Annotated in this window: 102 protein-coding genes and 2 pseudogenes (1 of these 104 running past the window's edge); 70 read left to right on the top strand and 34 right to left on the bottom strand. The window is 63.7% G+C overall.

Annotation, left to right across the window (positions count from 1 at the left end; genetic code table 11):
* Window positions 1-49 precede the first annotated feature (49 nt).
* The 5 genes and pseudogenes from DH08_RS12975 to DH08_RS12995 all read left to right on the top strand — a co-directional run.
* Window positions 50-235, top strand: a pseudogene (locus DH08_RS12975) (ATP-binding cassette domain-containing protein); the annotation flags it as partial.
* A 429-nt stretch (window positions 236-664) separates the two neighbouring features.
* The gene (locus DH08_RS12980) at window positions 665-1654 is read left to right on the top strand and encodes a sugar ABC transporter substrate-binding protein (RefSeq protein WP_192179682.1); all 990 of its coding nucleotides are present in this window, start codon (window positions 665-667) and stop codon (window positions 1652-1654) included.
* The gene (locus tag DH08_RS12985) at window positions 1651-2655 is read left to right on the top strand and encodes an ABC transporter permease subunit (protein ID WP_192179683.1); all 1005 of its coding nucleotides are present in this window, start codon (window positions 1651-1653) and stop codon (window positions 2653-2655) included. Before DH08_RS12980 ends, DH08_RS12985 begins: the two co-directional genes overlap by 4 nt.
* Window positions 2652-3416 carry an ATP-binding cassette domain-containing protein gene (locus tag DH08_RS12990; RefSeq protein ID WP_192179684.1) on the top strand — a complete coding sequence of 255 codons (765 nt, stop codon included), beginning with the start codon at window positions 2652-2654 and terminating at the stop codon, window positions 3414-3416. The genes DH08_RS12985 and DH08_RS12990 overlap by 4 nt, the downstream gene beginning before the upstream one ends.
* Window positions 3417-3574: 158 nt before the next feature.
* Entirely contained in the window at window positions 3575-4663 is a 1089-nt protein-coding gene (locus DH08_RS12995; protein WP_192179685.1) for a Gfo/Idh/MocA family oxidoreductase, read from the top strand.
* A gap of 7 nt (window positions 4664-4670) precedes the next feature.
* On the opposite strand, the gene DH08_RS13000 is transcribed toward DH08_RS12995, so the two are convergent.
* Window positions 4671-5813, bottom strand: a complete 1143-nt coding sequence (locus DH08_RS13000; protein WP_192179686.1) for a DJ-1/PfpI family protein — start codon at window positions 5811-5813, stop codon at window positions 4671-4673.
* A gap of 88 nt (window positions 5814-5901) precedes the next feature.
* Here DH08_RS13000 and DH08_RS13005 point away from each other — a divergent pair, with 88 nt between their 5' ends.
* On the top strand, window positions 5902-6843 hold the full coding sequence (locus DH08_RS13005) for a GlxA family transcriptional regulator (RefSeq protein WP_192179687.1): 942 nt from the start codon (window positions 5902-5904) through the stop codon (window positions 6841-6843).
* A gap of 48 nt (window positions 6844-6891) precedes the next feature.
* Here the strand turns inward: DH08_RS13005 and DH08_RS13010 are convergent, their stop codons facing one another.
* The 3 genes from DH08_RS13010 to DH08_RS13020 all read right to left on the bottom strand — a co-directional run bounded on the left by DH08_RS13010 (window position 6892) and on the right by DH08_RS13020 (window position 8828).
* Window positions 6892-7440 (bottom strand): hypothetical protein, encoded by a 549-nt coding sequence (locus DH08_RS13010; protein WP_192179688.1) that lies wholly within the window; start codon window positions 7438-7440, stop codon window positions 6892-6894.
* Window positions 7441-7562: 122 nt separating this feature from the next.
* Window positions 7563-7838, bottom strand: a complete 276-nt coding sequence (locus DH08_RS13015; protein ID WP_192179689.1) for a hypothetical protein — start codon at window positions 7836-7838, stop codon at window positions 7563-7565.
* A gap of 69 nt (window positions 7839-7907) precedes the next feature.
* Window positions 7908-8828 (bottom strand): LysR family transcriptional regulator, encoded by a 921-nt coding sequence (locus DH08_RS13020; RefSeq protein ID WP_192179690.1) that lies wholly within the window; start codon window positions 8826-8828, stop codon window positions 7908-7910.
* A gap of 110 nt (window positions 8829-8938) precedes the next feature.
* Between DH08_RS13020 and DH08_RS13025 the strand changes: the two genes are divergently transcribed.
* Together DH08_RS13025 and DH08_RS13030 are read left to right on the top strand one after the other, a co-directional pair.
* A complete protein-coding gene (locus tag DH08_RS13025) occupies window positions 8939-9577 on the top strand; it encodes a DsbA family protein (protein WP_192179691.1) in 639 nt (212 codons plus the stop codon).
* Window positions 9578-9627: 50 nt separating this feature from the next.
* The gene (locus tag DH08_RS13030; protein ID WP_192179692.1) at window positions 9628-10236 is read left to right on the top strand and encodes an NAD(P)-dependent oxidoreductase; all 609 of its coding nucleotides are present in this window, start codon (window positions 9628-9630) and stop codon (window positions 10234-10236) included.
* A 195-nt stretch (window positions 10237-10431) separates the two neighbouring features.
* Here DH08_RS13030 and DH08_RS36235 read toward each other — a convergent pair whose 3' ends face one another.
* Entirely contained in the window at window positions 10432-10791 is a 360-nt protein-coding gene (locus DH08_RS36235) for a hypothetical protein (protein ID WP_246800811.1), read from the bottom strand.
* On the opposite strand from DH08_RS36235, the gene DH08_RS13035 reads away from it, so the two are divergent.
* From DH08_RS13035 to DH08_RS13070, 8 genes are all read left to right on the top strand, one after another.
* Entirely contained in the window at window positions 10771-11121 is a 351-nt protein-coding gene (locus DH08_RS13035; protein WP_246800812.1) for a response regulator transcription factor, read from the top strand. The two genes, DH08_RS36235 and DH08_RS13035, sit on opposite strands and share 21 nt — an antisense overlap.
* 368 nt (window positions 11122-11489) lie before the next feature.
* Window positions 11490-13997, top strand: a complete 2508-nt coding sequence (locus DH08_RS13040) for a DUF5801 repeats-in-toxin domain-containing protein (protein WP_246800813.1) — start codon at window positions 11490-11492, stop codon at window positions 13995-13997.
* Window positions 13963-15741: a DUF5801 repeats-in-toxin domain-containing protein gene (locus tag DH08_RS13045; RefSeq protein ID WP_345892382.1), complete on the top strand. Its 1779-nt coding sequence runs from the start codon at window positions 13963-13965 to the stop codon at window positions 15739-15741. The genes DH08_RS13040 and DH08_RS13045 overlap by 35 nt, the downstream gene beginning before the upstream one ends.
* A 356-nt stretch (window positions 15742-16097) precedes the next feature.
* A complete protein-coding gene (locus tag DH08_RS13050) occupies window positions 16098-18473 on the top strand; it encodes a hypothetical protein (RefSeq protein WP_192179694.1) in 2376 nt (791 codons plus the stop codon).
* 125 nt (window positions 18474-18598) lie between these two features.
* On the top strand, window positions 18599-20290 hold the full coding sequence (locus DH08_RS13055) for a type I secretion system permease/ATPase (RefSeq protein WP_192179859.1): 1692 nt from the start codon (window positions 18599-18601) through the stop codon (window positions 20288-20290).
* A complete protein-coding gene (locus DH08_RS13060) occupies window positions 20287-21636 on the top strand; it encodes an HlyD family type I secretion periplasmic adaptor subunit (protein ID WP_192179695.1) in 1350 nt (449 codons plus the stop codon). The genes DH08_RS13055 and DH08_RS13060 overlap by 4 nt, the downstream gene beginning before the upstream one ends.
* Before the next feature lie 273 nt (window positions 21637-21909).
* Window positions 21910-23304: a PAS domain S-box protein gene (locus tag DH08_RS13065; RefSeq protein WP_345892383.1), complete on the top strand. Its 1395-nt coding sequence runs from the start codon at window positions 21910-21912 to the stop codon at window positions 23302-23304.
* A 49-nt stretch (window positions 23305-23353) separates the two neighbouring features.
* Window positions 23354-23539 carry a hypothetical protein gene (locus DH08_RS13070; protein ID WP_192179696.1) on the top strand — a complete coding sequence of 62 codons (186 nt, stop codon included), beginning with the start codon at window positions 23354-23356 and terminating at the stop codon, window positions 23537-23539.
* Window positions 23540-23550: 11 nt separating this feature from the next.
* Here DH08_RS13070 and DH08_RS13075 read toward each other — a convergent pair whose 3' ends face one another.
* Complete coding sequence (locus tag DH08_RS13075; protein WP_345892384.1) at window positions 23551-23877, bottom strand: hypothetical protein; 327 nt, start codon at window positions 23875-23877, stop codon at window positions 23551-23553.
* Window positions 23878-24133: 256 nt separating this feature from the next.
* On the opposite strand from DH08_RS13075, the gene DH08_RS13080 reads away from it, so the two are divergent.
* Window positions 24134-24346: a hypothetical protein gene (locus tag DH08_RS13080; protein ID WP_192179697.1), complete on the top strand. Its 213-nt coding sequence runs from the start codon at window positions 24134-24136 to the stop codon at window positions 24344-24346.
* 81 nt (window positions 24347-24427) lie between these two features.
* On the opposite strand, the gene DH08_RS13085 is transcribed toward DH08_RS13080, so the two are convergent.
* Window positions 24428-25921, bottom strand: a complete 1494-nt coding sequence (locus DH08_RS13085; protein WP_192179861.1) for an aldehyde dehydrogenase family protein — start codon at window positions 25919-25921, stop codon at window positions 24428-24430.
* A 161-nt stretch (window positions 25922-26082) separates the two neighbouring features.
* On the bottom strand, window positions 26083-27750 hold the full coding sequence (locus tag DH08_RS13090) for a GMC family oxidoreductase (protein ID WP_192179698.1): 1668 nt from the start codon (window positions 27748-27750) through the stop codon (window positions 26083-26085).
* A 198-nt stretch (window positions 27751-27948) separates the two neighbouring features.
* Here DH08_RS13090 and DH08_RS13095 point away from each other — a divergent pair, with 198 nt between their 5' ends.
* The 4 genes from DH08_RS13095 (at window position 27949) to DH08_RS13110 (ending at window position 32662) form a co-directional block, all read left to right on the top strand.
* On the top strand, window positions 27949-29031 hold the full coding sequence (locus DH08_RS13095) for a sugar ABC transporter substrate-binding protein (RefSeq protein ID WP_192179699.1): 1083 nt from the start codon (window positions 27949-27951) through the stop codon (window positions 29029-29031).
* A 161-nt stretch (window positions 29032-29192) separates the two neighbouring features.
* The gene (locus DH08_RS13100; protein ID WP_192179700.1) at window positions 29193-30176 is read left to right on the top strand and encodes an ABC transporter permease; all 984 of its coding nucleotides are present in this window, start codon (window positions 29193-29195) and stop codon (window positions 30174-30176) included.
* 5 nt (window positions 30177-30181) lie between these two features.
* The gene (locus DH08_RS13105) at window positions 30182-31684 is read left to right on the top strand and encodes a sugar ABC transporter ATP-binding protein (protein ID WP_192179862.1); all 1503 of its coding nucleotides are present in this window, start codon (window positions 30182-30184) and stop codon (window positions 31682-31684) included.
* Window positions 31685-31693: 9 nt separating this feature from the next.
* On the top strand, window positions 31694-32662 hold the full coding sequence (locus tag DH08_RS13110; RefSeq protein ID WP_192179701.1) for an ABC transporter permease: 969 nt from the start codon (window positions 31694-31696) through the stop codon (window positions 32660-32662).
* Between the two features lie 191 nt (window positions 32663-32853).
* Here DH08_RS13110 and gloA read toward each other — a convergent pair whose 3' ends face one another.
* Window positions 32854-33267 carry a lactoylglutathione lyase gene (gloA, locus tag DH08_RS13115; RefSeq protein ID WP_006204247.1) on the bottom strand — a complete coding sequence of 138 codons (414 nt, stop codon included), beginning with the start codon at window positions 33265-33267 and terminating at the stop codon, window positions 32854-32856.
* Between the two features lie 161 nt (window positions 33268-33428).
* On the opposite strand from gloA, the gene DH08_RS13120 reads away from it, so the two are divergent.
* The 3 genes from DH08_RS13120 (at window position 33429) to DH08_RS13130 (ending at window position 36438) form a co-directional block, all read left to right on the top strand.
* Entirely contained in the window at window positions 33429-34865 is a 1437-nt protein-coding gene (locus tag DH08_RS13120; RefSeq protein WP_192179702.1) for an FAD-binding oxidoreductase, read from the top strand.
* A gap of 3 nt (window positions 34866-34868) precedes the next feature.
* Complete coding sequence (locus DH08_RS13125) at window positions 34869-35675, top strand: FadR/GntR family transcriptional regulator (protein ID WP_192179703.1); 807 nt, start codon at window positions 34869-34871, stop codon at window positions 35673-35675.
* Between the two features lie 76 nt (window positions 35676-35751).
* Window positions 35752-36438 carry a hypothetical protein gene (locus DH08_RS13130; RefSeq protein WP_210328718.1) on the top strand — a complete coding sequence of 229 codons (687 nt, stop codon included), beginning with the start codon at window positions 35752-35754 and terminating at the stop codon, window positions 36436-36438.
* Window positions 36439-36570: 132 nt separating this feature from the next.
* Here the strand turns inward: DH08_RS13130 and DH08_RS13135 are convergent, their stop codons facing one another.
* Together DH08_RS13135 and DH08_RS13140 are read right to left on the bottom strand one after the other, a co-directional pair.
* Window positions 36571-37455: an AraC family transcriptional regulator gene (locus DH08_RS13135; protein ID WP_192179705.1), complete on the bottom strand. Its 885-nt coding sequence runs from the start codon at window positions 37453-37455 to the stop codon at window positions 36571-36573.
* A gap of 187 nt (window positions 37456-37642) precedes the next feature.
* Window positions 37643-38566: an NAD(P)-dependent oxidoreductase gene (locus tag DH08_RS13140; protein WP_192179706.1), complete on the bottom strand. Its 924-nt coding sequence runs from the start codon at window positions 38564-38566 to the stop codon at window positions 37643-37645.
* 113 nt (window positions 38567-38679) lie between these two features.
* Between DH08_RS13140 and DH08_RS13145 the strand changes: the two genes are divergently transcribed.
* The gene (locus DH08_RS13145; protein ID WP_192179863.1) at window positions 38680-39426 is read left to right on the top strand and encodes a FadR/GntR family transcriptional regulator; all 747 of its coding nucleotides are present in this window, start codon (window positions 38680-38682) and stop codon (window positions 39424-39426) included.
* An 8-nt stretch (window positions 39427-39434) separates the two neighbouring features.
* Here the strand turns inward: DH08_RS13145 and DH08_RS13150 are convergent, their stop codons facing one another.
* Window positions 39435-39584 (bottom strand): hypothetical protein, encoded by a 150-nt coding sequence (locus DH08_RS13150; protein ID WP_192179707.1) that lies wholly within the window; start codon window positions 39582-39584, stop codon window positions 39435-39437.
* Window positions 39585-39634: 50 nt separating this feature from the next.
* On the opposite strand from DH08_RS13150, the gene DH08_RS13155 reads away from it, so the two are divergent.
* The 3 genes from DH08_RS13155 (at window position 39635) to DH08_RS13165 (ending at window position 42805) form a co-directional block, all read left to right on the top strand.
* Window positions 39635-40621 carry an aldo/keto reductase gene (locus DH08_RS13155; protein ID WP_192179708.1) on the top strand — a complete coding sequence of 329 codons (987 nt, stop codon included), beginning with the start codon at window positions 39635-39637 and terminating at the stop codon, window positions 40619-40621.
* A 185-nt stretch (window positions 40622-40806) separates the two neighbouring features.
* Window positions 40807-41874: a pyridoxal phosphate-dependent aminotransferase gene (locus DH08_RS13160; protein ID WP_246800814.1), complete on the top strand. Its 1068-nt coding sequence runs from the start codon at window positions 40807-40809 to the stop codon at window positions 41872-41874.
* A gap of 25 nt (window positions 41875-41899) precedes the next feature.
* Window positions 41900-42805, top strand: a complete 906-nt coding sequence (locus DH08_RS13165; protein ID WP_192179709.1) for an allantoinase PuuE — start codon at window positions 41900-41902, stop codon at window positions 42803-42805.
* Between the two features lie 48 nt (window positions 42806-42853).
* Here the strand turns inward: DH08_RS13165 and DH08_RS13170 are convergent, their stop codons facing one another.
* The 3 genes from DH08_RS13170 to DH08_RS13180 all read right to left on the bottom strand — a co-directional run bounded on the left by DH08_RS13170 (window position 42854) and on the right by DH08_RS13180 (window position 48156).
* Window positions 42854-45274 (bottom strand): GcvT family protein, encoded by a 2421-nt coding sequence (locus tag DH08_RS13170; RefSeq protein WP_192179710.1) that lies wholly within the window; start codon window positions 45272-45274, stop codon window positions 42854-42856.
* Between the two features lie 145 nt (window positions 45275-45419).
* Window positions 45420-47075 (bottom strand): ABC transporter substrate-binding protein, encoded by a 1656-nt coding sequence (locus DH08_RS13175; RefSeq protein ID WP_192179711.1) that lies wholly within the window; start codon window positions 47073-47075, stop codon window positions 45420-45422.
* 193 nt (window positions 47076-47268) lie between these two features.
* Window positions 47269-48156, bottom strand: coding sequence for a LysR substrate-binding domain-containing protein (locus DH08_RS13180; protein ID WP_192179712.1), 888 nt, complete (start codon window positions 48154-48156; stop codon window positions 47269-47271).
* Window positions 48157-48325: 169 nt separating this feature from the next.
* Here DH08_RS13180 and DH08_RS13185 point away from each other — a divergent pair, with 169 nt between their 5' ends.
* Genes DH08_RS13185 through DH08_RS13205 form a run of 5 tightly spaced genes read left to right on the top strand, consistent with a single transcriptional unit; the run spans window position 48326 to window position 54783 of the window.
* On the top strand, window positions 48326-49744 hold the full coding sequence (locus tag DH08_RS13185; RefSeq protein WP_345892385.1) for an MmgE/PrpD family protein: 1419 nt from the start codon (window positions 48326-48328) through the stop codon (window positions 49742-49744).
* Between the two features lie 59 nt (window positions 49745-49803).
* Entirely contained in the window at window positions 49804-50712 is a 909-nt protein-coding gene (locus DH08_RS13190) for a dihydrodipicolinate synthase family protein (protein ID WP_192179713.1), read from the top strand.
* A gap of 10 nt (window positions 50713-50722) precedes the next feature.
* The gene (locus tag DH08_RS13195; RefSeq protein ID WP_192179714.1) at window positions 50723-51694 is read left to right on the top strand and encodes a D-2-hydroxyacid dehydrogenase; all 972 of its coding nucleotides are present in this window, start codon (window positions 50723-50725) and stop codon (window positions 51692-51694) included.
* A gap of 20 nt (window positions 51695-51714) precedes the next feature.
* On the top strand, window positions 51715-53256 hold the full coding sequence (locus DH08_RS13200; RefSeq protein ID WP_192179715.1) for a trimethylamine methyltransferase family protein: 1542 nt from the start codon (window positions 51715-51717) through the stop codon (window positions 53254-53256).
* 33 nt (window positions 53257-53289) lie between these two features.
* Window positions 53290-54783: an N-acyl-D-amino-acid deacylase family protein gene (locus DH08_RS13205; protein ID WP_192179716.1), complete on the top strand. Its 1494-nt coding sequence runs from the start codon at window positions 53290-53292 to the stop codon at window positions 54781-54783.
* Here the strand turns inward: DH08_RS13205 and DH08_RS13210 are convergent.
* The 7 genes from DH08_RS13210 to DH08_RS13240 all read right to left on the bottom strand — a co-directional run bounded on the left by DH08_RS13210 (window position 54768) and on the right by DH08_RS13240 (window position 61916).
* Window positions 54768-55433 (bottom strand): cysteine hydrolase family protein, encoded by a 666-nt coding sequence (locus DH08_RS13210; protein ID WP_192179717.1) that lies wholly within the window; start codon window positions 55431-55433, stop codon window positions 54768-54770. The two genes, DH08_RS13205 and DH08_RS13210, sit on opposite strands and share 16 nt — an antisense overlap.
* Window positions 55430-56710, bottom strand: coding sequence for a hydantoinase/carbamoylase family amidase (locus DH08_RS13215; RefSeq protein WP_192179718.1), 1281 nt, complete (start codon window positions 56708-56710; stop codon window positions 55430-55432). The genes DH08_RS13210 and DH08_RS13215 overlap by 4 nt, the downstream gene beginning before the upstream one ends.
* A complete protein-coding gene (locus DH08_RS13220) occupies window positions 56710-57870 on the bottom strand; it encodes an NAD(P)/FAD-dependent oxidoreductase (RefSeq protein WP_192179719.1) in 1161 nt (386 codons plus the stop codon). The genes DH08_RS13215 and DH08_RS13220 overlap by 1 nt, the downstream gene beginning before the upstream one ends.
* On the bottom strand, window positions 57867-59135 hold the full coding sequence (locus DH08_RS13225) for a Coenzyme F420 hydrogenase/dehydrogenase, beta subunit C-terminal domain (protein WP_246800815.1): 1269 nt from the start codon (window positions 59133-59135) through the stop codon (window positions 57867-57869). Before DH08_RS13225 ends, DH08_RS13220 begins: the two co-directional genes overlap by 4 nt.
* Window positions 59136-59203: 68 nt before the next feature.
* Window positions 59204-60118: a nitrilase-related carbon-nitrogen hydrolase gene (locus DH08_RS13230; protein ID WP_192179720.1), complete on the bottom strand. Its 915-nt coding sequence runs from the start codon at window positions 60116-60118 to the stop codon at window positions 59204-59206.
* Window positions 60103-61533 carry a dihydropyrimidinase gene (gene hydA / locus DH08_RS13235; protein WP_192179721.1) on the bottom strand — a complete coding sequence of 477 codons (1431 nt, stop codon included), beginning with the start codon at window positions 61531-61533 and terminating at the stop codon, window positions 60103-60105. The genes DH08_RS13230 and hydA overlap by 16 nt, the downstream gene beginning before the upstream one ends.
* 32 nt (window positions 61534-61565) lie before the next feature.
* Entirely contained in the window at window positions 61566-61916 is a 351-nt protein-coding gene (locus tag DH08_RS13240; RefSeq protein WP_192179722.1) for a RidA family protein, read from the bottom strand.
* A 383-nt stretch (window positions 61917-62299) separates the two neighbouring features.
* Here DH08_RS13240 and DH08_RS13245 point away from each other — a divergent pair, with 383 nt between their 5' ends.
* The 7 genes from DH08_RS13245 (at window position 62300) to DH08_RS13275 (ending at window position 69507) form a co-directional block, all read left to right on the top strand.
* On the top strand, window positions 62300-63523 hold the full coding sequence (locus DH08_RS13245) for an MFS transporter (protein WP_246800816.1): 1224 nt from the start codon (window positions 62300-62302) through the stop codon (window positions 63521-63523).
* Entirely contained in the window at window positions 63523-64290 is a 768-nt protein-coding gene (locus DH08_RS13250; protein WP_192179724.1) for an SDR family NAD(P)-dependent oxidoreductase, read from the top strand. The genes DH08_RS13245 and DH08_RS13250 overlap by 1 nt, the downstream gene beginning before the upstream one ends.
* A 36-nt stretch (window positions 64291-64326) precedes the next feature.
* On the top strand, window positions 64327-65343 hold the full coding sequence (locus DH08_RS13255; protein WP_192179725.1) for an NAD-dependent epimerase/dehydratase family protein: 1017 nt from the start codon (window positions 64327-64329) through the stop codon (window positions 65341-65343).
* Window positions 65344-65355: 12 nt separating this feature from the next.
* Complete coding sequence (locus DH08_RS13260) at window positions 65356-66279, top strand: allantoinase PuuE (RefSeq protein WP_192179726.1); 924 nt, start codon at window positions 65356-65358, stop codon at window positions 66277-66279.
* Window positions 66254-67618 (top strand): dihydroorotase, encoded by a 1365-nt coding sequence (locus tag DH08_RS13265; protein WP_246800817.1) that lies wholly within the window; start codon window positions 66254-66256, stop codon window positions 67616-67618. Before DH08_RS13260 ends, DH08_RS13265 begins: the two co-directional genes overlap by 26 nt.
* Window positions 67619-67627: 9 nt before the next feature.
* On the top strand, window positions 67628-68401 hold the full coding sequence (locus tag DH08_RS13270) for an SDR family NAD(P)-dependent oxidoreductase (RefSeq protein ID WP_192179727.1): 774 nt from the start codon (window positions 67628-67630) through the stop codon (window positions 68399-68401).
* Between the two features lie 98 nt (window positions 68402-68499).
* Entirely contained in the window at window positions 68500-69507 is a 1008-nt protein-coding gene (locus tag DH08_RS13275) for a phosphoglycerate dehydrogenase (RefSeq protein WP_192179728.1), read from the top strand.
* 19 nt (window positions 69508-69526) lie between these two features.
* On the opposite strand, the gene DH08_RS13280 is transcribed toward DH08_RS13275, so the two are convergent.
* Window positions 69527-70993, bottom strand: a complete 1467-nt coding sequence (locus DH08_RS13280) for an MFS transporter (protein WP_246800818.1) — start codon at window positions 70991-70993, stop codon at window positions 69527-69529.
* 93 nt (window positions 70994-71086) lie between these two features.
* Here DH08_RS13280 and DH08_RS13285 point away from each other — a divergent pair, with 93 nt between their 5' ends.
* Complete coding sequence (locus DH08_RS13285) at window positions 71087-71593, top strand: MarR family winged helix-turn-helix transcriptional regulator (protein WP_192179729.1); 507 nt, start codon at window positions 71087-71089, stop codon at window positions 71591-71593.
* Between the two features lie 156 nt (window positions 71594-71749).
* Here the strand turns inward: DH08_RS13285 and DH08_RS13290 are convergent, their stop codons facing one another.
* The 7 genes from DH08_RS13290 to DH08_RS13320 all read right to left on the bottom strand — a co-directional run bounded on the left by DH08_RS13290 (window position 71750) and on the right by DH08_RS13320 (window position 78787).
* The gene (locus tag DH08_RS13290) at window positions 71750-72811 is read right to left on the bottom strand and encodes an ABC transporter ATP-binding protein (protein ID WP_006204276.1); all 1062 of its coding nucleotides are present in this window, start codon (window positions 72809-72811) and stop codon (window positions 71750-71752) included.
* Between the two features lie 12 nt (window positions 72812-72823).
* A complete protein-coding gene (locus tag DH08_RS13295) occupies window positions 72824-73867 on the bottom strand; it encodes an NAD(P)-dependent alcohol dehydrogenase (RefSeq protein WP_192179730.1) in 1044 nt (347 codons plus the stop codon).
* A gap of 28 nt (window positions 73868-73895) precedes the next feature.
* Complete coding sequence (locus tag DH08_RS13300; protein WP_192179731.1) at window positions 73896-74135, bottom strand: DUF2160 family membrane protein; 240 nt, start codon at window positions 74133-74135, stop codon at window positions 73896-73898.
* A gap of 4 nt (window positions 74136-74139) precedes the next feature.
* Complete coding sequence (locus tag DH08_RS13305) at window positions 74140-74976, bottom strand: carbohydrate ABC transporter permease (RefSeq protein WP_192179732.1); 837 nt, start codon at window positions 74974-74976, stop codon at window positions 74140-74142.
* A complete protein-coding gene (locus DH08_RS13310; protein ID WP_192179733.1) occupies window positions 74976-75857 on the bottom strand; it encodes a carbohydrate ABC transporter permease in 882 nt (293 codons plus the stop codon). The genes DH08_RS13305 and DH08_RS13310 overlap by 1 nt, the downstream gene beginning before the upstream one ends.
* 103 nt (window positions 75858-75960) lie before the next feature.
* Complete coding sequence (locus DH08_RS13315; protein ID WP_246800827.1) at window positions 75961-77376, bottom strand: extracellular solute-binding protein; 1416 nt, start codon at window positions 77374-77376, stop codon at window positions 75961-75963.
* A gap of 529 nt (window positions 77377-77905) precedes the next feature.
* Complete coding sequence (locus DH08_RS13320; RefSeq protein WP_246800819.1) at window positions 77906-78787, bottom strand: helix-turn-helix domain-containing protein; 882 nt, start codon at window positions 78785-78787, stop codon at window positions 77906-77908.
* A gap of 653 nt (window positions 78788-79440) precedes the next feature.
* Between DH08_RS13320 and DH08_RS13325 the strand changes: the two genes are divergently transcribed.
* From DH08_RS13325 to DH08_RS13365, 9 genes are all read left to right on the top strand, one after another.
* The gene (locus DH08_RS13325) at window positions 79441-80325 is read left to right on the top strand and encodes a sugar phosphate isomerase/epimerase family protein (RefSeq protein WP_192179736.1); all 885 of its coding nucleotides are present in this window, start codon (window positions 79441-79443) and stop codon (window positions 80323-80325) included.
* Between the two features lie 151 nt (window positions 80326-80476).
* Window positions 80477-81712 carry an ROK family protein gene (locus DH08_RS13330; protein ID WP_192179737.1) on the top strand — a complete coding sequence of 412 codons (1236 nt, stop codon included), beginning with the start codon at window positions 80477-80479 and terminating at the stop codon, window positions 81710-81712.
* Between the two features lie 219 nt (window positions 81713-81931).
* Window positions 81932-82978 (top strand): tagatose kinase, encoded by a 1047-nt coding sequence (locus tag DH08_RS13335; RefSeq protein ID WP_192179738.1) that lies wholly within the window; start codon window positions 81932-81934, stop codon window positions 82976-82978.
* Window position 82979: 1 nt separating this feature from the next.
* Entirely contained in the window at window positions 82980-83708 is a 729-nt protein-coding gene (locus DH08_RS13340; protein ID WP_192179739.1) for an SDR family oxidoreductase, read from the top strand.
* 39 nt (window positions 83709-83747) lie between these two features.
* Window positions 83748-84521 carry an SDR family NAD(P)-dependent oxidoreductase gene (locus tag DH08_RS13345; RefSeq protein ID WP_192179740.1) on the top strand — a complete coding sequence of 258 codons (774 nt, stop codon included), beginning with the start codon at window positions 83748-83750 and terminating at the stop codon, window positions 84519-84521.
* A gap of 150 nt (window positions 84522-84671) precedes the next feature.
* Window positions 84672-86558 carry an ABC transporter ATP-binding protein gene (locus DH08_RS13350; protein ID WP_428338302.1) on the top strand — a complete coding sequence of 629 codons (1887 nt, stop codon included), beginning with the start codon at window positions 84672-84674 and terminating at the stop codon, window positions 86556-86558.
* Window positions 86558-88450: an ABC transporter ATP-binding protein gene (locus tag DH08_RS13355; protein ID WP_192179742.1), complete on the top strand. Its 1893-nt coding sequence runs from the start codon at window positions 86558-86560 to the stop codon at window positions 88448-88450. Before DH08_RS13350 ends, DH08_RS13355 begins: the two co-directional genes overlap by 1 nt.
* Window positions 88447-88938: an SDR family oxidoreductase gene (locus DH08_RS13360; RefSeq protein ID WP_345892386.1), complete on the top strand. Its 492-nt coding sequence runs from the start codon at window positions 88447-88449 to the stop codon at window positions 88936-88938. The genes DH08_RS13355 and DH08_RS13360 overlap by 4 nt, the downstream gene beginning before the upstream one ends.
* A 174-nt stretch (window positions 88939-89112) precedes the next feature.
* Window positions 89113-90609 carry an HAL/PAL/TAL family ammonia-lyase gene (locus DH08_RS13365; RefSeq protein WP_192179743.1) on the top strand — a complete coding sequence of 499 codons (1497 nt, stop codon included), beginning with the start codon at window positions 89113-89115 and terminating at the stop codon, window positions 90607-90609.
* 434 nt (window positions 90610-91043) lie between these two features.
* Here the strand turns inward: DH08_RS13365 and DH08_RS13370 are convergent, their stop codons facing one another.
* Window positions 91044-91304: a DUF1127 domain-containing protein gene (locus DH08_RS13370; RefSeq protein ID WP_192179744.1), complete on the bottom strand. Its 261-nt coding sequence runs from the start codon at window positions 91302-91304 to the stop codon at window positions 91044-91046.
* Between the two features lie 229 nt (window positions 91305-91533).
* On the opposite strand from DH08_RS13370, the gene DH08_RS13375 reads away from it, so the two are divergent.
* Window positions 91534-93051: a winged helix-turn-helix domain-containing tetratricopeptide repeat protein gene (locus DH08_RS13375; protein WP_192179745.1), complete on the top strand. Its 1518-nt coding sequence runs from the start codon at window positions 91534-91536 to the stop codon at window positions 93049-93051.
* Window positions 93052-93108: 57 nt separating this feature from the next.
* Here DH08_RS13375 and DH08_RS13380 read toward each other — a convergent pair whose 3' ends face one another.
* Window positions 93109-93501, bottom strand: coding sequence for a GFA family protein (locus DH08_RS13380; RefSeq protein WP_192179746.1), 393 nt, complete (start codon window positions 93499-93501; stop codon window positions 93109-93111).
* Window positions 93502-93696: 195 nt separating this feature from the next.
* Here DH08_RS13380 and DH08_RS13385 point away from each other — a divergent pair, with 195 nt between their 5' ends.
* From DH08_RS13385 to DH08_RS37120, 11 genes are all read left to right on the top strand, one after another.
* Complete coding sequence (locus tag DH08_RS13385) at window positions 93697-95343, top strand: ABC transporter ATP-binding protein (RefSeq protein ID WP_192179747.1); 1647 nt, start codon at window positions 93697-93699, stop codon at window positions 95341-95343.
* Window positions 95344-95615: 272 nt separating this feature from the next.
* The gene (locus DH08_RS13390) at window positions 95616-96104 is read left to right on the top strand and encodes a MarR family winged helix-turn-helix transcriptional regulator (protein ID WP_192179748.1); all 489 of its coding nucleotides are present in this window, start codon (window positions 95616-95618) and stop codon (window positions 96102-96104) included.
* Window positions 96101-96820, top strand: a complete 720-nt coding sequence (locus tag DH08_RS13395; protein WP_192179749.1) for an SDR family NAD(P)-dependent oxidoreductase — start codon at window positions 96101-96103, stop codon at window positions 96818-96820. The genes DH08_RS13390 and DH08_RS13395 overlap by 4 nt, the downstream gene beginning before the upstream one ends.
* 2 nt (window positions 96821-96822) lie before the next feature.
* Window positions 96823-98154: an NAD(P)/FAD-dependent oxidoreductase gene (locus DH08_RS13400; protein WP_192179750.1), complete on the top strand. Its 1332-nt coding sequence runs from the start codon at window positions 96823-96825 to the stop codon at window positions 98152-98154.
* 58 nt (window positions 98155-98212) lie between these two features.
* Window positions 98213-99883 (top strand): peptide ABC transporter substrate-binding protein, encoded by a 1671-nt coding sequence (locus tag DH08_RS13405; protein ID WP_192179751.1) that lies wholly within the window; start codon window positions 98213-98215, stop codon window positions 99881-99883.
* 102 nt (window positions 99884-99985) lie between these two features.
* Window positions 99986-100936, top strand: a complete 951-nt coding sequence (locus tag DH08_RS13410; RefSeq protein ID WP_192179752.1) for an ABC transporter permease — start codon at window positions 99986-99988, stop codon at window positions 100934-100936.
* A gap of 11 nt (window positions 100937-100947) precedes the next feature.
* Complete coding sequence (locus DH08_RS13415) at window positions 100948-101835, top strand: ABC transporter permease (RefSeq protein ID WP_192179753.1); 888 nt, start codon at window positions 100948-100950, stop codon at window positions 101833-101835.
* An 11-nt stretch (window positions 101836-101846) separates the two neighbouring features.
* Window positions 101847-103169, top strand: coding sequence for an NAD(P)/FAD-dependent oxidoreductase (locus DH08_RS13420; RefSeq protein ID WP_192179754.1), 1323 nt, complete (start codon window positions 101847-101849; stop codon window positions 103167-103169).
* Between the two features lie 274 nt (window positions 103170-103443).
* Window positions 103444-105099 (top strand): glycosyltransferase, encoded by a 1656-nt coding sequence (locus DH08_RS13425; protein ID WP_210328719.1) that lies wholly within the window; start codon window positions 103444-103446, stop codon window positions 105097-105099.
* 260 nt (window positions 105100-105359) lie between these two features.
* Complete coding sequence (locus tag DH08_RS13430) at window positions 105360-106217, top strand: glycosyltransferase family 2 protein (protein ID WP_246800820.1); 858 nt, start codon at window positions 105360-105362, stop codon at window positions 106215-106217.
* Window positions 106214-107287 (top strand): glycosyltransferase, encoded by a 1074-nt coding sequence (locus DH08_RS37120; protein WP_192179756.1) that lies wholly within the window; start codon window positions 106214-106216, stop codon window positions 107285-107287. The genes DH08_RS13430 and DH08_RS37120 overlap by 4 nt, the downstream gene beginning before the upstream one ends.
* Window positions 107288-107447: 160 nt before the next feature.
* On the opposite strand, the gene DH08_RS13440 is transcribed toward DH08_RS37120, so the two are convergent.
* Window positions 107448-108443 (bottom strand): LysR family transcriptional regulator, encoded by a 996-nt coding sequence (locus tag DH08_RS13440; protein WP_246800821.1) that lies wholly within the window; start codon window positions 108441-108443, stop codon window positions 107448-107450.
* Window positions 108444-108654: 211 nt separating this feature from the next.
* On the opposite strand from DH08_RS13440, the gene DH08_RS13445 reads away from it, so the two are divergent.
* From DH08_RS13445 to DH08_RS13475, 8 genes and pseudogenes are all read left to right on the top strand, one after another.
* Complete coding sequence (locus DH08_RS13445) at window positions 108655-109497, top strand: transporter substrate-binding domain-containing protein (RefSeq protein ID WP_210328720.1); 843 nt, start codon at window positions 108655-108657, stop codon at window positions 109495-109497.
* Window positions 109498-109622: 125 nt separating this feature from the next.
* Window positions 109623-110372 carry an amino acid ABC transporter permease gene (locus tag DH08_RS13450; RefSeq protein WP_192179758.1) on the top strand — a complete coding sequence of 250 codons (750 nt, stop codon included), beginning with the start codon at window positions 109623-109625 and terminating at the stop codon, window positions 110370-110372.
* 13 nt (window positions 110373-110385) lie between these two features.
* Window positions 110386-111072: an amino acid ABC transporter permease gene (locus DH08_RS13455; RefSeq protein WP_192179759.1), complete on the top strand. Its 687-nt coding sequence runs from the start codon at window positions 110386-110388 to the stop codon at window positions 111070-111072.
* 7 nt (window positions 111073-111079) lie between these two features.
* Window positions 111080-111829, top strand: a complete 750-nt coding sequence (locus DH08_RS13460) for an amino acid ABC transporter ATP-binding protein (protein WP_192179760.1) — start codon at window positions 111080-111082, stop codon at window positions 111827-111829.
* Window positions 111830-111875: 46 nt separating this feature from the next.
* Window positions 111876-113354, top strand: a complete 1479-nt coding sequence (locus tag DH08_RS13465) for an aspartate ammonia-lyase (RefSeq protein ID WP_192179761.1) — start codon at window positions 111876-111878, stop codon at window positions 113352-113354.
* A gap of 44 nt (window positions 113355-113398) precedes the next feature.
* A complete protein-coding gene (locus DH08_RS13470; RefSeq protein WP_345892387.1) occupies window positions 113399-114382 on the top strand; it encodes an asparaginase in 984 nt (327 codons plus the stop codon).
* Window positions 114383-114578: 196 nt separating this feature from the next.
* Window positions 114579-114665, top strand: a pseudogene (locus DH08_RS37370) (transcriptional regulator); the annotation flags it as partial.
* Window positions 114666-114778: 113 nt separating this feature from the next.
* A complete protein-coding gene (locus DH08_RS13475; RefSeq protein WP_192179871.1) occupies window positions 114779-115069 on the top strand; it encodes a hypothetical protein in 291 nt (96 codons plus the stop codon).
* A 202-nt stretch (window positions 115070-115271) separates the two neighbouring features.
* On the opposite strand, the gene DH08_RS13480 is transcribed toward DH08_RS13475, so the two are convergent.
* Window positions 115272-115343 carry the 3' portion of a mechanosensitive ion channel domain-containing protein gene (locus DH08_RS13480; RefSeq protein ID WP_345892388.1) on the bottom strand. The gene runs 1773 nt beyond the window's last position, so the window shows 72 of its 1845 coding nt (coding positions 1774-1845); its start codon lies beyond the right edge, outside the window — the gene reads right to left on this strand; its stop codon occupies window positions 115272-115274.

Raw genomic sequence — 115343 nt, forward strand, 5'->3', positions numbered from 1 at the left:
CGAATCTGGAAGCCTATGAATCATGCCTCAACGCAAATTTGAATCCTGAATGTCGATTGGACCTAGGAGGCAAGCCAAGGCTGAGCTCAGGCTGCGCGGCGCGCGCAAATCCTATGGAGCCGCCGAGATCATCAAGGGCATCGACCTCGACGTCGAGGATCGCGAATTCGTGGTCTTCGTCGGCCCGTCCGGCTGCGGCAAGTCCACGCTGCTGCGCATGATCGCAGGCCTGGAAGGATCAGCGACCTTTGAGCGTCACGGCGCTGCAGAGTCACACTGTTCTGCACCGCTGTAAAGCGTGGAAGGATCGGCATGGGTCGTCGGGTCTGCGCGTTCGCTTCGCTGCCGCTCCGCCCGAGGATGACGAAAAATCCTGCTGCAGCGCAGCACATCAAAACGCACTGCACACCACTTTAATTCTTGACGCGTGTCAAATTTTTCTAAAACATGCGGAAATGCTGGCAAGGCATCTGCCAGCGCTCTGGGAGGAGCAATGCCTGACACTGACGAGACCCGAACCGGGGTCGCTACCCGCGCAACTCGCGGTGGGCATCCGGCCGGTCATCATTTTTCCAACGCAAGCGCCGGGGTCGCTTGTGTCCCGTCAGGCATGCCGTTCGCAGAAAAACGAGCCGACAAACTGAAATCCGGAGGAGGAAGACACATGCGCATGTTCAATTGCCTGACGCTCGGCGCGGGCCTGCTTGCAACGACGCTTGCCGTACCGGCCCATGCCGAGGATGCGGCGAAGGTCGCGGCCATCGTCAAAGGTCTCGACAACCCGTTCTTCCAGACCATGCAAAAGGGCATCGAGGACCAGGCCAAGGCCGACGGCGTCGATGTCACCGTGCAAGCCGCCGCCAACATGGGCGATGCGACCGGGCAGGCCGACCGGCTGACCGCGATGGCGATGCAGGATTTCGACTGCTACCTGGTCAACCCGATCAGCGTTTCCAATTTGGTGCAGGCGCTGGTGCCGGTCGCCCAGAAGAAAAAGCCGATCGTCAACATCGACAGCACCATCGACGCCGAACAGGCCAAGGCCGCCGGCTTCGCCATCTCGACTTATATCGGCACCGACAATGTCGCAGCCGGCGCGCTGGCCGGCGAGGAAATGCTGAAGCTGGTGCCTGCCGGCTCCAAGGTGGCGCTGGTGGCGGGCATCGTCGGCGATGTCGGCTCCAACGCCCGCATCAAGGGCTTCAAGCAGGCCGTCGAAGGCAAGCTCGAAGTGGTGGTGATGGTGAGCGCCGACTGGGACCGCGAGAAGGCGCTGACCGCCGCCACCGACATCCTCGCCGCGCACCCTGATCTTGCCGGTTTCTTCGCCGCCAACGACATCATGGCGCTCGGCGTCGAGCGCGCCGTGCAGACCTCGGGCAAGGACGTCAAGGTGATCGGGCTCGACGGCATCGTCGACGCTCTGAAATCGATCGCCGCCGGCGAGCTCACCGCCACCGTCGCGCAATACCCCTATGTCGTCGGAGCCATGGGCGTCGAAGCCTGCGCCGTGGCCGCCAAGGGCAAGGAGCTGCCTGCCAACGTGCCGGCGCCGGTGCTCCTGATCAACAAGGACAATGCCGAAGCCTCGCTGAAGAACTTCCCGGCCCCGGGCGGCGACTATCCCGATCCGTTCCGCGAGATGTTGAAGTGAGCACACCTGAACAAAACGCGCCCGCTCGAGTGACGGCGGGCGCGGCGGAGGAGAGCCGCCCCTCCCTGTCGGCTCTCCTCCTGGATCCTTCCTTCTGGGCCGACTGGGCGTCGGTCGTCGGCCTGGTCGGCCTCGTCATCGTCTTCGGCATCGCCCAGCCGGTCTTCCTCAGCGTCGCCAATCTGCAGGCGCTGCTGCTTGCGGCGGCGATCCTGGTCGTGCTGTCGATCGGCCAGACCTTCGTCGTGGCGACCTCGGGCATCGATCTGTCGCTGGCGGCGGCGGTCATGCTCGGCGCCATCATTCTCGGCCTGGTCAACGCCGCCGGCTATGGCATTTTCCTCGCCTGCCTGCTCGCCGTCCTTGCCACAAGCGCGGTGGGTTTTCTCAACGGGCTGCTGATCACCGCCGGGCGCATCCCCGACTTCGTGGTGACGCTCGGCACGCTGTCGGGCATCACCGGCCTCGGCCTGATCCTGTCGGGTGGCGAGCCGACCATGGTTGGTTCGACCTTCCTGCTGCGCCTGGCATCGGGTCATTTCGGACCGTTCGGCTATCCGGTCTGGGTGGCGATCGCGGCCGTCATCGTGGCGCACATCGCGCTCTACCACACCCGCTTCGGCGTGCATCTGCTCGCCACCGGCGGCCAGACCGAGAGCGCCAACGCGCTGGGCATCCGCACCAACCGGGTCAAGATCGCCGCCTATACGATTTCGGGTTTCTGCGCCGGCATCGCCGCAATTCTGCTGGTGGCGCGCATCGGCTCGGCCGAGCCGCTTATCAACACCAGTCTTCTCCTCAATTCGGTGGCAGCCGTGGTGCTGGGCGGCGTCAGCCTGTTCGGCGGCCGCGCCAGCATCCTCGGGCCGGCGATCGGCGCGCTGATGCTCACCGCTCTCGTCAATGGGCTGACGCTGCTCAGCGTCTCGGCCTTTTACCAACCGCTCGCCGTGGGCGCCATCGTGGTGCTGGCGGCGCTGATCATGCGATACCAGAAATGAGCGCCGTCCATCACATCCCCTCCTCGGAAGCGATCCTCGCCTGCGAAGGGCTGAGCAAGCATTTCGGCGGCATCCGCGCGTTCACCGACGTCGCCTTCCAGGCGCGGCGCGGCGAGGTCACGGCGGTGATCGGCGACAATGGCGCCGGCAAGTCGACGCTGATCCGCTGCCTGGTCGGCGTGCATGTGCCAGACGATGGAGAGATCTTCTTCGACGGCCAGCCAAAACCCTTCGGCAATCCCGACGAGGCGCGCAAGGCCGGCATCGAGACGGTGCACCAGAACCTGGCGCTGATCGACGAGCTGACCGTGGCGCAGAACCTGTTCCTCAACCGCGAGATCGTGCGCCGGTTCGGCCCGATCGCCCTGCTCGACCGCAAGGCGATGAGGACGCAGGCGCGCGCCATGCTGTCACGCCTGTCGATCAACATGCCTTCGGTCAACCAGCGCGTAAGGCGCCTGTCGGGCGGGCAGCGGCAGGCGATCTCGATCTGCCGCGCCGCCGGCTCCGGCGCCAAGCTGGTGGTGATGGACGAGCCGACGGCAGCACTTGGCGTGCAGGAGACGGCCAATGTCGAGGCGCTGATCCGGCGGCTGCGGGATCAAGGCGTGAGCGTCATCCTGGTCAGCCACAATTTCGATCAGGTGCGGCGCCTGTCCGACCAGATCTGGGTGATGCGCGCCGGCAAGATGGTGGCGACGGTGCGCGCCTCGGAGACATCAGGCAATGAGCTCGTTGCGCTGGTCACCGGCGCGGCGTGAAATCAACGGCTGGCTGCTCGACCGGTTCAGCTTTGATAGAATCGCTGCCCCGCTCTAAGTATTTGTTTTTTACGCAATTCCGAACGGAAAACCGCTACGCACTTTTCCTGGAATTGCTCTAGGCCGGCACCGGACTTGAAATCAAAGGGAGTTTGCGAGTGGCACCAATCCGTGTCGGACTTGTGGGTCTAGGCGAGGTCGCGCAGTCGATCCATCTGCCGGTATTGGTGGACCAGCGCGACCGCTGGGTGATCGCGGGCGTCCACGACGTCTCGCCAAGCCTGGTGGCGCTGTGCACGTCCGAATATCCTACGGCAAAGGCTTTCGAGACGGCCGAGGCGATGATCAATTCGCCTGACATCGACGCGGTCTTCGTGCTGTCGTCAGACGACACCCATAGCCGCTTCGTGCGCGCCGCCATCGCGGCCGACAAGCACATCCTGCTGGAGAAACCTGCCTGCCTGACGGTGCGCGAGATCGACGAGCTGCTGGCGCTGACGACGAATTACGCGAAGACCATTTTCGTCGGCTATATGCGCCGCTACGCGCCGGCCTATCTGGCCGCCAAGGATGAACTGCCTGTCCACGCCGACATCACCCATGTGCGCATCTTCGACCTGATCTCCGAGGGCCGGCACTTCCTGAAGAAGAGCCAGGACATCCTCTATCCCAACGACATCGACCCGGCGCTTCTGGCGCGCGGTGCGAAGGAGCGCGACGCGCTGATCCGCGAGGTGGTGGGCGCCGATGCACCCGCCGACCTGGTGCGCGCCTATCGCGGGCTGACGGCGCTGTCCTCGCACCACATTTCGGCCATGCGCGGGCTGCTCGGCGAGCCGGCCGGCGTGATCGCCGCGCACCGCACCAATGGCGGCGCCAACACCAGCGTGACCTTCGACTATGGCCATTTCGCCTGTTGCTACGACGCGGTGGTCGACGATCTCGGCCTGTTCGACGCCATGATCGAAGTGCGCTCGAACACCAGGCGGGTGCGCATCATCTACGACACGCCGTACATCCGCAGCCTGCCGACGCGGCTGGAAGTGACGGACGCCGGCCCGCTCGGCCCGGTGACGAAGACCTTTGGACCGCTCTATGGCGACGCCTTTTCCAACGAACTCGAAACCTTCCACCGCCACATCACGGACGGCACCAAGCCGCTGACCGACCTCGCCGACTCGCGCCGTGACCTGGCGCTGATGGCTGACATCATCGAGCGGATGAAGGCGACCGGCGGGCGCGCCTGAAGCCGCTCTACGGCTGTCCGGGATATTCGAGCTGCATGGCAACGAAGTCCGTCGTGCGTGCGCCGTAGCGGGCGGAAATATCGCCAAGCGCCTGATCGAGGGCCTTCGCCGGCCGCGGATCGACCATCGCTGGAACCAGGCGTTCGCCGGGCCAGTTCGCTGCGACCTGGTCGGGCAGGATGCGCATGCCGTTGCGGCTGACGATCGCACCGTCCTTTGCGGCAAACGTCACCGCGCGCGAACGATAGGTTCGCGACCAAGCGTCCGCGACCAGCGCCAGCGACACCTCGTCCATATCCAGGGTCAGTTCGATGCCGAGCTGCTCGTGATCGAGGACTGCGAGCGTGTTGCCGATCGCTGTCAGCGCGAAGGGGCGGGTGAATGTGAAGGCAGCGCTGCCATGCCGCGCATCCCAATGCGCCAGACCAAGGTCGCGGCTGACGGCCTCGGCCTTGTCGCGCCCGGCTATGGCCTCGATCAGGGTCAGCATCATCGGCATCGACGCGGTGATCCCGGTCGTCGTCGCGACACCCTGGTCGACGACGAAGCGCCGGTCGGCGACATAGCGGATCGTCGGATGGTTTTCGCGCAGTTCGTTCAGCGAATACCAATGCGTCGTCGCCCGCTTGCCGTCGAGCAGCCCGCTGGCCCCGACCACCTTGGCCCCGGCGCAGATGCCGATGACGGTGGCGCCCTTGGCCGCCTGGCTCTTGATCCATTTTAGCACGTCGGCATCGTCGTCCCGCATCATGGCGGGAACGATGGCGTAGTCGGCGCCTTCGGGATGCTGCGCGTCGAACTCGGCCACGGTCGCATCCGGCTCGACCTGCAGCGCCGGGAACAGTTTTACGGGTCCAGGCCCGGTCGCCAGCGCCACGACATCGGCGACATCGGCGCGCCGCAGGATGCCGTAGGGCATCAGGTAGTCGGTGGTTTCGGTGGCGTCGTTGATGCCGACGATGGCGATCAGCGGCCGTTCTCGTTTCGGCGGCTTCAGGGCAGCGAGGGCGGCTTCGGCCTCCTTGCCGTCGATTGCCGGCGGAACGGCGGCCAAGGATGCCGAAGGCAGCGACAGCAGCCACGCGGCGCCGACCGCCAGCAAAAGCAGGACGATGCCCATGCCGCTCCACACCACGATGCGCAAACTCATGATCATGCTCTCCTGATCGAGCGACTTGACGTTCAGCCTAGTGCCGTTACGCTTTGTCCGAAATGACATATATCGGGCGAAAACTGCCATGCTGCGGAAGATCGGCATCATCATCCACCCCGGGTTCCAGCTGCTGGATGCGGCCGGTCCGGCGGCGGCATTCGAGATGGCCGAGCACTTCTGTCCCGGAAGCTACGCTCTCGCGATACTGGCGCCCGGCGGCGGCGAGATAGAGAGCTCGTCCGGCATGCGGCTTTCGGCCCGGCCATTGTCGGCCGAAGAGCCGCTCGATACCGCCATCATCTCCGGCGGCGAGATCATACGCTCCATGGCGGCGGCCGAGCAGATCGTCGCCTGGCTGCGGAGCACGAATCCGCGACGGATGGCAAGCGTGTGCACCGGCGCCTACCTGCTCGCCGAGGCGGGACTTCTCGACGGCCGCAGCGCCACCACCCATTGGTGGAGCACGGACGATTTCGCCCGCCGCTATCCGAAGGTGAGGCTCGACGCGGAGCGGATCTTCATTGAGGATGGCGGCGTCTGGACCTCGGCGGGCATTTCAGCCGGCGTCGACCTGGCGCTGGCGCTGATCGAGGACGATCTCGGCCCGGCGATTGCGCGCCGCGCGGCGCAGCAATTGGTTGTTCACCAACGCCGGCCTGGCGGCCAGTCGCAATTCTCGGCGCTGGTCGACCTCGGCGGGCGGACAGGCCGCTTTGTCGAACTGATCGAATGGATGCGGACAAAGCTCGCCGAGCCGCTGACGGTGGAGCACCTTGCCGATCGGGCGGCCATGAGCCCCAGGCATTTTGCCCGCGCCTTCGCGGCCGAAACCGGGACCACGCCCGCCAAGGCCGTTGAACGTCTGCGCCTGGAAAGTGCTCGACTGGCGCTCGAGACCAGTCACACGCCTCTCGATCGCATCGCCGAGGCTAGCGGCTTCGGCGATCCCGGACGCATGCGCCGCGCCTTCCTGAGGGCCTTCGGCCAACCGCCGCAAGCGCTCAGGCGCGCCGCGATCAGAAGGTGATGTCCGCCTGGATTGCCGCAGATAACGCATTTGCGACCGGGTAACCCGTCAAGGGTTCGCACGGCATTTTCCTTGATTATCGCAGGTCATCTGTGTGGAGAATATCTCGACGCAATCGCCCGGACAGTAACCTCCGATGCCGCGGCCCATACTTTGAGCCTCGTTGAAACACTCGACGCATCGTAGGGTGAATTGTCTGGGCGTGAGGCGACCCCACGGGGTGTCTAACTTGGCTCCGGTCTGTTTTTTTGGCGGCACTTCCGAAGACGCGCCGCGGCAACGCCGGAATTCGGTTGCCTGACCTTTGATGGTTTGGCGGAGACGTCCGTTCCTCAGCAAGAGGAAGGTGGCGTTGGTTGTGTATTCTACGCCCTCGCCGGCGCACGATAGGGTGAGGTTCCAGCCGCTCTTGCTCTTCTTGGATTTCGTTGTTTTGCAGGCGTACTCCTGCCCCGAAATACCTTTCTGTGTGATAGTCAGATCATCTAGATCGCAAACTGTTTTCGCGGACCACTGCCCGAGATAAGATTCATCAATTGCGCTGGCGGGGGAAATCATTGCGAATGAGACGAGCAGAAACAAGAAGAACTTCCACATAACAACCCCTCCTTGTGTGTACTGTTCGTTACATCCGTTTCTTGGAGCGGTTCATATTGTCAAGAACTCTTTGTCACTAAGAAGCTGAACCGCCTCAACCGCGTGCGGCGGCGGCCTGCCTGCTACTTCCCGCAATGGTGGTCGTTGATCTTGTTCAGCGCATTCGCGTCGGGGCCCACCCTTTGGTAGGAGCAGGGTTCGCCGCCTGTCGTGAACAGCTGCTTGTCATAGTAGCGCGGGCCGCCGAACAGGATGTCGATGATATCGCCTTCGGCGGGAACGTAGCGTTCGGGTTCGGCCGGGTGGTGGCGGTGTCTTTCCCCCGCGAAAGCCGAGCCGGACATGCCGCAGGCTACCCCGAGAACGAGAGCGCAGATCGCAAACCATTTCGTCGTCATCGGCGAGACCCTCCTAGCCGTTTGGGTTTCCATCATATCTCCAAAATCGCCAGTTGAACAAAGGTTCCCTCAGCGACCCGGAACGGAGCCGCGCGCTCGCTTTCGTTCTGCCGCCACCAGCATCTCGACGAAGGCGCGCACCTTGGCCGGCCTGAAGCGCGCCGGCGGGAAGACGGCATGGATGCCGCCGGTCGGCAAGCTCCAGTCGGCGAACAGCCGAACCAGCCTTCCCCCGGCAATGTCGTCGCTGACGCTGTAGTCCGGAAAGATGCCGAGGCCTATGCCGGCCAGCACGCAGGCCTTCACGCCGGGGGTCTTGTCGCAGCTGACGACCGGGTTGAGCTCGGCCAGCACCGTCTCGCCGCCTTTCGAAAACAGCCACTGGCCGATGCCGCGCAATTGGGCGTTGCCGACCCAGGGCAGCGACTTCGCCAGCCTGGGGCCGGCATCCGCCGGCAGCCGGGCGGCGAGGTCCGGGCTTGCCACGACGAATTGCTGCAAGGTTCCCAGCCGCCGCGCCAGGTTGGAGGAATCGGCGAGCCAGCCGACGCGGATGCCGAGATCGATCTCTTCGTCGACGAGATTGCTCACCGCGTCGTCGAAGATCGTCTCGACACGCATGTTTGGGTACTTCCTGAGGTAGGCGGCGATGGTCGGCGCCACCACCATCTCGCCATAGTCGAGCGGCGCGGTCAGCCTCAGCATCCCGGTCGGCTTGGCCGCGCTTTGCGAGATGTCGCCATAGGCGGCTTCGGCCTCGCGCAGGATGATCGCCGCCCGGTCATAGAACAGGCGCCCCTCCTCCGTCGGCGTGACGCGCCGCGTCGTGCGACGCAGCAGCGTCGCGCCCAGTTCCTGCTCGAGCTTGCCGACTTGATGGCTGACCACCGCCTTGGCGACACCGAGCCGATCGGCCGCGGCGGTGAACGAGCCGGTTTCCACCACGGTGGTGAAATAGACGAGGCGGTTGAGGTTCAGAAGGTCGGTCATCGGCGCATTGTCTGATTTGATCAGACAGTTTGTATGATTGATCGCGGTTTTTCGCAACCGGGCGAACTGCCATCTAGGTCCGAGACAACGACATCCCGGACCAGACAGCCATGACCGATGCCACTGTGACCTACCTTTTCGATCCGCTCTGCGGCTGGTGCTATGGCGCCACGCCGATGCTGGACCGGCTGGCGGCGAGCGGCATTACGCTCGACCTTCTACCGACCGGTCTGTTCTCCGGCGCCGGCGCGCGACCGCTGGATGCGGGATTCGCCGCCCATGCCTGGGACAACGACCAGCGCATCGAGCGACTGAGCGGCCAGCGTTTTACGCAAGCCTATCTCGACAATGTGCTGAATGTTCGCGGCACGCTGCTCGACTCGAGCGCCGCCACCCTCGCCATCACCGCAGCGGGCCTGGAAGACCCGGGCCGGCGCCTCTTGGCGCTGAAGGCGATCCAGAATGCCCGCTATGTCGGCGGCCGCGACATCGTGACGGTGGGTGGCGTCGCGGACGTGCTGACCGACGCCGGCATGGCGGATTCGGCCGAGATGCTGAAGACACCGACCGATGCGCTGATGACGGCGCATCGCGAGTTGGTCGGCCGTGGCCGTGCGCTTTTTCAGCGATTGCACGCCAATGGCGTTCCCTCGCTCGCCGTGATCCGCAACGAGGCGCCGCGCCTGATCGGCGCCAATGCGTTGTTCGGCAGCTACGACAATCTCATCGCCCATATCCAAGCGGCGTGAGCCTGGATTCTTCCCAAGCCACCTCCCCCAAGCAGAAAGGAAAATTCCCCATGAAAGTCGCCCTCATCGGCGCATCCGGCCAAGCCGGCTCGCGCATCCTGAAGGAACTCTCCGATCGCGGCCACACCGTCACCGCCATCGGCCGCAACCCGGAAAAGATCGCAGCGCTTCCCGGCGTGACCGCCACGAAGGGCGATGTCTTCGACACGGACGGCCTCGCCGCCCTGATCAAGGGCCATGACGCCGTGATCAGCTCGGTGCATTTCCTCGCCAGCGACGCCGACGGGCTGATCGCGGCGGTGCGGGCTTCCGGCGTCAAGCGCTACCTCGTCGTCGGCGGCGCCGGTAGCCTCGAGGTCGCCCCCGGCAAGCGCCTGGTCGACACGCCGGAATTTCCGGCCATCTACAAGGCCGAGGCGCAGAAGGGCGCCGACTTCCTCGACACGCTCAAGGCGATCGACGATCTCGACTGGACCTTCCTTTCGCCGTCGGCACTTTTCGTCGCGGGCGAACGCACCGGCCAGTTCCGTCTCGGCAAGGACAGCCTGCTGGCGTCCGAGAAAGGCAGCAGCATCTCCTTCGAGGATTATGCCATCGTCATGACCAACGAGATCGAGACGCCCAGGCATATAAGGCAGCGCTTCACGGTCGGCTACTGACGGGACCGGGCCTCGCGTCCGGCCCGGAAACAAGCAGGCGGGCGCTCCACGACTGCGTTGGCGGCGCCTGCCTGATACATTAGTGTGCGAGACGATTGCCCGACCTGGCACGCCCTAGGTTTAGGTATAGCCTCAACTATATTAGCGATTTCTTGACAATCTTGCAAAGCTCTGGTTTCCTGATTTCGGGCATATTTAGATAAGTTCGTTGCGTTTTTTACGGACGGTGTTCGCATGTCGACTTTGGTTGTTGCGGACCCGCGGGGGGTCTATCTCGCCGGTCTTGAGTGGGTTCTGCGGAAGGCCGGACACAGTGTCGTCGCGGAGTGCCACCGCGCCGCAGACGCTCTCCCGCAAGTGGAGCGCCATCGGCCTGATATGGTCGTCATCGGCCTGGATATCGCGGATCCGCAGACGGCCACTCTTTCGTCGCGGCTGAGAGCCAGCCACGATGCTCTCGGCATCATTTTCATCCTGCAGCCAAACAGCCGATTCGACATAAAGGACATACAGGCGCTCGACGTCGACGGCCTGTTGCTGGACGGCATCAGCCATCGCTATCTCGTCGAATGCGTGAATGCGGTGGCGGCAGGCAAGAAGTGGATCGACAACAAGATCGTCCAGCAGCTGCTGATGTCGAGATCGCAGCAGCAGGCCGCGTCCAGGCTGACCGGGCGTGAGTCGGAAATCGCCGACCTCGTCTCGCGCGGACTGCGCAACAAGACCATCGCGCAACAGCTGAATGTGTCCGAAGGCACCGTGAAGATGCATCTGCACCACGTCTACGCCAAACTTAACCTCGGCAGCCGGGCGGAACTGGCCTGGATGGCGCATGGCAAAGGCGCCGACCATTCAGGAACCGGTCAAAACCGCCTGCTCTCGTAACCTCGGCGGGCGGCGAGGCCGCCGGCGTAGCAAGCGCCGGCAGCGGGCCGGAAAACCAGAGCGGCGGCCGCCCAAGCTGAACCGCGCCATCGCCTAATTTTCCCTAAACTCGATCTTCGCTTCCAGCGCGTCGACCGATAAGCGCCTGTCCCGGCTTGATCTATCGAAAGATGTACATCGTTCGATCAGGTGCGGGCATTGACCATAACACCATCGAAACGCGAATGGACGCGCCCTCTTGGTCGGCGACACAATGAGGTTGGAGGGCCGCATTTCAGGAAGCGACCGGATGCACTCGGGTAGGTGCATTCCGGCATCCCGGGGCTGGGCCCAATTTCTTGATGCGTTTTAAACAGGGGAGACTCTCCATGGCACTCGACATCGTGACCCAAGACATCATCATCGACGAGACCCCCGGGCTTACGGACGACGATGTCAACAAATCCGTTGCGCCGCACAGCACGAACACCACGCTGCAATATCTCCTAAGTCGCGACGGTGCGGGCGGGCTAACCTCACCAGAGGTCGCCTTCCAGACCAACTTCGTGGTGGCCTCGGCGAGCGCGGGGGAAACCATCAACTCGGTCGTTCTCACGCAGAGCGCCTCCGGGACCCCGTTTTCCACCACCGTCGGCGTCAACAGCAACATTCGGACGGCCGATGGCAATTATGTCTGGCTGTTCCAGGACCCAACGCATGCAAACGTCGTGATCGGCGTCATCGGCACCTCCAACCCGGCCGTCGCGCCCGCTGCGAACGGGCCGCTGGCCTTCTCGCTTGGGCTGGTCAGCACCAGCGCCACCAATGCGGACCTGTACACGGTCCAGTATGTGCCGTTGTTCCAACCGGACGCGACCAACGCGGACGACCGCATCGATCTGACCGACAAGGTATTCGCCTCGGTCACGGGGACGTCCGTGGTCAATTTCAGCCAGCTTGGTGACGCCCCTCCTGGACACAACAATTGGTATATCCTCGACGCCGACGTCGCGAGCACGCAGAAGATCCTTGTCACGGCTCACGACAATGGCGCGCAAGCTGAAGTCAACGTCAGCACGCAAGGCCTGGGTGTCTCATCCCAGGACGTGCGCTTTGGCCGTGAGCTTCAAATCGACCTGATCACCGGCGGCACCCAGAGCGCGGGCAAGAACTTCACCAACGCGCCAACCGCGCCCGACTACACCGCGCACATCGAGAACGTCTCCGGCGCGGGTTTCTCGGTCTCGCAGTCCACGCCGACCAACACCAAGGCCGACATAGAGATCCACGCCTATAACAATAACGACAACGCGGAAGGCGCTGCGTTCCCCGGTGACGACAACGATACCGAAATCAATATCACGGGAGTGACGTTCAAGCTTAACGGCGTCGCAACAACAGCCGCGGCCCTGGGCATCACGGTTGATCTCAACGGCACCGGACTGATCCTTCACAATGTCGGCGAGGGCGTGACGGTCGATTTCACGACCGCGGGCGGGGTTGGCGAGACCTTTGACCGCTTCATCATCAAGAATATCGACACCGAGAAGGACTATTTCGATATCAAGGAGGTGCACTTCTCTGGTGACATACCCAACGCCTACAACGAAGAGGTCGGCTCCTTCATCAACTTCGACGACGACGGCCCGAGCATTTCAACGACCGGCACGGAGCCGACGCTGACCGTCGACGAGACCTTGCTGGGGACCAACGACACGGAGAGCTTTGCGGCCAACTTCAGCTCGGCCTTCGGCGCCGACGGGGCCGGCACGCTGACCTACGCGCTTAGCATAACGGCAGGCGTAACCGGCATCGTCGACACGGCGACCGGTGAGGCGGTCGTCCTCTCGGTCAATGGCAGCGGCGTCGTCGAAGGCCGCACCGCCACCACCAATGCCCTCGTGTTCACGGTCTCCGTCAACGCCGCGGGCAGCGTCACCCTCGACCAGATCCGGGCGGTGGTCCATGCCGACGCCAACGACCCCGACGACAGCACGACCCTGGCGGCCGACAATCAGGTCAAGCTCACCGCGACCATCACCGACAAGGACGGCGACCACCAATCGGCCACCCTCAACATCGGCCAGAACCTTAACTTCGAAGACGATGGGCCGAGCATCGTGCGGTCCATCGTACCGATACCGGAGCTGACGGTCGACGAGTCGGATACCACCAGCGACTCGGGGGATTTCTCGGTTCTGTTCACGGCGGCCTTCGGAAACGATGGACCGGCGGACACCGGCGGCGGCCTGACCTACGCGCTCGGCGTTCTCGGCGGAGGCACAAATGTCGCCAGCGGTCTGTTCGACACGCAAAGCGGGCTGGAGGTGCTTCTCAACGTGGAAGGCGACGACATAGTTGGCCGTGCCGGCACGGATGAGGTGTTCCGCATCTCGGTCGATGCCGATGGCAACGTGACGCTCGATCAATCGCGAGGGGTCGTCCATGGCGATCCGTCCGATCCCGACGAGGCCGACACGCCTGCGACAATGGCGGCCAATCTGGTGACGCTGACGGCCACCGCCACCGATGGCGACGGCGACAGCGACTTCACTACGGCCGACATCGGCGATGCCTTCAACTTCGAGGACGACGGGCCGGCGATCACGGTGCCGTTCGACGGTAACCCCGCTACCCCAGGTATCGAGCACGACACCCTGGCCAACACGGCCGGCGCGTCGGCCAGCGGAGCCTTCGGCTACGACATCGGCGCGGATGCTCACACCGACGCGTTCTACACGGGCGGCGGTTCCGACTTTGTCGACCAGGATGGTGCGCTCCCAGGCGTCCAGATCGGACTGAGCGGCACGCACAGCCAATATCGGCACGGCCTTCACCTTCGAGGACGACGGGCCGAGCATCGTGGCAGACGGCACGGAGCCGACGCTCACGGTTGACGAGTCCGACTTTGGCACCGACGCTTCGGAGAGCTTCGCGGGTAACTTCACGTCGGATCCCGGTGCTGACGGCGGGGCAAGTTCCGGTACGATCACCTACGCACTCAGCGCGGTCGCCGGTCCTTCTGGTCTGATCGACTCCGTCACCGGCGAAGTGGTCAACCTGGTCGTCAACGGCAGCGTCATCGAGGGCCGCAACGCCAGCAACGTACTGATGTTCACGATCAGCGTGGCTGCTGACGGTACCGTGACGCTCGATCAGGCGCGTTCTGTCACACACGCGCCCGACAGCGGGCCGGATGAGGAAATAACGTTGGCGTCCGATGATCTCGTCACCTTGACGGCGACCATCACCGACGGCGACGGCGATCAGGCCTCGGACAGCGTCGACATCGGCAAGAACCTCGTCTTCAAGGACGATGCTCCGGCGATCCCAGTGCCGTTCGACGGTGACCCCGTTGCCCCAGGTATCCAAAACGAGACCCTGGGCAACACGGCCGGCGCGTCGGCCAGCGGAGCCTTCGGCTACGACATCGGTTCGGATGCTCACACCGACGCGTTCTACACTGGCGGCGGTTCCGACTTTGTCGACCAGGATGGTGCGCTCCCAGGCGTCCAGATCGGACTGAGCGGCACGATCATCGGCGGCGGTGGTGGCAATGTCCTCACCCCGGAGGTGACGCTTCAATCGGAGAGTGCCACCTCCGCGACGTTCAACTTCAGCTTCACCTACGACCAGGACCCGGCGGCTGGCGTCCAGGCGGGCACGGCGGGCGGCACCCTCGTCTTCGACAAGGTTGCCGACACTTATACCATCGCCCTGACCGACCCGCTGGAAGGCTTCAGCTTCGACATTCTTCACACCAGTGAACTCTTGTCCAAGGAGCCAACGAGCAACACCGGTCACCCGAACATCGTGGTGGAGAAGCTCTTCGAGGCGGACAGCACACCCGATCAGACCGACAAGGACTTCTTCGTGCAGTTCACGGCGAACTCGACCACCAACAACATCAAGTTCGGTCTGAACACGACCGGCGACAGTGACGGCGCGACACCCGCTGACACCGCGTGGAACGCCGGCGATCTTGTCACCAACAACCACGAGGACTGGGTGTCTGCCACCCGAACCACAAACGGGGTTGCCGGTGACACCATCCAGAAAGGCGAGTTGCTGACGCTGCGGTTCTTCGACCACAGCCCTGGTATCGTCACCGAGGACATCACCCCGAACCAGACGGCCGGCGCCATGGCCATCAAGTTCGACGGCATCGGCAACAGCGAGGACCTGATGGTCATCCTCGACCTCGTCAGCGCCGACGGTGTCACACACACCTCGAAGGCGGTCTACATCTCGAACGCCGACATCTTCAAGACCGGGCAGGTGCCTGCCGCCTACGCCGCCGACTTCCCACTCGACAACAATGACGGCCTCGTGATCATCGAGCAGAACGACTACAACGGTGTCGGCGAGAGCTGGGTGATTGAGGGTGCCCAGATCATGCAGTCCGCCAACGGGATCAGCGGCACGGCGATCGACCTGAACAGGGATACCGGCGCTGGCGGCGGCAGCACCGGCACGGCGAACTTCGACGTCACCGACAACGACGTGCTGAAGATCGTGGACATCGGCTTCACCACGACCGTGACCCAGACGCCGGATGCCAACCTCGACTTCGCCTTCCAGGTGGAGGACGCGGACGCGGACCAGGCAGCGGTACAGCACATACTTGTTGACGTCGCCTGACACTTGACCAGCGGGGGCAGCCAATGCTGCCCCCGTCCGGAAAACCAGGGTGGCCGCTCAAGCTGAACCGTGCTGCCGCCCAAGCCTTTGTTCAAGCTTCTGATTTTCTCAAAGCTCTTGCTCCGACGCTTTCCAGCGCGTCGCCTGACCAAGGCCCGTCCGGGCTTGATCTATCGAAGGATGTATATCGTTCGATCAGGTGCGGACATTCACCCTAACACTATCGAAACGCGAATGGACGCGTCCTTTCCGTCGGCGGCACAATGAGTGTTTGAGGGCCGCAGTACGCGACCGGATGCGCTCGGGTAGGTGCATTCCGGCCTTTCTTGTTGGGTTTTAAACCGGGGAGACTCTCCATGGCACTCGACATCTTGACCCAAGACATCATCATCGACGAGACCACCGGGCTTCAGGACGACGATGTTAATCCGTCCGTTCCGCCGCACAGCACCAACACCACGCTGCAATATCTCCTAACTCTCGACGATGCCGGCGGGCTGACCTCACCGGAGGTCGCCTACCAGGCCAACTTCGTGCAGGCGACGGCGAGCGCAGGGGAGACCATCTCCTCGGTCGTTCTCACCCAGAGCGCCTCCGGGACTCCGTTTTCCACCACCGTCGGCGTCAACAGCGGCATCCGGACGGCCGATGGCGATTATGTCTGGCTGTTCCAGGACCCAACGAATGCGAACGTCGTGATTGGCGTCATTGGCACCTCTGACCCGGCTGCCGAGCCCATTGAGACCGGGCCGCTCGCCTTCTCGCTTGGGTTGGTCAGCACCAGCGCCACCAATGCGGACCTGTACACGGTCCAGTATGTGCCGTTGCTCCATCCGGACGCGACCAACCCGGACGACCGCATCGATCTGACCAACAAGGTGTTCGCCTCGGTCACCGGCACCAGCGTGGCCAATTTCGCAGGCTCGGCCGCCGAGTCCGGCAATCATGAGTTCTACCTGATCAATTCGTCCAGCGACGCTTCCAAGCAGCTTCTGGTGATTGGTCTGAACGGTGGCACCGCCAACGTGAGCACACAGGGCTTCGGCATCAACAACCAGAGCATCAATCCGAACGAAACGCTCCAGGTCGACTTTGTGACCGGCGGTACCCTGGCCGCAGGCGATGCCGCGGAAATCCAGTACGGCAGCCATCTCGAGACTATCACGCAGGCCGGGTTCACGGTCAACCAGGTCACGCCTTCCAATCCGGATGCGCGGGTGGACGTCAGCATCAGCGCCTTCAACAATACGGGTAACGAGCAAGGCTCGGACTTCTTTGATGGCACGCCGACCAGTTCCGTGAACATCACCAGCGTCAAGTTGACGGGTACATCGGGATTTGCGTCCACCATCACAGTCGATGGCACCTATGCCACGGGGAGCGGCAACGTCACCGTCAGCGGGCTCGGCACCGGCATCGTCACCATCACCGGGCTCGATAACGTCACCACCGTCGATGTCACCACCAGCAGCCCCATGGATCGGCTGCAGGTTAAGGGGGTCGATGCAAACGAAGGGCTCGACATCACCGAGTTCCATTTCACGGCGACGACCCCCAATGCCCACACCGAAGAGGTCGGCTCCTTCATCAACTTTGACGATGACGGCCCGACAGTGACGGCGGAAGGCACCGTGCCGACGCTGACCACCGACGACACCGACATTCCCGACACCACGAAGGATCCAGCGGCTGGCCTCCAGGCGGGCACGGCGGGCGGCACCCTCGTCTTCGACAAGGTTGCCGACACTTATACCATCACCCTGACCGACCCGCTCGAAGGCTTCACCTTCGACATAATCCACACCAGTGAGCTCTTGTCCAAGGAGCCTACGAGCAATACGGGCCACCCGCAGATCGTGCTGGAGAAGTTGCAGGCGGATGACCCGAACACGCCGAATGATGAAGACTTCTACGTGCAGTTCACCGCCAACTCGCTCAACAACAAGAACAAGACGTTCTCGTTGACGAACAACGGTGAAGGGTCTTCCAGCGACACCACTTTCAACTCGCTGCCGACAGCCGGCACCCACGACATGGTCAGCAACAACCTCGAAGACTGGGTGTCCGCGACGCAGACCACCAACGGTGTCGCCGGCGACACGATCCAGAAAGGCGAACTGCTCACGTTGCGGTTCTTCAACAGCAACGTCGGTATCCAGAACGAGGCTACCGCCCCGACGGCGACCGCCGGCGCCATGGCCATCAAGTTCGACGGCATCGGCAACAGCGAGGACCTGATGCTGATCCTCAACCTGGTCGACAACGGTGCCGACAACATCTTCGGCACCGGGGACGACACCTCGATCACGCGGGCTGTCTACGTGTCGAACGCCGACATCTTCAAGAAGGGCCAGGTCCCGACCCCGTACTCGAGCGAGTTCACGCTCGACAACAATGACGGGCTCGTGATCATCGAGCAGAACGACTACAACGCAGCCGGCGAAGAGTACCTGCTGCAGGGCGTCCAGATCATGCAGTCGGGCAACGGGATCACCGGCAACGGCACGGCGATCGACCTCAACAGGACGACAGGCGCCGGCGGCGGCAGCAATGCGACCACCAGCCTTGTGAACTTCGACGGTGCCGATAACGACGTGCTGAAGATCACGGATATCGGCTTTACCACGACCGTGACCGAGACGCCGGAGGCCCACCTCGACTTCGCCTTCCAGGTGGAGGACGCGGACGCGGACCAGACAGCGGTGCAGCACATACTGGTTGACGTCGCCTGACACTTGACCAACGGGGGCGGCCAATGCTGCCCCCCGCCCTGCCGCCCGCGATCTGTTGTGAGTATAACGGGATGAATTCTGCCGCGACACGAACCAACCAACAGCCCCCTGCCCTGCAGGTGGTGATGAAAGAGGCCAGACGCGCCATCTTGCCGCTTATCTGGTTCAGCGGCGGCATTAACGTGCTGATGCTGACCGGGGCGCTTTATATGCTCCAGGTCTACCACCGCGTGTTGTCCAGCCACAGCCTGGAGACGTTGGTGATGCTGTCGCTGATGGCGGCAGTGGCACTCGCGGCAATGGCGGGGCTGGAGGTGGTGCGCGGGCGTCTCCTGGCCAAAGTCGGATCGTGGATGAACGCACGGCTGGCACCAGTTCTCCTGACCGCATCGGTAGAATATGCCGCCTCGGCGCCCGGTCAGGCCAACGCCCGTCCGCTGCGCGACCTGGATCAAGTACGCAATTTCTTCACCAGCCCGAGCATCTTCCCGATCCTTGACGCGCCCTGGGCACCGCTATTTTTCGCCGCCATATTCCTCATGCACCCCTGGCTGGGTTGGTTGGCGCTGGTCGGTGGGATCGCCCTGTTTGCGTTGGCGTTGCTCAACGAATACCTCACACGCAAGCCGTTGACCGAGGCCGCAAGCGCACAGTCGCGGGCATACGTGCAGGCTGAGGCAGCGATCCGCAACGCCGAGGTCGTCCAGGCGATGGGCATGCTGAAGCCACTGCAGGAGGGCTGGAAGGCGCTGCAGGACGAGGCAAACAAAGGGCAAGTTCTTGCCGCCAACCGTGGCGGCACCATCGCAGCCATCGCGCGTTGTCACCGGCTGGGCCTGCAAATGGCCATACTGGGCCTTGGTGCCTATCTGGCACTTCGCAACGAGGCTTCACCCGGTGTCATGATCGCCGCCTCGATCCTCATGGGTCGCGCGTTGTCCCCGGTCGAGCAAGCGATCGGCACATGGAAGGCGACGGTCGGAGCGCGTGCCGCTTACCGGCGTCTCACCGCAGTCGCCGGACAGCACCCGGAGGCCACCGCGGTTCTGCCACTGCCACGACCGAAAGGCAGGTTCGAGGCCGACAACCTTGTGCTGGCCCGACAGGGTGGCGAGCATATCCTGAAGGGGATCAGCTTCCACCTCGAGCCGGGTGAAGCGATGGCGCTGATCGGCCCGAGCGCGGCCGGCAAGACGAGCCTGGCGCGAATACTGGCCGGTGCCTGGCGTCCATCCGGGGGGCGTGCGTTGCTGGACGGCATGGACGTTGCCCAATGGGCGGCGGAGGACCGTGGTCACCATGTCGGCTACCTGCCGCAAGACATCGAACTCTTCGCCGGCACCGTCGCCGAAAACATCTGCCGCTTCGCCAAGCTCAACCCGGCGATCTTCAACAACGCGGTCAAGGCCGCGCAGTTGGCGGGCGTTCACGAACTGATCAAAGGACTGCCGAAGGGGTACGCCACCGAGATCGGCGACTCCGGAGCAGCGCTGTCAGGCGGGCAGCGGCAACGCATCGGTTTGGCGCGGGCACTCTACGGCGACCCGGCACTCCTTATCCTGGACGAGCCCAATTCCAACCTCGACCGCGACGGTGAGGACGCTTTGGTCGCCGCCCTCAGAACGGTCAAGGCGGCGGGCACGACCATTGTCCTGATCGCGCATCGACCGAACATCATAGAGATGGTTGACAAGATACTGGTCCTCCACCGGGGCCAACAAGACCTCTACGGTCCACGTGACTATGTCTTCAACGAACTCACCGCGCGCATCCGCAAGGTGAGCCAGATGCCAGCCAGAGTGGCGAACCAGGCATGACAATGAGAACTGATACGAACATCGTGCCGCTGCCCGTCCCGCCGCCCTCCTTGCCGGAACCGGTACCCTTGCGTCTCACGGGCGTGACGTGCACCGGGTTCGCGATCATGTTCCTGTTCTTCGGCGTGGCCGGGGGGTGGGCGGCGCTGGCACCGTTGGACAGCGCCGCGGTGGCACAAGGCGTCATCAAGGTCGCCGGCGACCGCAAGCTCATCCAGCACCTCGAGGGCGGCATCATCGCGGAGCTGAACGCCGCCAACGGTGATATCGTCAAGGCGGGCAAGATCCTCATCCGGCTCGACAGCACACAGGCAATGGCGCAGCTTGACCTGATCCAGAACCGGATAGCAACGCGTGAGGCGCTGGCCGCGCGTCTGAGGGCCGAGCGTGACGGCAAGGCCGAGATCGTGTTTGATCCGGCGCTGCTCGCAAACCCCGCCGCCGCGGTAAAGGACGCGCTGGCCGCACAGCGTGACGTGTTCGCGGCGAAGCACCACAATCTGAAGGACGAGCGGGAAATTCTCAGCCAGCGCCATCACCAGATCGAGGAAGCGATAACGGGACTGGAGGAGCTAATCGTAACCGAGGACAAGCAGATCGAGGCGATCGAGGCTGAAACCAAAGACCTTGAGACCCTGCTCAAGAAGGGGCTGACCACCCGCGAGCGGAAGCTGTTGCTCAGACGACAACAGCGGGAGATCGAGGGGGAGCGCGCTACCAACGTCGCGGCAATCGCTCGTTCCAGAAGCGCCATGGCCGAGATCGACATGCAGATCCTGAATCTCAACACAGTGCGGCTGAACCAGGCCGTCGAGGAATTCAGCAAGGTCGAGGCGGAGCTGTTTGACCTCAGACAGCAGGAGCGTTCCGCCAAGGACGTGCTAGCCCGTACCGATGTCGTCGCACCGGTCGACGGCATCGTCATGGATCTGAAGGTCCACACGGCTGGCGGTGTCGTGAAACCCGGTGAGACATTGATGACGGTCGTGCCGCTCGGACAACAACTCGTGGTCGAGGCCATGGTCAAACCAGAGGATGTCGAGACGATCGCCCCCGGCCAGCCCGCGCGCATCAGCTTCCCGGCCTTTGCCCGCTACAACCTGCCGCCACTCGATGGCGTGGTGGAGATCGTGTCGGCTGACCGCATGGTGGAGGAGCGCAGCGGGGCACCGTATTTCGCCGCGACCGTGTTGATCGACAAGAGCGAACTCGCCAAGCTGGAGGGCCGCAAGCTGCTGCCCGGCATGTCGAGCGAGGCGATGATCCGCACGGGTGCCCGCACCGTGCTTTCCTACCTCGCCGAGCCGATCACGCAGAACTTCCGCCGCGCGCTGCGGGAAAAATAGCCGTAGGCCGCGCAACGACTTCTTTGTCTGACTGGTTAAAGGACCGGTAGTTCCTGACCGCCGAAATCGCCAGGATCATGACAACTGTTTGCGCATGGGCTGAGCATGGCACCAACGGGCCGCGATGACACGAAGGGCCGGTCGCATTCCACCGCTCCCAAGCAGCGCCAAAGTAAAACACCTGACCGGAACCGAAAGGCGCGATGCGCATTTTAGCTTTAGCTGGTGGTCCGTCAGGGCTGGCAGGCTATTGCTCGAACAGTGAGATTGCACTTGAATTTCATTCAGCAGGCGGGTGGGCTTCCGGGGAATTCTGCCGAGCTGATGCAGGGGTTGCCTGTCGCCGTCTATACGACCGACAAGCAGGGCCACATCACGTTCTTCAATGAAGCGGCGGCCGAGCTCTGGGGGCATCGCCCGGTCCTCGGCAAGGACCAATGGTGCGGGTCCTGGAAGCTGCGTCACCTCGACGGCCGCATCATGGAGCATAGCGAATGCCCGATGGCGATCGCCTTGCTGGAAGAGCGGGATGTCCGCTGGGGCCAAGCGATCGCCGAACGGCCGGACGGCGAGCTTATACCGTTCAGGGCGCACCCGGTTCTGCTGCGCGATGAAAGAGGCAATGTCGTGGGCGCCATGAACACGCTCATCGACCTGCGCATTCAGACGCAGGCCGACGAGGCCCGGACGCGCCTTGCCGCGATCGTCGAATCGTCGATGGATGCAATCGTCTCGAAGGACATCAACGGCATCATCACCAGCTGGAACGATGCGGCGGAACGCCTGTTCGGCTACACGCCAGCAGAGGCGATCGGCCGGTCGGTGATAATGCTCATCCCGCCAGACCACCATGATGAGGAAGTCTCGATCATCAGCCGCATACGCGCCGGCGAGCGTGTGCCGTCCTACGAAACGGTCCGCGTGCGCAAGGACGGGTCGCGCGTTCCGGTGTCGCTTACCGTTTCACCGATCCGCGACGGCATCGGCCGCATCATCGGCGCCTCGAAGATCGCGCGCGACATCAGCGCTACCAAGGAAAGCGAGCGGCGCATCCGCCTGCTCATGCGCGAAGTCAACCATCGGGTGAAGAACCAGTATTCGGTCATCATCTCGATGATCCGCGAAACGACCAAGAAGGCCAGCACGCCGCAGGCTTTCCTCGACCGGGTGCGCGAGCGGATCATGGCGCTTTCGGATTCCCACGACCTGCTCGTCAACGCCGAGTGGCGGGGCGCCACGGTCGCGGAACTGGTCGGGGCTCAGATCAGACCGTTCGCGGCGCAGGACCGGGTTTCGGTGAGCGGACCGCTGATCGTGCTCGAGCCGAACGCGGTGCAGTATCTCGGCATTGCCTTTCACGAGCTTGCCACCAATTCGGCAAAGCATGGCGCCCTGTCGCGCCATGCGGGACGGGTCGAAATCGAATGGCAGGTGACCGCTGGAACTGGTGGCGCCGGCATGTTCCGCCTGGAGTGGCGTGAACTGGACGGGCCCGTCGTGGACGACATGGCGCGCCAGGGTTTCGGCACGGTCGTGCTCAAGCGCGTCGCGCCCCAGGCGCTGAGGGGCACAAGCAGCCTGGAATTCGGCAAACAGGGGGTCGTCTGGTCGCTCGAGGCGCCGATGTCGTCCGTGGAAACGTCCTTTGACGCCCTAATCGCCAATTGAAGGAACCATCGTCCCCGCCTGAGGTTCTCCGTATGAAGGGAGACTGGCCATGGACGAGGACGCACAGGACCATACGCCGAAGGTGCGCGAAGCGATGGCACGCTCATTGGCCGCGGAGACCGGCATCAGCTTTGACCAGGCGCGCGATCTGATCGCTTTGATCGGCACCAACCGCAGTTCCCTGCTGCGCGAGGCGCGAATATTGAAGAAGCGGTCCGGTCAGTCGCTTCCTTAAACGAAACAACGTTAGCGAAGACCGGATTCAGCGGCCGCATCCTGGAAGCCGAGACTGCCGTTTTCAGCCAGTTCGCCGTCGGCCGGCGGCCCGCATTCCTCGACAATGGCGGTCAGGCCATCGAATTCCATGGCCGCCCCATAGAGTTGGGACACCTGCACGACAAGACACTCGACGTCTTCAAGCGCAATGTTTTCGGCGAGATTGCGCCGCCGCACCTCCTCGGCCACGGCGGCGACATTGACTATGCCGCGCGCGTGCAGCGCCGCAAGGACCTGAACATTGAGATCCTCCCGCAATTGAGCCGAATATCCGTAGCGCATGGGAACCTCTTTCACGACCTATTTTCCTTGAGCATCAAGCATGCACCACAAACGGTCTGCCCACAAGAGAAGCATCAATAATTCACTATTAAAATCAATTAGTTAGTAGAATATGTCGATCACTCAGTGGACGCCTGTTGCTCGTCGTTGGGCTTGTACGTCGGTGGCTGTTCCGGCACTCTTGACGTCAAAGGGGGCAAGCGCTAATTCTACTCTCATTGAGCCAAATACTAACTTGTCTCGTTTCCGTTTCTGGCGATTGGAGGCGTCGATGGCCGATTTGGAACGACCCGAACGACTGCAGATCATGCTGACGGCCGAGGAATTGGCTGCCTTGGAGAACTGGCGCTTCGAAAAACGCATGCCGAGCCGCTCGGCCGCAGTGCGAGAGCTGCTGCGCCGTGGCCTTGACGCAGATGGGTTCCTGACGGCGGCGCAGGGGTCCAGGTCCCAGGATTTTGGGATTCTGCCCGATTCCGAGTAACCGACGGACTAGGCGCACGATCTACAAGGTCGCTTGCAAGAGTCCGGCGCGAGCTGGCGGTACGGGACTGAACGACGCAGATCAGTCGGTCCGGATCCAGACGCCCTTGGTGTTCAGATATTCGTCGAGGTGCTCGGCCCCGCCCTCGCGGCCGTAGCCGCTCATCTTGTAGCCGCCGAACGGCACCGCCGGGTCGAGCGCGTGATAGGTGTTGACCCAGACCGAGCCGGCGCGCAGGCGATTGGCCAGCTGATGCGCCTTGCCGACATCGCGCGTGAACACGCCGGCGGCAAGCCCATAGGGCGTGTCGTTGGCGCGCCGCACCGCCTCGTCCAGCGTGTCGAACGGCAGCGCCGAGATAACCGGGCCAAAAATCTCTTCCCTGGCGATGCGCATGTCGTCGGTGACGCCGGAGAAGACGCCCGGCGTGATGAAGTTTCCCGAGCCAAGTATCCCTTCGGTGATGCGCGTGCCGCCGGTCAGCAGCCTGGCGCCCTGTCGCGTGCCGCCCTCGATGAAGCCGGTGACGCGTTCGAGCTGGCGGGCCGAAATCAGCGGTCCGATCTCGGTCGCCGGATCGGCGCCGTCGCCGATCCTGAGCTTTGCCGCGAAGGCGGCGACCCGTTCGACGAAGTCCTCATAGATCGGCCGTTCGACGAACAGCCTAGAGCCGGCGATGCAGATCTGGCCGGAATTGGCGAAGACCGACATCGCCGCCACCGGCACGGCACGTTCGAGATCGGCGTCGGCGCAGACGATCACCGGCGACTTGCCGCCAAGCTCGAGCGACACGCGCTTCATGTTGGCGGCCGAGGCGCGCAGGATCGTCTGGCCGGTGGTGGTGGAGCCGGTGAAGACCAGCTTGTCGACATCCATATGAGCGGCCAGAGGCGCGCCGGCTTCCGCACCCGTGCCGGTGACGATGTTGACGACGCCGTCCGGCACGCCCGCTTCCAGCATCAGGTCGGCAATCAAGAGCGGCGTCAGCGGCGCCTCCTCCGAGGGCTTGAGCACGATGGTGCAGCCGGTGGCCAAAGCCGGGCCGATCTTCCAGATCGAGGCGGCGGTCGGTGCGTTCCAGGGAATGATCGCGCCGACGACGCCGACCGGCTCCTTGCGCGTGTAGGAGACGATGTCGCCCGGCAGCGAATTGCCAATCGTCTGCCCATGGATGGATGTGGCCATGCCGGCATAGAAGCGCAGCATGCCGAGCACGCGGTTCCTGTTGGCGAGCGTGCGCACGATGGGCATGCCCATGTCCGTGGTGTCGGAAAGCGCGATCTCCTCCCAATGGCGCTCCATCAGATCGGCGATCTTCAAGAGCAGAAGCTGGCGCTCATAGGGCTTGAACCGGCTCCACGGCCCCTCGAAGGCGCGGCGGGCAGCGGCGACCGCCAGGTCGATATCCTTGGAATCGGCTTGCGGCACGGTGCCGATCACCGCGCCGGTGGCGGGATTGCGTGTCTCGAAGGTGCGCCCGCTTGCGGCATCGCACCATTTGCCGTTGATCAGCATCCTGCGATGCCGGCCGTCGATGGGGACGCGCAAGGATAAATCTCTGGCCGACACCGTCATCTTGCACATTCCGATTTTCGCGTGGGCTCAGCCTAAGTGAAGACCTTCATTCGAACAAAGGCAATCGCTGGGAGCGTCGACCTGACGGCGCCCCGGATTCGATCGCCGGCTTGAGCGTTTTCCGCGGCGCGCAGGCGCTCTGCCTGCACCGCCGGAGCGTTTCAGTGAGCGGCCGGCACAGGCTTTCCATCCCGCTCCCTGGTTCGGGGCGAGTGAGACTCCCGTGATGGCGAAGCCATGGCGGCTGTCGTGCGCCCGGCGATCAGATCCGCCGCCTTTTCGGCGATCATGATGACGGCGGCGTTGGTGTTCGAGGAAACGATGCGCGGCATCACCGAACTGTCGCAGACGCGCAGGCCCTGCAGGCCACGCACGCGAAGCTCGGGATCGACGACGCTTTTCGCATCGCCGCCCATCCGGCAGGTGCCGACCGGATGGTAGGCGCTACGCCCGTGCTCCCGGGCGAAGGTTTCCAACGCGGCGCGCCCATTGGTCCCCGCCCCCGGCAGGTGTTCGCGCCGGATGAAGGGCGCAAAAGCCGGCTGCGACAGGATCTCGCGGCTGATCTCGATGCCCTCGACGGCGCGCTCGAGATCGTAGCGCTCGGCGAACGGGTTGGGATCGATGACCGGCGGCTCACGCAGGTCCGCCGATCTCAGCGTGACGCTGCCGCGCGAGCGCGGCCGCACATGGTAAGAATTCAGCGTGCAGCCATTGCCGCCGGGGACCGAGCCGATGCCCTCCTCGACGCCGGCGCCGGGCAGGAAATGGAACTGGATGTCGGGGGTCTTTTCGGTGCGGTCGCCCCACCAGAAGGCGCCGGCCTCGACAATGTTGGACGCCACCGGCCCCTTGCCAAACAGCGCGTATTCGAGGCCGGCGACCGCCTGCCAGCGCTTCTTCTTGTAGCGGTCGATGCCGTGCGGACCGTTGAGCTCGGCGACGACGTCGACATCCATATGGTCATGCAGGTTTTGCCCGACGCCGGGCAGGTCGTGGCCGACCTTGATGCCATGCCGGCCGAGATGGGCGGCCGGGCCGATGCCGGAGAGCATCAAGAGCTTGGGCGAGCCGATGGCGCCGGCGGTGACGATCACCTCGCGCCCGGCGCGCAGCAGTTCGGTGCGGCCGTTGACGATGATCTCGACGCCGATTGCGCGCTCGTTCTCGACGACGATGCGGCTGACCGTGGCGTCGGTGCGCAGCGTCAGGTTCTTGCGGCCAAGCGCGGGCTTGAGATAGGCGACGGCCGTGCTTGAGCGCTTACCGTTGCGCGTCGTCGTCTGATAGAAGCCGGCGCCTTCCTGTTCGCCGGCGTTGAAGTCGGCCCTGAACGGCAGGCCGGCTTCTTGCGCCGCCCTGACGAAGACACGCGTCAGCGGATGCGGCGCGCCGCTGGAGACGCCGAGCGGTCCCTCGATGCCGTGCTGCGGGCCGGCGAAGGTGTCGTTGCCCTCGGAGCGCCGGAAATACGGCAGCACCTCGGCGTAGCTCCACCCGGCACAGCCGTCGTCGGCCGCCCATCCGTCATAGTCCTGCGGACAGCCGCGGGTGAACACCTGGGCGTTGATCGAGGAACCGCCACCCAGAACACGCGCCTGCGGATAGACCATGGTGCGCCCATCGATCATCCTGCCGGGTGCCGTCTCGTAGCCCCAGATCAGTGGGCCGGACGTCATCTTGAAGAAGCCTACGGGCAAATGGATGTAGCGGTCGGTGTCGGGCGGGCCGGCCTCCAGCAGGACGACCGACAGGTCCGGATCCTCGCTCAGCCTTGCGGCAAGAACGCAGCCGGCCGAGCCGCCGCCGACGATGATATAGTCCGGCATTTTTCCTCCCGTTGCTTCCGGCCCTGGCGCGCCCGACGATCTCAAGTCCCTTGTGCCGCGTCAAGAGAAAGGGTATGGTTGCCGTGTTGAAGGGTTGTCGTACAAGTGGAGGAACTTGGCAACCCCTGCCGAAGAGCCCAGCGCTCCCCGCGCATGTCGCCGATCGGAAAAACACCGATTTCAACTGGGAGGTTCGAAATGAAGGACAGGACAATTTCCGCACGTTCCGGCATGGTCAGCCGCCGGACGCTGATGATGGGCGCCACCGCCGGCCTGGCGGCCGTCGCGATGCCGAGGGTCTTGCGCGCGCAGGACAAGCCGACGCTGGTGACGTCGATCCGCTCGCTATCCAACCCCTACCATGCCGTCTGGAAGACCGGCGCCGAGGCCTACGCCAAGGCTGTCGGGCTCGAGCACGTGACGCTGGTCTCGGAAGGCAACAGCGAGAAGGGCATCGCCGACATCAAGGCCATGCTGGCCAAGACCGGCGGCAACATGGTGCTCAATTCCGACCCCAACGACACGCCGGATGCGCGGCCGATCGTCGAGGCCTGCGCCAAGGCGGGCGCCTATGTCGTGACGCAGTGGAACAAGCCGCCGGACCTGCACCCGAAGGACTTCAATCCGACCTATGTCTCCCACATCGAGTTCGACGGCATCTCGAGCGGCAAGACCATCGCCGAGATCCTGTTCAAGACGATCGGCGGCAAGGGCGGCATCGTCGCGCTCGGTGGCCTGATCTCGACCACCGCGGCGATCGAACGCAAGAAGGGCCTCGACGCCGCACTTGCCGCCAATCCCGACATCAAGCTGCTCGACTTCCAGGTCGCCAACTGGAAATCGACCGAAGCCTTCGACCTGATGGGCAATCTGCTCACCCGCTTCGGTGACGACATCAAGGGCATCTGGGCCGCCAATGACGACATGGGCTCCGGCGCACTCGAAGCGCTGCGCGCCGAAAATCTCGCCGGCAAGGTGCCGATCGTCGGCGTCGACGGCATCAAGACGGCGGTCGACGCGGTGCGCACGGGCGAGTTCGCCTGCACCGTGACCTCGGATCCGTTCTGGCAGGGCGGCATGGGCCTGGCGATCGGCTACAACGCCAAGATCGGCAAGTTCGACCCCACCAAGGAACCGCCGGAGCATCGCGAATTCTACGGCAAGGCGGTGCTGATTTCGCACGACAATGTCGAGGAATACTACAAGACCAATGTCGAGGCGCAGCCGACAGTGGACTGGAACGATCTGTGGGGTCGGGTGACCGGAGCGATCCGCACCTGACCCACTGGAGCGGGCCCGCTTACTCCCTGGCGGCCGCCCGCTCCCTTTTCGCAGACGTCGTGCGTTGCCCGGCGACTGCCGTTCTGCAGATGGGAAGCGGTTTCTTGACAATCGATACAGAACCCCTGAAGTCCGTTTCGGACATCGAGCGGACAACGCTTATGACACTCCTCCCCGGCCGTATCGCCGCCCTGTTCGGCGGCAGGCGCTGGCGCAGCCTGGCACCGCTGGCGGTGCTGATTGCATTGTGCGTGCTGATCTCTATCGCCAACCCCAATTTCATCGAACTGCGCAATCTCGTGCGCGTCGCCAATTCCGCGGCCGTGCCGCTGACGCTGGCGATGGGGCTGACCTTCATCATCCTGATGGGCAGCATCGACCTTTCGGTCGAAGGCACGCTGTCGGTGGCGGCGATGGTGGTGGTGCTGCTCGCCGCCAATGACAGCAACGGCAACGACAATGGCTGGCTGGCGGTGCTGGCGGCAATCGCGGCCGGCACCGCCATGGGGCTTGTCAGCGGCCTGGTGCAGACCGTGCTGCGGATTCCTTCCTTCATGGCCACGCTCGGCATGTGGTTCATCGGCCTTGGGCTCTCGGTCTACATGCTCGGCGGCTCGGCGATCCGGCTGAACGACGCCTCGATCCGCGAGCTGGCGCTCGCCCGTCTGCTCGGCCTGCCGCTGGCGGTCTGGGTCGCCGCCGGGGCATTCCTGCTCGCCGCCATCATCCAGTACTACACCAAGCTTGGCCGCCACATCCTGGCAATCGGCGGCGACGAGGACGTGGCCAAGCTCTCCGGCGTCAATGTCACGCGCGTGCGCATCTCTGCCTTCGCTCTGGCCGGCTTCTTCTTCGGCATTGCCGGCGTGCTTGCCGCCGCCCAGCTCGGCCAGTCGCACGCCGTCATCGGCGACGGCAGGCTGTTCGCCGCGGTCACCGCCGTCGTGGTCGGCGGCACGGCTCTGACCGGCGGTGAAGGCGGCGTCGTCAACACGCTGATCGGCGTGCTGATCGTCACCGTGCTTGCCAACGGCATGATCCTGCTCGGCATCTCGCCCTACATACAGCAGACGGTGCAGGGGCTGATGATCATCGCCGCGGTGGCGCTGTCGCTCGACCGCGTCCGCCTCAAGATCGTCAAGTGAACGCCATGTTAAAGGCATCCGGCATCATCAAGAATTTTCCCGGCGTGCACGCCTTGCGCGATGTCTCGATCGAGGTTCGGCCGAACGAAGTGGTCGGGCTGATCGGCGAGAACGGCGCCGGCAAGTCGACGCTGATGCGGGTGCTGGCCGGCACCTACCGGCCGGACGGCGGCAGCCTGACCCTCGATGGCGAGCAGCTCAAGCTGCGCAATGCGCGTGACGCCGCACGACACGGCATCGGCATGGTGTTCCAGGAGCAATCGCTGGTGCTCAACCTCACGGTGGCCGAAAACATCTATCTCGGCGAGGAAGACCGCTTCACGCGTCTCGGCATCGTCAACTGGCGCGCCATGAACAATGCGGCGCGCCGCCAGCTTGCCAAGATCGGCGTCGACATCGACGTCACCCGGCGCACCTCGGAGCTCACCTTCGCGGCGCGCCAGATGGTCGAGCTGGCCAAGGCGCTAACGCTGGAGGAAATGGTCGAGCGGCCGTTGCTGATCCTGCTCGACGAACCGACCTCCGTGCTCAACGGCGCCGACATCGAGGTGCTGTTCGCGCGCGTTCGCGCGCTCAAATCCCGCGCCAGCTTCGTCTTCGTCTCGCATCGGCTGGACGAGGTGCTGGCGATCTCCGACCGCGTCTACACGATGAAGGATGGCGCGGTGGTCGCCGAACACAGCACCGCCGACGTCACCGCGCCCGAACTGCACGAGATCATGGTCGGTCGCGGGCTGCAGGCCGAATATTACCGCGAGGCCCGCCAGCAGCAGCCACGCGAGGAGATACGGGTCGAAACCAGGGGGCTGGGTGCCGCCGGCGCCTATCGCGGCGTCGATCTCAAGATCCGCGCCGGCGAGATCGTCGGCATTGCCGGTGTCGTTGGGTCCGGCCGCGAGGAGGTCACCCGCACGATCGGCGGGCTGCTTCAGCACAACGCCGGCGAATTGAAGATCGCCGGCGAGGCGGTGCATTTCGGCTCGCCGGAGCCGGCCGTGCGCAAGGGCATCGGCTATGTGCCGCGCGAGCGGCGGCTGGAAGGGCTGGTGATGTTCCTGTCGATCGCCGAGAACATCTCGCTGGCCGACCTGTCGAGCGTCATGCGTCATGGCGCGATCGACTACGGCAAGGAGCGACGGCTCGCCGCCGACTGGATCAAGCGGCTGCGCATCAAGGCGCCCGGCCCCGATGCCGCCTGCCGCAAGCTCAGCGGCGGCAACCAGCAGAAAGTGGTGCTGGCGCGCTGGATGACGGCGGGCTCGCGCATCCTCGTGCTCGACCATCCGACCCGCGGGCTCGACGTCGGCGCCAAGGAAGAGGTCTACGAGCTGGTTCGTGATCTCTGCGAGCAGGGCATCGCGATCCTTTTGATCTCCGACACGCTGGAAGAGACGATCGGCCTGTCGCATCAGGTGCTGGTGATGCGCGACGGCGAGATCACGGCGCGGTTCGACGCCAGTCCCGGCAACAAGCCGCAGCAGGTCGATCTGCTGCGGGCGATGGTGTGAGGCCGGCCGATGAATGAGATCTTTTCGCTCAGGCCCTTCCTCGACAGCAAATGGACGCATGGTGCCATACCGCTGGTGCTGCTTGTCGCCCTGCTGCTGATCATCGAGATCGCGGCGCCCGGTTTCCTGACCGCCGAGACGACGGCGCTGCTGTTCGCCAACACCGCGGTGCTGTTCATCCTGGCGACCGGGGTCACCTTCGCCATCCTGCTCGGCGGCATCGACCTGTCGATCCAGGCCGTCGCCTCGCTGGCCAGCGTGATCCTGGCGCAGCTGCTGCCGTCGCTCGGGCTCGCCGCCTTTCCGGTGGCGATCCTGTCCGGACTAGCGTTCGGGATGCTGAGCGGTATCGTCCATGTCAAGCTGCGGGTGCCGTCCTTCGTCGCGACGCTGGCCACGGGCGGCGTAGTGACCGGCATCGCGCTCTGGGTTTCCGACGGCCGCGCCATCACCATCGAGGAAGCGGGCCGCGAAAACACGGCCTGGATCAATGCGACGGTCGCCGGGGTGCCGGTGGTTGTGCTGATCTCGGTGGTGATCGGCATCGTCAGTTTTCTGGCGCTGCGCTACACGCGCTTCGGCCGCCAGGCGATCGCCGTCGGCGCCGGCGAGCCGGCCGCCTGGGCCGCCGGCATCAATGTCGACCGCACCAAGATCATCGCCTTCGCAGCGTCCGGCATGATGGCGGCCATCGCCGGCGTGGTGCTGGCAGCCAGACTGTCGAGCGGTTCGCCGGTTCTCGCCAATCAGCTGCTGCTGCCAGCGATTGCCGCCGTCATCGTCGGCGGCACGGCCATCACCGGCGGGCTGGGCGGGGTTGCCCGCACGGCGGTCGGCGCGCTGATCATCTCGATCGTGCGCATCGGCATGACCTTCGTCGGCATCAACATCTTCCTGGAAAACATGGTGTTCGGCGCGGTGCTCATCGCCGCCGTCGCCATCACCATCGACCGCAGCAAGATCGCGGTCATCAAGTGAGAGTGCCCTGCGCATCGCCTCCCAAGCAAGCGCGGACAGGACGGGGCCGCAACGGCGCAACGCCGACGCGGCCCCGCTTGCCTAGAGCGGTTCATCGTTTCATGGAAACGCCGACCCGCTCTATCTCTTTGTTTTTACGCAATTCCGGACGGAAGACCGCTTCACACTTTTCCTGGAATTGCTCTAGGTCACTACATCGTGTCGAGGCCGATCAGCTCGATCTTGTAGCCGTCGGGGTCTTCGACGAAGGCGATGTGGGTGGTGCCATGCAGCATCGGGCCGGGCTTGCGCGGGATCTTGGCGCCGCGCTTCTCGAGTTCGGCGCAGACGGCGTAGATGTCGTTGACGCCGAGCGCCAGATGGCCGAAGCCGGTGCCGATCTCATAGGGCTCTTCCCTGCCCCAGTTCAGCGTCAGTTCGACGACGGCCTCCTTGTCCTCCGGGCCGTAGCCGACAAAGGCATTGGTGAACTTGCCGCCGGGATAGTCGTCCCGGCGCAGCAATGTCATGCCGAGAACCTCGGTGTAGAAGGCAATCGACTTGTCGAGGTCGAGAACCCTGATCATGGTGTGCATGTAGCGGAAGCGGCCTGCGGCGTCGCTCATTGGGAAAGTCCTCCGGATTCGGCGATTTGTCTGTCTGATCATCCGCATCAAGCGGTCGATGGGGATATGGCTTTGCTTGATGTTCTTAATCAGGGTTGTATGATAACACTACAAGTACAATGGTTGTCCAGCCGTTTTCCGAGGGGTCGCAGAGCCAGGTCATGAATGCCGTGCAGCCCGCATCGCTGATCGCTACGCTGGCCGGCGTACTGCCGAATGGCGGGCTGCTGACCGCCGACGAGGAACTGGCGCGTTACAGCCGCGACTGGTCGGGAGACCATTTCGGCCGTCCGCTGGCGGTGGCGCGTCCGGCTTCGGTCGAGGAGATGTCGGCGCTGATGCGGTGCTGCCACGAGGAGCGCATCCCGGTCGTGCCACAGGGCGGCCTGACCGGTCTCGTCGGCGCGGCGGTGGCGGCCGACAGCGGCGAAGTCGTGATCTCGCTGGAGCGCCTGAACAGGATCCGCTCGGTCAGCCCGATCGATTTCGCCATGGTGGTCGAGGCCGGCTGCATTCTCGAGGACGCCAAGCGCGCGGCGGAAGAGAACGACTGCCTGCTGCCGATCACCTTCGGGGCGCAGGGAAGCTGCCGCATCGGCGGCAACGTCGCCACCAATGCCGGCGGCTTCAACGTGCTGCGCTACGGCATGACCCGCGACCTCGTGCTTGGGCTGGAGGTGGTGCTGGCCGACGGGCGGGTGTGGAACGGGCTGAAGGTGCTGCGCAAGGACAATCGCGGCTATGATCTGAAGCAGGTCTTCATCGGCAGCGAAGGCACGCTCGGCATCGTCACCGCGGCGGCGCTGAAGCTCTATCCCAAGCCGACCCAGGTCGAAACCGCGTTGATCGGGCTGCGCTCGGTCGAGGACGCCATGGCGCTCTATGCGCGGGCGCGGCGCGACTGCAGCGACCTCTTGACCGCCTTCGAGCTGATCCTGCGCGGCGGCATCGAGATCACGCTGCAGGCCCGGCCGGATTTCGGCGATCCGCTCGCCAGGCCCTACCCGGTCTACGTCCTGGTCGAGGTTTCCTCCGGCGGGCTGGTCGATCTCCAGGCCATGCTGCGGGATTTTCTGGCCGGCGCGGCCGATCTCGTCGAGGATGGCGTCATGGCGTCGAGCCGCGCCCAGGGCGAGCGGCTGTGGCTCTACCGCGAGATCATGGTCGAGCGCCAGGGCCGCGGCGGCCGCTATCTGCGCACCGACGTCTCGGTGCCGATCTCAAAACTCGCCGATTTCGTCACCGACGCGCTGGCGGCGCTGGAGCGGACCCGCCCCGACGCGCTCGCGGTCACCTATGGCCATGTCGGCGACGGCAACATCCACCTCAATGTCGTGCCGCCGGAAGGCATGGCAGCCGAGACGGTCGAGCATCTGTTCGAAGAGGCGGAAGAGCAGATCTTTGCCATCGTCGACCGCTATGGCGGCTCGATCAGCGCCGAGCACGGCATCGGCCGGGTCAAGCAGAAGGCGTTCCTCGAACGCATCGATCCCGTGGCGCTCGATCTTGCGGCCGGCATCAAGGACGCATTCGACCCACGCCGCATCTTGAGCAATGGCCGCATTCTGGCGTCCAAATCCTCCCTCGACTATAGGTGAGCGATGACGCTGAAGCTCGACAAGGTCAATCGTGGTCCGCATCTCTCGACTCTGGTCGCGAGTTCCATCTCGCGCGAGATCGCGCAGGGACGGCTGAAACCTGGCGACCAGCTGCCGACCGAGCAGGCGCTGGCGACCACATTCGGGGTCAGCCGCAACGTGGTGCGCGAGGCGATCGCGCGGCTGCGCTCGGAAGGCCGCATCTGGTCGCAGCAGGGGCGCGGCGCCTTCGTCACCGATGCCAACAACCCGACCGTGCTGACCATCGACTACGAAGCGCTGCAGCGGGCCGACTCCTTCCGCAGCCTGTTCGAGCTGCGCGGCATCCTCGAAGTGCAGGCTGCCGCACTCGCCGCCAGACGGCGCACCGATGCCGATCTCGCGGCAATGGGCGAGGCGCTGGCCGGCATGCGTGCGGCACCTTATGGCAGTGTCGCCTGGCTGCGCAGCGATCTCGAGTTCCACCGCACCGTCGCCGAGGCGACGCGCAACAGCTACATGGGCCAGTTCCTGGTTTTCGTGTCCGAACGCGTGCGCGAAAGCATTCTCGCCGCCGGCAACCAGCAGAAGTCGGACGACATGGCCCGCATTACGCTGGGCGAGCACGAGCGCATCCTGAAAGCGATCCGCGCCGGCGATACCGAAGAGGCGCAGGCGGCGATGCGCGACCATCTGGCGGGTGCTGCGCTGCGCGTTGGGCTGCATGATGGGGAGGCGGCGGAGGAAGCTGCAGCGCCGACGAAGGAGGTGGCGTCTCCGGTGCGGCATTCGAGGTTGCGGAAGGCTGTGAGGGGGCAAGCTGGGGGATAGCGGTTTTCGCCCTGGGTGCTGGTTCGTCCGAATTTTTCGGCTGGTCGCCGGTGCGCTCTCACGGCAGAGTGCGACCATGTGCAATCTCTACAATCTCACCACATCGCAAGAGGCCATCTGCGCAAGAGGAACGGCTCAAGGGCAGATGAGTATGGGCACGATGCGGGTCTTGATATTTCTGGCAGCTCTCCTGACGGCACCGTTCGCCCATGCGGCGGAGGCGTTGCCTTTTCCCGACTTGGACACCGAGGGGTATTGCACCGCGCTGGTCTCGAAGATGCTCGTGAAGGCGGAACAGGAGGTCGAAAAGGGAAAGTGCCTGACTTACGAAACGACGATGAAGGTTAAGCTCCAACCCTTCTGGAATCTCGTCGAATCATCCGAACGAGCAAGGTTGATGAGAGATTATATGCGAGAAGTCAGGTTCCAGACGTATGGAACTGTTGGATTTTTCGTTGAGTCGGCGTTGGGGAAGGCTTGCCTGGATGGTCGCGTAGTATGCGCCCCTGACAAGACGAATGTAGAGCTATTGGCTTTCAAAGGTGCCAGGTACTGCCCGTCAGAGGATTGCGTTAAAGAGGAGACGGCACGGAGATTGGGACTTGAGAAGTACTGGTCGAGTTTGCCGAAGGATAAAACGGCTTGGTGCCTCGGCCACGTTTTGCATCAGAAATTCCCTCCACTCCAAATCCTATCCAACTGCGTCGCCGAGGACATCGGAGGGCAGTGCCTTCGCGGGGAGCGAGAGTGTCGGCCCGGTTAGAGAATTAGTCGTCTCGCCAAATCACCCTCCGCACCTGCGGATTTCGACAGGCCGCCTCTCCATATCCGATTTCACTCAACCAGCGACACACTATGGCTGGTGGTGACGGCGACAGGCCGCATCCCCACCGCGCTATTTCAGCGGCAGAAAGAGTTCAAGGACCACTTCGCGTAGCGGCCCCTCGGGGAAGTGGGACAGATGTCGCTGGCAATAGATCGGAAAATCGCGTGCTTCCTCGCCGCTGGCCGGAAGCCATTCACGATAAAGGTAAAGTGCTGCGGGCTCGAGATTGTTGGTGTTGCCGGGATAGCGCAGCACCGCGCAGCGTCCGCCGGGGATCACGCCAGCCTTCATCTGCGCGTCGTTGGCCTCGATCGGCCGATCGGTCCCGGCACAAAGGTCCATGCTGTAGTCGGCCGGGATCGCGGGCTCCCTTTCGGAACGGAAGACGTTGAAGGTCGGGCTCGTCTCGGGCGACAGACCGACGGCTTTGCGCCAGGCGATGAACCGCTGGATGGTGTCCTGGAGCGTTGCCCGGTCTCCGCGATGCTCCATGATCGCCACCGGCGTGGGCGGCACATCGCGGATCGTCACGTCGTCGTGGTCAAAGATTATCTGCATGAGCGTGTTCCTTGCTTTGTCGAGGGGCCCGAAGGCCATAAGCCACGACCCCCAGTCGGGAGACTTCCGGAACGACGAAGGCGATTGTCCGAACCGTTGCCGAAAGGCGCGGGCGAAGGCATCCGGTGCGTCGTAACCGGCATCCATCGCTATATCGGTGACGCTTTGGGCGTCGCTCTCGGCAAGCCTGTACGAAGCGCGCTTCAGGCGGGCGAGTTGGACATAGCGATGCACGGACACCCCGAAGGTGGAGGTGAACTGCCGGTGGAAATGGTATTTCGAGAACGCCGCGACGCCGCTCAACGCCTCCAGGCCCAGATCGTCGTCCAGATTCTGGTCTATGTGGTCCAGCACCCGCTGCATCCGGGCATGGTAGTTTTCAAGTGCCGCCTTCAACGTCTCTTCCTCCGTGGCAACACCAGATAGGCGCTCCCGGATACGTCGCGCTCGACCGATCTTGCGGTTTGACACGGATTGACGAGTGTCCGCCAGCAGCCGCTTGCAGGCGAGGCTGATCTGCCTACCCGTAAGGCGTCACGCAGCTAATCCCCATACGGCAGCGCCGGGAGCGTCGTACGCGATTTCACTCCGCCGCCTCAACCAGCGACACCCCATTCAGGCCGGCGATAATATCCGACAGCGCCGGCACGAACTTCTCGCCATGGCCGGTGGCGACCGCGGTGGCGAAGCCGTTGCGCACCGCGGCGCCGATCGGGTTGGCGACACCGCCGGCGTGGGCGAAGGACGCGAGATAGGTCATGTCCTTCAGCGCGTTGACGATGGCGAAGCGCTGCGCGTTCTCGTTGCGGTTCAGGACGAAGTCGAAGAAGGCCTGGTAGAAGCCGCAATCCATGCGGCTGCCGGAGATGACGCTGTTGAAGACCTGCGGCGTCAGCCCGGCCTTCACGCCGAGCGTCAGCGCCTCCGAATAGATGGCGGAATAGCCCATCGAGACGAAATTGTTGAGCAGCTTCATGGTGTGGCCGCTGCCGGTCGGCCCGGTGTGCACGATGCGCGCGGCGAAGGCTTCGAGCACCGGCCGCGCCCACGCCACGGCCTCCGCCGAACCGCCGACCATGACGTCGAGCTTGCCCTCGGCCGCTTCCTTGGGCGTGCGCGCCAATGGCGCGTCGATCAGCGTCGCGCCTTGCTGGGCGAGTTCGGCGGCAAGCGCTGTGGTCGAGGATGGATTGGAGGTCGAGCAGTCGATAATGAGCAGCGGCTTGCCGGCGACGGCTCGTCCGTCCGCGGCCGCGGCCAACCCGTCCGTCCCCTTCACCAGCGCTTCCACCTCGCGCGAACCGGTGACGCACAGGATGACGACGTCGCAGGCTTCGGCGAGCTTGCGAGGGCTTTCCGCCTCCGTGGCGCCGGCCGCTATCAGCCGGTCGACTGCATCGCGGCTGCGATGGGCCCAGACCGTCAGCGGCCAGCCCTTTTCGAGCAGATTGGCGGCCATGCCGGCGCCCATGCTGCCCAGTCCGATGAAGCCGATGCGTTCCTTCATGCAATCCTCCAACCATGGTCCTGCGCCTGCAGGTCCGCATTTCGTCACCTTGCGGCGAGCATCCGTCGATGCAATCCTTCGCCAGAGAATCGGACCGGGGGCTGTCGGCCGCGATGGCGGAAAACGAGACCAGGCTTTTCGACGCCATACCGCAAGCGCCCAATCTGAGGAGCGGGCTGGTCAACACGCTGATCGCGCAGATCGAATCCGGCGACCTGGCGCCGGGCCAGAGGCTGCCGACCGAGCAGGAGATCGTCGCTGCGACCGGCGTCAGCCGCACCGTGGTGCGCGAGGCGCTTGCCTCGCTGCGCGCCAGGGGGCTCATCACCACGCGCCAGGGCCTCGGCGCCTTCGTCGCCAAGGATCCGCCGCCGAGGACCTTTTCCATCCTGCCGGACGATCTCGAATCGATCGACGAGGTGCTGCGCGTGCTGGAACTGCGCATGGGCATCGAGGTGGAGGCGGCCGGCCTTGCCGCCGAACGGCGCAGCGACGACGCGCTGCGGCAAATGAGTTTCCGGCTCGACGCGCTCGATGCCGCGGTCCGCGCCGGCAGCGCCGGCCTGGAAGAGGATTTCGGCTTCCACCGCGCCATCCTCGCCGCAACCCAAAATGCCAATTTCACGCGGCTGTTCGACACGTTCGGCAGCGCCATGATCCCGCGCCAGTGGACACGCCTCGACCGGATGACCGATACCGAGCGGGAAAAATACCTGGCCCGCATGCAGCACGAGCATCGTGCCATCCTTGCCGCGATCGAGGCCAGGGACGTCAATGCCGCGCGCCGTGCCATGCGCAGTCATCTGACCAAGACCTATGCCCGCTTCGAGACGCTGCGCGACAAGGCCGGGCAGGACTGACTGGCTGCTCATGTCGTGGCTTCCGCCACGCCGCCAGGATTGAGTTCGCCCATCAGCGGCATGTCGCACAATTCCGCGAAGCTTTGCGGCCTTACACTGTTGTCATACAACCCTGTAATCTGGTAAATCGGCCCGGCGCGGATGTCAATCGTCGCCATGCCGTGGGCAAGATGCCGCCAGCCACACAAACCGGAACGAGGACCAGGGTATGCAGTCACGGAAATTCGGGCGCACCGGACGCGAAGTCAGCGAGATCGGCTTTGGCTCATGGGCGATCGGCGCCTCGTGGGGCGAGGTCAATGACAGCGACGCGGTGGCCGCGCTGCACGCGGCGCTCGATGCCGGCGTCACCTTCATCGACACCGCCGATGTCTATGGCGACGGCCGCTCCGAGAAGCTCATCGCCAGGGTGATGAAGGAACGCGGCGGCGAGCGGCCGTTCATCGCCACCAAGGCCGGCAAGCGGCTGCCGCAGCAGACGGTCGAAGGCTTCACCCGGGAGAACCTGACGGACTGGGTCGACCGCAGCCTCAGCTATCTCGAGGTGGACAGGCTCGATCTGGTGCAGCTGCATTGCCCGCTGACCGACCTCTACTACCATCCGGAAGTGTTCGAGCGCCTCGACCGCCTCGTCGAGCAAGGCAAGATCCGCAACTACGGCGTCAGCGTCGAGCGCGTCGAAGAGGCGCTGAAGGCGATGCAGTATCCGGGCGTCGCCAGCGTGCAGATCATCTTCAATGCCTTCCGCCAGCGGCCGGCGGAATTGTTCTTCGAGCTGGCGAAGAAGAACGATGTGGCCATCATCGCCCGCGTGCCGCTGGCGAGCGGGCTGTTGTCGGGAAAGTTCAAGGCCGACACCAGATTCGAGGACAGCGACCATCGAAAATTCAACCGCAACGGCGAAGCCTTCGATGTCGGCGAGACCTTCTCGGGCGTGCCCTATGAGGTCGGGCTGGCAGCGGTGGAGCGCATCCGGCCGCTGGTTTCCGACGATACGACGATGGCCAAATTCGCGCTGCGCTGGATCTTGATGTTCGACGCGGTGACGGTGGTCATTCCCGGCGCACGCAATCGGGCGCAGGCCCGCTCCAACGCCGAGGCCGCGGCACTGCCGCCGCTGTCCGACGCGGTCATGGACAAGATCCGGATCATCTACGACCAGGACATCAAGCCGCATGTGCATCAGCGCTGGTGAGAGCCAGCGCGTGGACGTTGGAGCGACGCATAGCGGGTGCGCCTCCATAAGGGCCAGAATTTCGGAGCCATTGCGCGGCTAGTTTTTGCTTGTGAACGCGCCGGCGGATTGTAGCCTGCCCGATGAGCCAGTCCGGCAGGGGTAGTTCACGAGATGACCGTCAGCAAAATTCCCATGGGCCCGCCATGCCTCTGAAGGCTGCCGCTCATATCGAGGCCATGTCGGCCTTTGCGCTGGCGAATTTCGGCGGCTACGACCGGCCTACCCTTGCCCAGAACGAGAGCGCCTTTCCGCCCAGCCCGAGCGCGATCGCCGCCGGCCAGGACGCGATTGCCCGCAGCCATCTCTATCCCGACCCGGACTGGACGGCGCTGCGCGAGGCGATCGCGCAAGCCTATGGAGTCGAGCGCGACCTGATCCTGTGTGGCGCCGGTTCGATGGACCTGATCAGTTGCACCATGGCGGCGTTCGCGGGAGCGGGCGACGAGGTGCTCGGCACCGCCTACGCCTATAATTTCGCGGCCTCCGCCGCGGCGCGCGCCGATGCGGCCTATGTCAAGGCGGCGGAACAGGACTTCGCCGTCTCCGTCGACAGCATTCTCGCTGCCGTGACGCCGGCAACGCGGATCGTCTTCGTCTGCAATCCCGGCAATCCGACCGGCACCTGCATCCGCAATGCCGAACTGCTGCGCTTGCGCGCCGCCTTGCGCGGCGACGTGCTGCTGGTGATCGACCAGGCCTATGGCGAGTTCGACGACCAGGATCCGCGGCCCATCCTTGCGCTTGTCGCGCGCGGCGATACCGTCGTGCTGCGCACGCTTTCCAAGGCCTATGGCCTGGCCGGTGCGCGCGTCGGCTGGGGGCTGTTTCCGCCTGCGGTGGCGGCCGAAGTGCGCAAGATGCAGAACTCGAACCAGGTCACCACGCCGAGCCTCGCAATGGCGGTCGCCGCCGTCGAGGACCAGGCCTATATGCGCGAAACGGTGGCCCGCACGGCCGGGATTCGCGACCGGTTCGCGGATGATCTGAGGGATGCGGGATACGATGTTCCCGAAAGCCGGACGAATTTCGTGCTGATCCGCTTCCCCGACGCAGCCGCCGCGGAGGCCGCCGAGAAGGCCTTGCGCGGCGCCGATCTCATCGTGCGCAGCCTCGGCGGTTACGGCCTCACGGACTGTCTGCGTGCAACGGTCGGCCCGCAGGAGATGATGGACCGGGCGCTGCGCATCCTGACCGACATGCGCGGCGGATAGCCGTATCCGAGGGGAGAGTTGAGACATGCCGTATCTGCCCGCCCGTGACTTCGTCGGCTATGGCGACAAGCCACCTTTGGCCGAATGGCCCGGCGGCGCCAAGCTGGCGCTCAACATCGTCGTCAATTACGAGGAAGGCGCCGAATACAGCATCGGCGAAGGCGACGGCGTTTCCGAGGCGATCCTGTCCGACCTTGCCGTGTCACCGGCGGTGCCGGGCCTGCGCAACCGCAACATGGAATCGCTCTACGAGTACGGCTCGCGCGTCGGCGTCTGGCGGCTGCTGTCGCTATTCCAGGCCAAGGACATTGTTCCGACCTTCTACGTGGTCGGGCGGGCGCTGGAGCTCAATCCGGACGCCGGCAAGGCGATCGCCGCGCTCGGCAGCGACATCGTCTGCCATGGCTGGCGCTGGATCGACTACGCGCCGCTGAGCGAAGCGGAAGAGCGGCAGCACATCGCCATGACGGTGGACGCCGTGCAGCGGATCACCGGCATCCGCCCGCTCGGCTGGTACACCGGCCGGCCCAGCCTCAACACGCGCCGGCTGGTGGTGGAGCATGGCGGCTTCCTGTTCGATTGCGACGACTACAATGACGACCTGCCCTATTTCGTCGAGGTCGATTCCAAGCGGCATCTGGTCGTCCCGCACAGCTTCGACAACAATGACAGCCGGTTCTCGCGCGGCTCGGGCCTGGAGACCGGCAGCCAGTTCTTCGAATATGTCGGCGATGCGGTCGACTGGCTTGTGGCGGAAGGTGAGACGACACCGCGCATGATGACGGTGTCGCTGCACTGCCGGCTGGCGGCACGGCCGGGCCGCATGGTCGGACTGGCCCGCTTCCTCGACAAGATCAAGGCCAATCCCGACATCTGGATCTGCCGCCGTTCCGAGCTTGCCCAGCATTGGCTGGACCGGTTCGGCGGCTGAGGATCGTGCGGCGGTTTGAGACCGCCGAACGACCGTAAGATCGCTGGCCTATGCCCTGAGCCGCTTGCCCTCGGGGTCGAAGGGCGGCTCACGCAATAGCACCGCCTCATGCGGCCTTCCCAGTATAGCCACCGACACCTTGTCGCCCGCCTTGGCCGAGCCGGCCTTGACATAACCGAGCGCCAGCGACTGCTCGACGAAGTAGCCGTAGGCGCCCGACGAGACCTGACCGATCGGCGTGCCGTCCGGCAGGAAGATCGGCTCACCGCCGGTCGCGTCGGCATCTTTGGCGTCGATCGACAACATGATCAGCTCGTCGCGCGCCGGCCTGTCGGCGATGGCGGCGTAGGCGTCGCGGTTGAGGAATTCGCCCTTGTCCATTTTGACAAGCCGGTCGAACTTGACCTCCTGCGGCCAGTATTCGGGCGAGTATTCGCGGCTCCAGCTGCCATAACCCTTTTCGACGCGCAGCGACATCAGGGCGCGCGAGCCAACCGGTCCGGCACCGACTTCGCTGCCGGCCTTGAGCAGGGCACTGTAGAGCTCGACCTGGCTGGCGGCCGGGCAATAGAGCTCCCAGCCCAGGTCGCCGGTGAACGAAACCCGCAGCGCCACCACGTCGACGCCGCCGACCGTGATCTGGCGCGAGCGCATGAAGGGAAACGCTTCCGTCGACAGATCGGCATTGGTCAGCCGCTGCAGCAATTCGCGCGACTTGGGGCCGGCGACGTTGAAGCCGCAAAGGTCCTCGGTGCGCGAGCGGAATGTGGTGCCTTCGGGCAGCGGGACGGCCTTGAAGAACCTTTGATGGAAGCGTTCGGCCATGCCCGAACCGAAGACCCTGAACTCGTCATCGGCGAGCTTCGTCACGGTGAAGTCGCCGGCGATGCCGCCGCGCTTGCCGATCAGCGGCGTCAGGCAGGAGCGGCCGATTTCCGTCGGCATGCGGTTGGCGAACAGCGCGTTGAGCCAGGCTTCCGCGCCCGGACCCTTGACCTCGTATTTGGCGAAGTTCGAAACGTCGATGATGCCCGCATGCTCGCGCAGCATGCGCGCCTCGCGGCCGACCGGTCCCCACCAGTTCTGGCGGGTGAAGCCGATCGTCTCCTCGCGCGGCTCGCCCTCTGCGGCGAACCAGAGCGGATGCTCCCAGCCGAAATTGAGGCCGAAGACGGCGCCCATCTGCTTTTGCATGTCGTAGGCAGGGCGGGTGCGGACCGGCCGTCCGGCGGCGCGTTCCTCGTTGGGGAAATGGATCTTGAAGCGGTGGCTGTACTGATCCTGCACGCGGGCCTTGGTGAAGGCCTTGCCGGCCCAATGGCCGAAGCGCGCCATGTCCCAGGCGAACATGTCGAGCGAAGGCTCGCCCTCGATCATCCACTCGGCCGCCAGCTTGCCCATGCCGCCCGACTGCGAGAAGCCTGGAATGATGCCGTTGCAGCAGAAGTAGTTCTGCAATTCCGGCGCCGGCCCGAACAGCACGGCGCTGTCGGGCGACCAGATCATCGGGCCGTTGATGACGCGCTTGACGCCTGCCGTGCCGGCCGCCGGAACACGGGCAATGGCGCGCACCATGTTGTCCTCGATGCGGTCGAGATCGTCGGGAAACAATTCGTGGCCGAAATCGAGCGGCGTTCCTTCCTCGGCCCAGAACTTCATGTTGCGCTCATAGGCGCCGATGAGCAGGCCGAGCCCTTCCTGGCGCAGGTAATATTCGCCGTCGCGGTCGGCGACCGAGGGTAGCCGGCGGCCCATGGCGGCGATTTCGGGAATCGTCTCGGTGACGAAATACTGGTGCTCGGTGGGGATCAGCGGCAGTTGCAGGCCGGCCATGGCGGCGACCTCGCGGCCCCACAGGCCGGCGGCGTTGATCACCCATTGCGTGCGGATATCACCCTTCGGCGTGCGCACGATCCAGCTGCCGTCCGGCTGCGCCTCGGTGGCGGTGACCGGCGTGAAGCGATGGATCTCGGCGCCGCGCTGGCGCGCGCCCGCGGCATAGGCAGCCGTCACGCCGGACGGGTCGACATTGCCGCCTTCCGGCTCGTACATGATGCAGCGAATGCCGTCGAAATCGACCAGCGGGTGCAGCCGCTCGGCCTCGTTCCGGTCGACCTCGTAGAAATTCATCTTGTAGCGGCGCGCCTTGGCTTCCTGGAGCCGCAGCTGATGCTCACGCGCTTCGGTCTGGGCGAGATAGAGCGAGCCCGGCTGGAAGATGCCGCAGCCCTGGCCGGTCTCGGTCTCCAGCTCCTTGTACAAGGCCATGGTGTAGTGCTGCAGGCGGCTGATGTTGGTGGAATCATGCAGGCCGTGAATGTTGGCCGCCGCATGCCATGTCGACCCTGACGTCAGCTCGTCGCGCTCCAAAAGCACGACGTCTGACCAGCCGAATTTGGCGAGATGATAGAGGATGGAGCAGCCGATCAGGCCGCCGCCAATGACAACGGCTTGTGCATGAGTACGCATATCCAGATTTCTTCCCTTTGTTCGGCGACTGTCTTTTAGCGCTGCGGCCAGCGCCTTGCGATTGTCCTGATTGGTTGGTGCCGTCGCCCGGCGAAAGTCCAGGGGCGATTGGAGGCCGTCCCTGGACCATTGCTGTCACCCTCGGCTACGCCTTGTCGAGCCAGACCTTGTCCAGCTGCAGTTCGAAGGTCTGATGCATCTTGAGGTTCTTCACATAGGCGGCGTGGTGACGGTAGAGCGAACGCCAGAACGACTGCACGAGAACGCCCGAGTCCTGGAGGATAAACTCGACGTCCTTCATCAGCTCCTTGCGGTTGGCCGGATCGGCGACGGCCAGTGCCGCATTGAGCTTCTTGTCGAAGTCGGGATTGGCATAGGCGGACTCGTTCCAGGCTTCGCCGCTGCGATAGGCGAGCGCCAGCACCTGCACGCCAAGCGGACGCATGCCCCACTCGGTGGTCGACCACGGATATTTGGTCCAGTCGTTCCAGAAGGACGTGCCCGGAATGATCGTGCGCTTCACCTTGAAGCCGGCCTCGCGCATCTGCGCGGCGACGACGTCGGCCGGGTCCTTCACATAGTCGGCATCGTAGGAGATGAGCTCGAACTCGTGATCCATCTGGCCGGCCTCGGTCATCAGCGCCTTGGCCTTGGCCAGGTCGCGCGGCACTTTCGGCAGTTCATAATATTCCGGATGGATCGGGCAGACATGGTGGTTTTCGGCGACTTGGCCGAGGCCGCTGTAGCCGAGCTTCAGCACGGTCTCGTTGTCGACGGCGAGCTGGATGGCGTTGCGCACCCGTTTGTCGTCATACGGTTTGTTGGTCACATTGGTGCGCAGCACGATCGTGCCGGCGGTGACGACGGATTCCTTGACCAGGCCCATGCTGTCGTAGAGGTCCACGGTGCCGCCGACCGTCTGGTAATTGCAGTCGATCTCGCCGGCCTCGAAGGCGCTGCCGATGGCGGGGTTCGAAGCGTCCGCCCCGTAGTCGGTCCAGTCGACACCGTCGAGATAGGTTTCGCCGCCGAACCAGGTGAAGTCCTTGCGCCGCCTGACCGAGGCCGACTCGCCGACCTTGTACGAGATGAGCTCATACGGGCCGGTGCCGGGCGTCTTCGTCATGTCCGCGCCATCCTTGTCGAAGTTGCGATGGACGATGATCGCCGGATAGTCGGCGAAGCCCGGAATGATGGTGACGTCGGACTGGCCGCATTTCAGCTTCACCGTATGGTCGTCGACCTTGGTGATGGCGCCGGCAATGGCCTTCTTGGTGGCGGGGTCGATCAGCGTGGCCATGCGGCCGGCCATCGAGTTGCCCTCGGCCGCCTTATCGCACCAGCGCTCGATGTTGACGATGATGTCGTCGGCGTTGAGCTCGTCGCCGTTCGACCATTTCACGCCCTTGCGCACATGCAGCGTGTACTCGGTGGCGTCGTCGCTGACCTCCCAGCTCTCGAGCAGATGACCCTCGAAGGTGAAGTCGGTGGTGTAGCGGATCATGTAGTCGTTGCACTGGCGCATCACGTTGGCCATTTCCGACCAGTCCCACAGGCGCGGGTCCTTCATATCCTTGATGATCATCTGCATCCTCAGGATGCCGCCCTTCTTGCCCGGCTCCGGGGCAGCGGCCCGGGCGGGTGCGATACCGGCCATCGAGTAGGCAAGCGCCGTGGAGGCGCCCATCGCGCTCGCCATGGCAAGAAATTCGCGGCGATCCATCCTGCCGCTTCTGACTTCCTCTGCGTAGCTTTCGATGACGGCCGGGACGCGGTCACCGTTGCTCTTGAAAATCGTCATTGTGATTCTCCGGTTTGGGCTTTCCGCCCGTTACATTCCCCATTGCGAGGAGAATGTTAGAGGCGATGCAAAAATCCCGGAAGGGCTCAAGCCCGAGCAAACCGCAGAAAACCGGCTATTGAGGCCTAATAAAACAATGCCATTGACGTCTCAAATTTTTTCGTGCGGAGGCGATCCCCGGCAATCAACAGCTTCAGGCGCTGTCCTCCTGGGCGCGCGAAAGGATCCATTCCCGCACCGTGCGCGCGATGGTTCCCTTCGAAAGCTGGTTCTCGGTGAGGTAGTAATTCCATGGGCTCGGCGGCCGGATCGGAAACGGTTCGACGAGCAGTCCGCGCCGCAGATAGGCATGGGCAAGCGAGCGCTGGGTCGCGACGAGCCCTGCCCCCATGGCGGCGAGTTCGAGCGCGATGTTGGATGCGTTCGTCGTCAGGCCCTTGTCGTATTCCTCCATGTCGACGCCAAGCGCCGACGTGACGACCTGCCAGTATTCCTGGCGGCCATGCACGAAGATCCAATCGACCTTGAGGATGTCCTGCGGCGCCTTCAGCGCGTGCTCGCCATCGAGCAGTGCCGGCGCACAGAGCAGAATCAGATCGTCATTCCAGAGCGGGATGCCCGCCGGCGGCCGGTCGTCGAAACGCCGCGTCGAAATGGTTATGTCGGCGATCTGTTCGCTGAGATCCTCCCAGATCGTGCCATGCAGCACGATCTCGATTTCGGGATGCTTCTTGCGGAAGGCGGCCATGCAGCCGGCCAGCCAGTTCTCCGCCAGGCTCATCGGGCAGGAGACGACCACGGTGCGGTTGCGCGACGAGGTGACGATCGCCTCCGTCGCCTGGTCGATCTGATCCAGCGCCTGGCGCAGTGTCGGCAGGAACGCCTCGCCCATCTCGGTCAGCTTGAGGCTGCGCGGGTAGCGTATGAACAGCTGCCGGCCGATATAGTGCTCGAGCGAACGGACATGCGTGCTGACCGCGGCCTGCGTGTAGCCAAGCTCCTTGGCAGCCAAGGTGAAGCTCAGATGACGGGCCGAACTCTCAAAGGAGCGGATATAGTTCAAAGGTGGCGGTGGCTTCATCTGCAGCTCCTGCGCTGTGCATGCGATACGTATCCCACGGATGGGCCGCCGTTCAATCGCGTGCAAGCGACGAGACGTAGATATTTTTGGCCAAAGCCGCCAAACTAATTGCGTGAAAGCACGATGAACCCAAATTAATGATGTCGTGACGACAGAGGGAGTGGAGCAAGTGGCAGTGTCGCCCCATCGGCGCGAAGGGCCTGACGCGAGCGCCGAAATTGCCGTTCGCCTGGCCGACTTCGTGTTGCGGCGGCCGGCTTCGGTTTTCCCGACAGCCGTGCTCGAACAGGCGCGCTACCTGCTGCTCGACACGATCGGCATTGCGATTGCCGCCGGCCCGATGGAAGCGGGCAGGATCGCCCGCGATGCCGCTACCCTGCTCTACGGCTCCAGCGACCCACAGCATTCGGCGCGCATGCTTTTCGATGGCCGCCGGGTCAGCATTGCGGGTGCTGCCTATGCGACGGCGACGCAGATCGACAATCTCGACGGTCATGACGGATACAGCCCGACCAAGGGTCATATCGGCGTGGTGGTGGTGCCGGCGCTGGCAGCACTTGCCGAGTCGCGTCCCGACCTCACCGGCCCGGAGGCACTGGCGGCCCTGGTGGTCGGCTACGAAGTCGCCGGCCGGGCCGGCATCGCACTGCACGCGACCGTGTCGGACTACCACACCTCAGGCGCCTGGAATGCGCTCGGCGTGGCCGCCGTGGCGGCACGCCTGCGGCGGCTCGGCGACGACCAACTGCGCGAGGCGCTTGGCATTGCCGAATATCACGGCCCGCGCAGCCAGATGATGCGCGAGATCGCCACGCCGACGATGCTGCATGACGGCTCCGGCATGGGCGCTTTGACCGGCCTGTCGGCCGCGGTGCTGGCCGAGCGCGGCTTCACCGGCGCGCCGGCGATCACGGTCGAGGCACCCGAGGTCGCGGCGCACTGGCAGGATCTCGGCGCCTTCTGGCAGGTGCTGCACCAGTATGTGAAGCCTTACCCGATCTGCCGCTGGGCGCATGCAGCCATCGACGCGACGCGGGGGCTTTGCCTGGCGCATCATCTGTCGCCGGCCGACATCAAGCACATTCAGGTCAACAGCTTCCACTATGCGGCGACGCTGTTCGACGGCATGCCGGACACGACGTCGAAGGCGCAATACAGCCTGCGTTTCGCCGTCGCGACCTTCATCATGCATGGCCGCATCGGGCTGGAGCATATTTCCGGCAACGGGCTCGAGGACGCTGCCGTGGCCGAGATGCTCGGCTGCATCACGGTCTCGGAATCAGACCGGCACAGCGCCCGCTTCCCGGCAGGCCGCTGGGCCGATGTCGTCGTCACCACGACCGACGGGCGGGTCCTGATGTCGGGCGACGTCCATGCGCGCGGCGGACCGGAAGCGCCACTGACAGATGCTGAAATCGAGGCCAAATACATGGAGTTCGCGGCACCTGTGCTCGGACAGGGCCGCGCCGGCGCGATCCGCGACGTGGTGCTGTCGCTCACCGACCCGGACAGCCTCTTCTCCGATCTCTCGGTGTTGCTCTACGATCCTCCGGTGATCACCAAGATGCATCAGCGGCCGGCGTGGTAGTGCCCGGACGGCAGCGGCGGTGGCCAGACACCGAACACCATCACGCACAGAGGACATCCATGACCCGCCCGCAAGGAACCATCGCACCGATCCTGACGCCGTTCGAAGATGACGGCAGCATCGCCCGCGACCTCTGGGTGTCCCACGCCAAATGGGTGCTGGACCAGGGCGCGCATTTCCTGTCGCCCTTCGGCACCACGGGCGAGGCGCTGTCGATTTCGCTGCGCGAACGCATGCAGGCGCTGGAATGGCTGGTCGAGGCCGGTATTTCGCCGGGACGGCTGATGCCCGGCACCGGCGTCACGGCGCTGCCTGAAACCATCGAACTGTCGGCGCATGCGGTCGGCCTCGGCTGCGTCGGGGTGATGGTGCTGCCGTCCTTCTTCTACACCGCCGCCGGCGACAACGGCCAGGCCCGCTACTACAGCGAACTGATCGAGAAGGTGGCGAACCCGGCACTGCGGATGATCCTCTACCACATCCCGCAGAACTCCGGCGTGCCGGTGAGTCCCGCTTTGACGGCCCGACTGAGCGAAGCGTTCCCCGACACCGTCGTCGCCTACAAGGACAGCGCCGGCGACTGGAACAACACGGCGGCGGTGATTGCCGCGGCACGCGAGGTCGCCGTGTTCCCGAGTTCGGAAGCGCAGCTGACCAAGGGCCTTGCCAGCGGTGCGGCCGGCTGCATCTCGGCGACGGTCAACCTCAATGCCGCTGCCATCCGGGCGGTCTACGATGCGGCGAGCGCCGGCAAGGATTTTGCCGAGGCGGATGCGGCGATCAAGGCGTTTCGCAAGGTGATCCAGGATGCAGGATTGATCCCGGCGATGAAGGCGGTGCTGGCGGTTCGTTCCGGCGACAGGCGCTGGCTGAACCTGCGCGCGCCGCACGAGAATGCGACGCTCGAAAGCGGCGAGAAACTGCTCGCCGCGCTCGGTCCTGCGGCCGATCACATTGGCCGGCGCTGAGACCGGCAGCATGTCCCCTCGCCCGTCCGTCATCCTGCACACCGACCGACCGGAAGCAGCACTTGCCGTGCTCAAGGAGGCGCACCCGGATCTCGCGGTGCATGCCTGCGACAGCTACGCCGCGCTGCCCGGGATGATCGAACACGTGGCGGCGGAAGTTGTCTATTCCATCCGCTTCGACGGCACGCCGCGATATCCGCGCCAGGCCCTGACCGAAAGCCCGACCGTGAAATGGGTATCGATCGGCGGCTCGGGCACGGATCACCTCGGGTCCTGGGATCCGAAACGGCTGACCGTCACCAATTCCGCCGGGGTCGCCGCCGGCATGCTGGCGGAATACGCGCTGGGCGCCATGCTGTCCTTCTCGCTCGACCTGCGCGGCTTCGAACGCCGCCAGCAGGCGCGCCTCTGGGGCGGCGGCGGCGGCGTCGAGCCGATCGAAGGCAAGACGGTTCTCATCATCGGATTGGGCAAGACGGGCACGGCCGTCGCCAACCGGGCGCAGGCGATAGGCATGCGCACGCTGGGTATTCGCGCGCGGCCAAAACCCATGCCGTGCCTCGACGAGGTGCATGGGCCGGACGCGCTGCTGGCGCTCATTGGACGTGCCGATTTCATCGTCTGCTGCGTGCCGCTTCTGCCCAGCACGCGGGGCCTGCTCGGCAAGGCGGCCTTCGCCGCGATGAAACCTTCCGCCGTGCTCATCGATATCTCGCGCGGCGGCGTGGTCGAGGAAGCCGCGCTGCTCGAAGCCCTCGACGGCAAGCGGATCAAGGGCGCGGCGTTGGATGTGTTTGCGACCGAACCGCTGCCGGCGGACCATCCGCTGTGGGGCTACGACAATGTCGCCATCACCCCGCATTGCGCGGCGGTCTATGACGGCTGGGACGTCAAGTCGGTGCGCATGTTCGCCGACAATCTGGCGCGCTACCGCAGCGGTGAACCGCTGGAGAATGTGGTGAACCCGGAGCGCGGCTACTGAGCCGAAAAGGGAAGAGATCGATGACGCAGGACAGGCGCGGCGGGGGCCGCAGGTCGAAGCTCGAACGCGGCGGCGGCGGCATCGCACAGCTGCCCTGGCAGCATGTCGAAAACCCCTACCCGCCGATGCAGCTGCTCGACGAGGAGCGGATGGAGCGGCTGCACGACACGTCGATGCGCATCCTGTCGGAGCTCGGCATCCGCGTCATGAGCGAGCGGGTGATGGACCTGTTCGCCGCCGCCGGCGCCATCGTCGACCGCGAGAACAAGACCATCCGGATCGACGAAAGCCTGGTGCGCGAAGCGCTGCGGGCGGTTCCATCCTCCTTCACGCTGAGCAGCCGCAATCCCGAGAAGCAGGTGCATCTCGGCGGCAATTCGCTGGTGTTCGGGCTGGTGGCCGGCCCGCCCAATGTGCATGACCGCATCAACGGCCGCCGCCAGGGCAATCTGCCCGACTACCAGAACTTCATCCGGCTGGCGCACCACTTCAATGCCATCCACATCATCGGCAACCAGGTGGTGGCGCCGATGGAACTGCCCGCCAATTCTCGTCATCTCGACACCTACCATGCCAATTTGACGCTGAGCGACCTCTCCTTCCACTGTACGGCGATCGGCCGCGCCAGGGCGATGGACGGCATCAACATGATGGCGATCGCGCGCGGCATCAGTGTCGAGGAGATGCGGGCTTCGCCGGGCGTGACGACGATCATTTCGATCAACTCGCCGCGCCTGTTCGACGACGCCATGGCCGAGGGCCTGATCGCGATGGCCGAGCATGGCCAGCCGGTGACCGTCACGCCCTTCACGCTGATGGGCGCGATGACACCGGTGACCTTGGCGGCAGCACTTTGCCAGCAGAATGCCGAAGCGCTGTTCGGCGTGGTGCTGACCCAGCTCGTCAACCCCGGCACGCCGGTGATGTACGGTGCCTTCACCTCCAATGTCGACATGAAGTCTGCGGCGCCGGCCTTCGGCACGCCGGAGAATGCCAAGGCCAACATCATCGCCGGCCAATTGGCGCGGCGCTACAACCTGCCCTACCGCACGTCCAATGCGAATGCGTCGAACGTGGTCGACCTGCAGGCCGCCTACGAGACGGAAATGGCGACCTGGGGCGCGGTGCTCGGCGGCGCCAATTTGATCTACCATGCGGCCGGCTGGCTGGAGGGCGGCTTGACGGCTTCCTACGAGAAGCTCGTCCTCGATGTCGAAATCCTGCAGAACATGATGGAGTTCCTGCGGCCGCTGCCGTTCCAAGAGGACGATCTCGGCTTCGAAGCGATCAAGTCCGTGCCGGCCGGCGGCCATTTCTTCGGCGCCGAGCACACCATGTCGCGCTACACGACAGCCTTCTACCAGCCGATGCTGTCCAACTGGCAGAACCACGGCGCCTGGCAGGAAGCGGGCGGCAAGGACGCGCTCGAACGGGCGACAGAACTCTGGCAGCAGGCGCTGCACGACTACGAGGAGCCGGTCATGGACGCCGCGATCCGCGAAGAGCTCGACGCCTATGTCGCGCGCCGCCGCGAGGAGATCGCTACCAATCCGGAAGGCTGACGGCCGGACTGCCGCAAAGAGGAAAATGCCCTGATGCCATACGACCTCGTCATCCGCCACGCGACGTTGATTTCAGGCGACGGTTCGGAGCGTTTTGAGGCCGACATTGCCATTTCCGGCGACAGGATCGCCGCCATCGGCGAGCTCGCTGATGCGCGCGGCGTGCAAGAAATCGATGCTTCGCGCAAGATCGTGGCGCCGGGCTTCATCGACGTGCACACCCATGATGACGGCGCGCTGCTGGCACCGCACGGCATGGACCCGAAGATCAGCCAGGGCGTGACGACGGTGATCGCCGGCAATTGCGGGATAAGCCTTGCGCCATTGCTGCTGGACAGTGCACCGCCGCCACCGTTCACGCTGGTCGGCGGCCAGGAGAATTTCCGCTTCGACCGCTTCGCCGACTATGTCGCCGAACTGAAAAAGCGCGGCATCGCCACCAATGCGGCCTTGCTCGTCGGCCACACGACCTTGCGCCAACGCGTCATGCCGGTCACCGACCGCGCCGCGAACGAAGCGGAGACCGCGCTGATGCAGGACGCCGTGGCGCAGGCGATGGCCGACGGCGCCTTCGGCCTCAGCACCGGTCTCGACTATCCGCCGGCCGTCAACTCCTCGACCGAAGAGGTCAAGGCGCTGGCGGCGACGGCGGCAAGCCTGGGCGGGCCCTATGTCACCCACACGCGCAATTATTTCGAGATGATGGACGAGGCGATCGAGGAAGCCATCGACATCGCCGACCATGCCGGCGGCAAGCTGGTCATCTCCCACCACCAATGCACCGGCCGCGCCAATTTCGGCAAGAGCCGGCCCTCGCTCAAGCGCATCGACCGGGCGCGCGAGACGATGGACATCGGCATGGATGTCTATCCCTATGCCGCGAGTTCAACCGTGCTCAGGCTGGAGCGCTGCGATACCGGGCTGAAAATCCTCATCACCTGGTCGACGCCGCATCCGGAAATGGCCAGGCGCGAAATCGCCGACATCGCGCGCGAATGGAATTGCACCGAACGCGAGGCGGGCCAGCGGCTGCTGCCGGCGGGCGCCGTCTATTTCCAGCTCGACGAGACCGATGTGCGCACCATCCTCGCGCATCCGCGCACCATGGTCGGCTCGGACGGCCTGCCGCACGACATCCACCCACATCCGCGCCTGTGGGGCACATTTCCGCGCGTGCTTGGCCACTATGCCCGCGATGTCGGCCTGTTCAGCCTGGAGGAGGCAGTGTTCCGGATGACAGGCCTGCCGGCGCGTGAATTCGGCATCCAGGAGCGGGGCACGCTGGCGGTCGGCAATTTCGCCGATCTGACGATCTTCGACGCGGAAAGGATCATCGACACCGCGACCTTCGAAGAGCCGCGCCAACCCGCCGCCGGCATCGAGCATGTCTTCGTCAACGGCGTGTCCGTCTGGCGCGACGGCAGGGCGACCGGGGCGCTGCCGGGCGCGGTGCTGCGTCCCTCTCCTTCAGCAGCGACCGTGAAGATCAGCGCATGCGGCTGCGGCGCCCATCATAGCGCTTCGTAAAGCCGGTCGACAGTTTCCAGCGTGTAGGTGAATTCCACCGGCCGCGTGCAGCGCCAGCCGTCGAAAGGCTGGCCGGCCAGCGCCTTCAGCGCCTCCGGCATGCGCAGGATACCGCCGCCATAGAGGCGGTTGGCCATGTCGAGCATGCCGGTGCGGTGCATAGCCTCGGTCATGCTGCCGCAGGCCTCCTTGACCAGCCAGACCCTGAAACCCTGATAGACGGCGTCGAACACACTCTCGGTCACGCAGCTGTCGGTCAGCACGCCGGTGACCAGCAGGTTCTCGACCTTGAGTTCGGTGAGGCGTTGCGTGAGATCGGTCCTGCGGAAGCAACTCGGCCAGTGCTTGTGAATGACGATATCGCCCGGCAACGCCGCCACCTCGGCGCAGATATCGGCGCCTTTGCTGCCGGCCACGGCCGAACGAAACTCCTCGGTCAGGATTTCCTCCTGCCTGGCATAGCCATCGCGCTCCTCCGGCTTCACCCAGGCCTGGGCGTGGATGACCGGCACGCCCGTCGCGCGGGCCGCCGCGATCAGGCGGGCGGCATTGGCGAGCACTGCGTCATAGCCGACGACCGGCCAGGCGGCGCCGGGGCGGTATTCGTTCTGCAGGTCGATGACGAGCAAGGCGGTCGCGGCAAGGTTCATGGCTGATCCAAATTGTCGAAGTCGGTGACGAAACGGAAAAGCAGACGGATCGCCTGGTCGAGATCGGCGATGTCCATCGCTTCATGCGGATTGTGGCTGCCGTTCTCGTTGCGCACGAACAGCATGGCGGTCGCGACGCCGGCGCCGGCAAAGGTAGCCGCGTCGTGCCCGGCGCCGCTCGGCACATGCGGCACACGCATCTGCAAGTCCTGGGCGGCGCGGTCGAACCCGGCGATGAGCGCCGGCGACATGGTTGCGGGCTCCCAGGTGAAGCGCGGCCCGGCTTCGAAGGTGACGCCTCGCCTGGCGCCGACCTCGGCGAAGAGCGCCTGAAGCCTTGCCTCGATCCGCTCCAGCACGGCGGCGTCGGCGCTGCGCACATCGAGCGTGAAGCGCAGCTCGCCGAGCACGCGGCTGCCGCCATGCTGGCTTGGATCTGATTCCACGCGGCCGAAGGTGATGGTGGCCTCATGGCCGTCGCGTTCGAGCGCGTCCCACTCCGCTTCCAGCCCGGCGACCAGATCGGCGAAGCCCAGCACGCTGTCATGGCGGGCAAAGCGCGGCTCGGCGCCGGAATGGCCATAGGCGCCGAGACACTTCGCATCGACATAGCGAAAGCCGCCAGCGATCCCGGTGACGATGCCGACCGGCACATCTGCAGCCACCAGGCGCGGCCCCTGCTCGATATGGACTTCGACGAAGGCGGCGATGCGGCCGGCGTCGATGCCGGCAACGCCACGCCGCACCGCGTCAGGATCGAAGCCTTCCTCCCGCATATGCTCGGCCAGCGTCCGGCCGCTGTCGGAGCGCCGCGCTTCCAGCGCCCGCGGCTTCAGCAGACCCAGCGCCGCCTCGCTGCCGGGATAGGACAGCGGAAACCACGCGGCTTCCTCGGCGCGGGTCGCCAGCAGGATCAGATCGCGCGGCGGCTGCATGTTCTGGCCGACTAGCTCGGCCATCACTGCCAGCCCCGCGACAACGCCGGCGGCGCCATCGAAATTGCCGCCATGCGGCACGCTGTCGAGATGCGAACCGATGACGATCGCCGGCAGCTCCGGATTGCGGCCCTTCAGCGTCAGAAAGAGATTGCCGGCGGCATCGACACGCGCTACGGCGCCGAGCTTTTCTGCTTCCTCGCGGACCATTGCGTGGGCAAGCCGCTCACCCGGACCATAGGCGACGCGGGTTATGCCTGGTGCGTCGGCAGTGGCTTCGGCCAGCCTGTCCAGCACCTGCCCTGCCAGCCTGCCGCCCGCCGTCAAACTGGCACTGGTCATCACGCGGAAGCTCTCTGAAGGTCTGCGCTCCGCAGCCGCTGCGGCGTCAGATCGGCCAGCGCCACGCCTTGCCTGGCGACATCATCGGGAAGGCCGCCGCCAGCCATCAGGCTGGCACAGACGCGCGACAAAGCCGGTGAGGTCTTGATGCCGTAGCCGCCCTGCCCGACCAGCCAGATGAAATCCGGGACCTCGTCATCGGGGCCGACCACAGGCGACCCGTCGGCGACGAAGGTCCGGAGCCCGGCCCAGGAGCGCGACACGCGCTGCACCTCGATCGTCGTCGCCTGGCCGAGGCGCTCGGCGCCGATGGCGACATCGATATCCTCGGCATAGGCATCCATCGGCACGGAGGGCGCCGCATCGGCCGGCGAGACCAGCAGCTGGCCAGCATCCGGCTTGAAATAGAATTCGGCGCCGACATCGTTGACCAAAGGCCAGTCGGTGATGCTGACGCCGTCGGGTGCCGGGATGTTGAAGGCGGTGCGGCGCTTCGGCTGCAAGCCGATCGGGCGCACGCCGGCCATTGCCGCGATTTCATCGCCCCAGGCCCCGGCGGCATTGACGATCCGTGGCGCAAGGAACGTCCCTGCTAGCGTTTCGACCCGCCACTGGCCGCCATACCGGCTGATGCCGGTGACGCCGGCATTGGTGACGATCTTGGCGCCGCACGCACGGGCACCGCGCAAAAAACCCTGGTGCAGGCCGTTGACGTCTATATCCATCGAATGCGGTTCGATGTAGGCGCCGGCGAGATAGTCGGCGCGCAGCACCGGCACGCGTGCAATCGCCTCGGCCGGCGTCATGGCGACGATCGAGGGGACCAGCGCCTGCGCCGTCTCCAGCTCCTGGTGCAGCAGGTCGAGTTGATCGCTGCGCGCCACCGTGATCATGCCGCGCTTGCTGAGCAGCGGATAGTCGCAGAAGCCGGCCGGCGGCTCGGTCAGGAACGCCCGGCTTGCCAGCACGATCCGGCGGATGACGCCATTGCCGTAGTTTTCGGTAAAGCTCGCCGCCGAGCGGCCGGTGGTGTGGTAGCCGCATTGGCCTTCGCGCTCTAGCAGGATCACCTTGGCCGAACGGCTGATCTCGAAGCCGGCGCCGGCGCCGGCGATGCCGCCGCCGATGATGATGACCTCGGTCTGCTCGGCCGCGCTCATAAAAGACCTTCCTTCAACATGGCTGCACCGGCATCGTCACGCGATACGGCAGGCGGCTCGCCCAGGCGTCCGCGCCGGGCACGGTCGCGGGCGCCGCGGCCCTCGGCGAGATTGTCCGCGAGCGCATTCTGCCGGGCGCAATCCTCCAAGGCCAAATCAATCACCACGGGCACAGGCTTGCCTGCGATCTCGATGCCCTTCAGCCGCGCCCACACGGCGCGGCGCTTGCGCACCTGATGCGATTGCAGTTCGCCGAGTTCGGCAAAGCTGGTCTCGCGCTTGAGCGCCAACGCGCCGGCGGCAACAGCCGCATCGAACAGCTCGAGGCCACGCCTGGTGCGTACGATGATGCCGTTGAGCGGTTCGTCCTCGACCGCCGGCCCGCCATTCAGCCAGGCGTCCGAGACGGCGATATCGGCCACCTGGCCGATGGCGTCGGGGCAGATCTTGCAGCGCGGCTGGATCATCCATTTGTCCTCGTCTTCCCACAGCTGCCTGTAGGTGATTTCGAAGACGCGGCCATCCTTCGCTTCGATCCGGTTGAGGCCGGGATTGCCGTACCCCCGATAGCGGAACAGCGCGAGCTCATCCTCGCGCAGCCCAAACCGCTGCAGCACCTGTTCCGATTTCGACAGGTCGGAGGCACCGCCGCAGACGAAGGCCAGCGCATAGCGCATCAGCTCGTCGACGCGCGGATCGAGCCGCGCCAGATTGCGCACGGCGGTGACGTCGCAGGGCTTTGCGATCAGCGCGAAGGGTTGACCGCGATCGAGGATTTCGCTGAAATCCACCAGCGGCGCCGCAGGCCCATAGCGCGAGCCCGCGCCTTCGAGCACCGAGGCGGCGTCGAAGCTTAGCCGGCGTTCGCTGCGCATCGGCTTGGAACGCGCGGCGGCTACATGCAGCACGAACTTGACGCGCCCCGAATTCAGCAGGAATTGGCCAAGTGCCGTCAGCACCCCGCCGCCCGAGCCACGGAACCGCACCGTCGGATCGTCGGCGTGACCGAGAACCAGCCGCTCGGCAGGCCCCCAGACGGTGTCCATCAACTTGGCATTATTTGCCTGTTCCGGTGGCGGACCCGCGATCCGTGTCCCCGGGCAAACGGCGTTGATCCGCATCAGCGTCGACTTGTCGAGTGCCCGCCGGGCCACCGGCCGCTCGCGTCCTTCCGGCGTCATGACCATCTCGACCATGCCGGGGCCGGCAAGCGACCGGCACAGCCCGCAGCCGATGCACAGCCCGTTCTCGACGATCTCGCTCAAGGACAGGGGATCGGCCGAAGGCGGCTCTATTCCTTGTGTTCGACTGGCTTGACTGGGTCCCACCTGAGTCAGACCTGTTCCGCGATCAAGCGATACTGATCCGGCCGACGATAAAGCGCGAAGTCGAAATTCACCTTCCGGCAAGTGGTGATCAGGTCGAGATCGGCGCGATGAACGATGACCTCGTCGTCGAGCGAAAGCGCCTGCGCAGCGATCTCGCCGGTGGGGGCGATGATGCAGGAGCCGCCGATCAGCGCCTGGCCATCCTCGAGCCCGGCCTTGGCGGCGGCCGCGACCCACAGCGTGTTCTGATAGGCGCCGGCCTGCATCGGCAGATGGTTGTGGAACATGCGCAGATGCGCCAGTGCCGGCGCCTCGTCGAGCAGCAGCGGCGTGTTGTAGCCGAGCAGCACGACCTCGGCGCCATTCAGACAGAGCATCCGGTAGGTTTCCGGCCAGCGGCGGTCGTTGCAGATCGCCATGCCGACGCGGACGCCGCGATAGTCGAAGACCGGAAAACCGAGATTGCCCGGCTCGAAATAGCGCCGCTCCAGATGCGTGGTCGTGCCCGCTTCCGGTTCGCTCGAGCCCGGTACATGCATCTTGCGATAGCGGCCGATGAAGCCGCCATCCGGTCCGACCAGATCCATGGTGTTGAAGCGTCGCGTGCGACCGTCTTCGCGCACGAGTTCTGAGTAGCCGAGTGCGAAGCCGATCTTGAGCCCGACGGCGGCTTCGTAGAGACGCTGCGTTTCCGGTCCGGGCATCGCGCTTTCGAAGAAGGACTCGATCTCGACGGTGTCGTCGATGCGCCAGCGCGGAAAGAAGGTGGTCAGCGCCATTTCGGGGAAGACCGCGATCTCCGCGCCGGCGGCAGCGGCGTTCTCCAGCAGATGGACGAGGCGGCCGACCGTCTCGCCGCGCGAGGCGCTGCGCTGGATGGGCCCGGTCTGGCAGACCGCTATCGTCAGGCATCTAGCCATGGCGTCGTCTCCTCGACAGGTTTTCCAGAAAGGGCCGGGTCGGCGGCTGTCCTCGCCACGAAGCGGCCGAAGCCCGGCTGCGCCCGAAGCACACCGTCGGCGACAACCGGCACGCCGCGCACCAGCACGGTGGTCGGTTTGCCGGTCACGCTTTTGCCCTCGTAGGGCGTGAAGTCGACGCGCGAATGCAGGGCTTTGTGGCCGAGCGTCCAGCGCGCCGCTGGATCCCACAGCGCCAGGTCCGCGTCGAGCCCGACCGCGATTCTGCCCTTGGCGTGCGCGAGGCCGTAGATCGACGCCGCATTGCGCGAGGTGAGGTCGAGATAGCGGCCGAGCTTCAGGCGGCCGGTCAAAAGCCCTTCCGAAAACAGCAGCGGCAGGCGGGTCTCGATGCCGGGAATACCGCTCAGCGTGGTGGTGAAGCCGGGCGTTTCGGCCCTGCCGATCTTGTCGGCGAAGAAATAGGGCGAGTGGTCGGAGGACCAGAGGTCGATGCCGCCATCGATCAAGTCCCGCCACAGATGCTCCTGGCTGCGCGGCGAGCGCGGCGGTGGGGAGAAGACGAAACGCGCCGCGTCGATGGCCGGGCGGTCGAGATCGACTGAGCCGACAAACAGATATTGCGGACAGGTTTCGGCGACCACATCGACGCCGCGCGTCCGCGCCCGTGCGATCTCCTCGGCCGACTGCCAGGAGGAGACATGGACGACGGTCATGCGCGCGCCGGTCATTTCCGCGAAGGCCAGTGCGCGATGCGTCGCTTCGCGCTCCATGGTCTCGCTGTGGGCGACGACATGGTAGCGGATATCGGTGCGGCCGAGATCGATCAGGCGCTGGCGCGTACGCCGGATGGCGGCATCGTTCTCGGCGTGGACCATGACGATCCAGCCGAGGCCGCGCGCGGCGTCGAGGACCCTGAAGAAGAGGTCGTCGTCGACGGCAAAACCCTGATAGGTCATGAACAGCTTGACCGAGGCGATGCCGCGACCGGCGAGCTGCGCAAGCTGTTCCTCGACATCGGCGCCGGTCCCCATGGTCACCACGGCGTGCAGTCCGTAGTCGATCACAGCCCGACCCGCTGCGCGATCGAGAGCCCGGCCCACTGCCCCAATCGTGGTCATGTCCGGACCCGGCATGCCGAACGGGACAATGCAGGTCGTGCCGCCGAACGCCGCCGAGATGGTGCCGGACTCGAAGTCGTCGGCGTTGCCCGCGCCGCCCCAGACCGGCTGGTCGAGATGGCAATGGGCATCGATGCCGCCGGGCATGACCCAGCGCCCCCCGGCGTCGAGCAACGACTTGCCGGACAGGCCATTGCCGATAGCGGCGATGCGGCCCTCGTCGATGCCGATGTCGCATTCGGCAAAATCGTCGTCGAGGGCAACGCGTCCGCCTTTGATCACCAGCTCATGCATTGGTTTTGCCGCCCCCTTCGCGGACAGGCCCCTCAGCCGACGGCGGCCGTGACCATGATCTCGACACGATACTGGTCGCCGGCGAGGCGCGCCTCCACGGTCGCGCGCACCGGCATGGCGCTCCTGTCGATCCAGGCGTCCCATGCCGCATTCATCATCTCGAAATCGGCAATGTCGCGCAGCCATATCTGGGCGCTGAGAAGCTTCGACTTGTCGCTGCCGGCCTTGGCCAGAAGGGCATCGATCTTGGCGAGGATTTGCCTGGTCTGCGCGGTGGTGTCGCCGGACAGGTCGTCCGCCGTCAGGCCGGCGACATAGACGGTGCCGTTGTAGCGCAGCACCCGGCAGAAGCGTTGGCCGTTTTCAAGACGTTCGATGGTCATGCGGTTCCTCCCTTGGCGGCTTCGATCTCAGCAGATTGACTATGGTACGGAGCGGACAAAACGACTGTAAAGCCTGGGAAGCGGGATGATGCGGCTTTCGGCGACAAGGATGGCCAAAAAAATTATGGTCATAGCCGTGTCAATCTTCGTTTGTGGCGTGCTTGGCGGGGTATAGCTTCTGCAACCAGCCGCGGATCAGCGGCACCGCCAAGGGGGAACCGCCGTAATGCATGACAATGCCGCGCCGATTGTCTGGGCCGCGCCGATTGTCTGGCCTGCGCCGATTGTCGTGCCCGGGCCGATTGTCGGGCCCGTCTCCCGTCGCCGGCGCGCATCGTAGCCGGCCGACAGCGGCATTCATGGGATCGGTCGCTCAATCCGCGATGCACTTGTGGCGGAACGCCGAGCGCTCCCGCGCCATGCTGCCGATCATGGCCAGCGTCTGTCTTGCCTGCATCGGCAGCGCCATGCTGACGACCGCGGTATCGTTCTACCTCGGCAAGCCCGGCATCGCCCCCGACATCGTGCAGATCGTGCTCACCGCCTATCCGGTCGGTTTTCTGATCGGATGCCTGATCACGCGCCCGCTGGTGGCCCGCTACGGCCATGAGCGGACATTCCTGCTGATCCTGACGACCGCGCTGCTGTCGGCCGCGGGCTTCGTCTTCACCGACTTCGTGCCGAGCTGGTTCTGCTTCCGGCTGCTCGGCGGCATGTCGATGGCCTCGATGTTCGTGATCTGCGAGAGCTGGATCAACCTCTATGCCGAGCAGCACAATCGCGGCGCGATGTTCTCGATCTACATGCTGACGACGGCGATCGCGGTGCTGCTCGGCCAGGTCCTGGTCGCGCTCGTCGGTCCGCAGTCGCCGCATCTGTTTTCGGTCGCGGCGGCAACGGTGCTGTTGGCGTTCGTGCCCAAATTCGCCGGGCTGCGCTGGCCGGCGCTGCCTTCGGTGCCGGCTGAACAGGCGCAAGCGACCGGAGCCGACAGAAGGCTCGGGCCGCTGGCGCTGTTCAGGCTGGCGCCGGTGACGGTCGTCGCCATTTTCCAGGGCGGCATCACCAACATGAACGTCTTCGTGCTGACGCCGATCTATGGGACGCAGATCGGATTGTCGGCGTCGGCGACGGTCTGGCTGGTCACCACGATAAGCATTGCCGGCATGGTCGCGCAGACCCCGGTCGGCTGGCTGTCGGACCGCCTTGACCGACGCCTGATACTTCTGGTGCAGGGGCTGGTATCGGTGACGGCCTGCGCCATGATCGCCTGGGTCGGCACCCTTTCGGTGCCGCTGCTGTTCGTGCTGTTCTTCGTCTATGGCGCCACGGCGCTGACGATCTATCCGGTGGCCATGGCGTTCGGTGCCTCGCAGCTTCATAGCCGGCACATGGTCGCCGCGTCCGGCACGCTGCTTCTGCTCTATTCGATCGGCAATGTCGCGACGCCGGGCGTCGCCGCGGGATTGATGGCGCATCTCGGACCGCCGGCGATGTTCCTGCTGCTCGGCGGCGGCGCGGTGCTGGTCACGCTTGCGGCCTGCTACAATCTTCTGCGCCGGCCGGTCGCGACGCCGATCGCGCAAGCTGTCGAGGACCAGGTCTGATGACGAACAATCCCGCGACGAACCGCCTGAAAGACAAGGTCGTCCTGATCGCCGGCGCGGCGAGCGGTATTGGCGCGGCCATCGCCCAACGCTGCGTTGCCGAAGGCGCAAGCGTGGTCTGTGCCGACTATGATGCCGTGGCAGCACAGGCGCTTGCCGACAGGCTTGGCGCTGCGGCGGTCGCCTGCCGCTGCGATGTGACCGACGCCCTCTCCGCCAGCAGCGCCGTCGACATCGCCAAGGAGCGCTTCGGCCGGCTGGACGGGCTGGTGCACAATGCGGCCGCGCCGTCGACGACCGCCACCGTCGTCGATCTCGATGAGAGCGCCTGGCGACGCGAGCTCGACGTCAGCCTGACCGGCGCGTTCCTGATGAGCAAATTCGCGGTGCCGTTGATCGCCGCAGGCGGCGGCGGCTCGGTGGTGTTCATCGGCTCGCAGTTCGGACGCGTCGCCACCACCAGGGCCGTCGCCTACTGCGCCGCCAAGGCCGGGCTGATCCATCTCGCCAAGGCGATGGCGGTCGACCATGCGCCCGACAAGGTCCGCGTCAACAGCCTGTCGCCCGGCGCGGTGGCGACGACGCGCCTGCTGCGCAGATTTCCGGATTTCGACGCGGCCAATGCAGGTCTCGGCCCCGCGCATCTGCTTGGCCGCATCGCGGAGCCGGATGAGATCGCCGCAGCAGCTGCCTTCCTGCTGTCGTCGGACGCATCCTTCGTCACCGGTTCCGACATGCTCGTGGACGGCGGCTATGCGACGCGCTGATCCCGATATCCCTCGCTCTCCTTCAAAGGAGTTCCCATGACGCTGCTCGTTACCGGCGGCACCGGCTTTGTCATGAGCGTGGTGGCGCGCGAATGGCTGGACCGCGATCCGCAAGCCCGCGCCGTCATCCTCGACCGTTCCGGCCTCGACGCGATCGCGGAGACATTCTTCGCCCCGGTGCGCGACCGCCTGACCGTGCTGACGGCGGACATGTTGGACCCCTCCGCCTGGGCGGCCGTGCTCGATGCACACAACATCACCGCAATTGTCCACGGCGCGACGGTGACGCCGAATTCGCGCCCGAGCGACCCGCAGATGCAGCCGGAGGCTCACGATCCGGCATTGATTGTCGACGTCAATCTGATGGGCACGGTGCGCATGCTGGAATGGGCGCGCGGCCGGCCCGGCATCAAACGCTTCGTCTATGTCAGCTCCGGTTCGGTCTATCGCCACAACGGGCCGGACTGGAACGGCGAGCCGCTGCCCGAGGACGGCTACGTGGCGCCGTTGACGCTCTACGGCATCTCGAAATTCGCGGCCGAGATGGTCACCAACCGCTACGCCGATCTGTTCGGCCTTTCGGCCATTTCGGTCAGGCTGTCATCGGTCTACGGCCCGATGGACCGCGTCACCGGCAGCCGCAACGTCCGCCATCTGCCGAACCGCGTCGCGCATATGGCGCTCAACGGCGAAACGATCCGGCCGAACAGTCTTGAGCCGCTCGGCGACTATGTGCTGTCAAGCGACGTCGCCAAGGCGATCATGGCGCTGCTCAATGCCGAAAGCCTGCGCTACCGGCACTACAACATCGGCAGCGGCACCACGACGACGGTCGGCGACTTCATCGGCTGGGCGGCCGAGCGTGTTCCCGGCCTGAAGGCCGAAATCAGCCCGACCGAGGGAGCGAACATCGTCATGAACTCGGCGCTGAAGACGGGCATGTGGGGCGAATACGACCTAGCCCGCATCGAGCGGGACACGGACTGGCGGCCGAGGCCGGCCAAGCAGGCGTTCCATGACTACATGGACTGGATCGCCGCCAACGAAGCCTGAGGAGGACAGCCGATGCCGACCGATCACCAGCAGCCGCGCGACTTCGTCGGTTACGGTCCGCGCCCGCCCTTCGTGACCTGGCCGGGCGGCGTCAAGCTCGCCATCAACCTGGTGCTCAATTACGAGGAAGGCTCGGAGTATTCCTGGGTCGAGGACGGCCGCAACGACAATTGGGGCGAGTACAATCTCGCCAGCAGCCCGCCGGTGCGCGACCTCGGCACCGAGACGCATTTCGAATATGGCAGCCGCGCCGGCGTGTGGCGGCTGGCGCGGCTGTTCGACCGCTATCAGATCCCGGTCACCATCTCTGCCTGCGCCGTCGCGCTGGAGCGCAACCCGGCGGTGGCCGAATGGATGAACGCGCGCGGGCACGACCTGCTCGGCCACGGGCTGCGCTGGATCGACTACACGACGATGGAGCGCGGCGAGGAAGAGCGCCAGCTGCACGAGGCGATCGCGCTCTATGAGAGACTGATGGGCAGGCGGCCCTTGGGCTGGAACTGCCGCTCGTTTCCGAGCGTCAACACGCGCGACCTGCTGGTGCGGGAAGGTGGCTTCCTCTACCACTCCGATCCCTGCAATGACGACCTGCCCTATTTCCTCGACCATCAGGGCACCGAGATCCTCGTCGTCCCCTATTCCAAGGCCCTCAACGACAGCCGCTATCTGGTGGCGCCGGGCTACAGCAACCCGCGCGACTTTGCCGAGGATTGCCGTTCCGCCATCGACTACATGCTCGACGAAGCCGACGAGACCGGCGGCCGCATGCTGACGATCGGCATCCACGCCCGCTGGATGGGCCAGCCCAACCGGGCGTCCGGGCTGCGCGAGGTGATCGAGCACGTGAAGAGCAAACCCGCGGCTGCCTTCATGCGGCGCGAGGACATCGCGCGCTTCTGGATCGAGAACCATGCCAGCTTCGAGCAGCGTGGCTGACGGCATGTTCGAGACGCTGATCCGCGGAGCCACCGTGGTCAACGCCGATGGGCCCGACCGGCGCGACGTCGGCATCACCGGCGGCAAGATCGCGGCGGTCATTGCATCTGGCGAAAGAGCGGAAGCGAAGTCGGTGCTGGACGCCTCGGGCAGCCTGCTGCTGCCAGGCCTGGTCGACGCCCATGCGCATCTGCGCGAACCCGGGCTCACGCATAAGGAGGATTTCTCCTCCGGCACGCACGCCGCAGCCCTCGGCGGCGTGACGACAGTGCTCGATATGCCCACAGACGAGCCATGGACGGCCAGCGCCAAAGAACTTGCCGACAAGATGGCGATGGCTGAAGGCCGTATCCATGTCGATGTCGGCTTGCAGGCGGTGGTCGGTCGCGACTTGTCGTTGATCCCCGGCCTGCTCGACCTCGCACCGGTGTCGTTCGAATTGTTCACCGCCGATGTGCCCGAAGGCTTCCTGTTTCCCACCTTCGATGCGGTCGCCGGTGCTCTGCGGAGTTTCGCTGGCGCCGACACGCTGATCGGCATTTCGCCGGGCGATCAATCCATGCTGACCAGCAGCATCGAACGCAATTTGGGGGGAACCATCGCGGCCTTCCTCGACAGCCGGCCGCCGCAGGCGGAAGCCGGCGGCATCAGGCGGGCAGTTCTTGCCGCCGCCAGGACGGGGACGCGCATTCATGTCCGGCAGATCAACTCGGAAATGGGCATAGAGGCGTGGAGCCGGCTGCGCGACAGGGCGGACGCCAGCGTCGAGACGACGCCGCAGAACCTGTTCTTCAGCGCCGACGACTACGAGACGCAAGGCGCCAGGCTGAAGGGCTCGCCGCCCCTGCGATCGCGGCACGACGTCGAAGCCTTGCGCGCGGCGCTCGGCGCCGGGCTGATCGACATCGTCGCCACCGATCACGCACCGCATGCGCCGGCCGAAAAGGCAGCCAGCTACGCGGCTTTTGCCGACATTCCGGGCGGCATGCCGGGACTGCAGACGCTGCTTCCGACCATGCTGAAACTCGTCGACGACGGGCTGATCACGCTGCCCGATGTGGTGCGCCTGTGCGCCCGCAATCCGGCGGAGCGCTTTGGGCTCGGCCGGCGCAAGGGGCGGATCGCCGCCGGCTACGACGCCGACATTTTGATCGTCGACCCACGGCAATCCAGCTCCATCTCGAATGCCGAGCAGGTTTCCCGCGCGGCTTACACGCCATTCGACGGCTGGACCGTCAACGCGCGGCTGACCACTGTCTTCCTGCGCGGCCACGAGATCGTCCGAGACCAGCGGCTGGTCGGCCCGGCGCAGGGAAAGATCGTCACTCGGGAAGACTGAGGAAGACCCATGGCACTGCTTGAGAAAAAGATCGCCATCGTCAGCGGCGCCAGCTCCGGCATCGGCCGTGCAATCGCCTTGAGGTTCGCGGCGGAAGGCGCCTACGTCGTCATCGCCGACACGGTCGAATTGCCGATCGAGGGTGGCCAGAGCACCGCCGCCCTGATCGAATCGAGCGGCGGGACGGCGATGCATATCGCGACGGACATTTCCGACTGGAACGCCGTCGATGCGCTGGTCACAGCCACCGTCACCCGCTTCGGACGGCTCGACGTTATGGTCAACAACGCGGCGATCTACACCAGCACCAACCTCATCGAGACATCGCCGGAGCAATGGAGCCGCGTCATCGGCGTCAACCTGACGGGCTTTTTCTACTGCTGCAAACGCACGGTGATGCAGATGCTTACCCAGGCGCCGGTCAACGACGTGCGCGGCCGCATCATCAACATTTCCTCGCAGCACGGCATGGTCGCCTGCCCCGGCGATTTTCCCTATTCGGTGAGCAAGGGCGGCATCGTGCAGATGACGCGGCAGATCGCCGTCGACCACGCCGACGATTTGATCGTCTGCAACGCGATCGCGCCCGGCAAGATCATCACCGACAAACCGGGTGTCGCCAACGACCCCGGCGCGCTCGACTATTCGCGGCAGCGCACGCCCTGGCCGCGGCTCGGCAGTCCGAACGATGTGGCGGGCGCCGCCCTGTTCCTCGCCAGCGACATGGCAAGCTACGTCACCGGCATCAATTTGATGGTTGACGGCGGCTGGATGGCTGGCTGACGGAAGACCTAAACCAGGCTTGATCTTTCCTGTCGCTTCATGGCAGGCGACTGAGATCCTTGCGCTAGCGCGCCTCCTCGGCACTTTCGGAGCATCCCATGACCATCCCTCGCGTCGTCGTCACCCAACGCTTCTTCGATGACGAGACGACCGCCTATCTGCGGGCGAACGGTTGCCAGGTCGACATTGCCGAATCCTCGAAGGTCGACGGCGATGGGAACCTCTCGCACGACCAGTTGGTGAGTATCCTGAGAGACGCCGATGCATGGATCGTCGGCCATGCGCAGGTGACGCGGGAACTGCTCGAGGCGCTGCCGGAGCTCAAGATCGTGGCGCGGCGCGGCGTCGGCTACGAGCGCGTCGATGTCGAGGCTGCCCGTACGCTCGGCCGCGTGGTGACGATCGCCGCCGGCGGCAACGATGCCTCGGTGGCCGACCATGCGCTCGGCCTCATGCTGGCCGTCGGCCGGCGGCTGCGCGAAACACAGATGAACATGGTCGCCGGCAACTGGACGATACTGATCAGCTCGGACCTGTATCGGAAGACGGTCGGCCTGATCGGCCTCGGCCGCATCGGCCGCAACGTGGTCCAGCGGCTCAAGGGTTTTGAAGCGCGCATCCTCGTGTCCGCGCCGAGCGCGGACAAAGCCTATGCCGAAGCCAACGGCATCACCTATGTCGATGTCGAGACGCTGCTTCGCGACAGCGACTATGTCAGCCTTCATGCTCCGCTCTCGGCGACGACACGCAACCTGATCAACAAGGACACGCTGGCGCTGATGAAACCGACGGCAGTGCTGATCAATACGGCAAGAGGCGGCCTGGTCGAGGATCGGGATCTCCTCGAAGCGCTGAAGGGCGGCACGATCGCAGGCGCCGGCCTCGATGTGTTTTTGAGCGAGACCGACCCCGGCTACAGATCCGTGTCCGACGAACTGGTCGCGCTGCCCAACGTCGTGGCCTCGCCGCACTCGGCGGCCTCCTCGGTCGAAGGGCTGGCGCGCACCAACATGGTTGCGGCGCAATGCGTGATCGCAGTGCTGAACGGCAGGGACCCCCCGAGCGGCTGCGTCGTGGCCGACGGCCGTGGGCGAGCGTCTCGCTGATCGCCCGGGCGCCGAGGAATCACATTTCCACGGGGTGGGCGCTGACCTGGTGCCTGGTGAAGCGCGGCAGCAGCCCTGAGCACAGCACCAGCACGACGATGATCGCGAACTGGCTTGCGATGACGATGCCAAAGGCCTTCGAAATGCTCGCCGGCTCCAGTGCCAGATAGAGCGTGCCAAGGGTTGCGACCCCGAGCGCAAGGCCGGACTGCTGCAGCGTGATCAGAACGCCGCTGCCGACGCCCGCCAGGTGCGCGGGAACATCGGCGAGCACGGCGCGGAACAATCCTGAAAACAGCATCGACTGTCCGGCGCCGATCAGCATCAGCGGCACAGCCAGTTCGATCAGGCTCACATTCGGCCAGCCCAAGACCATGATGGCGACCAGCAGGGCCAGGCCAAGCGCCTGCACGATGCCGCCCGCTGCCAGAGCGCCGCGCCCGAAGCGGTTGATCATGCGCGGGCTGACCATGGAGCCGATGAAGAACATGATCGCCATCGGCAGGATGGCGAGGCCGCTTTCGAATGCGTTGGCGCCGAGCCCGTTCTGGACGGTGAGCGCAAAGACGAACATGAAGGCGCCAAAGCCGACGCTGAACAGCGTGATCATGGCGAGACCGCGCGACATCGAGGGCAGCTTGAGCAATGACGGCGGCAGCAACGGCACCTCGCCGCGTGCCTCGGCAGCCCGTTCGACAATGACGGTCAGGATGGCCAGCACCACGGCTGCAGCCAACATTATCCAGGTCCAGGCAGGCCAGCCGAGCGAATGGCCTTCGGTCAGCGGCACCAAAAGTGCGGTCAGGGTCGCAGCGAAAAGCACCGTGCCGGGCAGGTCGATGCCGGCCGGGTGCGGCGAGCGGTTGGCCGGCACGACAAGCCGCGAGGCGAAGAACACGATGATGCCGAGCGGGATGTTGATCAGGAAGATCGGCCGCCAGGAGGTGCCGAACAGGTCGGCGCTGACCAGCAATCCGCCGGCGAGCTGGCCGACGACCGCCGCAATGCCGGAGGTCGCGCCATAGAGCGCGATGGCTCGGGTCTTGCGCTCGCCTTCCAGGGTCGCCTGGAAAGTCGCCAGCACCTGGGGCACCAGCATGGCCGCCGTTGCGCCCTGCACCAGGCGGGCCGCGATGAGGACTTCGATGGTGGGTGCCAGGCCGCAGGCCAGCGAGGCCAGGATGAAACCGCAAAGCCCGACCAGAAACAGGCTATGGCGGCCGAAACGATCGCCAAGCCTGCCGCCCAGCACCAGCATGGCGGCATAGGCCACGCCGTAGACGGACACCACCAGCTCAAGTGCGGCCGGGGTTGCCTTCAGCGAGGCGGCGATCGTCGGCAGCGCCACGTTGACGATGAAAAAGTCGGCGATCGGCAGGAAGGCGCCGGCGAGCAGCACGTAGACGCCGAACCCGTGCAGGCCTCCGGCGCGCGCCATGGAACGGGGAGAATGCCAGGCGGGGTTTGGGGAATAGGCGGGAGTCATTCGTGTCTCCAGATGTGTATGTCGACATAGTTATGTATACATAATGATTATGCACATATACATACCAGACAGGAGGCTGTAAACTCCCGCGGTATGAAAACCGACGGTGATTCATCCGCACGCAAAACCCCGCCCACGGCTATTCGGTGGGCGGATCTGGCCGACCTGATCCTCATCATTGCCCGCGAGATCCAGTTCCGTGGCTACCGGGATGAGCGGGTGTTCCTGCTCTCGCAGTCGGAGGGCATGGTTATGCGCCATCTGGTGGCGCACGCCTCGGCCACGCCCAGCCAGATCGCGGCCGCGACGGGGCTGCAGCGCACCAATGCCTCCACGGTGCTGCGCGATCTGGAAGGCAAGGGACTGATCGAGCGCCATGTCGATCCGGAAGACCGCCGGGGCGTCAGCGTCCACCGCACACGGCGCGGGGCCGACAACTACGCCCTGGTGCGCAAGGAATGGGGCGACGCCGTCTCTGCCGCCGCCGGCGGCGACGCGAGCAGGCTCGACGATGCGATCGCACTTCTCAGGTCCATCGAGGCCGGCCTCATCGCGACGCGGCCGAAAGGCAGCGACGATCGGGCGCGCCGAGGCAGTTGAACCCGGGCGCCCGTATCATTCCGGAGAAACAAGTCCGCAGTGCCTGCCACCGTGGATCAGGCGGTGGTTTTCGGCCTCATACCAGCATGCCTATCGGGTTTTCGATCATGCGCTTGACGGCGCCGAGCAGTTCCGCATCGCACCGACGGCAACAAGTCACAAGCGTGCGCCGCTTTGCCTGTCGAAGATGTGGACCCGGCGCGGATCGATCTTCAGCCTTACCTCTTCGCCGGGACGGACGGTGAGCCGGTCCTTGACGATGGCGTCGATGGCGTCCTCGCCAAACCTGGCGAAGATCTGCGTCTCGGAGCCGGTCGGCTCCAGCACCGAAACCGTTGCCGGCAAACCGTCGGGTGCGATGTCGATATGCTCGGGACGGATGCCGTAGATGACCGGCTGGCCGCTCTGTGCCCTGCCCTCCTCGACCGGCAGCACGGAACCGGTGTCCGAGACAAAGACCTGTCTGCCGTTCTTCGCTTCGATCTTGCCCTTGATGAAATTCATCGCCGGCGAGCCGATGAAACCGGCGACGAAGACATTGCCCGGATTGTCGTAGAGATCGAGCGGTGCGCCGACCTGTTCCACCTTGCCGTCCCGCATCACCACGATCTTGTCGGCCATGGTCATCGCCTCGATCTGGTCATGAGTGACATAGACGATCGTCGTGCCGAGGCGCTGATGCAGTTCTTTGATCTCGACACGCATGGCAACGCGCAGCTTGGCGTCGAGATTGGACAGCGGCTCATCGAACAGGAAGACCTGCGGGTCGCGCACGATGGCGCGTCCCATGGCCACGCGCTGGCGCTGCCCGCCGGACAGCTGTTTTGGAAACCGGTCGAGCAGTTTGCCGAGATCGAGAATCTCGGCCGCCTTCTTCACCTTGGCGTCGATCTCGGCCTTCGGCCTGCCCTTGATCTTGAGCGAGAAGCCCATGTTGTCGGCGACGTTCTTGTGCGGATAGAGCGCATAGTTCTGGAACACCATCGCTATGTCGCGGTCTTTCGGCAGCACATCGTTGACCACCCGGCCGCCAATGCTGATCTCGCCGCCCGATATCGCTTCGAGACCGGCGATCATGCGCAACAGGGTGGATTTGCCACAGCCCGACGGGCCGACGAGGATGACGAACTCGCCATCGGCGATGTCGACATTCACACCATGGATGACCTGCGCGCTGCCATAACGCTTGACGATATTCCTGACGGTGACTTCAGCCAACTCGCATCCCCTCTATTGCGGCAAGGCAATCTGCATCTTCACTTCGCCTTTTGGGGCGGATGCGGCGATCTCAAACGCGCGAACGCTGTCTTCGAAGTCGAATGTGCGCGTGATCAGCGGCTTCACGTCAATCGCGCCGGAAGACAGCATGGCAACACAGCGCGGGAAGACGTGGGCATAGCGGAACACATGCTCGACGCGCGCCTCGCGCACCATCGCCTTGCCGACGTCGTAGTTGATGCCATGCATCTGCACGCCGACGAACACCACCCGGCCAGCCGGACAGAGCGGATCGAAGACGCCTTCCGCGGCGCGCGGGCTGCCGGAGCATTCGAACACAATCTCCACGCCCCAGCCGTCGGTTGCGGCCAGAATCTCCCAGGCCAGATCCTGGCGCGCGACATTGATCGGCGTGATGGCGCCGAGCTTCGCTGCGAGCTCGAGCTTGGTGTCGTCGACGTCCGACACGAAGACCCGCGCGCAGCCCGCCGCCAGCGCCGACAGGGCCGTGACCAGGCCGATCGGCCCGGCGCCCATCACCAGTGCGATATCGCCCGGCTTGACCTGCGCCTTGGTGGCGGCGTGGACGCCGACGGCCAGCGGCTCCACCATGGCCGCCTCGGCGAAGGAAACATTGTCGGGGAGCTTGAAGGTGAAGTTCTCCGGATGCACGACGCTTGGCCGCAGGACGCCGTGGATCGGCGGCGTCGCCCAGAAGCGAACCGCCGGATCGACATTGTACAGGCCCATGCGCGTCGCGCGGCTGTTCGGGTCGGGAATGCCCGGCTCCATGCACACCCGGTCGCCGACCTTCAGCGACGCCACCTCGGCGCCGGTCTCCACGACAATACCTGACGCCTCATGGCCGAGGATCATCGGCGCCTTCACCTGGAAAGGGCCGGCGCCGCCATGGGTATAATAGTGGACATCGGAGCCGCAGATGCCGACGGTGTGCAGTTTGATGCGCACGTCGCGAACACCGAGCACCTCCTCGCGCTCGATCGGGAAATCGCGCAGCGTCAGTTTCAGCTTTTCTTCCAGCACCAGCGACTTCATGAGCCTGCGTCCTCCTCTTGTCTCCGCCCTACCCGCGCCAGACGATCAGCACACCCAGTACGATCGCCAGGACATGGCAGACCGACAATGGGATCGACTGTTCGAGGAAGCGCATCCAGAACAGTTCGAGCGCAACGAACAGATAGATGCCGACAAAAACCCGGTCGAACCAGTTGGTGACGATCGGCAGGAAACCAGTGCGTTGCGGGCTCGCCACGATGGTACTGGCCTCGTCGTCCACCTCATCGAGATCGACCATGTGCTCCATGGAACTACTCCTTGACCGCGCCGAAGGTCAGACCGGCCACGATGTGCCGCTGGACAACCGAGAAGATCAGCAGGGCCGGGACAAGCGTGATGATCGCGATGGACGCCATCGTGCCCCATTCGGTTCCGGTCGTCGTGACATACTCCGACAGGCCGGTGGTGATGGTGCGCGCGTTGAAGCTGGTCAGCGTAGCGGCGAGCAGGAACTCGTTCCAGGCGAAAACCCAGGTCAGTATCAGGGTGACGGCGAGGCCGGGCCGCGCGAGCGGAAAGATGACTTCGCGGATCACCTGCCAGGTCGTGGCACCGTCGACGGTCGCAGCCTCGTCCAGTTCCCTTGGAATTGCGTCGATCGTCGGCCTGAGCGTCCAGATGGCGAAAGGCAGGTTGAAGGTGCAGTAGAGCAGGATCATGCCAGTGCGCGTATCGTAGAGCTTCCACTCACCAATGGTGAAGACCTGCGTGAAGAGCAGGAAGAAGGGCAGCAGGAACACCGCGGCCGGCGCCATGCGGTTGGTGATCGTCCAGAAGAAGATGTTCTCCTTGCCGGCCAGATCGAAGCGCGACAGCGCGTAGCAGGCCATGAAGGCAAGAACGGTCACCAGCACCGCGTTGCCGGTCGAGATGACGATGGAGTTGAACATGTAGCGGCGCAACGTGTCGTCGCCGAGAACCTTGACGTAATTCTTCCAGTAGACGGTTTCGAGCAGCACGCTTGGCGTGGTGAACAGCTCGACCGCCGGCTTCACGGAAATCACGAACAGCCAGTAGATCGGGAACAGCGTCAGCAGGCTGAGCAAGGTCCACAGCAGAATGGAGAAAACCGGGCGGTTGGCGCGCATCAGGAAGGCCTCTTCTGGTCGCGCCGGGCGACGAGGGCGACATAAAGCAGCCAGCACATCACCAGAGTCAGGTACAGGACGATGATCGACGTGGCCGAGCCGTAGCCGTAGTCGGTCTTGGGAAACACGATCTTCCAGATATGCAGGCCGAGATAGCGCGTCGCGGCGCCGGGGCCGCCACCGGTCAGCATCCACACTTCGTCGACGGTGCGCAGCGCGTCCATGAGGCGAATGAAGACCGTCGCCAGGATTGCCGGGCGGATCATCGGCAAGGTGACATGCCAGAAGATCTGCCACCTGTTGGCCCCGTCGATCTGCGCCTGTTCGAACGGCTCCTTGGGGAGCGAGACCAGTGCGGCAAGCAACGTCAGCGTCACCAGCGGCGTCCAGTGCCAGATATCCATGATGACGGTCAGCGCAAAGGCCATGGTCGCGTCACGACCGATATTGAGGTCGTAACCGAACCAGGATTTCAAGAGGTACGGGATGATGCCGATGCTGGGCGTCGTCATCAGGCGCCAAACCGAGCCGACGACGATCGGCGCCACGATCAGCGGCAGGGTGTGGATCGTGCGGAACAATCCCCGTCCGGGAAACTCACGCATGAACAGCTGGGCCAGAAGGTAGCCAAGGATGACTTCGCTCACGACGGCGAAGAAGGCGAACTTCAGCGTGAACGCGATCGAGGTCAGGAACTCGTTGTCGAAGACGAGGCGGCGAAAATTGTCGGCGCCATTGTAGATCATATGGGGATTTGCGCCGAACGGGTTCCATTGATGGAAGGCCACATAGAGCACGTACAGAAATGGGACGATGCCGAAGATGCCCAGGATCGCAATCGTCGGGGCGAGCATCAGCCATCCCACTCTGTTTGATCGCATGAAACCACTCCCCAGGCCGGCGCATTGTCCGCCACATTCTTGCGGCGGCGAAAATGTATTCGGGCCGCCGCTTCACGGCAGCCCGAATTTTAGGTTCGCGAAGCTACTTGCGGTAGCCGAGGTTCTTCAGTTCCGCCTCGGCGGCAGCAGCCATCTGGTCGAGCCCATCGTCGGATGAGACCTCGCCCAACAGGATCTTGTAGAAGATCGGCGCCGTGGCTTCACGCACCTGCGCATGGAACGGATAGGGCGGTGCGCCGGCAAACAGCTTTCCGTCGTTCTTGAGCATGGTGTAGTAGCCGTTGAGCTTCTTATCCATCTCGATGACTTTCGGATCGTCGTAGGTTGCCGTGTTGGTAATGCGGGGTGCAGCCACCGCCCAATCGCCCTGGACCGAGTCCTGGCCGATATACTGCAGGAACAGCAGCGCGGCTTCCTTGTTCTTCGAGGTTACCGGAAGACCGAAAGCGCCACCGTCATAGTAGCCGATATAACCCTTGCCGGCTTCCGCATCCTCCATGACGCCGGGTGCCAGCGGCGGCAGGGCGACGCCGACATTGCCCACGACCTTCGACTTTTCCGCGTCGGCAGCGATCCATGCCGCGTTCTCGCCGTAGACCAGGCCCTGTGCCGCGCGGCCCGCCGCGAAGGTGGTGCCGACTTCGGTCCATGTGCTGGCCGGGGATTCCGGCGGGGCGATGTCGCGCAGATGCAGCCAGTATTTGAGTGCAGCCTTGGCCTTGTCGCTGTTCATCGTGCCGCCATTGGCGACCGATGCCGAGTAGTTTTTCGACGCGTCGATGCCCCAGTTGTAGACACCGAAAGTGGGCGCGATGGACTCGAAGAACTCATACCAGGAAGCAGGGTGGCCGGTATGGGCCTGTGCCGTGGTGCCCCACAGTTCCAGATTGTGGTCCTTGCCCCATTTGGTGAAGAACTCCGCGATCTGCGTGTATTCCTCATGAGTCTTGGCCGGCACCAGGTCCTTGCCGGTTTCCTTCTTGAAGGCTTCCTTGATCGCCGGATCGTTGAACAGATCGGTCCGGTACAGATAGAGCTTGATGAAGGCTTCCATCGGAATGCCGAAAAGATCGCCGTCGGCATTCTTGAAATAGTTGGCAAATGTCGTGAAGTGCGTTTCGTCGTACTCCGGGGCTTTCAGCGACGGGTCGTCCTTCAGGGATTTCGTGATGTCGACCAGGAAGTCGCGGGCGAGGTAGGCGTAGATGATGTCCTGCTCGATATAGACCATGTCATAGATGCCGGTCTTGGCTTCCATGTCCTTGATCGCCTTGTCGTACATCTGGTCCCAGGAGGTGGTCTCGATTTCCACCTTGATGCCGGTCGCCTTCTCGAAAGCGGGGGCAAGCACGTCCTTGATGTAGTTCGAAGGCGGCGTGCTTTCGGTCACGCCGTGCAGCGTCACGCCCTTGTATTTCGCACCGGCGTCCGACCAGAAATCGGCGCTGGCGGGCATCACGCTGGTCATCAGGCCGACTGCCATTGCGGCAAGGCCCATTCTGAGTTCATGTTTCATTTTTCACTCCTCCAACAAAACATTGACTGTCAGTCATCCATTCTGCGATCGCCGCGTTCCACCCCCTCAGGAACGGCACCTCCTGGCCACCCGGACATGGCTGAAACCCGTTTCAGGCCGATGCGCACCGGTCCGTCCTGCCGGAAAAGTGGCACCCGGAAAGAGAACTCCCCGGGTGCCGGCCCTGGGAGGCAAACCCAAGTCCAGACGCTCGAATGCAGTGGCTCCGCCGCGCATCCGACCTGCCGATCGTGGCGCCATTCGCCACCACATGCCGGCAATGCCGCTATGACGCAGCACTTGGCGCGACGTGACGCCTTCAAGACAACGAAACGGCGGCTGTGGTTCCCGCAAAGACACCCTCCCCGACCGGTGCCTGAGATGAAAGCTCAGCGACACGGATCCTCCTGCGTTCGAGAATTTGTTCTGCCTGCGGCCTCGCTCCCCCGAGGCATTCCGATGAACTTAGTGCGGGGACATCTCCCCGTGCCACGCGTGGTTTGCAGGCGATCTATACTTTTTCGCCGACTGCCCGCGCGCCGCCTGACCAGGCGCGGATCTCCCTGAACGGATCGGCGCGTGCCTCGGTCCCGATCTTGTGGGCATTGCGCCGGTAGTCCGACGGCGTGCGCCCGCAGATCTTGAAGAACTGCCTGTTGAAATTGGCGACGTTGTTGAACCCGACTTCGAAGCAGATGTCGGTGATCGGCCGATAAGTCTGCGTCAGCAGCGAGCAGGCTGCATATATGCGTGCAAGGATGACGTAACGGGCAAAGGTGTGACCCGTCTGCCGCTTGAAGAAACGTGAAAATGCTTGCGGTTCCAGCCCACAGAGCCTTGCAACGAACGGCAGGTCGATATCGTCGCTATAGTGGTCCAGAACATAGCGCATTGCCACGTCGAGTTCCGGCGGCAATTCCGCCTGCGTGGAGGTAGGCGCAAGCCGCGAGAGCCTGCGGCGATCGCCGGGATCGCGGGCCAGCGTGATCATCAATTGCAGAAAGAGCACCACACGCTCGGCACCTTGGGCAGCGCCGATCTGTGCGAGCAGTCGCTGCCCAGCGAGGGCCGTGGCCCCGCGAAACTCCACTCCGTAGACGGCGTCGTCGTAGAGCGGCCGGATGGTTCCGAGCTCAGGACAGAAGCCGGTGACCCGATCGGCCCATTCGCGGCTGAACTGGATCAGCATGTCGCGATTGCGAATTGTCTTCCCGGGTTCAATATCGCTGACCCAATTGTGCGGGACGTTCGGCCCGGTCAGGACCAGGCAGCCTGGTGCGAATTCCCCGATATGATCTCCCACCATCATGACGCCCGAGGTCGTTCGCGTCAGGTGCAGTTCGTATTCCGGATGATAATGCCACTTGGCTTTGAAGAACGGATAGCCATGCATGTTCCAGCGGAACGATTCCGCCGGCGGACATATGACCATTTCGAAGTCCGGAACGATCTTCAGAGCGGGCTTCATTGAGTGGCTCCTTCCCGGTAACGCAACGACCGCTTGATCCGCGGTCTCCCTAGAGCGGTTCAGCTTTTCAAAATCGCTGCCCCGATCTAAGTATTTGTTTTTACACAATTCCTGACGGAAAACCGCTGCGCACTTTTCCTGGAATTGCTCTAGCCCTTCGGCAAGGGCTCCTCCCTCGGCGGCAGGCCGACGCCTCCTTCGCCTACTTGCCGGGGGCTTATCGAAAACCGTCGTTGACCGGACGGTGACCAATCCTCACAGGCCTTGCAGGCCGTTCAGTGCGCACAGGTCGCCGAACAAATACAGTGAACGATGCCATCCGGCGAAAACATGACACAAGGTACCGCGCACTCAAGGCGCCGGCTCGAGATCCTCCTCCAATGCGTCTGGTGTTTTTGCCAGACTTATATGTTGCTTAATGAGACAAATTAGAGCTTTCCATTGAGCTGTCAATCATTTTCGCACGAAAAACGGAAACGGCCGGGACCGTTACGCGCTTCGTATGACTCTTGACATGAACCTGGTTTGGATATTTTGTTGTGCTATGCAACATAGATTGCGTCGTGGAGGAGTTTCACATGCGCAGATTGGGCATTCATTCATTCGTTTGGACCGGCGGCGGCACTCAGGCCATGCTCGAGGAGGCGATGGAAAATTCTGCCGCCTGTGGCTATCAGCTGATCGAGTTCGCGTATCTGCGACCCGAAAAATTCGACCTCGACCGCCTCGCCAGCAAGGCTGAGGCGCTGGGCCTCGAAATCGCCGTCACGATGGGCCTTCCGCCAGGCGCCGACGTGTCGAGCGAGGATGCTGCCGTCGTCAAGGCAGGCGAGGACTTGCTTGCGGGCGCGGTCGCGGCCGTTCGAGATATCGGCGGCACCAAGCTTGGCGGCATTCTCTATTCCGCCCACACGAAATATTCGACCATGCCAAGCGATCGCGGCCGCAAGAACAGCATTGCAGCCATTGCGCGGACGGCCGAAGCGGCAAAGACGGCCGGCGTCGATCTGGTGCTGGAGGTCGTCAACAGGTTCGAGACGAACCTCCTGAACACGGCGGCTCAAGGCCTCGACTTCATCAAGGCGACCGGCTCCGATCACGTCAGGCTCCATCTCGACACGTTTCACATGAACATCGAGGAAGCGAACCCGGCGGCGGCCATTCGTCTGGCCGGCGACAAGATCGGCTATTTCCACATCGGCGAAAGCAATCGCGGCTATCTCGGCGACGGGGTGATCGATTTCGATCGCATCTTCGATGCCTTGCTCGATATCGGCTACGAGCGCGACATTACCTTCGAATCGTTCTCCAGCGCCGTGGTCGACGAAGGACTTTCGCTGGCATGCGCGATCTGGCGCGATACCTGGACCGAGAACATGCCGCTGGCAAAGCACGCCAAGGCCTTCATCGACCTGAAAATGCAAGAGGCGGTTCGCCGGCGAACGACGAACGCCCGCCCATAGGCCGCACATGGGCAGCCTCCACGAGACGACGCCTGGTGGGTCGTGTTTTCGAAAAACCCTCCCAGTTGCCGCATGTTTGAGCGGCGTGTACCAAATGAGGGCCTGCGATCGCTAGCAGTTGGCGGATCGCAGGTAGCCTGGAGAGACCTACGTGAATGACCCGGCGTTGACCGCCAGTTCGCATCGCAGAATTCGACAAAGCAATGAAGTGGCGGCTCTGAGAGCCCTTCACCAGTTTGGACGACTGAGCCGAGCCGAACTCGCACGCAAATTGCGCCTTAACCGCTCTTCGTCGGGGCATATCATCGCCAGCCTGACGGCTGACGGCCTGGTGCGCGAAGCCATTGAGGATCCGCCGGAACAACCGGGTTATGCCCGGGTCGGCCGCCCCGGCATCATGCTCGAACTGGTGCCGGATGCCATATTCTTCCTCGGAGTGGAGATCGGCGTCGAACATATCAGCACGGTCGAGATCGATCTCGGAACCAACATCGTCTCGACGAATGTGGAACCGTTTGACGGACCGTCGATCAGCGTCGAGGCCGCGGTCGATCGCGCGGTAAGCTTGGCCCTCCAATCCATTCCGGCGTCGAAACTGGAGCGATGCGAAGGCTTTGGCGTCTCGACGCCGGCGCAGATGGACAAGCACGGACTGGTCCGGCTGGCGCCGCTTCTCGGCTGGCGAAACGTTCATCTCGCCGAGCTGGTGCGAGACGTCCTGCCGCTGCGCGTTCCGGTCCTTGCCGAGAACGATGCCAACGCATTCGCCATCGGCGCGACCTACGGGCGCAGCGAGGCGCATTCAGGCGTAACGCTGTTTCTCGTGATGGAGAGCGGCGTCGGCGGCGGCATCATCATCGACGGCAATCTTTTTCGCGGCGCCAACGGGCTGGCGGGCGAGATCGGGCACCTGATCATCAGCGACGCGCCGGGTCCGCGCCGCAATCTGGAACAGCTGATCGGCCTTGAAACCATCATGGGCGAATACCGCAAGACCTCCGCCGTCAGCCATCCGGCGTTCGGCAACTTCCTTGCCGATGTCCAGGATCGCCTGCCCAGCGCCGTCTCTATCGCCGAGCATTGGGCAAAGGCCTTGGCAACAGGGCTTGTGCAGGCCTGCCGGATCATCGACGCCGACCGGATCGTGCTGGGCGGTTCGGTCGCCGCGCTCTATCCGCTGATGGCCGCCAGGGTGGCCGCACATATCCACGCCATCCAGGAATCCAGTTTCCCGTTCCCATCAATCACAATGAACGATGACGGAACCGTCGGTTCCGCTTTCGGTGCAGCCTGCATGCTGCACCAGCGTTATCTGTCTCTGGAGAGCCAGCGTTTTGCCGACGATACGGCGGAATTCGAAGAGCCGGAGGCAGACGAAGGGCGATAGTGCGCGGTCGCCTTGTTGCCGCGACTAACGGCGCCAATCCGGTTAATATGTTGCATAAGCATACAAATGTCCATAGTGTGCCTTTCGGAGGAATAACAGCGCATTCCCGATCGTGACCATCTCAGGCCGCTGTTCGCTGCCAGGATCAGCGAGCGCGCCGCGAGACCTGCGGCAGGTGCGTCTCCGATCTCGAAAGTGCCCAACAGCCGAGCCCATGCGATGCAAGCGGATGCGATTTCAAGTCAGACCAAGCTCGCTGCGGACGCACTCGGGCCGACCGTCGTCATCGGCGAGATCCTGGTGGAGATCATGGCGAAAAGCCGTGGCGACGGTTTCCTCGAACCGATCGAGCTCATCGGTCCCTACCCCAGCGGCGCGCCGGCGATCTTCATCGATCAGTGCGCCAAGATCGGCGGCTCGGCGGCAATTGTCGCCTCGGTCGGCGACGATGATTTCGGCCGCATCAACATCGAACGGCTCCGGTCCGACGGAGCCGACATATCGGCCATCTCGGTTAGCCCCGACTATCCGACCGGAAGCGCGTTCGTTCGCTATCGCGACGACGGCTCGCGTGACTTCGTCTACAACATCGGAAAATCCGCGGCCGCACTAATCAGCCTGACGGCTGAGGCGAAGGCGCTGTTCGCGCGGGCCGGACACCTGCACGTCATGGGTACCGCTTTTGCCATCCCGGGTGTCTGGGAGATGATGGATCATGCCATCGGCGTCATCAAGCAGCGCGGCGGATCCGTTTCCCTCGACCCCAATCTGCGCAAGGAGTTGCTCGGGCACGGACAAACGCGGGAGCGCTTCGCCAAGCTCATCGATGTCGCCGACCTTCTCCTGCCTTCCGGAGACGAATTGTTCGTGGCGGCCGGTGTCGAAGGCGAAACCGCCGCGGTCACCGCGCTCTTTGCCCGTGGCGTGACGGAGATTGCTCTCAAGCGCGGCGAACACGGATCCAGATTTTTCGGCGCCGACGGCACGCGGATTGACTGTCCGGCGTTCAAGGTTGCCGAGGTGGACCCGACGGGCGCCGGTGACTGTTTCGGCGGCGCCTACGTCGCTTGCCGGCGTCTCGGCATGCCTGCGTTGAAGGCCCTCGAATACGCCAATGCCGCAGGCGCTCGCAACGTCACCATGCAGGGTCCGATGGAAGGTGCCGCGTCACGCAAACAGCTTGACGAGTTCATCGCCGTGACCCCGAAAAACAGCACAAGGTTGGACACGACCGTGCGCGGCCAAACACGTGAACTGGAGGATTGAGATGAGTCAGGATCTGTCGGGAAAAGTCATAGCAATCACCGGTGCGGCGTCCGGGATCGGTCTGGCCTGCGCCAAGGCCTGTCTTTCTTCGGGGGCACGCGTCGTTCTTGTCGATTATGCCGAGGATCGGTTGAAGAACCTGGCGTTGGAACTGGGCGCCAACGCGATCCCGCTGGTGGTCAATCTCACCGACCCAGAAAGCGTGGCGGGCATGATGCCGGCCATTCTGGACAAGGCCGGCCAGCTCGATGCCTTCCATGCCAATGCCGGCGCCTATATCGGCGGCGAGTTTACGGATGGCGATCCGGACGCCTTCGACCGGATGCTGAACCTGAACGTCAATGCTGTATTCCGAACGGTTCACGCGGTCCTGCCGCATATGATCGAACGCGGTACGGGAGACATCGTCGTCACCAGCTCCGTAGCCGGCCACACGGCCGTGCCGTGGGAGCCGATCTACACTGCTTCCAAGCACGCCGTTCAGGCGTTCGTCCACGCGCTGAGGCGGCAGGTCGCGAAACATGGCATCCGTGTCGGCGCGATCGCTCCCGGGCCGGTGCTGACGCCGCTCGTCGAAGACTGGCCGAAGGAGAACCTCGACCGGGCGATCGCCGCGGGGACACTCTTTGACCCGAAGGAAGTCGCCGAGGTCCTGGTTTTCATGCTGACGCGATCGCGCACGGTAACGATCCGGGACGTCGTCATCCTGCCGGCCAACTTCGATATCTGACAGTACGGCAAGTCGGCATCGGAATTGGGGAGCAGGACGATGTACCAGGCTCGTTTCAGGGTGGACAACGAGGTCGCCGTGGTGACCGGCGGTGGCCGCGGTATTGGCCTTGCCTGCGCGGATGCGCTTGGCGAGGCGGGCGCTTCGCTGGTGATCATCGAACCGGACGAGCAGGTCGGCAGCGCCGGAAGGGATGAGCTGATCGCGAAAGGTCACAAGGCCGAACTTGTGATCGGCGACGTGACCTCGTCGGCAAGAGTGACCGAGATTGCCGACATGCTGGCTGCCCGAGGAACGCCGGCTTCGATCCTCGTCAACAATGCCGGCATCGGCAGCAGCGGCATTTCACTGGAGGATGTGGACGACGAATTGTGGCTACGGATGATGGACGTCAACATCAACGGCGTCTTCCGGTGCTGCCGCGCGTTCGGCAGGCACATGATCACCGCCCGGCATGGCTCGATCGTCAATCTCGGATCGATGTCCGGCACGATCTGCAATCGGCCGCAGCCGCAGACGCCCTACAACGTCTCGAAAGCGGCCGTCCATCATTTGACCCGCTCGATCGCCGCCGAATGGGCGCCGCATGGCGTGCGCGTCAACGCTGTTGCGCCGACCTACATCGAGACGCCGATGGTTCTGGCAATCCCGGAAAACAAGACGCGGATCGAGGCCTGGCTGCGAGACACGCCGATGGGCCGGATGGGGCAGGCGCATGAAGTCGCAAGCGCCGTGCTGTTCCTCGCCTCCGATGCGGCCAGCCTGATGACCGGCGCCGTCGTGCCTGTCGATGCCGGGTTTACTTGCTGGTAGGACGGCGGCACCCGAAATTCTTCGCGGTCGGCTCGATGCTGCATCCGCGTCCCAGGCACAGTGCGATGCCGCCATTGGCACCTGAACGGTCAAGTCGGGCAAGCGTAACATCCCGCTATCTAATTGAGTCTGCTTCATTCGTCCGGGCTAATGCTCGGATTGGTTTGGATACTTTCCTTGAATACGCAAGCCATCGGCAGCGCACCGGAGCGCGGCAAATCGTTTGCCCATGTGGCGGAAGCCTCGTGGGGCAAGGGTCTTAGCACCCTGCTCCGCATCGTGCGCATGACGCTGCGCCATCCCTGGCAGGTCGCGATCACCATCGTCTCGACCTTCATCGCCGCGACGCTGCAGCTTTTCATTCCGCGCCTGCTGGGACGCGCCATCGATCAGGCGCAGGGCGTGATGGCCGCGGGTGCCGGCACCGCGGCGGAGAATGCGCTGTGGAGTACGGCGCTGACGCTGCTCGTCGTCAGCATCCTGCGCGGCCTCTTTACCATGGCGCAGAACTACTTTGGCGAGGCCGTCGGCCACCAGACCGGCTATGAACTGCGCCTGGCTTTCTATGAGAAGATCCAGCGCCTGAGTTTTTCCTTCCACGACCGGGTCCACACCGGCGACCTGATCACGCTCGGCCTGCTCGATCTCGACGGCGTGCGCATGTTCTTTTCCACCGGCATCCTGCGCGTGGTGCTGCTCGGCGTGCTGATCGGCGTCGGCGCCTATCTGCTGATCAGCACCGATCTCGTGCTCGGGCTGCTCAGCCTGAGCTTCGTGCCGTTCGTCGCCTGGCGGTCCTCGGTCACCCAGCTGGCGTTGCGCAGTACCTGGCTGACTTTGCAGCAGCGGCTGTCGGTGCTGAGCCGGGTGATGGACGAAAACCTCGGCGGCATCCGTGTCGTGCGCGCCTTCGCGGCGCAACGGCATGAGTTGCAAAAGTTCGACCGCGCCAAGCAGGATGCGCTGGACCTCGCAACCGAGCGCGTCGACATCCGCGTCAGCAACACCAGCGCCATGAACTTCTCGTTCCTGGCCGCCATGGGCCTGGTGCTGTGGTTCGGCGGCCAGAAGGTGATAGCAGGCCAGATCAGCGTCGGCACGCTGGCCCAGTTCCTCACCTTCATGACCATCCTGCAGATGCCGGTGCGCCAGCTCGGCCTGATGGTCAATTCGTTCGCCCGCGCCTCGACCTGCGGCACGCGGCTGTTCGAACTGCTCGATGCCGAACTCGATATCGAGGATGCCCCCGATGCCAAGGACCTCGTCATCACCGACGGCGTGCTGCGTTTTGACAATGTCGGCTCCCGCTACGCGGGCGCTAGCCGCCCGACGCTGTCCGGCATCTCCTTCGAGGCCAGGTCCGGCGAGACCATCGGCATTGTCGGTCCGCCCGGCAGCGGCAAGTCGACCATCGCGCATTTGATCCCGCGCTTCTACGACGTGACTTCAGGCGCGATCACCATCGACGGCCAGGACATCAGCAAGGTCACGCTGCAATCGCTGCGCAAGGCGGTCGGCGTCGTACAGCAGGACGCGTTCCTGTTCACCACTTCGATCGAGAACAACATCGCCTATGGCAATCCGTGGGCGCGCGAGACCCGCATCGGGCAGGCCGCCGAATACGCCCAGCTGCACAACTACATCATCGGCCTTCCCGCGGGCTACACCACGGTCGTCGGCGAACGCGGCGCGTCGCTTTCCGGCGGCCAGCGGCAGCGCCTGACCATCGCGCGCAGCCTGATGCTGCGGCCATCGGTGCTGGTCTTCGACGATTCCACCGCAGCCATCGACGCCGGCACCGAGCAGCGGATCCGGGCGGCGATGAAGCGCTTCGCCAAGGACCGCGTCACGCTCATCATCTCGCACCGGCTGAGCTCGCTGATGCATGCCGACCAGATCCTGTTCGTCGAGGGCGGCCGCATTGTCGAGCGCGGCACGCATGAGGAACTGCTGGCTCTCGGTGGACGCTACCGCGCGCTCTACGACCTGCAGCTGCGGCCGGACGACGACCGGCCCGCGGCCACGGGAGCCGCCTGATGTCGACACAGAACGACGACGAGAAGGAAGACACCAGCGGGCGGCCGACAAAGGCTGTCGTCGGCTCGCACCGCGACGAGGAAGAGGTTTTCGGCAAAGCCTACGATCCGCGTATCGTGCGGCGTATCTGGAGTTTCGTAAAACCCTATCAGGGCCGGATTTTCATCTCGGTCGCCGCGGTGCTGGTGTTCACGCTGACGCAACTGGCGATCCCGCTGGTCATCCGCTACGCCATCGACCATGGCATGGCGGCGGGCAGGCTCGACCGCTCGGTGATGATCTCTGCGACCGGCGCCTTCGCGGTCATCATCCTCATCAACTATGCCGCCAGCTATGTGCAGGAGAGCGTCGTCGGCAAGGTGGCCGAAAATGTGCTGTCCGACCTGCGGCGCGCCATGTTCAGCCATTTGCAGCGGGTGTCGTTGAGCTTCATGGACAAGACCGAGGTCGGGCGGCTGATGTCGCGCCTGCAGGGCGACGTCAATTCGATGCAGGAATTCCTCGAGACGTCGGTGATGTCGGTGGGCGACATCGTGCTGTTGTTCGGCATCGTCAGCGTGCTGCTTTGGCTGGATTTCCGGCTCGGGCTGTTGACGCTGTCAACCATGCCGGTGCTGTTCATCGTGCGCCTGTTCTGGCTGCCGCGCGCCAAGCTCGCCTTCATGGCGGCGCACGAGACCAACTCCATCGCCAACGGCGCGCTGGCCGAAAGCATCCATGGCGTGCGAACGGTGCAGAGCCTCGAACGCCAGCATGTCAATTTCGACCTCTATGACGAGAAGGTGCTGGCCAATCTCCGCGCCCATCTTCGGTCGGCGAAATACGCGCAGGTGATGGTGCCGATCGTCGACACGCTGACCGGCATCGCCATGGCGACGGTCATCGTCGTCGGCGGCTCGATGGTGCTCTCGCACAGCCTCGACGTCGGCATCATGGTGGCGTTCCTGTTCTACATCCAGCGCTTCTTCGACCCGATCCGCTCGCTCACCATGCAGTACAGCGTCATGCAGCGCGCCATGGCCTCCGGCCAGCGCATCTCCGAAGTGCTCGACGTGCCGGTTGACGTCAGCGACAAAGACGGAGCGGTCAAGCTGTCGCGCGACATGGACGGCTCGGTCGAATTCAGGAACGTCACCTTCGGCTATAGGCAGAACCTGCCGGTGCTGAAGAACGTTTCCTTCCGCGTCAATCCAGGCGAGACCGTAGCACTTGTCGGCCCGACCGGATCGGGCAAGTCCAGCTCCATGGCGCTGGTGCATCGCTTCTACGATGTCTGGTCGGGGCAGGTCCTGGTCGGCGGACATGATGTCCGCGACCTGACGCAGGATTCGCTCGGCGAGCAGGTGGCGATGGTGCTGCAGGAGCCGTTCCTGTTCTCCGGCTCGGTGCTGGAGAACATCCGCTATCACAAGACCGGCGCGACCCGAGAAGAGGTGGTGCGCGCCGCCCAAGCCGTCGGCGCGCACGACTTCATCGAGCATCTGCCTGACGGCTACGATACCGAACTAGAGCAGCGCGGCGGCAATCTCTCGCTCGGCCAGCGCCAGTTGATCAACTTTGCGCGGGCGCTGGTGGCCGACGCCAAGATCCTGGTTCTCGACGAGGCCACGGCCAGTATCGATTCCTACACCGAGATGTTGATCCAGAAGGCGCTGGTAAAGCTGCTCGAAGGCCGCACCGGCCTGGTCATCGCGCATCGGCTGGCGACCATCCGCGGCGCGGACCGCATCATCGTCCTGCAGAACGGCGAGATCGTCGAAAGCGGCAACCACGAGCAATTGATGGAAACAAAGGGCCTCTACGCCCGCCTCTACAACATGAACTACGCTTCGTTCGACGATATTTCAGAAGGCGAGATGGAGCTGGACGCGGTGGTCGGCAAGGCGACGTGATTGGCGGCGGTTTCGGCGGCGAGATCGCGACGCCGATGGACACCGACATCGCCATCTTCGACAAGGTCATCACCATCAATGCGCGTGGCGCGCTGCTGGTCACCAAATATGCGACGCAGCAAATGGTCCGCATCGGCAAGGGCGGGGCGATCGTCAACGTCTCCAGTCAGGCAGCACTTGTCGCGCTCGAGGGGCACATTTCCTACGGCTCCTCGAAGGCGGCGCTCGAAAACATCACGCGCTGTTCGGCTCTGGAGCTGGGCAAATACGCAATCCGAGTCAACAGCGTCAACCCAACGGTGGTCAGGACGCCGATCTCGTCCGGCCACTGGAGCCAGCCGCATGTCGCCGAACCTTTTCTCAAGCCTCTCGGCCGGTGGGCGACAGAGGACGAAATCGCCGGCCCGATCGTGTTCCTGCTCAGCGACGCGGCCTCGATGATCACCGGCATTTCGCTGCCCATCGACGGCGGTCATACCTGCCAATGAGGCCCATGGCAGGCTGATCCCCGAGACCGAGAGCATCGGCAATCGCCATGATTGCGGCTGCACTCTTCCTGCGCCGCCGCAAGGCATTTCACAGCCTTCCGGCGCAGAAGCCATCCATGGAATACGGCGACCGCGCCCATTTCCTGAACGTCAATCATAGGATACATGCAGGGCATGACGCTCAGAATGATAATGCTCGATGCCAAGCCGTTCGGCGCGGCGGATGTCGCCGAGATCGCACGTCGCAACGCCCGCCTGGTGTTGGGCGAGGAGGCGATGCGCCGCATCCGCGCAAGCCGCGCCGTCATCGAGCGTCTCACGCAACTTGGCAAGCCGATATACGGCGTCACCACCGGCCTTGGCGCCTGTGTCGATACGCCGCTCGCGCAGGCCGATCTGATCGCCTTCCAGCATAGCGTGCCGCTCAGTCACAGCATGGGCATCGGACCGGCTCTTCCGATCGAGGCGGTGCGGGCAATGATGGTGGCGCGCATCTCGGGCATGGCCGCGGGCGGCACCGGCGCCTCCGAGCGTGTGGTCATGGGCCTTGTGGCGGCGCTGAACGCCGGCGTCCACCCGGTCATCCCCGCCTGGGGATCGATCGGGGCGGCGGACCTCGCACCTCTCGGCCATATGGCGAGGGCTCTGCGCGGCGACGGCGAGGTGGAGTTCCAGGGCAAGGTCATGCCGTCCGCCGAGGGGCTGGCGCTTGCCGGGCTCGAGCCGCTCGACCTGCGCGAGAAGGACGGCCACGCCATCATCGTCGCCAACAGCCTTTCGACTGGAACGGCCTGCCTCTACCTCGAAGACGTCGCTCACCTCATCGACTGGTCGATGGCCGCGGTGGCGCTCAACTACGAGGCATTCCGTTCATCGCTGACGGCAATCGACGAGGACGCACTGTCGGCGCGACCGGCGTTCGGCCAGCGCGAGATCGGCGCGCGGCTGCGGGCGGAGCTCGAGGGGAGCGGGCTGTGGAAGGAGAATGCGGCGCGGCGCATCCAGGATCCGCTCAGCTATCGCTGCGTGCCCCAGGTGTGGGGCGGCCTGCTCTACGCGTTGGAACAGGCCAGGCTGGCGACGGAGATCGAGCTGACTCATTCCGGCGACAACCCGGTCATCCTGCCTGCTGCCGAACGGATCATCTCGAACGGCAATTTCGACCTTACGGCGTTGACGCTGACCTGGGAACAGCTCGGCCAGGCCCTCGCGCATTGTGCGGTGGGCACCGCCAACCGCTGCATGAAGCTGATGTCGCCGACGGTGGCGGAACTGCCGCGCTTCCTGTCGGCCAGGGGCGGCAGCCGCCAGGGTTATGCCGAATTGCAGAAACCCCTTGCCGGCCTGGAGGCCGAGATCCGGCATCTGGCCAATCCGATGTCGCTCAGCCCGCTTGCCGTTTCGGACGGCATCGAGGATCAGTCGTCGATGGCGCCACGCGTGGTGGCCAAGACGGCCGAGATCATCGAGCGCCTGCGCTATCTCGTTGCGATGGAATTGATCTTTGCGGCGACGGGCGTGGAACTGCGCGGTGTCGTCGACAGCATGGGCGAAGGGCCGCAACGCACTTATGCAGCCGTGCGCGCGCTCGTCAGCCCGCTCGACGACGACCGCGAAATGAGCGCCGATATGACGCGCATTGCCCGGATGGTGGCGGGCCCACGGCATTGAGCCGGCGTCCTAGTAGGCCTTGAAAGCGCCCGCGTCCGCTCGTGCATCCACGTCGGTGATCAACATGTGCCCAGGCGACACGGTGATCGAGATCGCCAGCGGCGCGAAACGGTGATGCAACCCCCGAAGCTGGGTGTGAAAAATGCGGTCATCGTCTTCAGGGCCGAGCGGCCGATAATGGCTCAGGCGCGCCAGGCAGGTATCGCGATAGTCGATGATGCGGCCGTCGCCGAACCACTCTTCGAGGACGCGAACAACCGGATCTTACATCGGCCAGCAGATGTTCTCGCCGGTCGTTCGCCATCTCGTCCGGCACGGGCTCACATAAGGCCAAAACCCGCGGTCGTGCTTCAATTCCCGATTTGGCAGCGAACCTCGATGCGAACGCGCGTGCGAGCCTGGCGCCGCGATCCAGCGTCTTTGCAGCATTCGTCTCATCCTTGCCAGAAGGGCTTGGCGAGCTCTGCCTCGACCTGCCGTTTCGTCAGGCCGATATCGTCGATCAAATGAGGATTGTCCTTCGACATTTGCTCAAGTTCCCAACGAAAGCGCATCCGCTCGCGCCAGGTCCGATCGCGCCAGGTCGCGACAATGCTTCGCAGGGTCGTCAGGTGCCGGCGCGGCATTTCCGCCAGCCCAACGGGCGTTCCCGGCCGCGCCGCCTGATGCGGGGCCGATGCAAGGGTATCGTTCATGGCAACCTCCATATGGCTTGAGGGTCTGGGACCCACGATTTGAAAGAGGTTGAATTCTGCCGAATGCGAACGCCGCCGTAATTAAGCCCTCCCAAATAGTTCTCAAAACTTCCAAACGGGGTTAGAGCAGTTCGCCGGTTCACGGAACCGGCGAACTGCTCTAACTCTTTGTTTTGACGCAATTCCGGACGCAAAACCGCTTCACACTTTTTCTGGAATTGCTCTATAGATGCGCCGTATGCAGGGAGAACGCTTTGCCTTTGGTCCGTTCGTGCTTGATTCCGGTGCGGGAACGCTGCTTCGGAACGATGTCCCCGTTGCCGTTGGCTATCGCGGGCTAAAGCTGCTTGCGGCGCTCGTCGGACGGCCCGGCGAGATCCTGGGCAAGGCCGAGTTGATGGACGCGGCGTGGCCGGGCACGGCCGTCGAGGAAGGCAACCTCACCGTCCAGATCGCGCAGCTGCGCAAGCTGCTTGGTCCGCCCGCCGACGGCGGTGAATGGATATCAACGGTTCCGCGCGTCGGCTATCGCTTCACGGGGGTCATCGAACAGCTCGGTGGCGCGAAGCGAAAAGCTTTGCCGCTGCCCGCGAAACCATCGATAGCCGTGCTGCCTTTCGTAAATTTCAGCAACGATCCCGAGCAGGACTCCTTCGCGGATGGGTTGACCGAAGACCTGATCACCGACCTGTCCAGGATCTCCGGCCTGTTCGTCATCGCCCGCAACTCGACCTTTGCCTACAAGGGAAAGGCGATGGACGTGCGCGAGATCGCTGAGGACCTTGGCGTGCGCTATTTGCTGGAGGGTAGCGCAAGACGCGCCGCGGGGCGGGTGCGCATCAACGCCCAGCTGGTCGACGCGGTGAGCGGTGAACATCTATGGGCGGAACGCTTCGATCGCAGCCTGGAGGATATTTTTGCCGTTCAGGACGAGGTGACGGCCAAGATCGTGGAGGCGTTGCTTGGCCGGCTGCGTGCGCCGCCGCCGCGCAATCGCCCCAGAAATCTCGAGGCCTACGATCTCTGCGTGCGGGCGCGCAAGCTGATCGACGATTCGCCGCAGACGGCGCGGGAAGCGCATCTGATGCTGACGCGCGCGGTATCGCTCGATCCGGATTACGCCGAGGCCTATCGCTGGCTTGCCATGAACCACTGGATGGGATGGGTGCATTGGGGCGAACCCATCGAACCCAATCGTAGCGTTGCTCTGGAACTGGCGCGCAAGGCTGTAGCGATCGATCCCAACGATGCCGGCTGCCATTGGGTGCTGGCCAATTTGCTTGCATATGAGCATAGCTTCGCCGAGGCGGATGCGGAATTTGCCAGGGCGTTCGAGCTCGACCCGAACGAGGCCGACGCCTGGGCGACATTGTCCGACATCGAGGTCTTGGGCGGGCGGCTCGAGGAGGGCCTCGAGCACATTCGCAAGGCGTTCCGGCTGAACCCGTTTCCGGCAAGCTGGTACTATCTGACGCTCGGCCAGGCGCAATATGCGGCGCGCGACTACGAAGCCGCTGTCGAAACACTGCGCAGGGACGAGACCTATCGCACAAGCTCACGCCGTTTCCTGGCGGCAAGCCTTGCGCAACTCGGCCGGCTCGACGAGGCGCGCGCAGAGGTCGAAATGTTCCTCGTCGGCAATCCGCATTTCACAACCCGCCACTGGGTCTGGACGGAGCCATTCCGCGACGCTGCGACGCTTGAGCATTTCGTCGATGGCTTCCGCAAAGCCGGCCTTCCGGAGTGACACGCCGGCGCTATCTTCCAACCGGCCATTCGATCCGAAGGCTGCCGGTCGTGCCGCCTACTCCTCAAAGCGACTCGTGGCGTCACGGTCGCGCTCGTATCGTCTCGTGAGCGGAAACGGCGGCAACCAGGACTCGCGACGAACGGTCCAGAGTTCATAGGTTGGCGTCAGTTGGTCAGGGGCATCCAGGGATCCAAGGTGCACTTCGATTTCGTCCCCGGTGCGTGCGAAGACGGACGAGCCGCAGCGGGGACAGAAAAACCGCCCGGCGTAGTCGCGTGTTTCGCCCTCGATCGTCACCGCATCCTGAGGGAACACTGCTGCAGCATAAAAGAGGGCGCCATGATGCTTGCGGCAGTCGAGACAATGACAAATGCCGACCCGGTATGGACGTCCCGACGCCACAATTTTGACGTTGCCACACAGGCAACCGCCGGTGAATCGGTCCATGCTACGTCTCCTCCAAGATCAGGCGGCCAGAATGGCTACAACGAGCAGCACTGTCATTGCAATTGCCCGCTGCGGGCGGAGACGCGCCGCCTCGACAGAGCAACAACGCTCAATCTTGCAAATGCGGGCTTGCGCTATCGGTGGGAGGTGCGGCTAGTATGCGCAGCCTGATCACTGGATTTCGAGAGGCCAGCCATGCCGCCGAGCGAAACGACTTCCCGCGAGCCGAGTGAGCAAACTGTTCTCTCTGTTCAAAACCTGACCGTCCGCCTGCCCGCAAACATGGAGCGTGAGAACGCTGTCGAAAACATAACCTTCGACATGCGCAAGGGCGAGATGCTCTGCATCGTCGGCGAGTCCGGCTCCGGCAAGTCGGTCACAGCAAATGCAATCATGGGCCTGCTGCCGTCTTCGGTGCGGATTGCGCGGGGAAGCATCCGGTTCAAGGGGCACGATCTCGCCAGCGCCGGGGAAGGTGTGATGCGGAGCCTGCGCGGCCGTTCGGTCTCCATCATCTTCCAGGATCCACTTTCGGCGCTCAATCCGCTGATGACTGTCGGCCAGCAGGTGGCGGAGGTGATGGAGGCACACAAGTCCGGCACCTCGGCGACCCGCGTCAAGGCGGTGGTCGACCTGCTTGGCGAAGTCGGCCTGCCGGAGCCGGAGGTCCTGCGGCACCAATATCCGTTCCAGCTCTCCGGCGGCCAACGCCAGCGCGTCATGATCGCCATGGCGCTGGCGCTCGAGCCCGATCTTTTGATCGCCGACGAGCCGACGACGGCTCTCGACGTCACCACCCAGGCGCAGATTCTTGCCCTGATCCGGCGGCTGCAGCGCGAAAAGAACATGAGCGTCATGTTCATCACGCACGACTTTGGCGTCGTCGCGGAAATCGCCGATCGCGTCATCGTCATGGAAAAAGGCGCGATGGTCGAACAGGGCACCGCCGCCGACGTGCTTGGCAATCCAAGCCATCCCTACACCAGGCGACTGATCGCCGCCGTCCCGCATATGATTGAGAACGAAACGAAGGCGCGTGACGATGCGCCGATCGTGTTGGAGGTGCAGAAACTCGACAAGACCTACCGGCCGGGCATCGGCTTCTTCTCGCGGTCCCGCATCGTGCACGCCGTCAAGCAGGTCAGCTTCGAGGTTCGCCAGGGCAGAACGCTCGGCATCGTCGGCGAGTCCGGTTCGGGAAAGTCGTCGCTGGGCCGCGTCCTGCTGAAACTCCTGGACAGCGACGGGGGCAGCATCCTGTTCGACGGCAAGGATATAGCGGCGCTTTCAGACTCCGAGTTCCGGCCGATGCGGCCGCACATCCAGATGATCTTCCAGGACCCGTTTGCCTCGCTCAATCCACGCCAGACGATCGCCAAGATCCTCACCGTCGGCCCGATGGCGCACGGCCTGTCCGTCAAGGAAGCGCGCGCGAAGGCGCTGCAATTGCTGCATCTGGTCGGGCTCGACGAGGGTGCCTATGGCCGCTTTCCGCACGAATTCTCGGGCGGCCAGCGCCAGCGGATCGGCATCGCCCGGGCCCTGATGATGGACCCCAAGGTTCTGGTCGCCGACGAGGCGGTCTCAGCCCTCGATGTCTCCATCCAGGCGCAGATCCTCGATCTGCTGGCGAGCATCCAGGAGGAAATGAAGATCGCCATGATCTTCATCACGCACGACCTGAGGGTGGCAAGCCGCATCTGCGACGAAATCCTGGTGATGAACCGCGGCGAAGTCGTGGAGTGCGGCCCGCCTTCGCAGATATTCCGGTCGCCACGTCACCCCTATACGAGGCTATTGATCTCCGCCATTCCCGGCAAGGAATGGGTCCCCGCCGCCTGAGCCGACGACGACGCCGAAGATCTCCTGACCTTCCCTGAGCCATGAATGGCCGCGCTGGCAAAGGCGCGGCTGCAAGTCTGTTCTTCGATCGGGTCGCCGACGCGTGCCCGTCCAGGTCTGCTGTCGAGCAGAATAGTTGCGTTTGTCCACTAAAAGTAGTTGCATTTGTCCACTACCCGCTCAATCATGCCTGCGAAGACCCTCGACAACCCCGGATGGGGCTGCGGCGATCTCGATGAAGGCTGCCCACAACAGTCTCTGGAGAGTGTTCGATGCCGGTGAAGAAGAAAGGTCCACCCTATCCCGTCGAGACCGTCGGGCTGGATGTCCTTGAAGACACGTTGAGCTTCTACATCCGCAGCATCAACATAGCGCTTTCGCGCGATCTCGATGACCGCCTGGAAGGTCTCGATGTTGCCCGGGGAACGGGCAAGATCACCACCCTGCTGCTTGTCGACAGCCATCCAGGAATACGGCCCTCGGTCATCGCGCAGCTCATCATGCGCGATCGCTCCGCCATGGGCAGGCTGGTCGACCAGATGATCGATCACGAACTGATCACGCGTCAGGCCGCGCCGGACGACGGACGCGCACAGGAACTCCACATCACCCAAAAGGGGGCAGACCTCGCCCGCAAGGTGCGCAAGATCGCCACCAAGCAATCCAGCGATTTCTTCGCCGATGTGCCCGAGAAAGACCAGAAGCGTCTGCTGGACATATTGCGACGCGTCTACCGCCGCACCGCGGGACTCGACCAATGACGGACCCCACAGCACGCCGAGCCGGCCAGCGTGTGGCGCTCGTGTCCGGTGCCAGCCGCGGTATCGGTGCGGCTTGCGCGCGGCACCTGTTTGAAACGGGTTGGACTTTGTCGCTGGGCATGCGCAAACCGGTCCAGCCCGACTGGGCCGATGCCGAGCGCGTCCGCGTATTTGCCTACGATGCCGCGGACGCCGGCAGCGAACGGGCATGGGTCGACGGCACCATCCATGCCTTCAACCGGATCGACGCGGTTATCGCCAGCGCCGGCATCATGATCCCGAAGTCGGTCATCGACGCCGACGACGCGGATCTCGATCTCATGTTCGAGATCAACGTCAAGGCGCCGCGCCGTCTGGTACGCGCATCGTGGGCATCGCTTGCGGCGAGCAGCGCGGGCCGGGTGATCATTCTCGCCTCGCTCTCGGGCAAGCGGGTCAAGTCCGTGACGGCAGGTTCCTACTCGATCTCCAAATTTGCTGCCGTCGCGCTGTCGCACGGCATCCGGCAAGCGGGGTGGGACCTCGGAATTCGCGCCACGGCCGTCTGTCCCGGTTTCGTCGCCACCGACATGGCCCGCGGCGTCACCGATCGCGCCGATGCCTTGATGACCGACCCGGATGACCTCGCCCGCATCATCGGGCTGCTTCTCGATCTGCCCGACCATGCGAGCGTCGCCGAATTTTCCATCAATTGCCAGCTTGAGGAGTCCTACTGAGCATGCCCGGACCGTTCGTCGTCCCCGTTCATGGAGATACCGAGCTGCCAAAGGAGGTGGACTGCGTCGTCATCGGCGGCGGTATCATCGGTACCTCGACGGCGCTGGAGCTGGCCGAGAGAGGCCTGCGGGTGGCCCTGTGCGAGAAGGGCGGCATCGGACAGGAACAGTCCAGCCGCAACTGGGGCTGGGTTCGTATTTCCCGCCGGGATCCACGCGAGGTTCCGCTGATGGCGGAAGCCCTGCGGATATGGGCGAGGCTCTCCGAACGGACGGGACGAGACACCGGCTACGCCCGGGCCGGAATTGTCTTCACCTGCGCGGACGACAAGGAATACGACCAGCACGAACGCTGGGGTCGCCATCTCGAAGGCTATCAGTTCGAGTCGCGAATGATCGGCGCCGGCGAATTGCGTGACCTCCTCCCCGGCTCCAATCTCGATGTCAAAGGAGCGCTCTACACACCTGCCGACGGCCGCGCCGAGCCGCAGAAAGCCGCGCCTGCAATCGCCGAAGCCGCACGCGAACGCGGCGCCGCCATACTGACGGAATGCGCGGTGCGCGGCGTGGAGACGACGAACGGCGCCGTCTCGGGCGTCGTGACCGAGCGTGGCTTCATTGCCTGCAAGGCGGTCGTCCTTGCCGGAGGGGCGTGGTCGAACCTGTTTTGCGGAACGCTTGGTCTCGACCTGCCGCAGTTGAAGGTCATGAACACGGTTCTTCGCACGACCCCGGTCGAGAACGGACCGGACCAGGCCGTGTGGGCTAACAACTTCGCCATACGCAAGCGCCAGGACGGTGGCTACACCGTCGCCTCCAGCATGAGCAATCTCGTCGACATCGTGCCGAACTCATTTCGCTATGCGCGCGATTTTCTTCCGGCCTGGAAGACGGAGTGGCGATCGCTGCAATTCCGCCTGGGCGGCCGTTTCCTTGACGAGGCAAGGATGCCGACTCGCTGGGCGATGGATGAGGCGAGCCCCTTCGAATACTGCCGCGTGCTCGATCCCAAGCCTTCCAAGAAAAGCTCGGAGCGCGTTCTTGCAAATGCCCGCAAGGCATTTCCGGTTCTGGAAAAGGCAGAAGTGGCTCAGCGCTGGGCCGGCTACATCGACGTCACGCCCGACGCCGTCCCCGTCATTTCGGCCGTCGACGACGTTCCCGGCTTTCATGTGGCGACCGGTTTCTCGGGCCATGGTTTCGGCATCGGGCCCGCGGCAGGCAGGCTGATGGCGGACATCGTCACCGGGCGGCCACCGATCGTCGATCCCAGGGATTTCCGGTGGTCGCGGTTTTCGGACGGATCGAAGGTCGCACCGGTCACTGGATTATAAGCGCTCCGACAAGAGAGCGTGACGCAGCGAAAGTGGAACACTAAAAAAGGAGCCTCCAATGTCAGACAAGAGCAGCAGCACTACCTTTCGACCAACGCGTCGTCAGGCGCTTGGAATGGCAATCGCCGGTGCCGCCGGCCTGACCATGCCAAGCCTGACGGGAGCAGGCAGGGCCCTCGCGGCAACGCCGCCGAGCGAGCCCAAGGGACAGGTGATCGTCGGCTTTTCCCAGGAGCCCACCGTCTTCAACCCGCATTTGCCGCACATCGAGGTCGACGAAGGCATCCACTTCAGTGTCTTCGATCCGCTTTTCGGCGTCGATCCCAAGGGCAATTTCTTCCCCGCGCTCGCCAAGGAGGTGCCGACCGTCGAAAACGGCGGCATCTCTGCCGACGGGCTCGAGTGGCACGTCAAGCTGCGCGACGACGTGAAATGGCATGACGGACAGCCGTTCACCGCCGAGGACGTCAAGTTCACGCTCGAACTGCTGGTCGACCCGAAGTTTCGCAGCTGGCGACGCGCCGGCCACGAACTTGTCCAGGATCTGACGGTCGTCTCGCCAACCGAGATCAAATGGAAGATGAAGGAGCCTTACGCGCCCTACCCGTCGATCCTGGCCGCGACCTTCATCGTTCCCAAACATGTGCTCGGTGCGGCGGAGGACAAGAACACCGCGCCGTTCAACAATGCCCCGATCGGCACCGGCCCGTTCAAGTGGGTGGAACGCATGGCCGGCGACCATATCGAACTGGCCGCCAACACCGACTACTTCGCCGACGGCCCCTACCTGAAAAGCCTGATCTACAAGTACATTCCGGATCTGACCGTGCTCTACACCCAGTTCAAGACCGGCGACATCGACGTCATCGGACTGCAGTGGATCACGGCCGACCACTATGAGGAAGCCAAGGCATTGAGCGGCACCGCGGTCACCGTCATTCCCGCCGCCACGATCGAATCGCTCAGCTTCAACATGGAGCGCCCGCAGTTCAAGGAACTCGCCGTTCGTCAGGCGCTGTACCATGCGCTGGACAAGAAGACGATCATCGACGCCCTCTACTACGGGCTGCCGGCCCCGACCGAAACCTACATGCCGCAGCAGTCCTTCTACTACAATCCCGATTTGCCGAAGCAGGAATACGATCTGGACAAGGCAAAGAAACTGTTGGACGACGCCGGCTGGGTTCCTGGCGGGGACGGCATCCGTGTCAAGGACGGTGTTCGCCTCTCGTTCAAGAACTCGACCACGGCGGGTAATCATATCCGCGAACAGGCGCAGCAGTTCATTCAGCAATCGTATCGCGACATCGGCGTCGAGGTGGTGATCTCCAACCTGCCGCCGGCGGTGATGTGGGGCGACTACTGGATGAAGTCGGAATTCGATTCCGTCGTCGTCGGCATCAACTTCCTGACGGGCTCCGATCCCGACACTTCGGACTACCTCAGCTCGAAGTCGATTCCGGCCAAGGGCGGCTCCGGCCAGAATACCTGGCAGTATGCCAGCCCAGAGGTGGACAAGCTGCTTGATACCGGCGGTGTCGAATTCGTGCCGGAGCAACGCAAGCAGGCTTACCTGAAAATCCAGGAGACCGTGCGCAACGACCTGCCATTCCTGCCGATGTTCCAATACGCGACGGTCCGCGGACACAAGTCCGGTGTCGAAGGCGTCGTGCCGAACATCAATGTGCGCATCGACTCCTGGGACGTGGCCACCTGGTACTGGGCATAGAAGCACAAAAGACGCCGGGCCGGCAATGACCGGCTCGGCCTGCGTGGCCGCGCCTCTCTGGCGCGCCTGTAACCGACGGACAGCAAAACGGAGACAACCGGCATGCTTCGCTATCTGCTGGGACGCTTCTGGCAAAGCCTCGTCCTGCTCCTGCTGGTTTCGGTGATCGGCTTTGCCGTCCTGAATCTGGCTCCGGGCGGACCGCTCTCGCAATTCACCCTGACGCCAGGGATGACACAGGCCGATCTCGATCGCATCGCCTCGCAAATGGGACTCGATCGACCTCTTCCCGTCCAGTACATCGACTGGCTGGCACATCTGCTACGCGGCGACTGGGGGCGTTCCTACCGGGACGGCAGGCCCGTGCTCGACATCATCTGGGAGCACCTTGTCGCGACATTGCTGCTGATGGGTGTATCGACCGCGATCGCCATTCTTGTCGGCACCTGGATCGGAGTACTGGGCGCGCTCAGGCGATATTCGATCTTCGACTATGCCGCGACCGTCGGCGCGATGGTGGCGCTGTCGATCCCGACATTCTGGTTCGGGTTGATCGCGATCTACATCTTCTCGCTACGGCTCAGATGGCTGCCGGCCGGCAACATGTACACGATCGGCGATGGCTCGCTCGGCGATTACGCGATCCATCTCATCATGCCGAGCGTCGTTCTTGCGCTGGTCAATATCGCCGTGTGGAGCCGCTACATGCGCACCGCGACGATCGACGTCATCAGCCAGGATTTCGTTCGAACGGCCCGGGCCAAGGGGCTGAGTTCCCGACGCGTGTTGCTTCGCCATATCCTCGGCAACGCCCTGCTGCCGATGATCACCCTGCTGGGGCTGCAACTGCCGACAATACTGGGTGGCGCATTGGTGACGGAAACGGTCTTTACCTGGCCCGGCATGGGGCGGCTGTTCCTCGATAGTCTCGGCTACAGCGACTACCCCGTCGTGATGGGCCTGCTGATGATGTCCGCAGTCCTCGTCCTGGTCGGCAATCTGGCCGCGGACCTCACCGTCGCATTCGTCGATCCGCGCATTCGATTGAGCTGAGGAACGAAGAGATGACCCAGTCGGATTTCCTCATCCCCACCCACACCAGGCAACGCTGGTGGCATAGCCGCAGCGTGCGCCGATTCGCCCGTCATCGACTGGCGATGTTCGGCCTGGTGATGATCATCGTCCTGGTCCTCGCCTGCGTCTTCGGACCTTGGCTGCTGCCCTTTGACGATCTCTACATCGACCTGCGTGGCCGATTCTCGCCGCCGTTCACGGGCTATCATTTCTTCGGCACCGATCCGCTTGGACGTGACATCGCGGCGCGCCTGTTCATGGCCGGCCGCATTTCGCTCCTGGTCGGCTTCGCTGCGATGGTCATCAGCACCGTCTTCGGAACCGTGCTCGGGATTGCTGCCGGCTTCTTCGGCGGCCGCATCGGCACGGTGCTGATGCGTTTCGTCGACGCGATGCTGTCCTTTCCCAATATCTTCCTGCTGCTGGCGATGGCAGCCTTCATCAAGCCGAGCCCGATCATGATCACCCTGATCATCGCGGCAACGAGCTGGATGGAAATCGCGCGCATCGTCGAGGCGGAAGTGCGTTCGCTGCGCGAACGTGACTTCGTCGTCGCCGCCCGCATGCTCGGGCTCAGCAACAGCCACATCATGTTTCGCGAGCTGCTGCCCAATGCGATCGGCCCGATCATCGTCGCGGCCACGCTTACCGTTGCCCGCGCCATCCTTCTGGAGGCCTATGTCAGCTTCCTCGGCTACGGCATCCAGCCGCCGCTGCCTAGCTGGGGGAACATGTTGAACGGCGCCCAGCAATATCTCGACAGCGCGCCGTGGCTGGCAATCGTTCCCGGCGCCGCGATCACCCTGGCGGTCACCAGTTTCAACTTCATCGGCGACGGGTTGCGCGATGCGCTCGACGCGCGAAGCGACATGCTGTGAGGCCGTCCGGCATGGCAAGGTTTTCGCCATTTGAAGTCTCGCTCTGGTATGCGACCGCAGCGCCGCCACCAAAGACCGGCCCACTGCGAGGACGCAGGCGCGCGGATGTCTGCATCGTCGGCGGCGGCTACACCGGCCTGACCACCGCACTCGATCTCGCCCGTGACGGCATCGACGTGGTTCTGCTCGAAGCGCAGGAGATCGGCTTCGGCGGCTCGGGGCGCAATGCCGGCCACTGCACGCCAACCTTCACTCATTACAGCCTGCCCGAACTGCGTGCCATGCTGGGCGAGCCATGGGCCGAAAGGCTGATCGCCCGGCAGACCGGGGCCAACAGTCAGGTCTCAGGGATGATCGAGCGCTACGCCATCGATTGCGAATGGCAGCAGAACGGCTACGTCATGGGTGCGCTTACGCCCGGCGGCGTCGCCAGGCTCGAAGCAAAGGCGCAGCAGTACAATGCAGTCGGCGCCAAGACGCGGGTGCTCGACGGGCAGGCGAGCGAGGAGATGACCGGCAGCCCGCGATATCATGGCGGCTGGTTTCATGCCGAGGCTGGTCACCTCAATCCATTGGGATACGCAAGAGGCTTGGCCCGCGCGGTCATGGAGGAAGGTGGCACAATCCACACGGGCTCGCCGGTCCGCGATGTCCTGCGGCAGGATGGTGCCTGGGCAGTGCATGCCGGCGAAGGAGCCGTCGTCGCCGACAAGGTCATCTTTGCGACCGGCGCCTACACCGTCGACGGATGGCCCGGCCTCGACCAGAGCTACAGGATCCAGAGGGTCTTTGTCGCAGCCACCCAACCGCTGACCGCAAGCGAACGCCAAACCATCCTGCCGCGCAACACGACGATGCATGACGGCCGCGGCGACATCTTCGTCTACAAATACAACGCCGAGGGACGCATCGTCGCCTCGATGTTTCCGATGGGCCGGCGTGGAAGCGACATGGCGTTCACCCACCGGCTCATGTCCGATCGCCTGCGCTGGCTCCATCCGCAGCTCAGCAGCGACCCGAGATGGGAGTACTTCTGGTTCGGCGAACTGGACATGCAGAAGCGCACCATCCCGCGTCTCTACCAACTCGCGCCGGGCGTCGTCGCGCTGACGGGCCTGTCCGGCCGCGGCGTGCCGACCGGAAGCATGCTTGGCGGCATACTGGGCGAATGGGCGAAGGGAGTGCCGGAAAAAGACCTGGCACTGAAGCTCGAGCCGCTGCGACGGGCACCCTTCTTCATGTCCTTCGCACCCACCGCCATGTTGCGATACTATCGCGTCTCGGACTGGATCCGGGCAAAGGCCAGCGGGTCTCCACTCCCACCCCACGCTTAGCAAACCGTTTTCTTAGATAACAACGCCCGATCGTCAAGGTCGGTCGGCTCGCCATAGATCGTGTCCGGCCCGAGCCGGTAGAGGCCCAAGCCGGTAGAGGCCTTTCTTGAAGCGGGGGGACACGGCAATTGTGACTGCGACCGCCGGCACATGGGCAACACTCGGACGGCACCAGCGGGACTGGCAGCAGCTAAGCACGACGTTACGCGAACTCTTCGCGCGGCCAATTGGGTTGTGGGCTTGCTGTATGCAATGCGATTTGCGAGAAGCGGCGATGCTCGACCAATTGCAAAATAGCGGCATCGCGGTTCTGAACGACGCGCCGATAGGTAGGCATGCAACAATCATCATTGTTGGTGTCCCGCGATCCGGCACAACAATGGTGGCCAAAACCTTAGGGGCCCTCGGGGTTTATCTCGGCGCCGATCTTGACGAAGCGATCCAAGAAGATTTGCGGCTGGCAAAGGCTATCGAGGATAGCCCCGCCGACATCTCACTGGTTATTGAGGCCTACAACAGCGCTCATGATGTCTGGGCATTCAAGCGCCCAACCGCTTATCAGACCCTTGACGCGTCTTGGTTCCGCAACCCTCGTTTCATCATACCGTTTCGGGATCCTGTGGCGATCGCAAAGCGGGAAGAAATCTCCATGGTTTTCGATTTTCGCGATCAGTTGCGGCGAGCCGCCTTGTGGTCAATAGACCTTGCGGATTTTACCCTTCGACAAACGGCCCCGTTGATGCTCGTCTCCTATGAGAAGGCGCTGCTAAAGCCAGAACGTTTCGTGGATGAACTTGCCCAATTCTCTGGAGCAGATGCTAGCGAGGCGATGCGGAGGGCGGCATCAATAGTGGTCAAGCCAAGTCCGGCCGATTACGTCAAGGGCTCCCAGGTGCGGCTTTCGCAAGACGCCATATCTGACGTGGCAGTGATCCTCCCCTTTTACAACGGATCGAAGTACATCCGCCGAGCGGTGGAGAGCGTCCAGCGGCAGTCGTTGGCGCCGGCTGAATTCGTGGTGGTCAATGACGGCTCTAAACCGGAGGAAGCAGAGTTCCTTCATGCGCTTGCCGAGGAGCTGGGTTTTAGGGTCATCGATCAAAAAAATGGGGGGCAAGGCGCGGCCCGCAATGCTGGTGTTGCCTCAACTGTGTCACCGTACATTTGCCTGCTTGATCAGGACGATTTCTTTCTTCCCGATCACATTGAAGTTCTTCGAGCTGCAGTCCAGGATAATGAGCGTTTTGGATGGGCCTATGCTGATCTCATGGAAGCCGATGGTGATGGGAATATTGTACGCAGCGCCGTGATCAAGGCGCACAGTTCGCATCCCAAGGCCGACATCTTCAATATGCTCTCAGGGGATATGTTTGTCCTGCCTTCCGCATCGATAATCAGCCGATCAGCGTTCAAGGCAGTTCAAGGCTTTGACCAGCAATTTATGGGATACGAGGACGACGACCTCTTCCTCAGAATGTTCCGGGCTGGCTTTACCAACACCTTTATCGATCGCGCCGTCACGGTTTGGTGCATCAACTCCGAAAGCACATCATATAGCATTCGCATGAGCAGAAGCCGCTGGCGCTTCCTGAAGAAGGTCTATCAGGCGTTCCCGAGCGACCCGGTCCGAAGCCGGTATGTGTTGCGCGACGTGCTGGTACCTCGCTTCAATCCATCGATAGTTGGCGAGGCATTCCAGGCCGTTGTCAGGCCGAACAGTGTCCGGGGTCGCACGCTGGCACCGCACGCCGACGAATTGATCTCGATTCTCCAAGATTACAAAGACCTGGTATTGCGGGAGCCGTGGGTCAGTAGCGGCACTAAATGGAAAATCTTTGTGAGAACCATACTCATCTCCACAAGATCTCGACTTCTCAATGAGGTCGCCCAATTTTTCGCTGCTGTATTTCGATGGGTCCGAGGACGATGATTGGTCAGCTAATAATGTTCACACTCGGCGCCATTTTCGGCGTGGCGTCTTTGTAGCTAGCGACCGCCCCTGCTACCGAGAAGCCGAGCGACGGGAACCGCTATGAGCGCGTGTTGCACCTCAGGTGGGAAAGTGATAGCGCCTCGGCATGGCCGCTGTGAGTTTTTAGACTGTCATTCCGGCCAAGTTTCATTAGTTGCGCCATATCAGTTGAGCGGCCAGCATGGCATCCGGAAGCACACGACAAAGGATTGAGGGACTTGGTCGATCTCAACACCCACTTTGCCAATGCTGCGCGTGATCGGAATTCCCCGCGAGTCGTCGCGGTCCTTACAACACGGAATGAAGAACGGTTCATCGCCGGATGTCTCGAGAACCTCTTTCGTCAAGGCGTGCAGGTCTACGTTTGCGACAATCAGTCGACGGACCGTACGCTTGAGATTGCCCAGCGCTACAGCGGGGCCGGATTGATAGGATTCGAAAGCATCCCGCATAGCGGCTGGTATTGCTGGGAGCACCTTCTTCGTCGCAAGGAGGAACTGTTTCAGTCGCTCGAAGCAGACTGGTTCATGCATGTTGACGCTGACGAGATCCACCTTCCGCCGACTTCATACTCATCGTTGGTCTCCGCCATTGCGGCAGCCGACGCGCTCGGCAGCAACGCGATCGAGTTTTCCGAGTTCACGTTCATTCCTACCAGGGAAGCCCCCAATCACGACAATCCCAATTATCAATACACGCTGCGCACCTACTACCCGTTCCGGCCGACCTCCCCACACTGCGTCCGTGCGTACAAGAAACAGGACGGCGCCATGGAGATTGCGTGGTCAGGCGGCCATCTCGTACGCTTCGGGGGTCCGGTGAGGCTCTACCCCGAGCGTTTTCGCATGAAGCACTATCTGTTCCTGAGCGCAGAGCACGCCGCGCGCAAGTATGCTGGCCGCCGGTACCTGAGCGAGGAGGTCATTGGTCGTGGTTGGCACGGATGGCGACCCCGCTTGCGATCAGAGGATATCCGGCTGCCGGACGCCACCAAGGTGCGCGCCACTGCGACGGACGACGATCTGGACGAGGCCAATCCATGGTCGGCGCACTGGCTTGAGCGGTACGCCTCGTGAGCGATGTACACCTCCCCCGCATCCTGGCGATCGCGGACCGACCCGGCTGGGCGATCGATCGCAAGACCCAAAATATCCGGCGCGTGCTGAAAGGAAGGTTCGATATCGTCGAACGATTTCAGCATGATGTGACTGAGTCCGACGTGAACGCGGCGGACATCGTGCTCATCTTCTATTGGCTCCAATTCTCGAAGCTGGCCCTGCCGGAATCGGTCCTCGCCCGGCGGTCTGACAGGCTGGTCATCGGGATCTGCGGCCACAGAGAGCTGGAGGGCGAGTTCCGCGAGCCCGGGCTCGCCACCCTGCACCGGCTGGCGCGCGCTGTCTTTGTCAATAATCGGCAACTCGAGCACGAATACGGTCCTCTCCTGCGTGTTCCGGTTCACTACACGCCCAATGGAGTCGACACGACATTCTTTTGCCCCCCACAAGAGCCACAACCCTATTCTGGCGAACTCCGCGTCGGATGGGCGGGAAGTCTGAGCAACCATGGTCCGGCACATCGCGGCATCCACGACGTCATCGAGCCCGCGGTCGCTGCCGTGCCGGGCGTGCGACTACTGACTGCGATTCGGGAGCAACGCTGGCGTAACGCTGACGAGATGCTCGACTTCTATCGGGATCTCGACGTTTATGTCTGCGCCAGTCGCAGCGAAGGCGCTCCCAATCCCTGCTTGGAGGCGGCGGCGTGCGGTGTGCCCCTGGTGACGACCCGTGTGGGAAACATGCCCGAGCTGATTCGGGATGGCGACAACGGGCTGTTCTTCGATGGAACTGTAGAGGGGCTTGCGAACAAACTCGCCCTGTTGCGGGACTCGCCATCGCTCCGGTCGCGGATGGCCGTCCGCATGCGCGAGACGATCCGAGAGTGGGATTGGGGCGTGCAGGCGGAGAACTACGCGCACATGTTTGCTTCGTTGCTTGCTGCAGGCGGAGCGGTCGGGCCTGTGAGACGTACGGCTTCAGACGTGCCCTGCCCGCCAAACCGGACCTTTGTAGCGCCGATTGTGAATAGACTGATACGTAAATCGTTGTCTTTTCTGCGCAAAACCACGAAGAAGCACTCCTAATACGCCCCCTACTCCCATTCGATTGTTTCCACCCGGCTAGGTCGTTGATCTAGCTGGGTTTTTTCTTGCCTGCGGCACCGAAAGCCGAGGAGAGTGTCGGCCAGGATGCGATAGCAGACCTTGACCGTCCCCCCGCAATGCGAATGAACATTGTCAGGAACTACCTTTCAGCCCCAAACATCATCCAATCGAGCTTCGGTTCAATCCATGGCGCCAGCTTCACGAACTGCGGCAACGCGCGCACTCTGACGAGGTTGCGGGCAAGTTCGGCAATGCGGGGGCCTAGCGTCCCGAACTCCTCCCGACGGGTAACGAATGTCAGTTCGCGGGAAAATCCTGGGCTAGGCAGGGGTAACACCTCGACGCCGTCGGCATAAGCAGCTCCTTGAAGCAGGCAAAGCGGCGTTGTGACGGCGACGCCAACCCCGGTCGCCACCATTGCCAGGAGGGAATCCGAAGTGTCGAACTCAAGCATGCGTGGCGGCTCCAGGCCAAGCCTGCGCAAATGCCGGTCGACATGCGCGCCGCTGTGCGACCGCGCGCTATGGCGTATGAGATGATGACGGGACAATATTTCGCGTAGGTCTTGGTCTTTGCAATCTGGACCGACGTCTTTCGGGACGAGCAGCAGATAGGGCTCCCGAAACAGAGGGTAGCGGACGATGTCGTCGAGCCCTTCCATCGGGTCCGAGGTGACGGCCGCGTCGATAGCGCGGCGCATGAGCGCCTCGGTGTGGGAGAAGGCCAATCCTGACCAGGCGGTCAATCGCAGCGCGAGTGCGCCGTCCACCAGTTCCTTGACGAGATAGGCGCCGATCGTGCCGGCGAAAGAGTCGACGAGGCCCAGGCGCAGGTCCAGGCGCTCCGGCATTGCGGCGGCGGCCCGCACTGTCTCGACCGCCCGGCTGACCCGCTGCATGACTTCCTCGGCCTGACCTGCCAGTACGCTGCCGGCATGGGTAGGGAGGAGGGGCCGCCGGTCGCGATGCAGGAGCGCCGCGCCGATTTCCTTCTCGGCTCGGCGAACGGCCTGGGATACGGCTGATTGGGTCAGGCCAAAGCGCGAGCCGGCCGCGCTCATGCTGCCGGTGTGGATCACGGCAGCCACGATTTCAAGCGTCCTGAGATCTAGGCTGCCCTTCATCTGCTTTATCATGATCATAATCCCAAGTCATATTTGGCATTAATCTCTCTTCTTATGCCAAATATCAATTGCAGCGAAGCGACCAAAGCTGCATCTCTATTGCGAAGGCTGCTGCCGGAATCGAGCGAAGCGCCTTTCAACAATAAACAGAGCAAGAAAGCGCCCTCGAAGCCGTGGCTTCGCGGAAGCGCGAGATATGGAACACTCGCAAACGGAGATGAAAATGCGCGTTTTGAAGACACTTGCTTTCGGACTGGCGATTGGGCTTGGGGTGGCTGGAGCTCGCGCCCAGACTCTCGACTGCGGTGACGATACCTTGTGCAAGGTGGAGGCGACCAAGGTGCTCAAAGTCGGGACCAAGGACGACTATAAACCTTGGTCATATCGGGCTCCCGACGGCAGCTTCGCCGGCATGGAAGTTGACCTCGCCAACGCGCTCGGCCAACTCCTCGGCGCCAAGGTCGAAATCGTGAAGGTCAACTCGGCCAACCGCTTCGAATTCCTCGCCCAGGGACAGATCGACCTGATGATTGCCTCGGCCACCGACACCGCCGAAAGGCGGAGAGTGGTGGGCTTCGTCCACCCGAACTATTACTCGTCCGGCTACAATGTCGTCCTGCCGAAAAAGGTGAAGGCGACCAAGTGGGAAGAGGTGGCCGGCCAGACCATCTGCGCAATCCAGGGAGCCTGGTACAACAAGCCCGCGCAGGAAAAGTTCAAGATCGAACTCTTGGCCTTCGCCGGCACCGCAGAAGTCGACAGCGCGTTCCAGCAGGGCCGCTGCATCGGCGTCCTGTCCGATGACAATATGATCAACGTGATGCTCGCCGACCCAAAATGGGCGGACTATCACATGCCGCTGCCGACCCAGGATGACGCGCCGTGGGGCATCGCCGTCCGGCTGAACGATCTCGATAAGCCTTGGGGAGTGCTTGTCGCCGGCGCCATCGCCAACTGGCACCGCTCGGGTAAGCTTCTCGAACTGGAGAAGGCCAATGGCATCGCCGAATCTGCATATCTGCGCAAGATGCACGAGGCGCTGAAGGATCACCTGCCTGCGGAGTGAGGCGGCAATCCGTGCCGGTCGAGCATGAGCGTTCCGAAGACTTAACTCCACCTTTCGGCGTCGTGCTCTGACCCAGCGTCCGGTTCCTCACGGTGGGAACCGGACACCTCTTCAGGGAGCGGACAATGCTCGAAGTGTTTCGCCAATTCGCACTCGACTTGAAGGCGTCCGGCATCAACCTGACGATCCTCTACGACGCCTTCGATTTCGAACGCTTCGTGTCGGGGCTCATGACCACTTGCGCTCTGATCGTCATCTGCACGTTGTTCAGCATCCTGATCGGGGGCGCCGGCGCAGCCGTGCTGGCGCTATCGCGCGGTCCAGCGGCCATGCTCGTCCGCGCCTATGTGGCGCTCATCCGCAACACGCCGCTGCTCGTGCAGATGTATTTCTTCTATTTCGCGGTCGGCAGCCTGATGCCGGTCGGCCAGAACGCCATCGGCCTGCCGGTGCCTATGATCGGCAATTTCACCTGGGCCGTGATCGCGCTCTCCCTCTACGCCGGCGCCTTCAACATCGAGACATTCCGCTCCGGTCTCGGTGCAGTGCACAACTCGTATGAGGAAGCAGCGCTAGCGCTTGGCTATTCCCGCTTCAAGGCTTTTCGCTACGTTGTCGTACCGCTGGGGTTGCGCTTCTCTTTTGCATCGCTTGCCAACAATCTGGTCGACCTCACCAAGTCTACGACCGTGGCCTACGCGATCGGCGTGGCGGAACTGCTCTACGTATCCAACCAGATCTGGTCGGACTCCCTCAACACATTCGAGATGATGAACGTCATGCTGGCCATCTATCTGCTGCTCACCGGCATCGTGGTGTGGATCATCGGCCGCGTGCAGGCGGCGATGAGCCTGCCCGGCTTCGGCGCGAACTGAACGGATTACCCCGATGTCAGAAACCACGATCCTTACCGATATCTTTCGCTGGCTGCCCTTCGTGCTATGGGGCTTCGCCCTCAACATCCTGATGAGCATCCTGGCAATCATGCTCGGCACGGCGGCGGGCGTATTCCTGGGGTTCGGGCAGATATCGCATGTCCGGCTGATCGGCAGGATCTCTCGCCTTGCCACCCAGCTGTTTCGCAACGCGCCCTGGCTCGTGCTGCTGTTCTACTGCATCTTCCTGATGCCCTATTCGTTTACGGTGTCCGGCGTCACCTACAACGTGCCAAGCTGGCTGCGCGCGACGCTCGGCTTCAGCGTGCCAGTTGCGGCGAATTTTTCCGAGATCGTGCGCGGCGCGATCGGCTCGATCCCAAAGGGGCAGTGGGAGGCGGCCGAAGTGCTCGGCTATACCAGGACCGTGACCCTGTTTCGCATTATCCTGCCGCAGTGCGTTACGCGCATGCTGCCGCCGTGGATGAACCTTTACGCGCTGCTCATCACGGCAACGCCGCTGGCCTCGATCGTCGGCGTCGACGAAGCTCTTGCCCGCACCCAGGCGGCGGTGCAGTCCGAGGTGCAGCCCGGGTTTCTGATCCCGATGTATCTCACCTTGCTCACAATGTTCTTTCTCTACGCCTATCCGATTTCCCGCGTCAGCGCCGCGCTCGAGCGTCGCTTCCAAACTGTGTGAGGTTTTCATGCGATCGGCAACCCAAGATGGCGCACTGGTCTCCTTGAGAGGCGTGCGCAAGGCATTCGGCAGCATCGAGGTGCTGCGTGGAGTCGACCTCAACGTCGCCAAGGGCCAGGTGGTGGCGATCATTGGGCCGTCGGGCTCCGGCAAGTCGACGATCCTGCGGACGATCAACGGCCTGACACCTGTGGACCACGGCGTGATCACGGTCGGCGATATCACGGTCACCGACCCCAGGGTGGACAAGGTGGCGCTCAGGCATCGCGTTGGCATGGTGTTCCAGCAGTACAATTTGTTCCCGCACAAGACCGTGTTGGAAAACGTGGCTATGGCGCCGATTCAGGTTCTCGGGGAGCCGCGCAGGCAAGTCGAGGAACGGGCAAAAGATCTTCTTGCCGGGATGCGTCTGCCGGAAAAGGCGCTCTCCTATCCAGGGGAACTTTCCGGAGGCCAACAGCAGCGTGTGGCGATCGCGCGCGCCCTTTGCATGCAGCCCGAAGTGATCCTGTTCGACGAGGTTACGGCGGCGCTCGATCCCGAAATGGTCAAGGAAGTGCTAAGTGCCGTCAGAAAGGTCGCCGAGGACGGCATGACCTGCATCCTGGTCACCCATGAGATGCGATTTGCCCGCGAGGCCGCCAACCGCATCTATTTCACCGATAAGGGGGTGATCGTCGAACAAGGCGAGCCGAAGGCGTTCTTCGAAAATCCCCGGGATCCTCGAACCATAGAGTTTTTGGACAAGGTCCTCTGAAGCGCCCGAGCGGCTGGCTTCCTCCATCAAAACCAAGGAAATCGACATGAAAGAGACTTCGCCCGGGCCGACGGACACTGTCGGCGAGCGCATCGAGACCGATGCGCTCGGCAGCCGCCGCATCGACAACTCCCACTATTACGGCATCCAGACGGTGCGGGCGCACGAGAACTTTGCCATCTCCGGCAAGACCATCGCTGACATTCCGGGCTTCATCGAAAGCATCATTCAGATCAAACAGGCTGCGGCACTCGCCAATCTGGCGGCTGGTGGGCTTTCCAAGGAGGTCGCTGCGTCGATCGTCGAGGCCGGCGACTATTGGCTCGACAATTTCGAGGCTTCGCAGTTTTGCGTCGACATCTATCATGGCGGCGGCGGCACGGCCGCGAACATGAATGTGAATGAGGTGATTGCCAACCGCGCCAACGAAGTGCTGAGCGGCCGCAAGGGTTATGACCATGTCCACCCGAATACGGACGTGAACATGGCCCAATCGACCAATGACGTCATTCCGTCGGCGATGAAAATCGCTGTCCATCGGCTGCTGTCGCAGCTCGAACCCGCAGTGTCGGGCTTGGTTGATGCGCTCGCCGCCAAGGAGGTCGAATTCGCGAGCGTGATAAAGCTTTCCCGGACCTGCTTCCAGGATGCGCTGCCGATCACGCTCGGTCAGCAGATCTCCGGCTACCGACACAGCTTCCAGCGAGCGTTGCGGGATCTGGAAATCGCCAAGGCCAAATGTCTTCACTTACCGCTTGGGGCAACTGCGGTCGGCACAGAGTTCGGCGCGCTGCCGGGCTACAAGGCGGCAGTCTACATCGAGCTAAGCCGCATCACCCAGCTGGCGTTGGAGCCGGACGAGAACTTGTTCGACGCACTTCAGAATGCCGATCAATGGATATCGATTTCCGGCGCACTGAAATCCCTGGCGTTGTCGATGGCAAAGATGTGCAACGATCTGCGTCTCATGTCCTCGGGCCCGCGCGCCGGCTTTTCCGAGATCACCTTGCCTGCGGTACAGCCGGGCTCGTCAATCATGCCGGGCAAGATCAACCCGGTCATCCCAGAGATGGCCATCCAGGTCTATTTCCGCGTCCTCGGCAACGACGCCACCGTCACGCGCGCCTGTGAGGGCGAACTCGACCTCAATGTGTGGGAGTCGATCATCCTGAATGCCGTGACCGAGTCGATCGTATTGCTCAACCGGGCGATACCGCTGCTCGTCTCGAAATGCATTGCCGGCATAGCCGCCAATGAGGCGACGTGCCGCGCGGCGGCGGAAGGTTCGCTTGCGCTTTCCACCGCGATCGCGGCTGTCTTCGATTATCCGAAAGCCGGATCGGTGGCCCGCTTCGCTGCCGAGCGGGGACTGCCGGTCAAGGACGCTGCGGTTCAGATGGTACTTTTGTCACCGGGAGAGGCCGAAGAGCTTTTTGAGGTCTCGCTTTTCGCCGATCCTTTGCGCTATCAAACCGTGATCCAGAAATATCGCCGTCTGGCGCAGCAGGGCGCGCTCGGCGGCTGATCCGACGGAAGAACCGATAGCACATGGCAAGACCAATACCCGAGGTGGCTTTCATCGGAGCCGGCGGCACGATCGCCTCAATCGGCAAGGACCCATTCGACGTCCTGGACTACGGAAACAACGACAAGAGACTTCATGCGGACGACATCGTTGCGGTACTGCCTTCTTTGGACGGTCTGGCTCGGGTAAGGCCGGTTCGTTTCAAGAACATCGAGAGCACGGAAGTCACGTCCGGCGACTGGCAGGATCTGGTACTTCTGTGCACCAAACTCGCCGAAGACAATCCGAAACTGGCGGGCATCATCATCGGCCACGGCACGGCGACACTGGAGGAAACAGCCTACTGTCTGTCGCTCACCCTCAAGCTGACAATTCCGGTGGTTGTCGTCGGATCGCAGCGCCCGCTCAATGGTCTTTCATCGGACGCACAGGCTAACCTGGTTAGCGCTATCAGGGTTGCGGTGGCACCCGCGTCGCGCGGCCGAGGCGTGATGGTTGTACTCAACGACGAAATCCACGCGGCCCGGGAAGTCACGAAGGGATCGACTTTCCGCCTGCACGCCTTTCAGAGCCCGGACTTTGGCATATTGGGCCAGGTCGACGGCGACGCCGTGCTCTACTATCGCAAGCCCGAGAGGCTCCACACGGCAGACAGTGAATTCTCCGTCACCGACATCGAGAACATGCCGCGCGTCGACATCGCCTACAGCCATGCCGGCTCGGACGGGACGGCGATAAATGCCTTCGCCGACGCCGGCGCGAAGGGCATCGTGCTCGCTGGATTCGCGCCGGGCATGGGCACGCCGGCAGAGGTCGCGGCGCTCGAAGACGCCATCGCGAAGGGTGTCGTGGCGCTGCAATCATCTCGTGCCGGAAGCGGCTGCGCTCTGGACAGTGCCAGACATCGCGCCATTGGAATCATCGCGGCGGACAATCTGACGCCACAGAAGGCGCGGATTCTGCTTGGCCTCGCTCTGGCACGAACAACAGACCGTAGTGAAATTCAGCGAATATTCGCGATGTACTGACGTCTCAAACCGGATCCGGAACCCGCCGTTTGAGGCACCACAGTGAACCGAATGGCGAGCGTCTTCGAGCGTTTGACGCTGCGGCGGGCCTCGAATAATTCAGGCTAGATAGTGCCAGTCCTGCCGCCATGTCGGCGAGATGGTAAAAACTAACGGCAACTTTTTCACCCGCTTCCGACATATGGCTGCGATCGAACGTGCCCTCGAATCTGCCGGCGTCGAGTTCATCCCCGAGAATGGCGGTGGCGCCGGGGTGAGGCTGAGGAGAAGGGCGGCGGGATAGATAGCGGAGGCTGAAGGGCTATGGTCGAACAGGTAATTTCGTCGGCCGAAGTATCCTTGCCGTTTTACAGGACCCGTCCATATTCATCGAATCGGGAGTTCCGTTGTATGGCCATGAAAAGTCTGTCGATCGCCTTTCTTGCCGGGATGGCAGTTTGTGTCACGAGCGTCGCTGATGCGCGACCGGACACGCGCGTGATGACCTGTGAACAGACGCAGGCCCTGATCAAAAGCCATCGCTCGGTGGTTCTGACCACCGGCCGCAACACGTACGATCGATACGTCCGCCAGTTCGGCAGCGAATGCGACTGGCCGGACGCGCCGACCGCCGCCTCGGTCCCGACACGCGACGGTCAATGCCGCGTCTATCACTGTGAGGAACCGACCTTCAATCGATCCCCTTGAGATTCACCTCACCCTCGTGCATGGCGCGTTCCATTTCGCAGCTATTTCAGACCCTTTCTGCCGACGCAAAAAGCCCGCCGCTAGAAGGTGAGGCCTGAGAGTTAGGCCATGTTGTTCAGCCTATCTTGCACCGCGCTCAGGTACGGTCACGCCGTCCGTGACTCTATCGCTCGGGCGCAACACGATCCCCTGCGGCAAGACTTCAGGCTGCTCCGGGATTGGATGTCAGTGGCTTTGGGACGGCCTGAATGCCATGTTCCTGAAATGCCTGGTG

Source organism: Mesorhizobium amorphae, from assembly GCF_014843845.1.
GTDB lineage: Bacteria > Pseudomonadota > Alphaproteobacteria > Rhizobiales > Rhizobiaceae > Mesorhizobium > Mesorhizobium amorphae_A.

Coding starts and splice junctions, on each gene's coding strand:
- DH08_RS13475 (WP_192179871.1), top strand. CDS start 114,779: ATGAAAAGTCTGTCGATCGCCTTTCTTGCCGGGATGGCAGTTTGTGTC.
- DH08_RS13110 (WP_192179701.1), top strand. CDS start 31,694: ATGAATGAGATCTTTTCGCTCAGGCCCTTCCTCGACAGCAAATGGACG.
- DH08_RS13190 (WP_192179713.1), top strand. CDS start 49,804: ATGACCCGCCCGCAAGGAACCATCGCACCGATCCTGACGCCGTTCGAA.
- DH08_RS13365 (WP_192179743.1), top strand. CDS start 89,113: ATGACGCTCAGAATGATAATGCTCGATGCCAAGCCGTTCGGCGCGGCG.
- DH08_RS13010 (WP_192179688.1), bottom strand. CDS start 7,440: ATGTGGAAGTTCTTCTTGTTTCTGCTCGTCTCATTCGCAATGATTTCC.
- DH08_RS13395 (WP_192179749.1), top strand. CDS start 96,101: ATGACGGACCCCACAGCACGCCGAGCCGGCCAGCGTGTGGCGCTCGTG.
- DH08_RS13370 (WP_192179744.1), bottom strand. CDS start 91,304: ATGAACGATACCCTTGCATCGGCCCCGCATCAGGCGGCGCGGCCGGGA.
- DH08_RS13170 (WP_192179710.1), bottom strand. CDS start 45,274: ATGCGTACTCATGCACAAGCCGTTGTCATTGGCGGCGGCCTGATCGGC.
- DH08_RS13015 (WP_192179689.1), bottom strand. CDS start 7,838: ATGACGACGAAATGGTTTGCGATCTGCGCTCTCGTTCTCGGGGTAGCC.
- DH08_RS13240 (WP_192179722.1), bottom strand. CDS start 61,916: ATGACCATCGAACGTCTTGAAAACGGCCAACGCTTCTGCCGGGTGCTG.
- DH08_RS13025 (WP_192179691.1), top strand. CDS start 8,939: ATGACCGATGCCACTGTGACCTACCTTTTCGATCCGCTCTGCGGCTGG.
- DH08_RS13300 (WP_192179731.1), bottom strand. CDS start 74,135: ATGGAGCACATGGTCGATCTCGATGAGGTGGACGACGAGGCCAGTACC.
- DH08_RS13055 (WP_192179859.1), top strand. CDS start 18,599: ATGAAAGAGGCCAGACGCGCCATCTTGCCGCTTATCTGGTTCAGCGGC.
- DH08_RS13130 (WP_210328718.1), top strand. CDS start 35,752: ATGTGCAATCTCTACAATCTCACCACATCGCAAGAGGCCATCTGCGCA.
- DH08_RS13230 (WP_192179720.1), bottom strand. CDS start 60,118: ATGGCTAGATGCCTGACGATAGCGGTCTGCCAGACCGGGCCCATCCAG.
- DH08_RS13245 (WP_246800816.1), top strand. CDS start 62,300: ATGCACTTGTGGCGGAACGCCGAGCGCTCCCGCGCCATGCTGCCGATC.
- DH08_RS13380 (WP_192179746.1), bottom strand. CDS start 93,501: ATGGACCGATTCACCGGCGGTTGCCTGTGTGGCAACGTCAAAATTGTG.
- DH08_RS13280 (WP_246800818.1), bottom strand. CDS start 70,993: ATGACTCCCGCCTATTCCCCAAACCCCGCCTGGCATTCTCCCCGTTCC.
- DH08_RS13265 (WP_246800817.1), top strand. CDS start 66,254: ATGCCAGCTTCGAGCAGCGTGGCTGACGGCATGTTCGAGACGCTGATC.
- DH08_RS13270 (WP_192179727.1), top strand. CDS start 67,628: ATGGCACTGCTTGAGAAAAAGATCGCCATCGTCAGCGGCGCCAGCTCC.
- DH08_RS13140 (WP_192179706.1), bottom strand. CDS start 38,566: ATGAAGGAACGCATCGGCTTCATCGGACTGGGCAGCATGGGCGCCGGC.
- DH08_RS13040 (WP_246800813.1), top strand. CDS start 11,490: ATGGCACTCGACATCGTGACCCAAGACATCATCATCGACGAGACCCCC.
- DH08_RS13200 (WP_192179715.1), top strand. CDS start 51,715: ATGACGCAGGACAGGCGCGGCGGGGGCCGCAGGTCGAAGCTCGAACGC.
- gloA (WP_006204247.1), bottom strand. CDS start 33,267: ATGAGCGACGCCGCAGGCCGCTTCCGCTACATGCACACCATGATCAGG.
- DH08_RS13050 (WP_192179694.1), top strand. CDS start 16,098: ATGGCACTCGACATCTTGACCCAAGACATCATCATCGACGAGACCACC.
- DH08_RS13000 (WP_192179686.1), bottom strand. CDS start 5,813: ATGAGTTTGCGCATCGTGGTGTGGAGCGGCATGGGCATCGTCCTGCTT.
- DH08_RS13220 (WP_192179719.1), bottom strand. CDS start 57,870: ATGAGCGCGGCCGAGCAGACCGAGGTCATCATCATCGGCGGCGGCATC.
- DH08_RS13385 (WP_192179747.1), top strand. CDS start 93,697: ATGCCGCCGAGCGAAACGACTTCCCGCGAGCCGAGTGAGCAAACTGTT.
- DH08_RS13080 (WP_192179697.1), top strand. CDS start 24,134: ATGGCCGATTTGGAACGACCCGAACGACTGCAGATCATGCTGACGGCC.
- DH08_RS13320 (WP_246800819.1), bottom strand. CDS start 78,787: ATGCATGGCTATCCGTTCTTCAAAGCCAAGTGGCATTATCATCCGGAA.
- DH08_RS13205 (WP_192179716.1), top strand. CDS start 53,290: ATGCCATACGACCTCGTCATCCGCCACGCGACGTTGATTTCAGGCGAC.
- DH08_RS13355 (WP_192179742.1), top strand. CDS start 86,558: ATGTCGACACAGAACGACGACGAGAAGGAAGACACCAGCGGGCGGCCG.
- DH08_RS13060 (WP_192179695.1), top strand. CDS start 20,287: ATGACAATGAGAACTGATACGAACATCGTGCCGCTGCCCGTCCCGCCG.
- DH08_RS13260 (WP_192179726.1), top strand. CDS start 65,356: ATGCCGACCGATCACCAGCAGCCGCGCGACTTCGTCGGTTACGGTCCG.
- DH08_RS13215 (WP_192179718.1), bottom strand. CDS start 56,710: ATGACCAGTGCCAGTTTGACGGCGGGCGGCAGGCTGGCAGGGCAGGTG.
- DH08_RS13105 (WP_192179862.1), top strand. CDS start 30,182: ATGTTAAAGGCATCCGGCATCATCAAGAATTTTCCCGGCGTGCACGCC.
- DH08_RS13305 (WP_192179732.1), bottom strand. CDS start 74,976: ATGCGCGCCAACCGCCCGGTTTTCTCCATTCTGCTGTGGACCTTGCTC.
- DH08_RS13335 (WP_192179738.1), top strand. CDS start 81,932: ATGCAAGCGGATGCGATTTCAAGTCAGACCAAGCTCGCTGCGGACGCA.
- DH08_RS13405 (WP_192179751.1), top strand. CDS start 98,213: ATGTCAGACAAGAGCAGCAGCACTACCTTTCGACCAACGCGTCGTCAG.
- DH08_RS13295 (WP_192179730.1), bottom strand. CDS start 73,867: ATGAAGTCGCTGGTGCTGGAAGAAAAGCTGAAACTGACGCTGCGCGAT.
- DH08_RS13070 (WP_192179696.1), top strand. CDS start 23,354: ATGGACGAGGACGCACAGGACCATACGCCGAAGGTGCGCGAAGCGATG.
- DH08_RS13400 (WP_192179750.1), top strand. CDS start 96,823: ATGCCCGGACCGTTCGTCGTCCCCGTTCATGGAGATACCGAGCTGCCA.
- DH08_RS13325 (WP_192179736.1), top strand. CDS start 79,441: ATGCGCAGATTGGGCATTCATTCATTCGTTTGGACCGGCGGCGGCACT.
- DH08_RS13315 (WP_246800827.1), bottom strand. CDS start 77,376: ATGGGCCTTGCCGCAATGGCAGTCGGCCTGATGACCAGCGTGATGCCC.
- DH08_RS13095 (WP_192179699.1), top strand. CDS start 27,949: ATGAAGGACAGGACAATTTCCGCACGTTCCGGCATGGTCAGCCGCCGG.
- DH08_RS13410 (WP_192179752.1), top strand. CDS start 99,986: ATGCTTCGCTATCTGCTGGGACGCTTCTGGCAAAGCCTCGTCCTGCTC.
- hydA (WP_192179721.1), bottom strand. CDS start 61,533: ATGCATGAGCTGGTGATCAAAGGCGGACGCGTTGCCCTCGACGACGAT.
- DH08_RS13030 (WP_192179692.1), top strand. CDS start 9,628: ATGAAAGTCGCCCTCATCGGCGCATCCGGCCAAGCCGGCTCGCGCATC.
- DH08_RS13100 (WP_192179700.1), top strand. CDS start 29,193: ATGACACTCCTCCCCGGCCGTATCGCCGCCCTGTTCGGCGGCAGGCGC.
- DH08_RS13350 (WP_428338302.1), top strand. CDS start 84,672: ATGCTCGGATTGGTTTGGATACTTTCCTTGAATACGCAAGCCATCGGC.
- DH08_RS13440 (WP_246800821.1), bottom strand. CDS start 108,443: ATGATAAAGCAGATGAAGGGCAGCCTAGATCTCAGGACGCTTGAAATC.
- DH08_RS13465 (WP_192179761.1), top strand. CDS start 111,876: ATGAAAGAGACTTCGCCCGGGCCGACGGACACTGTCGGCGAGCGCATC.
- DH08_RS13275 (WP_192179728.1), top strand. CDS start 68,500: ATGACCATCCCTCGCGTCGTCGTCACCCAACGCTTCTTCGATGACGAG.
- DH08_RS13020 (WP_192179690.1), bottom strand. CDS start 8,828: ATGACCGACCTTCTGAACCTCAACCGCCTCGTCTATTTCACCACCGTG.
- DH08_RS13460 (WP_192179760.1), top strand. CDS start 111,080: ATGCGATCGGCAACCCAAGATGGCGCACTGGTCTCCTTGAGAGGCGTG.
- DH08_RS13455 (WP_192179759.1), top strand. CDS start 110,386: ATGTCAGAAACCACGATCCTTACCGATATCTTTCGCTGGCTGCCCTTC.
- DH08_RS13450 (WP_192179758.1), top strand. CDS start 109,623: ATGCTCGAAGTGTTTCGCCAATTCGCACTCGACTTGAAGGCGTCCGGC.
- DH08_RS13425 (WP_210328719.1), top strand. CDS start 103,444: ATGCTCGACCAATTGCAAAATAGCGGCATCGCGGTTCTGAACGACGCG.
- DH08_RS13285 (WP_192179729.1), top strand. CDS start 71,087: ATGAAAACCGACGGTGATTCATCCGCACGCAAAACCCCGCCCACGGCT.
- DH08_RS13250 (WP_192179724.1), top strand. CDS start 63,523: ATGACGAACAATCCCGCGACGAACCGCCTGAAAGACAAGGTCGTCCTG.
- DH08_RS13160 (WP_246800814.1), top strand. CDS start 40,807: ATGCCTCTGAAGGCTGCCGCTCATATCGAGGCCATGTCGGCCTTTGCG.
- DH08_RS13390 (WP_192179748.1), top strand. CDS start 95,616: ATGCCGGTGAAGAAGAAAGGTCCACCCTATCCCGTCGAGACCGTCGGG.
- DH08_RS13165 (WP_192179709.1), top strand. CDS start 41,900: ATGCCGTATCTGCCCGCCCGTGACTTCGTCGGCTATGGCGACAAGCCA.
- DH08_RS13445 (WP_210328720.1), top strand. CDS start 108,655: ATGCGCGTTTTGAAGACACTTGCTTTCGGACTGGCGATTGGGCTTGGG.
- DH08_RS13145 (WP_192179863.1), top strand. CDS start 38,680: ATGGCGGAAAACGAGACCAGGCTTTTCGACGCCATACCGCAAGCGCCC.
- DH08_RS13150 (WP_192179707.1), bottom strand. CDS start 39,584: ATGGCGACGATTGACATCCGCGCCGGGCCGATTTACCAGATTACAGGG.
- DH08_RS13120 (WP_192179702.1), top strand. CDS start 33,429: ATGAATGCCGTGCAGCCCGCATCGCTGATCGCTACGCTGGCCGGCGTA.
- DH08_RS13255 (WP_192179725.1), top strand. CDS start 64,327: ATGACGCTGCTCGTTACCGGCGGCACCGGCTTTGTCATGAGCGTGGTG.
- DH08_RS13195 (WP_192179714.1), top strand. CDS start 50,723: ATGTCCCCTCGCCCGTCCGTCATCCTGCACACCGACCGACCGGAAGCA.
- DH08_RS13415 (WP_192179753.1), top strand. CDS start 100,948: ATGACCCAGTCGGATTTCCTCATCCCCACCCACACCAGGCAACGCTGG.
- DH08_RS12990 (WP_192179684.1), top strand. CDS start 2,652: ATGAGCGCCGTCCATCACATCCCCTCCTCGGAAGCGATCCTCGCCTGC.
- DH08_RS36235 (WP_246800811.1), bottom strand. CDS start 10,791: ATGGCTGATGCCGTCCAGCAACAGGCCGTCGACGTCGAGCGCCTGTAT.
- DH08_RS12980 (WP_192179682.1), top strand. CDS start 665: ATGCGCATGTTCAATTGCCTGACGCTCGGCGCGGGCCTGCTTGCAACG.
- DH08_RS13340 (WP_192179739.1), top strand. CDS start 82,980: ATGAGTCAGGATCTGTCGGGAAAAGTCATAGCAATCACCGGTGCGGCG.
- DH08_RS13210 (WP_192179717.1), bottom strand. CDS start 55,433: ATGAACCTTGCCGCGACCGCCTTGCTCGTCATCGACCTGCAGAACGAA.
- DH08_RS13155 (WP_192179708.1), top strand. CDS start 39,635: ATGCAGTCACGGAAATTCGGGCGCACCGGACGCGAAGTCAGCGAGATC.
- DH08_RS13175 (WP_192179711.1), bottom strand. CDS start 47,075: ATGACGATTTTCAAGAGCAACGGTGACCGCGTCCCGGCCGTCATCGAA.
- DH08_RS13310 (WP_192179733.1), bottom strand. CDS start 75,857: ATGCGATCAAACAGAGTGGGATGGCTGATGCTCGCCCCGACGATTGCG.
- DH08_RS13090 (WP_192179698.1), bottom strand. CDS start 27,750: ATGCCGGACTATATCATCGTCGGCGGCGGCTCGGCCGGCTGCGTTCTT.
- DH08_RS13420 (WP_192179754.1), top strand. CDS start 101,847: ATGGCAAGGTTTTCGCCATTTGAAGTCTCGCTCTGGTATGCGACCGCA.
- DH08_RS13180 (WP_192179712.1), bottom strand. CDS start 48,156: ATGAAGCCACCGCCACCTTTGAACTATATCCGCTCCTTTGAGAGTTCG.
- DH08_RS13375 (WP_192179745.1), top strand. CDS start 91,534: ATGCGCCGTATGCAGGGAGAACGCTTTGCCTTTGGTCCGTTCGTGCTT.
- DH08_RS13085 (WP_192179861.1), bottom strand. CDS start 25,921: ATGACGGTGTCGGCCAGAGATTTATCCTTGCGCGTCCCCATCGACGGC.
- DH08_RS13005 (WP_192179687.1), top strand. CDS start 5,902: ATGCTGCGGAAGATCGGCATCATCATCCACCCCGGGTTCCAGCTGCTG.
- DH08_RS13345 (WP_192179740.1), top strand. CDS start 83,748: ATGTACCAGGCTCGTTTCAGGGTGGACAACGAGGTCGCCGTGGTGACC.
- DH08_RS13125 (WP_192179703.1), top strand. CDS start 34,869: ATGACGCTGAAGCTCGACAAGGTCAATCGTGGTCCGCATCTCTCGACT.